Here is a 99,097-nt window from a genome sequence, read left to right as displayed (position 1 = left end):
CAAGTCTGGTTAGCTGCGGGGTCGGACCACCATTCGGTGATCGACTTTTGTTGTCTTGTGCGCCGACTTCCATCTTGCGCTTACCGCCGCTTTCATGCGCGGGGGCGAAGAAATATGATCCCTCATGATGGTTAGCTGTTGAGTTTCTTTCGAGCTCAAGCGCTGAAGTGACCGAGCGCCGCTGCGAGGAAGCGCTCGGCGTTGCCGATGCGGCGCAGGTCGATGGCCCAGCACCAGCCCAGGTAATTGTCCAGATAGCGCGTGGCCACGCCGTTGAAGTGATGGAGCCACCGTTTAAAGCGGCTGTGATAAGCGTTGACGTTTTGAATGTGAATGGCTTCACGTACACGAACGCCCTGGCGCAGGTTGATGCTTTGATGGTCGATGCCTGCCTCGAGCGCGAATTTTTTATAGGCCGCATTGGCGTCGCTCACGAGCAGCACATCGCGCTGCAGTTTTGGCAGCAGGTGGGTGTGCAAGGCGTCGGCTTTGAGGGCGCCGCGCCCGGCAATAAAATCGATGGTGGCGCCGCCCCGGTCGCGCGCCACCACGATATTGACCAGTTGCCTGGATATGCCCCGTTTCGACGCGACGCCGCCGCGCTTGCGAGGCGCTCTGCCCAACGGTGTATTTTCCTGCTGACTTCCCTGCCCGCTTTCCTGATCCTTTTTCGGCCCCTTGTCCTGATCACTTTCCTGCTGATTACTCTGCTGAGTGCTCTGCTGGTTGCTCTGCGGGTTACTCTGCTTCTTACCCTGCCGGTTCCCCTTCTCCGATTCGAGCAAAAACGTCTCGTCGGCCTCGGTGATGCCTTGCAGTGTGGCGGGTCGGTCGAACTTGACCCAGTGCAGGAAGCGGTGGCGCCATCTGAAACTGGTATTGGCGTGTACCTGCACTTTCTCGGCGGCGCTTTTGACGGTGCAGGCCGGGTCGCGCAGGCAATCGCAATACGCGAGCCACTTGCCCTTGAGGCGCAGGCGCGCCAGCGGCGTGCCCGTCAAACCATTGAAGGTTTTTCCACAGGCGCTGCAGCGGTATCGCTGCAGGCCATTGGCGAAGCCGTGGCGGCCGAACTGGCGCGATGCGCAGCGGGGACACGCGCTGCGCGCGCGGGCGATCTGGTCGATCAGCGCGGCGATGCGCTCGCCGTTGACGAGCGCCGACATAAAGCAGCAGACGGCCAGCCTCTGGTGGGTATCAAGAACCTATCCCGGTAGGTCGGAGTCGCTGCTTGCCGGTGCGCCGCTGCGACGCCTGGCAACCGATGGCGGGCCGTCATATATGACTTGCCTCGTCTTCGCATGGCTCGCCATGCGTCATCCTCGCGCCTTGCCCTCGGCTGCCATGCATCGCCTACGCGCACGTCGCAATCCGCTTCCTCCTACCTACCGGGATAGGTTCTAAAGGCGCGCAGCCGGGAGAACAGGCGGGTGAAATTCGGACGGACCTGCTTGCCTTGTGCCATGCTGCTCTCCCATCACCTTGGTGGAGCAGGTTTGACCTCAGCAATTCAAATCGGTTCGGGGTCGCCCCACAGCAAACGGTGAAAGCGCCAAAAATAAGGCCGCTTGTCAGCGCGACTCAGATGACAGATGCATCGAATTTCCAGCCTTGTCATCGGGCACGCCAACGCTGACGGTGGCGGCGACGACGATCGCGCCCCTGCGCTACATTGCCGCGATGCGCTTAGCGCAGCAGTTCGGTCAGCACCCGGCCCTCGGACGCCGCCGGCGGGCGCACCTTGAGCAGGTGCGCCAGGGTGGGCGCCAGGTCGACCACTTCGGCGTACTGGCCGTAGTCGCCCGGCCGGATCCAGCGTTGGCCCATCAGCAGCAGCGGCACATTGGTGTCGTAGGCGTAGGGGGTGCCGTGCGAGGCGCCGGTGCTGCCGCTGCCGAAGAACACATACGGCTTCGTCACCATCATCAGGTCGCCCGACAGCTGGCGGTGCCAGGCGCGCCGCATCAACAGGTCCATGCGGGTGCCGCCGGCGCCGCCGTTCTCGAACTGCGCGCGGGTGTAGACCTGGGCGATGCCGGGCTGCTCGAGCAGGAAGCGCGCCGCCTCGGCTTCGACGGCGGCGCGGGCGATGCCGCGCTGGTCGATCTGCGGGTAATCGAGATACAGGTTCGGCACCGAGGCGATGCGCACCGCCTTCGTCAGGGCGAACCTGGCGCCCAAATGGGCGTTCAGGTCCTCCACCAGCTTTTTCGAGGGGATGCGCATGGCGTCGATGTGGCGCGCCTGCGAAAACTCGGGCGTATTGGTAAAACCATGGTCGGCGGTGAGCACCACCAGAAAATTGTCCTTGCCCAGGCGACCGTCGAGGTAGCTGAAGAAATCGGCCAGCATGCGGTCGAGCCGCTGCAGGTGGTCGTGCGACATCTTGCTCTCGGGGCCGTACTTGTGGTTGACGTAGTCGTGCGCCGACAGGCTCACGCCCAGCAGGTCGGGTACGTCGGCCGGATTGCGGCCCAGGTTTTCGCCGTCGACCGCCGCCTTGGCGAACTCCAGCGTCAGTTCGTCGAGGTAGGGGCTGGTCTTGAGTTTCGCGTAATAGTCGCCGTCGCGGGTGCCGTTCTTGCTGCTCATGGTCAGCGGAAAACGGTTGACCGCCAGTGGGATGGCGTCATCGGGCGCGTCGCCCGCGTAGGCGGCGTCGGCCAGCAGCGGGGTCCAGGCCTTGCCGTAGTAGCGGTCCTGCGGCTTGTCGGCGGCGTAGCGCTGCACCCACGCCGGGTGCGCCGCCATGTAAAAACTGCTGCTGGCGAAATTGCCGCTGCCATCCATGTACATATACGGCGTGCCGGTTTTACCGGCCAGCAGGATGGCGCCGCGGTCCTTGCCCGACACCGTCACCACCTTGGCACGGTTGCCGGTGGCGTAGCGCAGCTGGTCGCCCAGGGTGTCCACCCGCAGGTTCTTCGGCGAGGTGCCATCGCCGGGGCGGGTGCTCTCGCCGATATAGGTGTGGGCGCGGTCTTCGGTGCAGTAGATCGACTGGCCGCTGGCCGGATCGATCCAGTCGTTGCCGATGATGCCGTGCTGGTAGGGGTAGGCGCCCGTCAGCACCGCCGTGTGGCCGATGGCGGTGACGGTGATGCCGTGGGCCTGGTGCGCATTGCTGAACGCGGCGCCGGTCTCGAGCAGGCGCCGAAAGCCGCCCTGGCCGAACTGCTCGCGGTAGCGCTGCAGCTGCTCGTTGGGCAGGCCGTCGACCACCATCACCACGACCAGCTTGGGCCGGGCAGGCGCCGCCACGGCCGGCGGGACGCCCGCCGCCAGCACGGGCGTGAGGACGGCGAAGGACAGCAACAGGGTGACGGCGCGGCGCGGCAGGCGGGCAAAGCGGGGCAAAGAAGTCATCGGGGGCCATGAAAAGTGAACGAAGGGTGCCGCTACCTTAATCGGCGCGCCGCTGCCGGTCAATGCCGGCGTCAGTTCGACGGCTGCGGCTGCGGCAGCGACGCCATCAGGTCGGCAAAGCGCTCGCCCTGGATCATCACATGGTCGCGCGCCAGCCGCGCCGCCAGCTCGCCGTCGCCGCCGACGATGGCCTCGACGAGCACGTCGTGTTCGGCGAACGAGGTGGCCACGCGGTCGCGCACGCGCAACTGCAGGCGGCGGTAAGGGCGCAGGCGGCGCGACAGGGCCAGCGCCTGCTCGATCAGGAACTGGTTGTGGCTGCCGCCGTAGATGGCGTGATGGAACGCTTCGTTCTTGTAATAGTACTCGTCCGGATCGGCGCTCAAGCTGGCCGCCTGGCAATCGCGGTGCACCGCGGCGAGCGCACTGCGCTCGGCCGCGTTCATGCGGCGCGCACCGAGGCGGGCGCACACCGCCTCGAGCTCGGACATCATCTCGAACATCTCGACAAGCTGGCGCGGCCCCAGTTCGGCCACCACGGCGCCGCGGCGCGGACGGATCACCACCAGGCCCATCGAGGCCAGCTGGATCAGGGTTTCACGGATCGGCGTGCGCGAGACGCCATAGCGGGCGGCCAGCTCGGTCTCGTCGAGATGCTGGCCGGGCGCCAGCGTGCCGACGGCGATCAGCTCTTCGATCGACTCGCGTAATTGGGCGGAACGGCTGCTCATGCGGTGGCTCCTGTTTTTGTTGGGAATTGCGCAAATACGCACATGATGCTTGACATTGTATTTTTTAAGTTTAGTCTTGTATACATAAAAAGCCAGGCACAACGATGCCGATGATGACAACCCGTCTTACCGCGTGGTGCACCAGACAACGCTGCGCGGATAACAACATCTTGGAGGATGACAATGACCAATACCGCCCGCCGCACCCTTGTCGGCGCACTCGCCACGAGCCCCTTGTGGATGCACCACGCGTTCGCGCAGACGGCGACGACGCTGAAAATTTCGCACCAGTTCCCCGGCGGCACCGTCGCCGAGGGGGATTTTCGCGACCGCCTGTGCCGCATGTTCGCCGCCGAGGTGGAAAAGCGCAGCAAGGGCGGCCTGAAATTCGAGATCTATCCCGGCTCCTCGCTGATGAAGACGAATGCGCAGTTCTCGGCCATGCGCAAGGGCGCGCTCGACCTGGCGCTGGTGCCGCTGGCCTACGCGGGCGGCGAAGTGCCCGAAGTGAACATCGGCCTGATGCCCGGCCTGGTCACCTCGTACGACCAGGGTTACGGCTGGAAGAACGCCGAAGTGGGCAAGGAACTCAACCGCATCCTGCTGGAAAAGGGCATCGTGCTCATCTCGTGGATCTGGCAGGCCGGCGGGGTCGCCTCGCGCACCAAGGCGATCGTCCACCCGGAAGACGCCAAGGGCATGAAGGTGCGCGGCGGTTCGCGTGAAATGGACCTGATGCTCAAGGCCGCCGGCGCCGCCGTGGTGACGCTGCCGTCGAACGAAATCTACGCCGCCATGCAGACGGGCGCGATGGAAGCGGCGCTCACGTCCTCGACCTCGCTCATTTCCTTCCGCCTCGAGGAGGTGTCGAAGTCGCTCACCACGGGCCGCAATGGCGCCTACTGGTTCATGTTCGAGCCCCTGATGATGTCGAAAGCCGTGTTCGACAAGCTGAGCAAGGAGCAGCAGGCCCTGATCATGACGGTGGGCGCCGAACTGGAAGGCTTTGCCCGCAAGGCGGCCCAGGCCGACGATTCGGCGGTGGCCGCCGTGTATGCCAAGGCCGGCGCCAAGGTGGTCGATTTGAATCCCGACATCGTCAAGAAATGGCAGGCCATCGCGCGCGCCAACGTGTGGAAGGATTACGCCGACAAGAACGCCAATTGCGCCAAGCTGCTGGCGCTGGCCGAGAAGACCCTGTAAAAGGCGCGCCATGAGTCACGGTTTTGATCTCCCGCCGCCCGGCGGCAAGCCTGCGCGTCCGGCGGTGCCCGAGCAGAAGGCGCTGGCCGCTTTTTCGCGCCTGCTCGACGGCTTCAACGCCCTGCTGCTGCGCCTGTCGATGGCGGCGCTGGTGTTTACTGCGCTCATCCTCACCTACTCGGTGGTGGTGCGCTATTTTTTTAAGACCCCCACCGACTGGCAGGATGAAGCGTCGGTGTTCATGCTGGTGGGCGCCACCTTCTTCTGCACCGCTTACGTGCAGTCCTTCCGTGGCCACATCGGCATCGAGGCCCTGTCGTCGCTGTTGCCCGCGCGCGTGAACGCGGTGCGACTGTTCATCGTCGACCTGGTGTCGTGCCTGTTCTGCGCCTTCTTTTCGTGGAAGTCGTGGGCCTTGTGGCATGAAGCGTGGGTCGACGGCATGACCACCTCGTCGACCTTCGCGCCGCCCTTGTGGATCCCCTACGCCATGATGGCCTTCGGCATGAGCGTGCTGACCCTGCAAATCCTGGTGCAGGTACTGACCCACCTGACCAACACCCGCGCACCGGCCCCGGACGCGATGAAGACGCACCCTGAACGGAGCCTGCCATGAGTCCCCTCACCCTGGGCGCCCTGTACGGCGTCGTCACCCTGATCGTCATGTTTTCCGGCATGCCGATCGCCTTCGCGCTGGGCGTGGTGGCCACCGGCTTCATGTATGTGTTCATGCCGGCGTCCTCGCTCGACACCGTCACCCAGAACGTCTACGAAGAGATGGCCTCGATCACCCTGCTGTCGATCCCCCTGTTCATCCTCAAGGGGGCGGCGATCGGCAAGTCACCGGCCGGCAAGGACCTGTACTCGGCCATCCACACCTGGCTGCACAAGGTGCCGGGCGGGCTGGGCATCGCCAATGTGTTCGCCTGCGCGCTGTTCGCCGCCATGGCCGGCTCCTCGCCCGCCACCTGCTCGGCGATCGGCTCGGCCGGCATTCCCGAAATGCGCCGGCGCGGCTATTCGCCCGGCTTTGCCGCCGGCATCATCGCCGCCGGCGGCACGCTGGGCATCCTGCTGCCGCCGTCGATCACCATGATCCTGTACGCGGTGGCGGCCGAACAGTCGCTGGGGCGCCTGTTTTTGGCCGGGATCGGCCCCGGCATGCTGCTCGTGGGCCTGTTCGCCGGCTACGCCGTCTACCGTGCCCGCAAGGAGTACGCGCTGGCCAAGGCCGTCTATGAAGGGGGCGGCGTCAAGTCGGCCTACCTCGAGACCGAGCACTACACGCTGCGTGAAAAAGTCGAAATGCTGCCGCGCGTGCTGCCCTTCGTGATCCTGCTGATCGGCGTGATGGTGGCGCTGTATGGCGGTTACGCGACGCCGTCGGAAACGGCGGGCCTGGGCGCGCTGCTGGCGATGGTATTGATCGCCATCGTCTACCAGGTCTGGCGTCCGCGCGACCTGGCGCCCATCCTGACCTCGACCATCAAGGAGTCGACCATGCTGCTGCTGATCATCGGCATGTCGCTGTTCTACTCCTACGTGATGAGCTACCTGCACATCAGCCAGTCGGCGGCGCAATGGGTCGTCGACATGCACCTGTCGCGCTGGCTGCTGCTGGCGGTGATCCTGCTGATGGTGATCGTGTTCGGCTTTTTCCTGCCACCCGTGTCGATCATCCTGATGACGGCGCCGATCATTCTGCCGCCCCTGAAAGCGGCCGGCTTCGACCTGATCTGGTTTGGCATCGTCATGACGGTGGTGATGGAAATGGGCCTGATCCATCCGCCCGTGGGCCTGAACATCTTCGTCATAAAAAACATCGCGCCCGACATCCCCTTGAAGGATGTGATCTGGGGCGTGATGCCGTTTGTCGGCCTGATGTTCGTCGCCGTGATCCTGTTATGCCTGTTTCCCAGCATCGCCACCAGCCTGCCCAACCTTCTGATGGGGGCCAAATGAAACAGTGGAACACGCTGGCGCAAAATCGCCAGGCCCGCCTGGCGCGCGCCGGCGCCATACTGGCCGGCGCCACAGACGCCAAGGTGGTGCCGGCCGCGCGCCTGGCCGACCTGCTCTACAGCGTGATCGAGTGCGGCGACCGGGTCTGCCTGGAAGGGAACAACCAGAAGCAGGCCGACTTCCTGGCGCGCGCGCTGGCCGCGCTCGACCCGGCGCGCATCAACCACCTGCACATGCTGCAATCGGTGCTGGCCCTGCCCGAGCACCTCGACGTGTTCGAGCGGGGCGTCGCCGACCGCCTCGACTTTTCCTTCTCCGGCCCGCAGGCGGGACGGGTGGCGCGCCTGGTCGCCGCCGGCCAGCTCAATATCGGCGCCATCCACACCTACCTCGAACTGTTTGCCCGCTATTTCATCGACCTGGCGCCGCGCGTGTGCCTGGTGGCGGCCGAAGCGGCCGACCGTCACGGCAACCTGTATACGGGACCGAACACGGAAGACACCCCGGCCATCGTCGAAGCGACCGCCTTCAAGAACGGCATCGTGATCGTCCAGGTCAACCGCATCGTTGACGTGCTGCCGCGCGTCGACATTCCCGGCGACTGGGTCGACTTCGTCGTCGCCTCGCCCGATCCCTACTACATCGAGCCGCTGTTTACCCGCGATCCCGCCCTCATCTCGGAAATCCAGGTGTTGATGGCGATGATGGCGATCAAGGGCATCTACGCCGAATACGGCGTGCAGCGCCTCAATCACGGCATTGGCTTCGACACCGCCGCCATCGAGCTGCTGCTGCCCACTTACGCCGAGTCGCTCGGTCTGAAGGGGCAGATCTGCCGCCACTGGGCCTTGAACCCCCACCCGGCCCTCATTCCCGCCATCGAGGCCGGCTTCATCGACACCGTCCACTCGTTCGGCTCCGAGTTGGGCATGGAAGAATACATCCGCGCCCGCCCCGACGTGTTCGCCGTCGGCCCCGATGGCAGCATGCGCAGCAACCGCGCCCTGTGCCAGGCGGCCGGCCACTACGCCTGCGACATGTTCATCGGTTCGACCCTGCAGATCGACATGCAGGGCAATTCCTCGACCGCCACCGTGGGCCGTATCGCCGGCTTCGGGGGCGCCTCGAACATGGGCGCCGACGCGCGCGGACGCCGTCACGCCAGCCCCGCCTGGCTCAAGGCGGGCGAGCAGGCCCGGCGCGGCAGCGGCCAGATCCCGCGCGGCCAGAAGCTGGTGGTGCAGATCGTCGAAACCTTCCGCGAACACATGCAGCCGGCCTTTGTCGACCGTCTCGACGCGTGGGAACTGGCCGAGCAGGCCGGCTTCGCCATCCCGCCCGTGATGATCTACGGCGACGACGTCACCCACATCCTCACCGAAGAAGGCATCGCCAACCTGCTGCTGTGCCGTGGCGAGGAAGAACGCGAACAGGCCATTCGCGGCGTGGCCGGCTACACCGCCGTCGGCCTGGCGCGCGACAGGCGCATGGTGGAAAACCTGCGCGACCGCGGCATCATCACCCGCCCCGAAGACCTCGGCATCGACAAGCGCGACGCCAGCCGCGACCTGCTGGCGGCCCGTAACATGAAAGACCTGGTGCGCGCGTCGGGCGGCTTGTACGAGCCACCGCGCCGTTTCAGGAACTGGTAAGGTACACACCATGGAAACCCTGCATTACCGTTTTGAGCACGGCCACCGTGCGCTGCCCGCCACCAGCGCCGCCGTGCTGGTCGGCGTGGTCGGCTCCGGCAACCTCGAAGTGCTGGTCGAGGCGGCGCCGCTGGACGGCGCCTGCGCCATCGACATCACCACCGCCGCGGTCGGCTTCGGCGCCACCTGGCAGGCCGTGGTCGACGATTTCCAGCAGCGCTGGTCGCTGGCCGACGCGCGCATCGCCATCAATGACATGGGCGCCACCCCGGCGGTGGTCAGCCTGCGCCTGGACCAGGCGCTGGAAAACCTGCTGGGAGGGGCGCCATGACGGCCGCACTGCACACACACGCCAGCTACCTCGAGGCGAGCGCCCGCCAGCGCATCGAGCGCCTGTTCGACAGCGGCAGCTTTACGGAATTCTTGCCGCCGTCGGCGCGCGTGACCAGCCCCCACCTGGGCCAGCTGGACGCCCCGGTGGCCTTCGACGACGGCGTCGCCGTCGGCCGCGCGCGCCTTAATGGCGCGGCCGTGCTGGTGGCCGCCCAGGAAGGCGGCTTCATGGGCGGTGCCGTCGGTGAAGTCCATGGCGCCAAGCTGGTCGGACTGCTGCGCCGCGCCGTGCGCGAGCAGGCCCCGGCCGTGATATTGCTGCTCGAATCGGGCGGCGTGCGCCTGCACGAAGCCAACGCCGGCCTGATCGCCGTCTCCGAAGTCATGCGCGCCGTGCTCGACGCCCGTCACGCCGGGGTGTTCGTGCTGACCCTGGCGGGCGGCGCCAACGGCGTGTTCGGCGGCATGGGCATCGTCGCCCGCTGCACCAACAGCGTCATCATGTCGGAGGAAGCCAGGCTGGCCATGTCCGGCCCCGAAGTGATCGAAACGGCCGCCGGCGTGGAAGAATTCGACGCCCGCGACCGCGCGCTCGTGTGGCGCACCACCGGCGGCAAGCACCGCTACCTGCTGGGCGATTGCCAGCACCTGGTGGCCGACAGCATCGCCGCCTTCCGCGCCGCCGCCAGCGCCGCCGTCGAGGCGGCAAGCAGCACGGCCAGCGCGCTGACGCTGGCCGGCCTGGAGGCGGAGCAGGCGCTCCTGAGCGCACGCATCGAGCACTTCGGTGGCGCGCGCGACCCCATCGACATCTGGCGCGCGCTGGGCGTGGCGCGCCCGCAAGCACTGCCGCTGATGGAGGCGGACGAATTTGTCGCCGCCGTCGAAGGCGTGCGCCTGGGAGCGCGGCCATGAGCGTCAACACCGCCATCGACTGGCAAAGCGTTGCCAGCGCCCTGTTCCCGGCCGGCCACACGATCGTCGAGCGCGATCATTTCCTCAGCGGCGAAGGCCGGCTGGCAGACGCGCTCACCACGTGCGCCGTGGTCGGCACCACCGGCCACGCGCCGATCGGCGTTGAAATCGCGCTGGCCCAGGCGCGGGCCATCCTGGCGGTGGTGCGCACGCACCCGGGCCGGCCGATCCTGCTGCTGATCGACACGCAAGGCCAGCGCCTGCGCCATCGCGACGAAATGTTGGGCATTAACAGTTACATGGCCCACCTGGGCAAATGCGTGGACCTGGCGCGCCGGCACGGCCATGCCATCGTCGGCCTGGTGTACGACCAGGCGCTGTCGGGCGGTTTTATCACCAGCGGCTTGATGGCGGACGGCTGCTACGCGCTGGCCGGCGCCACCATCCGCGTGATGGGCCTGCCGGCAATGGCACGCATCACCAAGGTACCCGAAGCGCGCCTGGCCGAACTGGCCGTCGACAACCCCGTGTTCGCGCCCGGCCCGGAAAACTATGTGCGCATGGGCGGCCTGCAGCAGATCTGGACGGGCGACCTGGCGCAGCACCTGGTCGACGCGCTGGCCGCGACGCCTGCCGGCGACCTGCGCGCCGTGCTGGGCCAGGCCCGTGGCGGGCGCCTGCTGGCCCAGCGCGTGATCGACGCCATCGTGGCGGGGGACGATGTTCTCGCGCCATGAACTGCTGTATCTGACGGCCGACGGCTGGGCCCGGGCGCTGGCGGCGCCCGGCGCAGACTCCGCGCTGCTCGGACCCTGGCGGGAGAACGACTGGCCGCTGGTGGTGCGCCGGCGCGAGCCGGGCAGCGGCGCCGACACGGTCAGCCTGGGCCTGCCCGCCCCACCGGCCGCGGACGGCGCCAGGCGCCGCTTCGCCTGCACCGTGCCAGTGGCCGCGGTGGCGCGCCGGCAGGCGCCGCTGGCGCTGGCGGCCATCGTCGCCTCGGCGCCGGCGCACTGGCAGGGCGCCCTTGCCGCCGTGCTCGCCGACGGCGGGCACGATGGCGCGCCGCCGTTACAGGTGTTCGGCTCGTGCGCCATGCAGGCACTGACAGGGCAATCGTATGTGGGGCCGGCGTCGGACATTGACCTGCTGCTGGAGCTGACCACGCTGGCCCAGCTCGACGCGGGCCTGGCCCTGATGGGCCGCCACAGCGCCGCCCTGCCCCTCGATGGCGAACTGGTGTTTCCGGCCGGCGATGCCGTCTCGTGGAAAGAGTGGGCGAGCGGCGCCGACCAGCGCGTGCTCGTCAAGTCCGTCGATGCGGTGCGCCTGCTGCCGAAGGCGCAGTTGCGGGCGCGCTTGCAGGCGCCATGACGACGCCGTCGACCTCAATTCGCAAGGCGGCTTCGATGGCGCCAGCCGTGGCCGTCCGCATGGACGGGGAGACGGCGCGGCTGGCGCTCGCCTGCCTGCACGCCGAACTGCTGCTGTACCCGAAGCCGGGGCTGGTCTCGCCCGTCGACAATGGCAGCCACACCGACATGAACGCCGCCACCTTCATGCGCAGCCTGCTCTCCTTGCGTCACTATTTTGCCGCCATCTGCCGCGCCGGCGCGGCCGACGCGCCGTTTGCCGAACTGCGCCAGCTGGGCGTGCTGGCCGAGCGCCGCATGCTGCTCGCCACGGGCGGCATCAACACCCACCGCGGCGCCATCTTTTGCCTGGGCCTGTTGTGCGCCGCCCACGGCCGCCTGCGTGCACAAGGCCAGGCGGTCGATGCCGCCGCCCTGCGCGCGACGCTGCTGCGCTGCTGGGGCGGCGCGCTGGCGGCGCATGCAAGCGTCATCAGTTCAGCGGCCACCACCACCGGCCCCGCCAGCCACGGCGCGCTGGTGGCCCACCGCCACGCCGCCGCCGGCGCCCGCGAGGAAGCGGCGCTGGGCCTGCCGTCGGTGTTCGAGGTGGGCTTGCCCGCCCTGCACGGCGCCCTGCGCGCGGGCCGGCCCATGCAGGCGGCCCGCACCGACGCCCTGTTCGCCCTGATGGCCCACATCAGCGACACCAATGTGCTGTACCGGGGTGGCGCCGGCGGCGCCGCGCTGGTGCGCCGCACGGCGCGCGCCTTCATCGACGCCGGCGGCACCGCGCACCCGGACTGGCTGGCCAGCGCCGTCGCCGCCCATCGCAGTTTTGTGCGCCGGCGCCTCTCGCCCGGCGGCGCGGCCGACCTGCTGGCGGCGACCTGCTTCGTGCACGCCGTGCTGCCATGAGCGCGCGCCTGTTGCTGTTGTGCCCGGGCCAGGGCGGCCAGCACGAAGGCATGAACGACCTGGTGCTGGCCGAGGGCGAAGGCCAGCCTGGCGCCGCCCTGCTGGGCGCGCTCACCGTGCCCGCCGGCAGCCTGTTCGAGAACCGCGTGGCGCAGCCGGCGGTGGTGGCGGCGACGCTGGCGATGTGGCAGTCCTTGCAGCCGCGCCTGGCCCGCCTGCGCCTGGCGCCGGCGCTGGTGGCCGGCTACAGCGTGGGCGAATTGTCGGCCTATGGCGTAGCCGGCGCCTTCGATGGCGCCACCACCGTCGCCCTGGCCGGCGCGCGCGCGGCGCTGATGGACGCCGCCGCCGCGGCCGGCCACGCCCACACGCTGGCCGCGATTGGCGGCCTGGCGCTGGCGCAGGCGGGCGCACTGGCGGCGCGGCACGGCTTTGCGATTGCCATCATCAATGGCCACGACAGCTGCGTGGTCGGTGGCCCGACGGCGCAGCTGGCCGCGCTGGCATCGCAGCTGACGCTGGTGGGCGCTCGCCTGCAGGCGCTGCCGGTGACGGTGGCGGCGCATACGCCGCTGCTGGCAGGCGCCGTGGCGCCGTTCGCCGCGCTGCTGGAACACACCGCGTTCGCCCCCCTTCTTTGCCCCGTGCTGTGCGGCGTCGACGCCGTGCCCGTGTTTGGCGCGCACGAGAAGGCGCGCGCGGTGGACGCGCTGGCGCGCCAGCTGGCCGCCACCATCGACTGGGCCGGCTGCATGGACGCCGCTGCCGAGGCAGGCATGACGATCGCCCTCGAACTCGGTCCCGGCGCGGCACTGTCGCGCATGCTGCAGGCGCGCCATCCCCACATCGCCTGCCGCTCGGTGGCCGAGTTTCGCAGTCTCGACGGCGTCGAAGCGTGGATCGCGCGCCAGACCGGGCGCGCGTGAAGGCCAGCCGGCTTAAAATAGCGACTACCACAAATTAAGGAGACAATCATGCACGGTGTGACTTACTGGATCGCCCAGTTCCTGCTGGCGGCCGCTTCGATGTTCGTCATCCTGGTGGTGCTTGACCTGGCCGGCGGCGCCACCCTGGCAGCGAGCTGGCAGATGTCGGCGGCCTATGCGCTGGCGCTGGGGGCGATTTTTACGGGCATGCGTTATAGCCGCTCGCGGCGCCCCTGAGCGGGTCGGTTCAGCCGCCCGTCACGGGCGGGAAAAATGCCAGTTCGGCGCCCGCTTCGACCACCTGCTCGGGCCCGCACATGGCCTGGTTGTAGGCCGTGCGCAGGGTTTTTTCGGCGCCCAGGGCATCCGCCCAGATGCCGCCCCGGCTGGCCAGGTGGGCGCGGATGGCGCCGACCGTGACGACGCCGTCGGGGATGGTGGCCATTTCGTGGGAGATGTCGAGCGTCTCGCGCACGCTGGCAAAATAACGCAGCTTGATGTTCATGAGGGGCCTAGTGCAGCAGTTCGCTGAAGGGGATGAAGCGGACCAGGTCGCCCGCGGCGATGGTCTGGCCGGGTGGATTGTCGATCAGGCCGTCGGCCCATACCGTCGAGGTGAGCACGCCCGAGCCCTGGTTGGGGAACAAGTCAAGGCCGCCCGCGTCGTTGATGCGCGCGCGCAGAAATTCATTGCGCCTGTCCGCCTTGGGCCAGGCGAAATCGGCGCGCATGGTGAAGGCGCGCGCCGGCGCAGGCGCCGCCTGCCCCTGCAGGCGCAGAATAAACGGGCGCACGAACAGCATGAACGTGATCAGGCTCGAGACGGGGTTGCCGGGCAGGCCGATGAAAAAGGCGCTGTCGCCCTGTTTTTTGTCGCCATGTGCTTTGTCGACTTCGCCGAAGGCCAGCGGTTTGCCGGGCTTGACGGCGATCTGCCACATGGCCAGGCGCCCTTCCGCTTCCACCGCCGGCTTGATGTGGTCTTCCTCGCCCACCGACACGCCGCCCGAGGTGATGATCAGGTCATTGTCGGCGGCCGCCGCGCGCAAGGTGGCGCGGGTGGCGGCCAGGGTGTCGGGCACGATGCCGAAATCGGCAATCTGGCAGCCCAGGTTTTCCAGCAGCGCGCGCAGGGTGAAGCGGTTGGAGTTGTAGATGGCGCCGGGCGCGAGCACCCCGCCCGGCGCTTCGCCCGGCATGGTCAGCTCGTCGCCCGTGAAAAACACCGCCACCCGCAAGGGCCGCAGCACCGGCAGGCTGGCCAGCCCCACCGAGGCGGCCAGCCCCAGCTCCTGGCTGCGCAATCGCGTGCCGGCCGGCAGGATGGTGGCGCCTTCGACGATGTCTTCGCCGGCGCGGCGGATCCATTCGCCTGCCTGCGGCGCGTGGCGCACGGTGACGCTGCCGTCGTCGTGCGCTTCGCACTGCTCCTGCATCACCACCGCGTCGGCGCCGGGCGGAATCATGGCGCCGGTGAAGATGCGCGCGGCGCAGCCCGCTGCCAGCGGCGCGCCCACCTGGCCGGCGGGAATGCGCTGGCTCACCGTCAGGCGCGCGGCGCCACTGGCGCAATCGGCCGCGCGCACGGCGTAGCCGTCCATCTGGGTGTTGTCGGCCGACGGCACGTTGATGGTCGAGGCCTGGTCCGCCGCCAGCACGCGGCCGTTGGCGGCCAGCGTGGCCACGATTTCACTTTGCGTGAGCGGGCGCACGGCGGCCAACAGCAGCGCGAGGGCGTCATGCACGCTGAGCATGGCGGGACGGGGGGCGGGCGTGTTCATGCTAGAGCCCCGTGTGGGCGGCGATGTAGGCCTTCATCTGCGCCACGTCGGTCGTCATCAGGGTGAACTTTTGCGGCAGCGACTCGAGGTCCTCGAAACCGGCCGGACGGGCGGCGTCCTGGCCCAGCGCTTCGAGGATGGTCTCGTTGAATTTCGCCGCCAGCGCCGTCTCCAGCACGATCATCGGCACGCCCGGCTGGGCAAACTTGCGGGCGACGAACACGCCGTCGGCCGTGTGCGGGTCGATGGCGATGTCGTAGTCGTCCTGCACGTCGCGGATGGTGGCGACGCGGTCGGCGTGGGTCGAGCGGCCCGACTGGAAGCCGAATTGGGCGACGCGCGTCCACTCGTCGCCGTCGCTGCCCGGCTTGCCGGACAAATCGAAGCCGCCGGCCGTTTCCACCTGGTGAAACAGCGCGCGCACGCGGGCCGCGTCCTGGCCCACCAGGTCGTAGATGAAGCGCTCGAAGTTGGACGCTTTCGAGATGTCCATCGACGGGCTGCTGGTGTGGTAGGTTTCGCTCGAGCGGCGCACGCGGTACACGCCGGTGCGGAAAAACTCGTCGAGCACGTCGTTTTCGTTGGTGGCGGCGACCAACTTGTCGATCGGCAGGCCCATCATGCGGGCGATGTGGCCGGCGCAGATATTGCCGAAGTTCCCCGACGGGACCGTGAACGACACCTTCTGGCTGTTAGCGGTGGTGGCGGCCAGGTAGCCGCGGAAGTAGTAGACCACCTGCGCGACCACGCGCGCCCAGTTGATCGAGTTGACGGTGCCGATTTTTTGCGTGCGCTTGAACGGCAGGTCGTTCGATACCGCCTTGACCATGTCCTGGCAGTCATCGAACACGCCCTTGATGGCGATATTGTAGATATTCTCGTCCTGCAGGCTGAACATTTGCGCGGTCTGGAAGGCGCTCATTTTCTTGTGCGGCGAAAGCATGAACACGCGGATGCCCTGCTTGCCGCGCATGGCGTATTCGGCGGCGCTGCCGGTGTCGCCCGAGGTGGCGCCAAAAATATTCAGGTGCGCGCCGTCCTTGGCCAGCGCGTGCTCGAACAGGTTGCCCAGCAATTGCATCGCCATGTCCTTGAACGCCAGCGTGGGGCCGTTCGACAGCGCCTGCAGCAGCAGCGACTTGTCGCCGTCCTGCTCGAGCACCCGCACGGGGGTGATCTCGGCGGCGCGCTCGCCGTCGCGCACGTTGCGGTAGACGGCGGCGGTGTAGGTCTTGCTGGTGAGCGCCTTGAGCTCGGCCTTGGGAATGTCGGTGGCGAACTTGCGCAGGATTTCATAGGCCAGGTCGGCGTACGAGAGCGCGCGCCAGGCCGACAGTTCGGCGTCGCTGACCTGCGGGTAGGTCAATGGCAGGTACAGGCCGCCGTCGGGGGCCAGGCCACCGAGCAGGATGGCGGAAAAGTCTTGGGTGTCGGCCTTGGAAGCGGCGCGGGTAGAGACATATTGCATGCTGGTGGAGTCCGTCGTCTGCGAATCGAGCGATTATTATAAGGCGACGGACGTTTTTCCGGCAAAGCGCGGACGGGGGCGGCGCCTGGCCGCCTAGCAGGCGGCGTGATTGACGGTGACGACGTGGATGGCCAGCCCGCCCAGCGAGGTTTCCTTGTACTTGTTGTGCATGTCGGCGCCCGTCTGGCGCATCGTCTCGATGACCGAGTCGAGGCTGACGAAGTGGGTGCCGTCGCCCTTCAGGGCCAGCGAGGCGGCGGTGATGGCCTTGATGGCGCCCATGCCATTGCGCTCGATGCAGGGGATCTGCACCAGCCCGCCGATCGGGTCGCACGTCATGCCCAGGTGGTGCTCGATGCCGATCTCGGCGGCGTTCTCGATCTGCTCGTTGGTGCCGCCCAGCGCCGCCACCAGCCCGGCCGCGGCCATCGCGCAGGCCACCCCGACTTCCCCCTGGCAGCCCACTTCGGCGCCCGAGATCGACGCATTGCGCTTGCACAGCATGCCGATCGCCGCCGAGGTGAGCATGAATTCACGCACGCCCCGCACCGGGTCGCTGGGACGGCAGTCCTCGGCGTAGTAGCGCAGCACGGCCGGAATGATGCCGGCAGCGCCATTGGTGGGCGCCGTGACGACGCGCCCGCCGGCGGCATTCTCCTCGTTGACGGCCATCGCGTACAGGCTGACCTGGTGCACGGCGTCGTGCGGCAGGTCGTTGGCGCGGTTGTCGCCATGCCTGGCGTCTTCCGACTGCTTCCACAGGTTGGCCGCGCGCCGCTTGACGTTGAGGCCACCTGGCAGCTGGCCGCCCGTGACCAGGCCATGGGCGATACAGTCGCGCATCACCTGCCAGATCTTGTCGATGCCGGCGTCGAGCACCGCGTCCGCGTGGCGCACGCGCTCGTTCTCGCGCAGCATCTGCGGGATGCGCTTGCCGCTGGCGCGGCCGTGGGCGAGCAGCTCGTCCATGGTGTCGAAGGGGAATGGCACGCTGCATTGTTCGCCCGCCCCCTGGCGCGCCTGCGCTTCACCGGCGGCGTGAATAAAGCCGCCGCCGACCGAATAGAACACCCGTTCGATGATGCTGCCGTCGACCAGGGTGAGGGTAAAGCGCATGCCGTTGGGATGCTCCGGCAGCGCCGAATCGCGGTGCCAGAGGATGCCCGTGCGGGCGCTGAACGGCACCTGCTTCGTGCCCAGCAGGGCCAGGCGGCCATCGAGTTCGACTTCGGCCAGCAGGTCCTCGACCCGGTCCGGATCGACGTCCTGCGGGGTTTCCCCCATCAGGCCGAGGATCACCGCCTTGTCGGTGGCGTGGCCGATGCCGGTCAGCGCCAGCGAGCCATACAGCGCCACCTCGACGCCGGCGACCCGTTCCAGGTCGCCCGCCTCGAGCAGGAAGCGGCGCGCCGCCACCATCGGCCCCACCGTGTGCGAGCTCGATGGCCCGATGCCGATCTTGAAAAGATCGAATACGCTCATGTCCATTGAAAAGTCTCCCTGATGCTGGTTCTGATGGATGGCCGGGCGGCCCGTTCAGGCGCCCTGGCTGATGTCGATATGCTTCAACATGTCAGCGACCATGGCGGCGGTACCGACCGCCGCCTGCCAGCCCCAGTCGGCGCTGGCGACACTGTCGTCCAGGCTTTGCGGCCAGGTCGCGGCAATCGCCTGGCGGCTGTCGGGGGTGTAGGTGATGGAAAAGCCGGGGCGCTGGCGGACGATCTCCTCGGCCAGTTCGCGCGGATTGAACGACACCCCGGCGACGTTGTAGGACGAGCGCACCTTGACGCTGTCGGCCGGGGCGTCCATCAGTTCGATGGTGGCGCGGATGGCGTCGGGCATGTAGATCATGGGCAGCGTGGTCTCCTCGGACAGGAAACAGTCGTAGGTCTGGTTCTTCAGGGCCGCGTGGAAGATCGCGATGGCGTAATCGGTGGTGCCGCCGCCCGGTGGCGACTTGTAGCTGATGATGCCGGGGTAGCGGATCGAGCGGACGTCGACGCCGTACTTCGTGTAATAGTACTCGCACAGGCGCTCGCCGGCCAGCTTGCTGATGCCGTAGATCGTGGTCGGGTCCATCACCGTGTACTGCGGGGTGGCTTGCGGCGGCGTGTTCGGGCCGAAGGCGGCGATCGACGAGGGCCAGAACACCCGCAGCGGCTTGCCCGCTTCGCCCCGCTCGCGCGCCACTTCCAGAATATTGAGCAGGCCGTCCATGTTCAGCGTCCAGGCTTTCAGGGGCGCCTGTTCGCCGGTGGCCGACAGCAGCGCCGCCAGCTGGTAGACCTGGGTGATGGCTTCGTCGGCGACCAGTTGCGCCAGCGCCGCCTTGTCGAGCACGTCGAGGCGCAGGTAGCGCTCGGCGCCATATACATTGGTGGCGCCGATGTCGGAGGCGATGACGTTCTGGGCGCCGTGCTGGCGCGCCAGCGCGCCAACCAGTTCACTGCCGATTTGGCCATTGGCGCCGATGATGAGAATACGTTGCATGCGTGTTGTACCTGTTTTCTGGAATTATTGGGGTGTCGCTGGCGGCAGGATGCCCAGCTCGCGGCCGGCCTGCTCGAACGCCTGCAGTACCGTGTCGAGTTGCGCGCGGGTGTGCGCCGCCGACAGCTGCACGCGCACGCGCGCCTGGCCCATCGGCACCACCGGGTAGAAAAAGCCCGACAGCAGCACGCCCAGTTCGTACATGCGGGCGGCAAATTTTTGCGCCAGCGGCGCTTCGAACAGCATCACCGGCACCACCGGGTGGATGCCCGGCTTGATGGTGAAGCCCAGCTGCGTGATCTGCTGGCGGAAGTAGGCGGTGTTCTCGTGCAGGCGGTCGCGCAGTTCGGTCGAGGCGCGGATGCGCTTGAGCACCGACAGCGAGGCGCCGGCGATATTTGGCGCCAGCGTGTTGGAGAACAGGTAGGGACGCGACTTCTGGCGCAGCATGTCGATCACTTCCTTGCGCGCGGCGGTAAAGCCGCCCATGGCACCGCCGAGCGCCTTGCCCAGGGTGCCGGTAATGATGTCGATGCGGCCCATCACGTTGTGGTGCTCGTGGGTGCCGCGCCCGGTCTTGCCCATGAAGCCGGAGGCGTGGCATTCGTCGATCATCACCAGCGCGCCGTAGCGGTCGGCCAGGTCGCAGATTTCGTCGAGCCGGGCGATCGTGCCGTCCATCGAAAAGGCGCCGTCGGTGGCGATGACGATGTGGCGCTTGCCGGCCGCGCGCGCGCTTTGCAGCTGCGTTTCGAGGTCGGCCATGTCGTTGTTGGCATAGCGGTAGCGCGCCGCCTTGCACAGGCGGATGCCGTCGATGATCGAGGCGTGGTTGAGGGCGTCCGAGACGATCGCGTCGTTTTCATCGAACAGGGGCTCGAACAGGCCGCCGTTGGCGTCGAACGCGGCAGCGTACAGGATGGTGTCTTCCATGCCGAGGAAGTCGGCGATGGCGCGCTCGAGTTCCTTGTGCACGGTCTGGGTGCCGCAAATGAAGCGCACCGACGACAGGCCGTAGCCGAATTGCTCGGTCGCCTCGATCGACGCTTGCTGGGTCTGCAGGTCGCCGGCCAGGCCAAGATAGTTGTTGGCGCACATATTAATCAGGTGGCGGCCATCCGCGCCCACCACTTCGGCGCCCTGGCGCGAGGCCAGCACCCGTTCCGGCTTGTACAGGCCCTGTTCGCGCAAGGCGTCCAGTCCCGTTTGCAGGCCGCTGAAAAAGCTGTCTTTCGATTGCACGCTCATGCTGATCCCTCGTAGAGTTGGTTGGTGGAGCGGCCGGCTTGACCGGCGCTCGGGGTATGCTGTACCGTCGCGAGTATTGTACGTTTTATGGCAAAGTTCGTTGAATCTGCCGAAATCCGTTATGTCGAACTAAAATTCAATATAATGGATATTACCCAAGCGAGCAGGACTTGGCAAGCATTAGTGCCTTCAGTCACGCTCGCTGGTTTGCTGCTTTGCCCCCACCGAGACCGCCGCCACGATGAATCCCAGCCCTTCCCTGTCCGCCGCGCCCCTTGCCGCCACCAATGCGCCGCCGGAAGTGGGCGCCACCTTGCAGCGCCTGCGCCTGGCGCGCGGGCTGACCCTGGAAGACCTGTCGCGCATAGCCGGGGTGTCAAAGTCGATGTTATCGCAAATCGAGCGTGAGAAAGCCAATCCCACCATCGCCATCACCTGGCGCCTGGCCAATGCGCTGGGGGTGGCGATCGGCGAACTGCTGACGGCGCAAACGCGCGAGGTCGAGCCGATCCGCGTGCTTGACGCCCACGAAACCCCGACCCTGCCGGGCAACCACGCCGGTTACGTGCTGCGCATCCTCGGCCCCATGGACCTGGCCGGCAAGTACGAATGGTATGAACTGACGCTGGCGCCGGGGGGCGAACTGGCCTCGCAGGCGCACGATCCCGGCACCGGCGAACACCTGACGGTGCTGCATGGCGCGGTCGAACTGGAAGTGGGATCGGTCAGAAAAAAAATCAAGAACGGCGCCACCGCCCGCTACCTGGCCGACCAGGACCACGTGATCCGCAACGCCGGCAAGACCGAGGCCAAGGCGCTGCTGGTGGTGGTGCACCGCTAGCAGCCTGTCGGGCTTAGGGAGTCATAGCGAAAAAATAGCTGGGCGAGGACAGATTTTGACGATTTCGCAGTGTCAATAGCGAGCTATTGACCGAGAAAGCGGCGAAATATGGCCCGTCCCAGGTATTTTTGCAGCTGACGATCCTAAGTCCGACAGGCTGCTAGTGCTGCCAGTCAGGCGGCGCCCTGCCCCTTGCGGCCGACGGCGACGCCGATCACCAGCATGGCGCAGCCCACCCCGGCGAAGGCCGGCAGGGGCGTGATGGCGGCGGCGACAAAAAACATCAGGCCGGACGCAATGAGCAGGCGCCCGGCGATGGTGTTACTTTTCTTCCCGATTTTCATGGTGATTTCCCGGTTTTAGCCCATCACAGCGGGATCGGCCAGTCCAGCCCCGATCCCGCCCGCGCTTCTTTACTGCGCCGCCACCTTGGCCGGCACGTCCATGTTCAGGGCGCGCGTCAGAAAGCCCCAGCGGTCGGCCACTTCCTCGATCTGCTTGTCGGTCGGTTTGCCGGCGCCATGACCGGCCTTGGTGTCGATGCGGATGATCACCGGATTGCCCGACGCCTGCGCGGCCTGCGCGGCGGCGGCAAACTTGAAGCTGTGCGCCGGCACCACGCGGTCGTCGTGATCGGCCGTGGTGACCATGGTGGCGGGCAGGCAGGCGCCCGCTTTCAGGTTGTGCAGGGGCGAGTACTTGTAGAGCGCCTTGAACTGTTCGGCGTCATCCGAGGAGCCGTAGTCGCTGACCCAGGCCCAGCCGATGGTAAACTTTTGAAAGCGCAGCATGTCCATCACGCCCACCTGGGGAATCGCCGCGCCGAACAGTTCGGGGCGCTGGGTGATGGCCGCACCCACCAGCAGGCCACCATTGCTGCCGCCGCCGACGGCCAGCTTGGCCGGCGAGGTGACCTTGTTGGCGATCAGCCATTCGGCCGCGCCGATGAAGTCGTCGAACACATTCTGCTTTTGCAGCTTGGTGCCGGCGTCATGCCAGGCTTCGCCGTACTCGCCGCCGCCGCGCAGATTGGCCAGCACGTAGACGCCGCCCATTTCCATCCACGCGATATTGGCCGCCGAGAAGGCGGGCGTGAGCGAAATATTGAAGCCGCCGTAGCCGTACAGGTAGGTGGGATTGCTGCCGTCGCGCTTCAGGCCCTTTTTCGAGACGATGAACATCGGCACCTTGGTGCCGTCGCGGCTGGTGAAGAACTGCTGGCGCGTTTCGTAGGCGGCGGGATCGAAATCTACCTTTGGCTGGCGCAGCACGCTGGACGCGCCCGATGCCAGGTCGAGCCGGTAGATCGTCGCCGGCGTGGTGAAGCCCGTGTAGGAATAGAAGGTCTCCTTGTCGCCTTTCTTGCCGCCGAAGCCGGACACCGAGCCCAGGCCCGGCAGCGCCATTTCGCGCAGCGCCTTGCCGTCGCGGCCGAATACTTTGACCATGCTGTGGGCGTCGGCCAGGTACTGGGCGACGAACTGGCGGTTGAGCATCGACACCGATTGCAGCGTCTGTTCGCTTTCCGGCACCAGGGTTTTCCACTGTTTCTCATGCGGCCGGGCCAGGTCGATGGCGACCAGGCGCTTGCGCGGGGCGCCATTGTCGGTGGTGAAGTAGAACAGCGCGCCATCGTTGTCGACGAAGTGGTAGCCGGCGTCGAAGCGATCGAGCAGCGCCGTCACCGCGCCGGCCGGTTTGTTCAGGTCCTTGATGAAGACGGCGTTGGTGCGCGCGCTGCCGTTCGAGGCGCTGATCAACAGGTAGCGGCCATCGTCGGTGACCTGGGCGCTGAGCAGCCAGGCTTTTTGATCGGGGCGCTGGTAGACCAGGGTGTCGGCAGACTGCGGCGTGCCCACCAGGTGGTAATACACCTTGTGGTTGAAGTTGGCGTCGGCCAGCTTGGTGGCCTCGTTCGGCTCGTCGTAGCGGCTGTAGAAGAAGCCCTTGCCGTCGCGCGTCCAGGCGGTCGAGGAAAACTTGACCCACTTGATGACGTCGCCGTTATCGGCGCCGCTGGCGATGTCGCGCACGCGCCACTCGTTCCAGTCCGAGCCGGAAGCCGAGGTGCCGTAGGCGAGCAGCTTGCCGTCCGGGCTCACGGCGGTGCCCGACAGCGCCACCGTGCCATCGGCGGACAGGGTGTTCGGGTCGAGCAGCACGCGCGGCGTGTCGCTGATCTTGTTCATGGTGTAGAGCACCGACTGGTTCTGCAGGCCGTCGTTGCGGCTGTAGAAGTAGCGGCCGCCTTCCTTGTAGGGCACGCTGTAGCGCTCGTAGTTCCACAGGGCGGTCAGGCGCTGCTTGATGGCCGCGCGCGCGGGAATCTGGCCCAGGTAGGCTTGCGTGACCAGGTTCTGGGCGTCCACCCACTGCTTGGTGTCGGCGCTGTTGGCGTCCTCAAGCCAGCGGTAGGGGTCGGCGACGACGGTGCCATGGTAGGAGTCGGTCTGGTCGACTTTTTTACTGACCGGGTAGGTCAGCGGCGCGAGCGCGCCGGGCGACGGCGGGCAGGTCTGGGCCAGCGCATTGGCGCCGAAGGTCGCCAGCAGGGTCACTGCCAGCGAAGCATGCTTGATATGCATATGAACTCTCGAAGAAGCGTAGACGGAAGGCCCGGTTGTTGAGCCAATCCGATTCTAAACCATCATTCGACCGATAAAAACAATCTTTAACGGCAGAATCGGGCGTCGCGGGCCAGTGGCCGCGCCGGCGGGCGATTATCGGGCCTGGCCGTTCCCCAGCGAGAGCAGGTCGGCACTGTCGCCGGGCCGGTTGGGCGCGGTGGACACGGTGGACACGGTGGACACGGTGGACACGGTGGACGAATGGGACGCATACGGCAGCGCCGAGCGCACCGGCGGCACCCACTGCCGGATCCACTGGACCAGCTGGTCGCCGGGGATGGCGCGGCTCATGAAGTAGCCCTGGCCCTGGTCGCAGCCCAGCGCCGCCAGCAGGCGCCACACGGCTTCGCTCTCGATCCCCTCGGCCACCACCCGCAAGCCCATATTGTGTCCGAGGTCGATGGTCGAGCGGACGATCTTGGTGTCGCCAATGTCGTTTTCCATATTCAGGACAAACGATTTATCGATTTTCAGCTCGTCCACGGGCAAGCGCTTGAGGTAGGCCAGCGACGAATAGCCGGTGCCGAAATCGTCGATCGACAGGTCGACGCCCATCGCGTGCAGGCGTTCGAGGGTCTGCTGGGCGCGCACCGGGTCGTCCATGATGGCGCTCTCGGTGATTTCGAGGCAAAACGATGCCGGCGCCACCTGGTGGCGGCGCAGGATCTCGGCGAACTTGTTGGGCAGGTCCTGGTCGAGCAAGTCGCGCGTGGACAGGTTCACCGACACCTTCAGGTCGATGCCCTGGGCGGCCAGGTCGCGGCACAGGGCGGCCGACTGCTCGAGCACCCAGCGCGTGAGCACGCGGATGAAGCCGGTCTGCTCGGCGAAGGGGATGAATTCATCGGGAAATACATTGCCCCGCTCGGGATGGACCCAGCGCACCAGCGACTCGACGCCCACCACTTCGCCCGTATCGAGCTTCATCTTCGGCTGCACGTGCAGGCGGAATTCATTGTTTTCGATGGCGTTGCGCAGTTCCGTCAGCAGCGACAGGCTGTTGGCACTCGACTTGTCGATCAGGGCGTCGTACACCACGGCGCCGTCGTTTCTCTGCTTGGCCGTGTACATCGCCACTTCGGCCATCGACAGCAGCGACTCGGCGTCGGCGCCGTGCGCGGGGAAGCCGGCAATGCCCAGGCCCGCGCCGATGTCGACGGTCTGGTCTTCCAGCGACAGGGGCTGCTCGAGCGCCTGCAGGATGGCGGCGGCGGTGGCCAGGACGCCATGCAGGTCGACGCCCGGCAGCAGCACGGCGAATTCGTCGCCGCCCAGGCGCGCCACGTGGCCATCGAGATGGGCCCGCACGACCTGCTGCTGCAGCCGTTCGGCCACCTGGCGCAGCAGGGCGTCGCCAAAGGTGTGGCCCATGACGTCGTTGACGTGCTTGAAGCGGTCCAGGTCCATCATCAGCACGTACACCGAGCCGTCGTGCTTGCGCGCCTGGTCCAGCGCTTCTCCCAGCAGCATCACGAACTGGGCCCGGTTGGGCAAATTGGTCAGGGTGTCCCAGTACGCGAGGCGGCCGATTTCCTGCTCGCGCCGGGCGATGGCGTCGCGCATGCTGTCGAAGGCCTTGGCCAGCGCGCCGATTTCGTCGGTGCGGTCCAGGCCCGTCTGGGCGCGGTAGTCGCCCAGTTCAAGGCGGCGGGCGATGCCGGCCAGCTCGCGCAAGGGCTGGGCGATGCGCTTGGCGGTGAACACGCTGGCCACGATCGCGACGATGATGCCGATCACCGTCAGCAGCACCAGGCTGCGTTCGAGGCGGGCATATTCGGCCACCGCGTCCTCGATCGAGCGCGCCAGCAGGACGGAGACGTGCCCCGCGCCGGGCGCGCCGATGTCGACCAGGCGCGCGCTGTAGCGGCTGTCCTTGATGGTGACGTCGAAGGCGGGCGCCAGTGTCGGTCCCAGCTGGCGGGCGATGGCAGCCGTCTCTGGCGCGGGCACGGTCGCTTCGACGGGCAACCAGGCGCCGTCGGCGGCGCGCGCCAGGATCGCCACTTCCAGCGCCGACAGCGCTTTCATGTCGCGCGCGAGCTGGCCATCGATGGCAAAGCCCATCACCACCCAGGCGATGGTGATGGGCGCCTTGACGGGGGTGACGATGATCTGGAACGGGCGCCCGCCCACCACTGCGGTGGCGCTGGCGCCGTCGCCCTGGTCGAGCAGGGACAGCACCAGTTGTTCGAGCGCCGGATCGGTGCCGGCGACGCTGCTGACCTTGATCTTGCGGTTGCCGTCGACCAGCATGGACAGCGAGGCGCGCGCGCGGCGGGCGCTGTTGTCGAGCGCCGAGCGGATGGTTTCCTGGTCGCCGCTGTTGTCGTTGCCGACCGCCTGCACGAAGCCGGTGTCGCGCGCCAGCACCTGGGCGCTGAAGCGGCGCTTCGCGGTGTTCTGCTCGATCAGATTGCGCAGCACTTTTTCGCCGTTGGCCAGTTCGGTGGCGATGGCGTTGCGGCCGTTGTTGTCGATGCCCCGCTGAATGACCACCAGGCCGACCACCTGCAGCACGATGATCAGCACCAGGAACAGCGTGGCGATGCGCCCTTCCAGGCTACGGAAACCCCATCTCGCGCGTGCTTTCATGCTCAGTATCCCGCGCCCTCGCCCTCGGCGACCGCCTTGACGGCCAGCTTGTAGCTGGCGGCGGTGGCCGCTTCGCCCTGCTTGACCGTGACCTGCTGTTCCGCGGCGGCGCCGGCGACCTGGTTGAAGTGCCAGGCGCTCAGCGTGTATTTGCCGGCCGGCAGCTCGATGCGGGCCACGCCGTCGGCGTCCGTGCGGGCGAAAAATGGCGTGTCGACCACCTTGACGTAGGCAATCATGCGGTCGTGAATATTGCAACCCAACACCACCGTGCCGGCCTTGTCGAACACCTGGGTGCTGGCGGCGGCGCCGGAATAGAGCTTCTGGTCGAATTTCTTGGCGGGCGAAAAGGAATAGATGTGGTGGCGGACCTTGTCATTGTTGGGGAAACTGACGGTGGCGCCCGCCTGCACCACGCTCACCAGCGGCAGGAATTTCAGGCCGCGCTGTTCGATGATGGCGCCTTTCGGCGATTTCTGTGCCACCAGGCCGCCTTGCTCGGCATACACCACGGTGTCCGCCAGCGCCTTGCCGGCGCCATCCTGCACCAGCACGGCCAGGCTCGATGCCTGCGCCAGCGTGGCGGTAAAGCAGAGGAAAGCGGCGATGGCGCGACGGTCGAAGGGTTTCATCGTAATCTAAAAGGACAGGTCCGGTATCTCCATGTTACGGCATCGCTGGCGCGAACTATAGCGTCCGGCAGAAATATTCCTGCGGGAATTAATGTTTCACAATAAAAACAACGCCACGGCCCGGGCGGCGTCCGCTCTATTGGGCCAGCGGTCCCCGTTCAAGCTGCCACTGGTGGAACAGGTCGAAGGCGCGGCCGATTTGCGCGGGGCTCAAATGGCGAGCGATGCAGCTCTTGGCGGCGCTGGCGTGCTCGTCGCCGTTGGCTGCGGCCAGCAACATCCACATATACGCCTGCACGCGGTCGGGCGCCGTGCCGCGCCCCTGTTCGAGCATGGTGCCCAGGTTGAACTGGCCCAGCGGGTGGTTGCGCTCGGCCGCCTGGCGGTACCAGCACAGGGCGGCGGCGTCGTCGCGCGCCACGCCGCGCCCTTCCGCGTACAGGGCCCCCAGGTTGTTCTGGGCGTCCGCATTGCCCTGCTGGGCCGCCTGGCGGTACCAGGCGGCGGCGGCGGCTTCATCGACGGCGACGCCGCGGCCGTGCGCATGCATCAGGCCCAGGTGAAACTGGGCCGTCGGCGCACCGTGGGCGGCGGCGCGCGTGAACCAGGACAGGGCCGCCACCTCGTCGCGGGCAACGCCGCAGCCGTCGGCATACATGGTGCCCAGCCGGATCTGGGCGCCAACGTGGGCCTGTTCGCCCGCGCGCCGCAGCCACTCGATGGCGGCGGCGTCGTCCGCGGCGCCGCCATCGGCGCCGTCCGCCGCCCGGCCGCGGCCACTGGCGATCAGCAGGGCAAGTCGGTATTGCGCGCCACTGTCGCCCTGCGCGGCCGCGCGTTGCAGCCAGGCGCGCGCGCGCAGGGGCTCGCTTCGCACGCCATCGCCATCGGCATAGGCGATGCCCAGTTCGCGCTGGGCCGCGGCGACGCCCTGGGCGGCGGCCTGGCGGAACCAGCACAGGGCCTGCGCCTGGCTGGCCGGCACACCCTGGCCATGCTGGTACATCAGGCCCAGGTGCAACTGCGCCTGGGCGTCGCCCAGCACGGCCGCCTTGCGGAACCAGGCCATGGCAAGCGGAAAGTCGACGCACGCGCCCTTGCCCAGCAAATAACATTCGCCGAGCAGGTTCTGGGCACTGGCGACGCCCTGCTCGGCCGCCTTGTAGTACCAGCCCAGCGCGACGGCGTGGTCCTGCTCTACGCCGCGCCCCTTGCGATACAGCTGGCCCAGGTTTTGCTGGGCCGAAGCGTCGCCCTGGGCGGCGGCGCGCCTGAACCAGCGGGCGGCGGCGCACTCGTCGCGCGCCACCCCGCGCCCCTTGTAATACAGGGCGCCCAGGTGATTCTGGGCAAATGCCAGGCCCTGCAGGGCCGCCTGGTGCAGCCAAAAGAATGCCGCGGCGTCGTCGCGATCGACGCTGTCGCCCTTTTTATAGAGCAGGCCCAGGTTGAATTGCGCGTAGGCGTCGCCGGCCTCGGCGGCGCGGCGGAACCACAGGAAGCTCTGGTAGCGATCGCGACTGGCGTTTTGGCGGTACATGGGGATCCTCCGGCGCGGCGCGCCACGATGACGCAAACACTAGCGAAGCATGGGCAAAGCGTCGATCGGGCCAACTCGAGACCGCCCGCCGCGCAGCGAACACGAACGGCGACGGGCGGACAGGACGTCAATATTGACAAAAATATAATTCACAATGCATACGCGGCGTTTGACGACGCACAATCGTGCGCAACGCAAGGGGGGCGATACGCGAAAAAAAACCCGCCGTGGCGGGTCATGCTGCCATGCCGACGGGCGCGCTGGCGCTCAGCGCGCTGGCGCCGGCTTGCGCTCGGCCGCGTACTTGCCCAGGAAGGCGGGCACCTTGGCCGCGGCCAGCTTGTTCACCGACACCAGCAGGGCCGATTCAACGGGACTGACGCCCACCGTGCCGTGCAGGTGGCGGGCGATATGGACGAGCAGTTGGGCGCCCACTTCGGCATCGGCCTCGGCACGGTGGGCGGCACTGCGAAAGACCAGGCCCAGTTGCTGCGACAGGGCGCCCAGCTTGTAGCTGGGCATGCCGGGAAACAGGCGCCGCGACAGTTTCAGCGAGCACACCAGCGCCTGGTGCGCGGGGGCCAGGTCCAGCCGCGCCGCTTCGGCCAGCAGGAATTTTTCATCGAAGCTGGCGTTGTGGGCCGACAAGGTGTCGCCGCCGATGAAGTCAAGCAATTCCGGCATCACCCGCTCGACCCGCGGCGCGCCATCGACCATCGCCTGGCTGATGCCGGTCAGGCTGGTAATAAAGGCGGGAATGCGGGCGCCGCAATTGATGAGCGAGACGTAGCGCTCGGTGATGACGCCATCGACAATGCGCAGCGCCGCCACTTCGGTGATGCGTTCGCCCATCGCCGGCGACAGACCGGTGGTCTCGAAGTCGAGCATGACGATGGGTCGGTCGAACACGCTCACAGGCCTGGTCCCGCGGCCGGGCCGAATTTGCGGGCGGCGTCGATGGCCAGTCCGCTGCCGATACTGCCGAACAGGTCGCCCTCGACCTTGCGCGCGGCCGGCAGCAGCTTGCCGATCCGCTCGCGCAGGGCCAGCACGCCACTCGAGCCGCCCGTGAAAAACACCGTGTCGACCTGGTCCGGCGCCACCTGGGCGTCGGCCAGCATGCGCACGACGGTGGCATCGATGCTGCCCAGCAGGTGGCCGATGGCGGCATTGAAGCCTTCCCGTTCCAGGCGCAGGCTTGCTGGCGGACTGAGCCGTTCGAGCGCCAGCGTCACCGTCGGCGCCGCCGACAGCGCAATCTTGCCCTCTTCCACCTGCATTGCCAGCCAGTGGCCGGCGCGCTCCTCGATCAGCCGCTGCAGCCGCAGCAGCTTGGCCGGCTCGGCGGCGTCGCGCACCACGTCGGCCAGCTGGGTCCAGGTTTTCTTGGTGTAAGCCTGGTTGATCGTGTGCCAGGTGGCCAGATTGAAGTAATAGCTTGACGGGATTTCGCTGTCGTTGCTCATGCGGCTGCCGTAACCGAGCAGCGGCATCACCGAGGCCAGGCTCAGGTACTTGTCGAAATCGGTGCCGCCGATGTGCACGCCGCCGGTGGCGAGGATGTCGTCGCGCCGCTCGACGCGCCCGCTGCGCCCGGGGCCCAGCCGCACCAGCGAAAAGTCCGAGGTGCCCCCGCCGATATCGACGATCAGCACCAGTTCTTCGCCGCCGATGCGCGACTCGTAATCGAAGGCGGCGGCGATCGGCTCGTACTGGAAGGCGACGTCCTTGAAGCCGACCGAGCGGGCGATCTCGGCCAGCGTGTCTTCGGCGAGCTGGTCGGCGGCGGCGCTGTCGTCGATGAAAAACACGGGGCGGCCGAACACGGCCGCATCGAAGCGCTGGCCGGCGGCGCGCTCGCCGCGCCGCTTGACTTCGCCGATGAAGTGCGACAGCAGCATGCGAAACGGCAGGGCGCGCCCGCCCACCTCGGTTTGCCCGTCGATCAGGCTGGTGCCCAGCAGCGATTTGAGCGAGCGCATCAGCCGCCCCTCGTAGCCGGCCAGGTAATCTGCCAGTGCCGCCCGCCCGTACGTGACCGCATCGTCGTCGGCATTGAAAAATACCACCGACGGCAAAGTCGGCTTGCCATCTTCGAGGACGAGCAAGGTCGGGCGGTCGGGCGTGACCAGCCCGACGGTGGAATTGGACGTGCCGAAATCGACGCCGCAAGCGTGGCTCATGGAAGGACTCTTTGCAATCAAGGGGCGAAATTCTACCAGAACATGGCCATGATCAATGGGCTCGCTTGCAGGGAGGCAGGCACGATTGCAACACTTCGCAGAATAATTGCGGCGAGCGCACATTTCCGCATGGAAATATATTGCAACAGAGCAATTTGGCGCGCTACACTCGCCCCATCACTCACGCCCAATCCCGCACGAATGACCAACTCGACACCGCCTGTCAGCACCAGCATCGCCGACATCAAGGCCCTGATTCATCGCGAATCACGCCGCGTCACCTCCTACGATGTCGCCAGCGCCGCCGGCGTGTCGCAATCGGCGGTGTCGCGCTGCTTCAAGCCGGGGGCGAGCGTGTCGAAAGCGACCTACGCCCGCGTGATGCAGGCCGCTGCCGATCTCGACTATACCCCGAACGCCGCCGCCCGCAGCCTCAACACCCGCCGCTCGAACCTGATCGCGCTGGTGGTGTCGAGCCAGGTGTCGCTGCACTACCCTGAACTGCTCGATGAACTGAGCGGCCACTTTGCCCTGCGCGGCATGCGCCTGCTGCTGTTTCCCCTCTCTGGCAAGGACGGCAGCGGCGGCGTCGCCGCCCTGCTGGCCGATCTCTGGCAGCACCAGGTCGACGGCGCGGTGATTGCCGCGCCCCTGGAAGAGCAGGACATCGCCGAGTTCGAGCGGCGCCAGATGCCGGTGGTGCTGTTCAACCGCAGCGTGCGCGACCGCCAGATCAACGCCATCGTCTGCGACCAGGCGGGGGCGGCGCGCATCATGGTGGCCCGGCTGGCCGCCGCCGGCCACCGCAGCTTTGCCATGATCGACGGCCCGGCCGGCTCGAGCGTGGCGCTGGCGCGCCGGCGCGGCGTGACCGAACGACTGGCCGAACTGGGCCTGGCCGCGCCGCTCACCGTCAGCGGCGAACACGATTACGCCAGTGGCGCCCGGGGCCTGCGCGAGATCATCGACCGGCTCGGCGCCGCCCCCGACGCCATCATCTGCAGCAACGACAGCAGCGCCATCGGCTGCCTCGACGCGGCGCGCATCGAGTTCGGCCTCGATGTGCCGGGACGCCTGTCGATCACGGGCTTCGACGGCATCGCCCCGGCCAGCTGGCTGAGCCACCAGCTGACCACGCTGCGCCTGCCCGTGCGGCAAATGGCCCAGGCCACGGCCGACATGCTGGTCGGCCTGATCGCGTCGGGCGCCAGCGGGGTCGAGCGGCGGGTTTTTTCGGCATCGCTGGTCGACGGCGCCACCGCCCGACTGGGGGCGGCAGCGTAGGCCCTGGCAGTCCTCTTACAGTTCGGCCAGCGGCAGCACCGCTGCGCCGCGGTCCGCCTGCAGCGACGCGATGAGCAGCTCGAGATCGCCTTCCAGGCGCATCAGCACGGCCGGGTCGAGTTGCGCAAGTGCGCCCGGCAACACCCCAGCGAACGGCCCCGGCACCGCCGTCAGCACCGCCGCGCCCGCCGCCGTCAGGTGCAGCCCCAGCGCGCGCCGGTCGTCGCGGTCGCGCACGGCGCTGATCAGGGCGCGCTCGAGCAGCACCTTGACCAGGTTGCTGGCCGTGGACTGGTGCACATCCATCGCCCGCCCCAGGTCGGACACGCCGATGCCGGGCCGGCACTGGATCACGCTGAGCGCCCACACCTGGGCACCGCCGATGCCTGCCGCCGTTTCGACCTGGCGGAAGTGCAGCTTGACGGCATTGAAGACGATACGGAACTGGCGCAGCACCCGGCCGGCCTGGTCGGAGCCGGGGTCGAGGCGCAGTGTGGAGAGGTCGGTTGGCATGTGAGAATCATAATGGATTGCGCCGTCCTTGTAAGCACGAGGGCCCAATATTTTCGTCGCGAACAGCATCCAACGGCGCGACGACGGTGTTCCGTATGCCCCCCGCACCATTGGACTATTTTTACCGCAAGCATCGCTGTCCCGGTACAATCTGCCAATACGGATGGGTTAGTGCCTATTCCAGTAGGGGGGAGGAAGCAGATTGCGATGCATGGCGGCCGAGGGCAAGGCGAGAGGATGACGCATGGCGAGCCATGCTAAGACGAGCAACGCCGCCATCGGTCGCCAGGCGCGCAAACAGCGACTCCAACCTACTGGGATAGGCACTTAGTCGCTTTGCGCATGCGCGCCGCACGCGGACACTGCCCGTCCGGCCAATCATTACACTCAAAACTGGGAAATCATGACCATGAATGAATCCGCTGCAAGCATTGGCGACCTGATCATCAATCACCAGGAGCAGATCCTGGCGGCCTGGGTGGGCGATCTGCGCAGCCTGATGGTGCGTAGCAATGCTGCTTCGGAAGATCAGCTCAAGCGCCACTGCAACCAGTTCCTCGCGCTGTTTTCGCAAGCCATCGCCAAGGGCGGCACCGACAATATCGATCACCGCGCCTACGATGAAGTGCGCGGCCTGCTGGCCGAGATTTCGTCGGCGCGCGCCAAGCAGGGTTCGACCCCCAGCGAAACGGCCACCTTCATTTTCTCGCTCAAGCAGCCGCTGTTTAACGTCATGCGCGACGCCATGAGCGAGAACGCCAGCGCGCTCGCCAACGCCCTGTGGACCGTCAGCACCCTGCTCGACAAGCTGGGCCTGTACACCATGGAAGTGTTCCAGAAAAGCCGCGACCAGATCATCGTGCGCCAGCAGCAGGAACTGCTCGAGCTGTCGACCCCGGTCGTCAAGCTGTGGCAGGACATCCTCGCCCTGCCCCTGATCGGCACGCTCGACAGCGCCCGCACCCAGGTGGTGATGGAGTCGCTGCTGCAGAAAATTGTCGAAACGGGCGCCGCCATCGCCATCATCGACATCACCGGCGTGCCCACCGTCGACACCCTGGTGGCCCAGCACCTGATGAAAACCATCGCCGCGGCCCGCCTGATGGGCGCCGACTGCATCATCAGCGGCATCCGCCCGCAAATTGCCCAGACCATCGTCCACCTGGGCGTGAACCTGGAAGACGTCGTCACCAAGGCCACCCTGGCCGACGCCTTCGTCGTCGCCCTCGGCCGCGTGGGCGCATCGATCAAGCGGGCCTGATCATGGAGCGCATTCCCATCCTGCGCATCGGCGACCTGCTGCTCGTGACCATCCAGGTCGACATGCATGACCGCCTGGCCATGACCTTGCAGGACGATCTGACCGAGCGCATCGTCAGCGACGAAGCCAAGGGTGTGCTGATCGATATTTCGGCGCTCGACCTGGTCGACTCCTTCATCGGTCGCATGATCAGCAACACGGCGGCAATGGCGCGCGTGCTGGATGCCCAGACCGTGCTGGTGGGCATGCAGCCGGCCGTGGCCATCACCCTGGTCGAACTGGGCCTGACACTGCCGGGCGTGAAGACGGCGCTCAATGTCGAGCGGGGCATGCTCTTGCTTGGAAAAAATTACCAGCAACCGCAGTTGCGATGAGCGGCAATTCGATGGCCACCACGGTGCGCTTCGCCTCACCCCTGCTCGACCCCGCCGCCGGCGCCGCCAGCCACGCGGTGCTGCCGCTCAATACCGACGAACACGTGGTGGCGCTACGCCGCATGGTGCGCGAGCTGGCGCTGGCGATCAAGCTGAGCCTGGTCGACCAGACCAAGCTCGTCACGGCCGCCAGCGAACTGGCCAGAAATACCATCAAATATGGTGGCGGCGGCGAAACCCACGTGATCGAGCTCGATGATGGCACCCGCCGCGGCGTGCAACTGGTGTTCGCCGACGACGGCCCCGGCATCGCCGACCTGGAGCTGGCGCTCACCGACGGCTACACCACTGGCGGCGGCCTGGGCCTGGGACTGTCCGGCGCGCGCCGGCTGGTCGACCAGTTCGACATCGATACCCGCCCCGGTGAAGGGACCGTGGTGTCGATCGTCAAGTGGAAACGCTGAGCCATTTTTTTCAACAAAAATCTACCAAGAGTTACTATTTAGGATTAAATGTTAAGCAACTCCCTGCGGCCCCACAGCATCGTCGCCATCACCCACGCCAGCGACATCGCGGCGGCGCGCCGGGCTGGCCAGAGCCTGGCCCAGGACCTCGGCTTCGACGAACTGCGCATCGGCCAGCTGGCGCTGCTGATCAGCGAAGCGGCCACCAACATCATCAAGCATGCCGGTGAAGGCCGCATTTACCTGTCGGCCACGCTGGGCAGGCGGCGCGGCATCGACATCGTCGCTGCCGACAGCGGTCCCGGCATCGGCAACATGCTGCAGGCGCTGCGCGACGGCGTCTCCAGCGTCGGCACGGCCGGCACCGGCCTGGGCGCGATGCGCCGGCTGGCCGACGAATTCGACGCCTGGGCGCCGCGCGAGCGGGGCGCCGTGTTCTTCATGCGCCTGTGGGGGCCGACGGTGGCGGCCGATGCGGGCCGCTCGCCTGCGCTGGTGGCGCAGCCGGGCATGTTCTCGTTCGGCGCCCTGAGCTTGCCGATCGCCAGCGAAGACAGCAACGGCGACGCCTGGGCGATCGCCGCCGACCGCGCCGGCGTGGCGCTCATGTCGATCGATGGCCTCGGCCACGGCGACCTGGCCGCAAGTGCCGCGAAGGCCGCGCTCGACTGCATGGCCGAGGGGCCGTATCGCACGCCCGCCGCGCAGATCGAGGCCTGCCACGGTGCCCTTCGCGCCACCCGCGGCGCGGCGCTGGCCAGCGTGCAGATCAGCTATCCGGGCGCCGGCGGGCGCCCGGATGACGGCGCCGGCGCCAGCTTGCGCTTCGCCGGCATCGGCAACATCGCCGCCTGCCTGATGGGCGAAGGCAAGCGCCGCCAGATGGTCTCGCACAACGGCATCGTCGGCCACAATGTGCGCAAGGTGCAGGAGTTCGACCATCCGTGCGAGCCGGGCAGCGTGTTCATCATGCACTCGGACGGCCTGAGCACCCAGTGGGACCTCGACGCCCATCCGGGCCTGGCCGCCTGCCATCCCCTGGTGATCGCCGCCGTGCTGCTGCGCGACTACGCAAGGGCGCGCGACGACGCCAGCGTGATGGTGCTGCGCTACCTGGGCCCGACCTGAATTGGGGCGCCGCTAGATGGAGACCATGCGCCTGCTAAACTTCGGCATTGAAGGTCCGGCCGATGTCGTCACGGTGCGCCAGCGCGCGCGCCAGTTGTCGGCCATGCTCGATTTTTCCGGCCAGGAGCAGGTGCGCATCGCCACCGCGGTGTCGGAACTGGCACGCTGCGTGTGCCGCCGCATGTACGGCGGGCGCGCCCTGTTCGCGCTCGAAGTCGATGGCGCGGTGCGCACGCTGGCGGTGACGATCCGCGACAACGGCGGCGCCGAACGCGGCGCCGGCGGCAGCGCGCGCGCCGGCGGCGCCGATCCGCGCGAGCCGGAGCGCCAACTCGAGCTCGCCATCGTCACCGCGCAGCGCCTGATGGACCGCTGCGCGGTGGAAGTGCAGGCCGACCATGCGCTGACGGTGACGATGGCCAAGCAGCTCGCGCAGCACCAGCAGGTCGACCGGGCCACGCTGGCGTCGCTGGCGGCCCAGTTGGCCCAGGCGCCGGCGGCCGACAGCTTCGTCGAGGCGCAACAGCAGAACCAGGAGCTGGCGGCGACCCTGGCCGAGCTGCGCGAACGCCAGGACGACCTGCTGGCGCTGACGCGCGAACTGGAAGACACCAACCGCGGGGTGGTGGCGCTGTACGCCGAGATCGAGGAAAAAGCGGAAAAGATCCGCAAGGCCGACGAAATGAAGTCGCGCTTCCTGTCCAACACCAGCCACGAACTGCGCACCCCGCTGTCATCGATCCGCGCGCTGACGCAACTGCTGCTCGACCGCATGGACGGCGAACTGTCGGTCGAGCAGGAGCGCCAGATCATGTTCATCGCCAGTGCCGCCAACGACCTGTCGAACCTGGTCAACGACCTGCTCGACCTGGCCAAGATCGAGGCGGGCAAGGTGCGCATCAATGTTGCCCCGATCGACGTGGGCGCGCTGTTCGGCGCCTTGAAGGCGATGCTGCGCCCGCTGGCGCAAAATCCCGCCGTGGCGCTGCATTTCGTCGCACCGCAGCCCAGCGTCGATTTCGATTCGGACGAGCCGAAGGTGGCCCTGATCCTGCGCAATTTCGTCTCCAACGCCCTCAAGTTCACCGAGCGCGGCGCCGTCACGGTGTCGCTCGCGCAAGCCGGTCCCGTTCACCTGCGCTTCGAGGTCGTCGACACTGGCATCGGCATCCGCCCCGACCATCTGCAGCTGATCTTTGAAGAGTTCAGCCAGATCGAGCACCCCCTGCAGCGCGGCGTCAAGGGCACCGGGCTGGGCTTGCCCCTGTGCCGCAAGTTCGCCACCCTGCTGGGCGGCGAGGTGAGCGTCGCCAGCACGCCCGGCGCCGGCTCCACCTTCAGCCTGACCCTGCCCCGCCACCTTACCGAGCAGCCATCCGCATGAACCAGCAGACCCTGATCCTCAACGTCGACGACAACGACGGCGCCCGCTACGTCAAGACCCGCATCCTGGTCAATGCCGGTTTTCAGGTCGAGGAGGCGGCGGGCGGCACCGACGCCCTCGACAAGGTGGCCCGCCTGCTGCCGGCGCTGGTGCTGCTCGACGTCAAACTGCCCGACATCAATGGCATCGAAGTGTGCCGCCGCATCAAGGCCGATGCCGCCACCGCCAATGTGCTGGTGCTGCAAACCTCGGCCGCGCTGACCGGCCGCGACGACAAGATCCGCGGCCTCGAGGGCGGCGCCGACAACTACCTGGCCGCGCCCATCGAAGCGGACGAACTGGTGGCCAACGTGCGCGCTCTGCTGCGCCTGCAGCAGACCCGCTTCGCACTGGCCAACAGCGAGGAACGCTTTCGCCAGCTGGCCGAGAACATCGACGACGTGTTCTGGATGTTCAATCTCGACGACGGCGCCCTGCTCTACGTCAGCGCCGCCTACGCCCGTATCTGGGGGCGCGGCAGCGACGAACTGGCGCGCCGTCCCGACGACTGGATCGCCAGCATTCACCCGCAGGACCGGCCGGCACTGGCGCAGCGCTGGAACGCCCTGCTGGCATTGGCGCCATACGACGAGGAGTACCGCGTGGTGGGCGCCGGCGGCGCCGTGCGCTGGGTGCGCGACCGCGCCTTCCTGGTGCGCGACGCGCGCGATCAGCCGTACCGGATCGCCCGCATCACCAGCGACATCACGGGCCGCAAGGAACTCGAAAGCCGTTTGCGCGCCGCCGACGACAACAAGAACAATTTTCTGGCCACGCTGGCGCACGAACTGCGCAATCCCTTGAGTCCGATCCGCACCGCCGTCGAGCTGCTGGGGCAGCCGGGCGGGCACGACGACCCCGGCCGCGGCGGCGCCGACGTGCACGCCAAGGCGCGCGCGGTCATTTCACGCCAGGTCGACCACCTGACCCACCTGGTCGACGACCTGCTCGACGTCGCCCGCATCTCCGAAGGCAAGCTGACCTTGCGGCTGCAGGAAGTCGAGCTGCAAGGGGTGTTCAAGGCGGCGCTGGAGACGGCCGCGCCGATGGTCGAGGCGCGCCATCACCGGCTCGACGCGGCGCTGCCGCCGGCGCCCCTGTGGGTGTGGGGCGACGCGGTGCGGCTGGCGCAGTCGATCGGCAACCTGCTGCACAACGCGGCCAAATTCACCTCGCCGCACGGCGACATCGCGCTGACGGCCGGCCTGGTCAGCATCGATGGCCGGCCGGCCGTCGCCATCACCGTGCGCGACAACGGCATCGGCATCGCCAGCGCCAACCTGCCGCACATTTTCGACATGTTCACCCAGGGCGCGTTCGCGCCCGACCGCGCCCACGATGGCCTGGGCATCGGCCTGTCGCTGGTGGCCACCCTGGTCAAACTGCATGGCGGCCAGCTCGACGCCGTCAGCGACGGCGTCGGCCATGGCAGCGCATTTACCATCACCCTGCCCCTGATCGACGCGCCCGCCGCCGCCGCGGCGCCGGCCAGCACGGCGGGCGCGCCCGGCGCGCTGCGCATCGTGCTGGTCGACGACAACGTCGACTCGGCCCAGATGATGTGCGACCTGCTCGAGGCGCTGGGCCACCACGCCACCCTGGCCCACGACGGCGCCGGTGCGCTGGCGCTGATCGCCGCCCTGGCGAGCCGGGGAGAGGCCGCGCCCGACGTGATGATCCTCGATATCGGCCTGCCCGACATGGACGGCAGCGAACTGGCGCGCCGCCTGCGCGCGCTGCCGGCGCTGGCCAGCACCCGGCTGGTCGCCCACACCGGCTACGGCGCGCCGCACGACCGCGCCCGGACACTGGCGGCCGGCTTCGATGTGCACCTGGTCAAACCGGCCAGCATCGAACAACTGCAGGCGGCCCTGCGCGGCTAAATTATCAGTAAGCTGGCAAGCCTGGCGGCGGGCTTGCCACCGCTTCGCCATTGGGCTAAGCTCGACGGTACCGATCCGATTTTTCCCAGGGAGCCCAGCATGCGTCGTGTCACCGGTATTGGCGGCATCTTCTTCAAGTCACCCGATCCCCAGCGCCTGACGGCGTGGTACCGCACCCATCTGGGCATGGACATCGCCGCCTGGGGCGGGGTGGCCTTCACCTGGGCCGGCCCGCACAACCCGGGCGGCGTCGGCAGCACCATCTGGAGCGCCATGCCGGACGACGCCGACAGCTTCGCCCCCGGCGCCGCGCCCTTCATGATCAACTACCGGGTCGACGACCTGCACGCCCTGCTGGCGGCCCTGCGCGCCGAAGGCTGCCAGGTGCTCGACAAGGTCGACGATGGCGACTACGGCAAATTTGGCTGGCTGATCGACCCGGATGGCAACAAGGTGGAATTGTGGCAGCCGCCCGCAGGCCAGTAGTCGCCATCGGCGCCACCCTATTTGTTAATATTTTACATTCACCGTGTGACATAAGGTGAATTTCCATCAGCGGCAGGATAGTAATTATCCGAAGGCCGCGGGCAAAGCGCTGCAATCGTTAATTTAATAAAAATTAATTAGAAACAATTGGCCGGTTCCACAGGTCATTCTCATATTATATGCGGGCACGCGCCACGCATCATACATTCAGTCACTATATTATCAAAACCAAGAGTAGTAATGAACGCAGGCGATCGCGTGCTATGATCGCCTCGCTTATATAACGTCGGCCGGATCAAGGAATACGGCTGGCGTTTTAATCGGCCTTGCGCTCTGATGGTCGTATATGAATTCAATCGGCCACGCCCGGGCACCGCTCCACCCGCCCACACCTGAATCGTCCCCATGAAAACTCTTTACTCGCGCGGTCAGAATTATTTACTGTCCGAGTTATATGCTGTCGAGTTTGATCGCTTGATTCCCTTCCTGGAACCGGTATTACTGACGCGCGGTGAAATCTTATATCAGGCCGAAGGAGAAATGGCCTATGCCTATTTCCCCACCACCAGTATTGTTTCAATCGATTCCACCCTGGCCGATGGCAGCACGGTGGAACTGGCCAGTATCGGCAATGAGGGTATCGTCGGACTGGCGATTTTTATGGGCGGCGCCACATCCCCGAACCGGGCGATTGTCAGGGTGACGGGCCGCTGTTACCGGATCGGCGCGTCCCACCTGCTCGACGAGTTTTATCGCAAGGGGCCGCTGCTCAAATTATTCCTGCGCTATGCGCAGTCGATGATGGCGCAACTCGGTCAGCGCGTCGTCTGCAATGGCCACCACTCGGCCGAGCAGCGCCTGTGCACCCTGATTTTACAAATGATGGATCGCACCTATGCGGTCGAGTTTGCAATTACCCACGAAGAACTGGGCCATTTGCTGGGCGTGCGCCGGGAAACCGTCACCGAGGCGGCCAGCCATTTGCAGGAACTGGGCATGATCAAATACCGGCGCGGCCAGCTCGCCGTACTCGACCGGGCCGGCATCCTCCATCGCTGCTGCGAGTGTTACCAGATTATCAGCGACGAAAACGCCCGCCTGCAGCCCAGGCGCCAGGCGCGCGCGACGCTGGCGGCGTCTTCGGTCGCGCTCAGTTATTCGGCGTGAGCAAAGGCACGTAAGAGCGCAAGCACACAGTCGCGCCCGTGTACCCGCGCTATCGTGGCTGCCTGAATTCCCCATTCAATGCAGCCCCACACTGATCGCGAACCCATGAGCCTCCATCCTGCCGCCGCCGCGCCCGCCCGCGACCTGTTCCTGCCAGTCCCCTTTGGCGCCTGCCAGTTACGCAACCGCATCGTCATGGCGCCCCTCACCCGCAGCCGCGCCAGCACCGACGGGGTTCCCGGCCCCTTCGCCGCCGAGTACTACCGGCAGCGGGCGACGGCCGGCCTGATCATCGCGGAAGCGGCGCAAATTTCGCCGCAAGGCAAAGGCTACGCGGGCACGCCCGGCATCTACAACCGCGAGCAGGTGAGCGGCTGGGCCGTGATCAACCAGGCCGTGCACCAGGCGGACGGGCGCATCTTCCTGCAACTGTGGCACGTGGGCCGCATTTCCCATCCTTCGCTGCAGCCAGACGGCGCCCTGCCGGTGGCGCCGTCGGCCATCCGGCCGGCCGGCCAGGCCTACACGGAACACGGCTTCCAGGACTTCGTCACCCCGCGCGCGCTGGCCGAAGCGGACCTGGCCGGCATCGTCGAGCAATACCGGGGCGCGGCGCAACATGCCTTGAGCGCCGGCTTCGATGGCGTCGAGATCCATGCGGCAAACGGCTACCTGATCGACCAGTTCCTGCGCGACAGCACCAACCATCGCAGCGACGGCTACGGCGGCTCGCTGGCCGGGCGCAGCCGCCTGCTGATGGAAGTGACGGCCGCCGTCACCGCCGTCTGGGGCGGCGAGCGGGTGGGCGTGCGCATTTCACCGGTCAGCCCCGCCAACGACATCGCCGACAGCGACCCGCACGCGCTGTTCACTTACGTCGTCGAGCAGCTCAACGCCTTCAAGCTGCTGTACCTGCACGTGATCGAGGGCGCCACGGGCGGGCCCCGCGACATCGACCCGGCCTTCGATTTCCTGCGCCTGCGCCAGCGCTTCAATGGTCTCTACATCGGCAACAACGGCTACGACCTGGCGATGGCGCAGGCGGCCCTCGCCGCCGGCCGGCTCGACCTGGTGGCGTTCGGCCGCCCCTTCATCGCCAATCCCGACCTGGTACGACGCCTGCAGGAAGGCGCCCCGCTGGCCAGCCTGGACGGGGCCAGCCTGTACAGCGGCGGCGCCCACGGCTATACCGATTACCCGCCCCTGGCGGCGCCGCGCACGCCAGCCTGAGCCAGCACTGCCCTACCAGTTGTGAATCACGCTGACGCGAAATGAGCGCGATTCGATCGGGTGGAAATGCACATCGTCGCGCGGCGTGGTTTCGCCGGCCAGTTGCGACGTGTAGTAATAATCGATTGCCGACGTCGTCCGATTGGCCAGGTTGAAGCCTTCGAGTTCGACGCGGGTGCGGGCATTGACCTTGTAGCCGATGCGGCCATTGAGCGTGCTGCTCGAGGCCGAGCGCACGCTGTTGTCCTCGGTCAGCGGGCGCGGGCCGAAATAGCGCAGGCGCAGGGCGCCGGACCACGGTCCCAGCTTGTCGACCGTCAGCGCCAGCTGGCCGACCCCTTCGACGGCGCCTTCGAGGTAGTTGCCCGCCAGCGCAAGCTGGTCGCGCGAGCGCGTATGCGCGTAGGCGGCATCGAGATCGATCGACAGCCATTTGAAGGGCTTGTAGTAGTTCGAGAACTCGATGCCGTAGCGCCGGCTGGGGCGGCCCGCCTCGGTGCTGCCGGCGTCGCCCACGTAGCGCAGTTCGGAGGCGAAATCGAGCCGGTACACGGACAGCGCCGTCTGCATATTCGGCAGCGCCTCGGTGCGCAAGCCCAGTTCGAGTCCCTTCGAGCGCACCAGGCCCGGCACCGGGGCGAGCGCATCGCCCGTCGCCGGATCGACCGTGGTGACGGTGCCGCGCGCGTCGTTGCTGTGGAAGCCGTTGCCCATGTTCAGATACAGTTCGGTCGACTTCCACGGGCCGAAAATCAGGTTGAGCGAAGGATTGGCGATGCCGGCGGTGGCAGTGCCGCTGTTGGCGGCAAGGGTGCTGCCCACGCTAAAGCGGTAGCGATCGGCGCGCACCCCGGCCACCGTGCGAAACATGTCGGTCCAGCGGGTCGCGTTTTCCACATACAGGGCGGCGCTGGACTCGACGATGTGGTCGGCGCGCACGGTCGAGAGCACCTGCTGCGCGCGGGTCGCCTGCAGGGCATTGATGATGTTGTCGTTCTGGGCGACCACGCCAACGGTCCAGTCCGACGTTTGCCACGGCCCCTCGTGCAGGTGCCAGGTATGCGCCGCCGTCAGGCCGCTCGTCACGCGCCGGTCCGGCTGCGCGAACTGGTCTCCATTGACGGGGTCGTTGAGGAAGTAGCTGAAATTGGAGAACAGCGCCAGGCGGTTGCGGATCAGATAGGCGCTCAGCTTCGAGGAGCTGTCGGCGCCCGTCCGCCGCCACGCGCCCGACAGGCTCAGGCGCTCGGCCGCGCCGCCATCGGTGCCGTCGATGCCGTCAAACCGGCCGATGCTGCCATCCTCCACCGCGCGCCGGGGAATCTGGTCGGTGGCGTTCCAGTCGGCCCGGTACGCCATCGCGGTGACGCTCCAGCCATTGTTGGCATAGCCCTCGCTGTAGCGCAGCACGCCGTTACGCTTGCGATAGTTGTCGCCGCGCGTGAACGGGCCGTCGTTGTGCAAACCCTCGATCGCCATCAGCACGCTGCCATCGCCGACATCGGTGGAGGTGACGATGGCGGCGCGCGCGTAGCCGTTCTGGCCCCCGCTGAGCGTCGCCACGTTCGCCGGCAGGCGGTTGACGTAGGTGATCGAGGCGCTGCCGGCCGAGGCGAAGTCGCCCTGGCGCGCCGAATACGGCCCCTTGCCGTAGTCGAGCCGGCCCACCAGTTCGGGGATCAGAAAATTCAGGTCGGTCCAGCCCTGGCCGTGCGCATGGCTGCGCTGGTTGACGGGCATGCCGTCGATGAAGGTGGCCAGATCGGTGCCATGATCGAGGTTGAAGCCGCGCAGATAAAACTGGTTGGCCTTGCCTTCGCCGCTGTGCTGGCTGACCACCAGCCCCGGCGTCGCCTCGAGGATTTCGCCGGGGCGGTAGACGGTGCGCAATTCCAGTTCGCGCCCGCTGACACTGCCCTGGCCGGCCCCGTCAGCGACCCCGAGCCCGCTGGCGCGCGCGCCTTCGACCAGCACGCGCTGGATGACGGGATCGTCGGCGCGCGCCTGGCCGTGGCACAGCATGATCGGAAACAGCAGAAAAAGAATCCTGGGGATCGGTCGAAGCTGGGGCATGGGTTCGGTCGTTGTCATGGATGGGTGGCGCATTGTAGCGTGCCCATGCGCGCGCACGCGCGACGCCTGGCCGCGTCCGTGCACGGCGGTCAGCCGCCCCCGGCGAGCGCGCGAAAGCGGGAATGCGTCATGGCGTAGACCAGGCTGGGCGGCTGACCCGGGGTGTCGTCGAGCCGGCCATCGCGCGCCATGCAGATCTTCTCGAGCACCCGGATCGGGGCGCCGTGCCGGGGCCGCACCAGGCCGCGAGGGTCGCCGCCGCCGTCGCCACGCTGCGCATCGGCCCCGCCGGATTGAACAGATGGGTCGCCGGATCGCTGTGAATGGCAAAAAAGCGCTCGAGGTCGCCAGCGGCGGGCGGCCTCGATATCAGGCGGGCGGTGTGCAGTGCTGCATCCATGCTGGTGTCTTCTTCTTTCAAAGCGCTAGCCGACAGACCACGGCGGCGCACGTGCCCGCCATTTTATTTAGTTGTCAGAAGCACAATAATGTGTGCCAGCACACTGACTTGTCCAGGGTAATGGCGCATGGTGCAGGCTTGCGCATGCCCCGTTCGCTTAACCAAGGACCCGTTTCCATGCTGACCATACTTCATCCCCGTAAAAACCGCCTGCTGGCCGAATGCGACAGCAGCGCCTACCAGCGCCTGTCGGCCCACTTCGAGCTGATCGCGCTCGACCGCGGCGATGTGCTCTACCAGGCCGACGGCAAGATGGCGTCCGTGTACTTCCCCATCACCGCCACCGTCTCGCTCGACTATCTGCTCGAGGACGGCGGCACCTCCGAGATTACCCGCATCGGCAACGAGGGCATGCTGGGGGTGTCGCTATTGATGGGTGGCGGCCGCTCGGCCGGCCGGGCCGTGGTGCAGACGGGCGGCTACGCCTACCGGCTGGCGGCGGCGCGCCTGATGGAGGAGTTCTATCGGGGCGGCCCCTTGCTGCGCCTGCTGTTGCGCTATACCGAGGCGCGCCTGACGCAGATTTCGCAACTGGCCGCCTGCAACAGCCACCACAGCACCAAGCAGCGCCTGTGCCGCTACCTGCTGCAAATGCTGGACCGCTCCTCGTTGAACGAGCTGGCGGCGACGCAGGAGGAAATCGGCGCCATCATCGGCGTGCGCCGCGAGGGCGTCACCGACGCCGCCCGCTGGCTGCAGGAACTGGGCATCATCCGCTGGCGCCGCGGCCACGTGACGGTGCTCAGCCGCGCCGGCCTGGCCGAGCACGTATGCGAATGCTATGACGTGGTGCGCCATGCCACCGCGCGGCTGTTGCCGGACCTGGCCACGGCCACGCCGGGGCTGGGCATCGTCTGGCGCCCCAGCGGCGCCTTACCCCCTTTCCACTTCGCCGAACCGGAGCGCCGCCTGCCCCGTGCCGACGGCGCGGGCGCCGACGGCGACGCGGGTCAGTCGCTGCTGACCTTCGTCTGAGGCGCGCGCCGGACAGCGGCCCGACTGCGCCCTGAAAGCGCGCTAACACACTGATGGCGCGCGCCCGACAGGGCAGGCTCAAGCTCTCTCCACGACACGAAAGAGCGCCATGAAAACCGATATCACACTACAGCAGGACGTGCTGGCCGAACTGGCCTGGGACCCCGCCATCGACGCCACCGCCATCGGCGTGCAAGTCCACGAGGGCATCGTCACCCTCAGCGGCGAGGTGGCCAGCTTCGCCGAAAAATGGGATGCCGAGAACGCCGCCCGCCAGGTCAGCGGCGTGCGCGCGCTCACCGTCGCCCTCGAGGTGCGGCTGGCCGGCTCGAGCCGGCGCGACGATGTCGACATCGCGCGCACCGTCGAAAACACCCTGCTCTGGTCCACCGCCGTGCCTGACCATGCGGTGCAGGTGACGGTGGAAGGCGGTTACGTGACCCTGAGCGGCAAGCTCGCCTGGGCCTACCAGCGCCATGCCGCCGTGCAGGCGGTGCGCTACCTGATGGGGGTGACGGGCGTGAGCGACCAGATCGTGGTCCAGCCGCACGTCAGCGCGCTCGTCGTCCAGGACCAGATCGAAGCCTCGCTCAAGCGCCGCGCGCACCAGGACGCCAGCCGCATCGCCGTCAGCGTGAACGGCGATACCGTGACGCTGACGGGGCTGGTGGCGAACTGGACCGAACACAATCTGGCCTGCCATGCGGCCTGGAGCTCGCCCGGCGTGCACGAGGTCATCGACCACCTGCGCCTGGCCTGAGCACGGCGCCAGGGGGCCAAAGCGCGCAGACACACAGATGTTCTCGCGCCGCCCCGCTACTGTGGGGCATCGACAGCGCCTGCCGCGCACCCGCGCAGCGGCGCTGCCACAGGAGAACGAGCATGCCATCGCGCGCCGCACCCAGCCCAAGCGCCCGCGCCGATGGCTTCCATCCCTTGTTCATCTGCGCCTGGCTGCTGTGCGCGGTCTTCTATTTCTTGCAGTATGCGCTGCGCTCCGCGCCCGGCGTCATGCTGCCCGAATTGCGCAGCGCCTGGGCGCTTGGCGCGCTGGGCTTGAGCTCACTGCTCGGCCTCTACTATTACACCTACGCCGGCTTCTCCATCATCGCCGGCGCGGCGCTCGACCGCTACGGCGCCAGGCTGTCGATCCCCGCTGGCATCGCTTTGCTGGCCATCGGCGCCGCCCTGTTTGGCGTGGGCAGCGTGGGCGCCGCCCAGGCCGGCCGCCTGCTGCAGGGCGCCGGCGCCGCCTTCGCTTTCGTCGGCGCCGTCTACCTGGCCACGCGCGGCTTTCCCGCGCGGCTGCTCGCCACCACCGTCGGCGCCACCCAGATGTTCGGCATGCTGGGCGGCGCCGGTGGCCAGTTCATCGTCTCGCCGCTCATTCATGGCGCCATCAGCTGGCCGCACTTCTGGCTGGCCGCCGGCGCCGTCACCGCCGTGCTGGCCGTGGTCACGCTGCTGGCCACCCCGGCCGAACCGGCGCAGGCAGCGGCCAGCCGCGGCACGCTGGGGCAGATGTTCGCGCCCTACAAGATCGTACTGTCGAATCCACAGTCGTATCTGTGCGGCTTCTGCGCGGGCCTGCTGTTTCTGCCCACCACCATCGGCGACATGATCTGGGGCGTGGCGATGCTGCAGGACGGTTATGGCGCCACCCACGCCGACGCCGTCAACCGCGCCGCCATGGTGCCGCTGGGCTGGGTGGTGGGCGCGCCCCTGCTGGGCTACCTGGCCGATCGCCTGGGGCGCCGCAAGCCGGTGCTCATTGCCAGCGCCGTGGCGATGCTGGCGCTGGCGGCGGCCATCCTGTTCCTGCCGGTCGGGCTCATGCCGGCCTACCTGGGCGGCCTGCTGTTCGGCTTCGCCTCGGGCGCGGCCATGATCCCGTATTCCATCATCAAGGAAGTCAATCCCGACGGCATCAAGGGCAGCGCCACCGGCGCCATGAACTTCCTGGTGTTTTCCCTCAGCGCCGTGGCCGCGCCGGTGGCCGGCTGGGTGCTCGGGCACGACGCCGCCGGCGCCGCCCTCGACCTGCAGGACTTCCGCCACTGGGGCGGGTGGGGCCTGGCCGGCATTGCGCTGGCCATCGTGCTGGCGCTGTTTCTCAAGGAAACCGGGAGCGCTGTGCGCCTCCCTGCTGCCGCCGCCGCCGTCCCCGCCTGATCCTGATTGTTCACCGAAAGCGACCCATGCCCGCCCCATTTCACGACCTCACCGCCCGCCTCGACCCCTTGCGCCACGCCGGCGCCGGCCCGCGCCGCAGCGCGCGGCCCCTGTACGCCAATCTGACGGCGCCGTGCCAGCAAGCCTGTCCGGCCGGCGAAGACATCCAGGCCTGGCTGGCGCTGGCCCGGGCAGGCAAGTTCGAACGGGCCTGGCACAAGCTGGTCGAGGCCAATCCCCTGCCCGGCGTGCACGGGCGGGTCTGTTATCACCCGTGCGAGAGCGCCTGCAACCGGGGCGCGCTTGACAGCGCCGTCAGCATCCACGCCGTCGAGCGCCTGCTGGGCGACATGGCGCTCGAACAGGGCTGGACCATCGCCGTGCCGCCGGCGACGGGCAAGCGGGTGCTGGTGATCGGCGCGGGCCCGGCCGGCCTGTCGGCCGCCTGGCACCTGCGCCGGCGCGGCCACGCCGTCGAGATCCGCGAGGGGTCGGCCGCGGCGGGCGGCATGCTGCACTACGGTATTCCCGCCTACCGCCTGCCGCGCGTCGTCCTCGCGCGCGAAATCGCCCGCATCGTCGCGCTGGGCGTCACCTTGACGCTGGACTGCGCCGTCACCGACGTGGCCGCGGCGCGCCGCGACGGCCAGTTCGACGCCGTCTTCCTCGCCATCGGCGCCCAGCTGGGCAAGCGCATCGAGATCCCCGGCCGCGACGCCGGGCGCATGCTGACGGCGGTAAAACTGCTGCACGCGGCCGCCGACGGCAGCGCCGTCAAGCTGGGCCGGCGCGTCGCCGTGGTGGGCGCCGGTAACACGGCGATGGACGCGGCCCGCACCGCGCGCCGGCTGGGCGCCGAGGAAGCCGTGATCGTCTTCATCAGCGACCGCGCGCACATGGAAGCGCACGCCTTCGAGGCGCAGGAAGCGCAGGACGAAGGGGTGACCATCAAGTGGCTCAGCAGCATCCGCCAGGTCGGGCCGGGCGCACTGCAGCTCGAGTTGATGGCGCTCGACGCCGACGGCACGCCGCAGCCGACGGGCCAGTTCGAAACGCTGGCCGCCGACGCCGTCGTGCTGGCGCTGGGCCAGCAGGCCGACAGCGGCTTTCTGCACGCGCTCGACGGCATCGTCTTCCTGCCCGGTGGCGCGGTGGCGGTCGACGCCACCCTGATGACGGGCGCGCCCGGGGTGTTCGCCGGCGGCGACCTGGTGCCGGGCCAGCACAGTGTGACCAACGCCACCGGCCACGGCCGCCGCGCCGCCGCCCACATCGACGCCTGGCTCGATGGCCGCGCCGTGCTGCCCGAGGTGGACCTCGCGCTCGCCACCTTCGCCATGCTGCACCTGCCGATCTACGCCGATGGCGCGCGCGCGCAGCAGGCCGAACTGGCGCCGGCGGCCCGCGTGGGCGGCTTCGACGAAGTCACCAGCGGGCTCGACGAATCCGCCGCCCGCCGCGAGGCCCAGCGCTGTTTCTCGTGCGGGAACTGCTTCGAATGCGACAACTGCTACGCCGCCTGCCCCGAGCAGGCCATCGTCAAGCGCGGCCCCGGTCTCGGCTACGAGGTGCTGCTGTCGGCCTGTACCGGCTGCGCCGTGTGCGTCGATCAGTGTCCGTGCCACGCGATGCAGATGATCGCCGAAACAGCCGCCACGCAGGTGGCGGCATGAGCGGTCGCATCACCCTCGACGGCAATGGCGCCGTCGCCCACATCGCCTACCGCGTCAACGAAGTGTGCGCGATCTACCCGATCACCCCCTCGTCCACCATGGCCGAACTGGCCGACGAATGGGCGGCGGACGGGCACACCAATATCTGGGGCAACGTCCCCGTGATCCAGGAAATGCAGAGCGAAGGGGGCGCCGCCGGCGCCGTCCATGGCGCCTTGCAGGGCGGCGCCATGACCACCACCTTCACCTCCTCGCAGGGCCTGCTGCTGATGCTGCCGAATATGTTCAAGATCGCCGGCGAACTGAGCTGTACCGTCTTTCACGTCGCCGCCCGCGCCGTCGCCACCCAGGCGCTGTCGATCTTTGGCGACCACACGGATGTGATGGCGGTGCGCGGCAGCGGCTTTGCCATGCTGTCCTCGGCCTCGGTGCAGGAGGCGCATGACAGCGCCCTGATCGCCCAGGCGGCCACCCTGCGCGGCCGCGTGCCATTCCTGCATTTCTTCGACGGCTTTCGCACCTCGCACGAACTCAATACCATCGACCTGGTGGCCGACGAGATCATTCGCGCCATGATCGACGACACCCTGGTGCGCGCCCACCGCGCCCGCGCACTGAGCCCCGAGGCGCCCTTCATCCGCGGCACCGCGCACAATCCCGACACGTTTTTCCAGGCGCGCGAGAGCGTGAACCCGTACTACCAGGCGCTGCCGGCCATCGTGCAGGACGCGATGGACCGCTTCGCCACCCTGACGGGGCGCCAGTACCATTTGTTCGACTACAGCGGCGCGGCCGACGCCACCCGCGTGATCGTGCTGATGGGCTCGGGGGCGGAAACCGCCCGCGCCGTCGCGGCACTACTCAACAGTGCCGGCGAAGCGGTGGGGGTGCTGCAGGTGCGCCTGTTCCGGCCATTTTCGGCGGCCCACCTGGTCGCCGCCCTGCCCGCCTCGTGCACGCGCCTGACGGTGCTCGAGCAGGCCAAGGAGCCGGGCGCGGCGGGCGAGCCGCTCTACCTCGACGTGCTCGCCGCGCTGGCGCAGGCGGTGGCCAACGGCGCACGCACGGCGATGCCGCGCGTGACGGGCGGGCGCTACGGCCTGGGCTCGAAGAACTTCAGTCCCGCCATGGCCAGGGCCGTGTTCGATGAACTCAGGGCGGCGCAGCCGAAGAACAGCTACACCATCGGCATCGACGACGACGTCTCGCACAGCAGCCTGGCGTGGGACCCAACGTTCCACCTCGCCCGCGTGGGCGACCAGGTCGACGCCGTGTTCTACGGCCTGGGCGCGGACGGCACCGTGGGCGCCAACAAGAACAGCGCAAAAATCCTCGGCGAGGACGCCGGCCGCAACGCCCAGGCGTATTTTGTCTACGATTCGCACAAGTCGGGCGCGCGCACGGTCTCGCACCTGCGCTTCGGCGCGGCGCCCATCCACGCGCCCTACCTGGTCGAGCGCGCCGACTTCGTCGCCTGCCACCAGTTTCACTTCCTGCTGCGCCAGGACCTGCTGTCGATCGCCGCCCCCGGCGCCATCTTCCTGCTCAATACCGTCTACGGGCCGCAGGACGTGTGGATGCACTTGCCGCGCCCCGTGCAGCGGCAGATCCTCGACAAGCAATTGCGCCTGCACGTGATCGACGCCTCCAGCGCCGCCCGCGAAGCGGGGCTGGCGGGCCTGACCAACACCATCTTGCAGACCTGCTTTTTTGCCCTGTGCGGTGTGCTGCCGCGCGAACAGGCGATCGAACGCATCAAGGCCTCGATTGCGCACAGCTACGCCAGCAAGGGCACGGCCGTGGTGCAAGCCAATTTCGCCGCCGTCGACGGCGCACTGGCGCGCCTGCACGCGGTGGCGGTGCCGGACGCCGTCAGCGGCGAACTGGCCATGACGGCCGTGGTGCCGGCCAGCGCGCCGCCGTTCGTGCGCAAGTTCATCGCCATCGCCCTCGAAGGCCGCGGCGACCTGCTGCCGGTGAGCGCGATGCCCGTCGACGGCAGCTATCCCAGCGCCACCAGCATGTTCGAAAAGCGCAATATCTCCGACTTCGTGCCCGTCTGGGAGCCGGGCCTGTGCATCCAGTGCGGCCAGTGCAGCGTGGTGTGCCCGCACAGCGTGATCCGCTCGCGCTACTACCACGAGGACCGGCTGGGCGGCGCCCCGCCCGCCTTCAAGTCGGCGCCCGTCAACGCGCGCGGCTTTCCGCACACCCATTTCACCTTGCAGCTGTACGTGGAAGACTGCACCGGCTGCGGCCTGTGCATCGAAGCCTGCCCCGCCGACAGCGTGCTGGTGCCCGACCTGAAGGCGCTCAATCTGCACGAGAAGGCGCCGCTGCTGGCGGCCGAGCGGCTGGCCATCGGTTTTTTCGAGGGCCTGCCCGTGAACGACCGGGCACGGGTCAATTTTGCCAGCATCAGCGGCGTGCAGTTTCTCGAGCCGACCTTCGAATTTTCCGGCGCCTGCGCCGGCTGCGGCGAGACGCCCTACCTCAAGCTGCTGTCGCAATTGTTCGGCGACCGCGCCATGATCGCCAACGCCACCGGCTGCTCGTCGATCTACGGCGGCAATCTGCCCGTCACGCCGTGGTCGAAAAACAGCGAGGGGCGCGGCCCGGCCTGGTCCAATTCCCTGTTCGAGGACAATGCCGAATTCGGCCTGGGCTTTCGCCTGGCCGCCGACCAGCAACTGGCGCTGGCCCGTTCCCTGCTCGCGGCGCTGGCGCCAGCGGTGGGCGCGCCGCTGGCGCAGGCCATCCTGGCGGCCGACCAGACCGAGGAATCGGCCATCCGTGCCCAGCGCGACCGGGTGGCGCAGCTGAAAACGGCGCTCGCCGCCCTCGACCTCGACGCCGCACGCGACCTGCTCTCCGTGGTCGACCACCTGGTGCGGCGCAGTATCTGGCTGGTCGGCGGCGACGGCTGGGCCTATGACATCGACTCCGGTGGACTCGACCACGTGCTCGCCAGCGGGCGCGACGTCAATGTGCTGGTGCTCGACACCGAGGTGTATTCGAACACGGGCGGCCAGGCCTCGAAGGCGACCCCGCTGGGCGCGGTGGCCAAGTTTGCCAGCGCCGGCAAGCGCACGGCGCGCAAGGACCTGGCCCTGCAGATGATGGCGTACGGCAACGTGTACGTGGCGCAGGTGGCGCTGGGCGCCAACGCGCAGCAGACCTTGCAGGCGTTTCGCGAGGCCGAGGCCTATTCCGGCCCGTCGATCATCCTCGCCTACAGCCACTGCATCGCCCACGGCATCGATATGCGCCAGGGCATGCACCAGCAGGACCTGGCCGTCGCCTGCGGCTATTGGCCCCTGCTGCGTTTCAGTCCGCCCATGGGAGCGGCCGGCCGCAATCCCTTCCGCCTCGACTCGCCACGGCCCTCGCTGCCGTTCGCCGCCTATGCCGGCAACGAGCTGCGCTACACCGCGCTGGCGCGGCGCGACCCGGGCGCCGCCGCCACCCTGATGGCGGCCGCCCAGCGCGCCGTGACCGACAAATACCGCCAGTACGAACACCTGGCCAGCGACACCACCGGGCGCCACCGCCCTCAAGGAGCATGACATGAACCTGACGACCCCCTACATGGGCCTGCTATTGCACTCACCGCTGGTGGCCTCGGCCTCGCCGCTGACCTCCGAACTCCCCAAGCTGCTGGCCCTGCAGGACGCCGGCGCCGGCGCGGTGGTGCTGCCCTCGCTGTTCGCCGAGCAGCTCGAAGCGCAGGCGCGCCGCGATGAAGCGTTGAGCGGCGCCGGCGCCCACAACTCGCCCGAGGCGGCCAGCTACCTGCCGGCGCCGGCCCGCCATCAGCTGCAGGCGGTGCAATACATCGACCTGGTGCGCGACGCCAGCCGCCAGCTGGCCATTCCCGTGATCGCCAGCCTGAACGGCGCCAGCGTGGGAAGCTGGGTCAATTACGCGCGCCAGCTCGAGGACGCCGGCGCCGCCGCGCTCGAATTGAACATGTATTTTGTCGCCGCCGACCTGTCGCTGGACGGCCGCGCCGTCGAGCAGCGCTACCTCGACATCGTCGCCGCCGTGCGCCAGCGCGTGCGCATCCCGCTCGCCGTCAAGCTCAGCCCCTACTTCAGCGCGCCGGGCCACTTCGCCATCGAACTGGCCGGCGCCGGCGCCGATGCGCTGGTGCTGTTCAACCGTTTCTACCAGCCCGACATCGACACCGTGCGCCTGAAAATCCGCAAGCAGCTCGAGCTGAGCCACCCGTCCGAGATGCGCCTGCCGCTGTTGTGGATCGCCATCCTGCACGGGCGCATCAACGCCTCGCTGGCCGCCAGCACGGGCGTGCACAGCGCCGACGACGTCGTCCAGTACCTGCTGGCCGGCGCCGATGTCGTCATGACCACCTCGGCCCTGCTCGAACACGGCGTGGGCCACATGCGCACCCTCGTCGATGGCCTCAAGCAGTGGCTGGCGCAGCGCGACATGGACGACCTGACGCGCATGCGCGGGCTGCTCGCCCAGGGCAACTGCGCCCGTCCCGAGGAGTACCAGCGCGCCAATTACATTGACATCCTGCAGGGCTACCAGAGCACGCCCGCCCACAACGGGCAGATGCCGCCCGTGCGTCATATCTGAGGAAAGACCATCCCATGACAGAACTGATCCACCCGCCCGCCTCAGGCCACCAGAGCGGCACTGGCTACCGCAAGCTCATTGCCATGACGGCCGGCATGCCGCCGCTGCGCACGGCGGTGGTCCATCCGGTCGACACGCACGCCCTGACGGCGGCCGTCGACGCGGCGCATCTGGGCCTGATCGTGCCGGTGCTGGTGGGGCCGGCGCACAAGATCCACGCCGCCGCCGATAGCGCCGGCATCGACCTGACCGGCATCGAGGTCGTCAACGTCGAGCACAGCGCGGCCGCTGCCGAGGCGGCGGCGGCAATGGCCGGCGACGGCCAGGTCGAAGCGCTGATGAAGGGCAGCCTGCACACGGACGAATTGATGCACGCGGTGGTGGCGCCGCAGGCGCGCCTGCGCACGGGGCGCCGCATGAGCCACGTGTTCGCCATCGACGCCCCCGCCTATCCGCGCTGGCTGTTCATCACCGACGCCGCCCTGAACATCAGCCCCGACCTGGCGGCCAAGCGCGACATCGTACAAAACGCTGTCGACATGGTGCGCGCGCTGGGCATCGTGCGGCCCCGGGTGGCGCTGCTGTGCGCCGTCGAAACCGTCAATCCCGCCATGCAGTCGACGCTCGACGCGGCGGCCTTGTGCAAGATGGCCGAGCGGGGCCAGATCCGCGGCGCCCTGCTCGACGGCCCGCTGGCCTTCGACAATGCCGTGTCGGCGTCGGCCGCCCTCATCAAGGGCATCATTTCGCCCGTCGCCGGCCACGCCGACATCCTGCTGGTGCCCGACATCGAGGCGGGCAATATGCTCGCCAAGCAGCTCGAATACCTGGGCGGCGCGCAGATGGCCGGCATCGTGCTGGGCGCGCGCGTGCCCATCATCCTCACCAGCCGCGCCGATCCCACGCTGGCGCGACTGGGCTCCTGCGCCATCGCCCTGCTGCTGGCACGCCACCAGCAGGGCTGGCCCAAATAAAGCCCCCCTTCCCTTTCACTAACCCACAAAGAAAGAACAACATCATGAGCAAAATCATCGGTATCGATCTGGGCACCACCAACTCCTGCGTCGCCGTGATGGAAAACGGCCAGCCGAAAGTGATCGACAATGCGGAAGGCACGCGCACCACGCCCTCGATCGTGGCCTACCAGGCGGACGGCGAAATCCTGGTGGGCGCGGCGGCCAAGCGTCAGGCGGTCACCAATCCCAAAAATACCCTGTTCGCCGTCAAGCGCCTGATCGGCCGCAAGTTCGACGAGAAGGAAGTGCAGAAGGACATCGCCCTGATGCCCTTTGCCATCGTCAAGGCCGATAACGGCGACGCCTGGATCAGCGTGCGCGACAAGAAAATGGCGCCACCGCAGATTTCGGCCGAAGTGCTGCGCAAGATGAAAAAAACCGCCGAGGACTACCTGGGCGAAGCGGTGACGGAGGCCGTCATCACCGTGCCGGCCTATTTCAACGACGCCCAGCGACAAGCGACCAAGGACGCCGGTCGCATCGCCGGCCTCGATGTCAAGCGCATCATCAACGAGCCCACCGCCGCGGCGCTCGCCTTCGGCATGGACAAGAACCAGCAGGGCGACCGCAAGATCGCCGTGTATGACCTGGGCGGCGGCACCTTCGACGTTTCCATCATCGAAATCGCCGCGCTCGACGGCGAAAAGCAGTTCGAGGTGCTCTCGACCAACGGCGACACCTTCCTCGGCGGCGAAGACTTCGACCAGCGCATCATCGACTCGATCATCGACGACTTCAAGAAGCAGCACGGGATCGACCTGAAGAAGGACCCGATCGCCCTGCAGCGCATCAAGGCCTCGGCCGAACGGGCGAAAATCGAATTGTCGTCGGCCCAGCAGACCGATATCAACGAGCCCTACATCGCCATGGCGAACGGCGCGCCGGTCCACCTGAGCATGACGATGACGCGCGCCCGCCTCGAAGCGCTGGTGGAAGACCTGATCGAGGCGACCATCGCGCCGTGCCGCACGGCGATCGCCGATGCGGGCGTCAAGGTGGCCGATATCGACGACATCATCCTCGTCGGCGGCATGACGCGCATGCCCAAGGTGCAGCAGAAGGTGCGCGAATTTTTCGGCAAGGAGCCGCGCCGCGACGTCAACCCCGACGAAGCGGTGGCGGTGGGCGCGGCCATCCAGGGCGCCGTGCTGTCGGGCGACCGCAAGGATCTGCTGCTGCTCGACGTCACCCCGCTGTCGCTGGGCATCGAGACCATGGGCGGCGTGATGTCGACCATGATCCCACGGAACACCACCATCCCCACCCGGATCAGCCAGGTGTTTTCCACCGCCGAGGACAATCAGCCGGCGGTGACGATCAAGGTGTTCCAGGGCGAGCGCGAGATCGCCGCCGGCAACAAGGCGCTGGGCGAATTCAATCTCGAGGGGATTCCGCCGTCCGCCCGCGGCACCCCGCAGATCGACGTCAGCTTCGACATCGACGCCAACGGCATCTTGCACGTGGGCGCCAGGGACAAGGCCAGCGGCAAGGAAAACACCATCACCATCAAGGCCAACTCGGGCCTGACGGAACAGGAAATCCGCAATATGGTCGATGACGCCGCCAAGAACGCCCAGGCCGATCATGCGCTGCGCCTGCTGACCGATGCGCGCAACCAGGCCGATGTGGCGATCCACACAGCGAAAAAGGCCATCGCCGCGCAGGGCGCCGGGGCCGACGGCGCCGCCGCGGCCGCGGTCGAAACGTGCATCGCCGCGCTCGACGACGCAATGCGCAACGGCGACAGCGCGCAGATCGCGACCGATATCGCCGCGCTGGCCGCGGCAGTGCTGCCCCTGCAGGCGGCGCCAGCGCAAGAGCCGGCCAAAGCGCCGCCAGGCAGCGACGGCAAGCAGGCGATGGACGCCGAATTTACCGACGTCTGATTGCGCGCTTCACACTGGCGGGCAGCCGCGATGGCTGCCTGCTGTCCCCTTATCGCATACCACCTGGAGTATCTTATGCCACCCTCTTTCTTATGCCGTCCGGCCTCGACGATCCTGGCCTGCCTTGGCGCCGCGCTGGCGCTGGCGCTGGCGCCGGGCGTCGCCCACGCCCAGGCCAGCCGCGCCAGCACCATCGTCACCATGCAATTGCCCTCCTCGGCCACGCCCGTCAAGGGCTGGAGCGTCCAGCGCGGCCTGCTGGGACGCCCCATCTACGATGACGGGGGCGAGCAGATCGGCACGGTGATCGACCTGGTGGTGACGAGCGCCGCCGCGCCCTTCGTGCTGATCATCGGCGTGGGCGGCCACGCTGAAATCGGCGGCCACGCGGTCGCCTTGCCGTTCGCCGCAGTCACCGACCGCAAGGGCCTGCTGCACCTGCCGGGAGCCTCGCAGGCCTCGCTCAAGGCCATGCCGCGCTTTAGCTACGACAGCGCGGTCATCGTGCGTAGTCGATAAGTTCGAACCTCACGCCATCTGCGCCACCCGGCGCCGAAACAGCAGCAAGGAGCCGCCGAACAGCACGGCGGCGATCGCGATCAGCGCCAGCAGGTGGGGCCACACCACCGCCATGCCGGCGCCACGGTAGACAATCGCCTGGGCCAGCGCGACGAAATGGGTGGTGGGCGCCGCCTGCATGATCGTTTGCAGCGCCGCCGGCATGCTCTCGCGCGCCGTCACGCCGCCCGACAGCAATTGCAGGGGCAGCAGGATCAGGATCACCAGCATGCCGAACTGCGGCATGCTGCGCGCCACCGTCGCCATCAGGATGCCCATGGCGGTGGTGGCGCACAGGTGCAGGGTGGCGCCCAGCAGCAGCAAGCAGGCCGAGCCCTGCAAGGGCACCTGCAGGGCGCCGCGGACAATAAAAATCAGCGACAGCGCAGCCGCCGCCAGCACCACCAGCCCCATCGACCAGACCTTGGCCAGGATGATGTCGGCGGGCGTGACGGGCATCACCAGCAGGTGTTCGATGGTGCCGTGCTCGCGCTCGCGGATCAGCGCCGCGCCGGTCAGTATCACCGACAGCATGGTGACGTTGTTGATCACTTCCATCACGCTGCCAAACCAGGACTGCGCCAGCGTGGGATTGAAGCGCGCGCGCGCGACCAGCGTGATCGCCGGCGCCGCCACCACAAGGCCATGCTCGCGCACGCCGAAGTCGGTGATTTCGGCCGCGGCGATCTGGGCAATGTAGCCGCTGCCGCCAAACGCCTGGCTCATGCGGGTGGCGTCGACGTTCAGTTGCAGCGCCGCGCCGCGCCCGGCCAGCAGGTCGCGCTGAAAATTGGCGGGAATGTCGAGCACGAAAGTGTAGTCGCCGCTGTCGAGACCAGCGTCGGCGGCGCCGCCGTCGATCAGCACCGGGGTGGTGAACTGGGGCGGCGCAAACGCGGCGACCAGGCGCGCCGACAGCGGCGACGCATCCATGTCGACGATGGCGATGGCGGCCCGGTGCAGCGTCTCCGGCTGGGCGGTGGCGGCCACGTACACGGATGCGCTGAAGGTATAGACGATCAGCAGCAGCATCATCGGGTCGCGCAACAGGGTCCACAACTCCTTCACCCCCAGCCGGTAGATGTTGTCGAGGCGCGCCGCCCCTGTGCCCGGCATCTTCATCGCTCCTGCTTTCTCAGCAGCGCAATCGCCAGGCCCAGGATCAGCGGCAGCGCCAGCAGCAGCGCCAGGTAGTCGGCGCGCAAGGCCTGCCAGCCCAGCGCCTTGTTGAACACGCCCCGGCTGATGGCCAGCATGTGGGTGGCCGGATAGGCCGTGCCAATCAGCCGCCCCACGCCCTCGAGCGAACTGACCGGATTGATCAGCCCGGCAAACTGGATGGCGGGGATCATGGTGCCGATCAGGGTGAGGAAGATGGCCGAAATCTGGCTGCGGGTGAAGGTCGAGGCCAGCAGGCCGATCCCGGTGGCGCACAGCACGTACAGCAGGGCCGCCACGCTCAGGCTGAGAAAACTGCCCTTCAGGGGCACCCCGAACACCGTCACCGCGAACAGCGTCATCAGCAAATAATTGAGCATCGCCAGCAGCACGTACGGTGCTTGCTTGCCGATCAAGAATTCGCTGCGGGTGACGGGGGTGACGTACAGGTTGAGGATCGAGCCCATTTCCTTCTCGCGCACCACCGACAGCGCCGCCAGCATCGCCGGCAGCATCAGCAGCAACAGCGGTATCACCGCCGGCACCATCGCCGGCAAGCTCTTGACGTCGGGGTTGTAGCGAAAGCGGGTGAGGATGTCGACCGCGCTGCCGGCATGCGCGCCCACGCTGGCGCGCGCATGTTCGGCCAGCCACAGCTGGTGCATCGCCACCAGGTAGCTCTGCGCCGTTTCGCCCCGCTGCGGCATGGCGCCATCAACCCAGGCGCCGACGCTGACGGCTTCGCCGCGGGCGACGCGGCGGCCGAAGCCGGGCGGTATTTCCAGGGCCAGCGCCAGCTCGCCGCTGCGCATGCGCGCGTCGAGCGCGGCGCCGTCGGTCAGCGGCGCCTGCTCGGTAAAATAGCGCGAACCAGCCAGGTTGAGCGCGTAGCTGCGACTGCTGCCACTCTGGTCGCGATCGAGCACGGCAAAATTGAGGTTTTCCACATCCAGGCTGATGCCGTAGCCGATCACCAGCAACAGCAGCAGCGAGCCGCCCAGCGCCAGCGTGGCGCGCACCGGGTCATGGCGCAGTTCGAGCGCTTCGCGCCAGGCATAGCTGAGGGCCCGGTTCAGGCTGAACCAGCGCCGCCGCGGCGCCCCGCTTGCCCCCGCCACCACAGCCGGCGACACCAGCGGCGCCGGCGCCGGCGCTGCCTCGCCACCGGCCTCCACCAGGTAACTGATAAACGCCTGCTCGAGCGTCGCCACGCCGCGCTGGCGCGCCAGTTCGGCGGGCGGGGCCGTCACCAGCACCCGGCCGGCGTGCATCAGCGCGATGCGGTCGCAGCGCGCCGCCTCGTTCATGAAATGGGTGGAGATGAAGATGGTGACGCCGTCGCGCCGCGCCAGCTCGATCATCAGGCGCCAGAAATTGTCGCGCGCGATGGGGTCGACGCCCGATGTGGGTTCGTCGAGTATCAGCAGGCGCGGCTGGTGGACCACGGCCACCGCCAGCGACAGGCGCTGGCGCACGCCCAGCGGCAGCGTCTCGGGCAAGCTATCGAGCACGCCCAGCAGGTCGAAGCGCGTGGCCAGCGCCAGGATGCGCGGATCGATCTGCGCCGGCGGCACCTGGAACAGGCGCGCGTGCAGCACCAGGTTCTGGCGCACCGTCAATTCCTGGTACAGGGAAAACGCCTGCGACATGTAGCCGACCTGGTGCCGCGCCGCCAGGTCGCCCGCGCGCACGGACTGGCCGAACAGCAGCGCCTGGCCGGCGCTGGCCGGCAGCAGGCCCGTGAGCATTTTCATGGTGGTCGATTTGCCGCAGCCGTTCGAGCCGAGAAAGCCGAAAATCTCGCCGCGGCGAATCTGGAAGCTGACCTGGTCGACCGCGCAAAAGTCGCCGAAGCGCTTGCAGAGGCCACGCGCCTCGATGGCCAGGCCTGCGGCGCGGCTGGCCGCGTTTTCCGCCGGCAGGGGCGTGATCTGCACCGGCTGGTGGCCGCGCCGTCGCCCTTCCGGCAACAGCGCGATGAAGGCGTCTTCCAGCGTGGCGCTGGAACTGGCGGCCAGCAGCGCCGCCGGGGTGCCGCGCGCGAGCACGCGGCCGGCGTCGAGCGCGACCAGCAGGTCGAAGCGCTCGGCTTCTTCCATGTAGGCGGTCGCCACCAGCACGCTCATGCCGGGCCGGGCGGCGCGGATTGCTCCAATCAGGTCCCAGAAGCGCGCGCGCGCCAGCGGGTCGACGCCGGTGGTCGGCTCATCGAGGATCAACAGGTCGGGATCGTGGATCAGGGAGCAGCACAGGCCCAGCTTTTGTTTCATGCCGCCGGAAAGCTGGCCGGCGGCGCGCTCGAGGAAGGGCAACAGGCCGGTGCTGCCGGCCAGGCTGTCGATGCGGCGGCGCCGTTCGTGCCGGTCATGGCCGAACAGGCGCGCGAAAAACTGCAGATTTTCTTCCACCGACAGCGTCGGGTACAGGTTCTTGCCCAGGCCCTGCGGCATGTAGGCGATGCGCGCGCAGACGGCGTCGCGGTGCGCCTTGGCGGCCATGTCACCGCCCAGCACCTCCACCGTCCCCGCTTGCACGGCGCGGGCGCCCGCCACCAGCGCCATCAGGCTCGATTTGCCCACGCCATCGGGGCCGATCAGGCCGATCATGGCGCCCGCCGGCAGCGCCAGGTCGACGCCGTCGAGCGCGATCGTCTTGTCGTAATGCAGCGTCACCGCGCGCAGGCGGATCACCGGCGCGGCCGCCTCGTTCACGGCGCCGCCGTCAGGGCCAGCTGGGCCGGCCACGGCTGGGCCGCATCGAGCCGCACCCAGGCCACGCCCGGCAAGCCGGGTTTGACGCGGCCCTGCTGGCGCAGCAGCAGGGCGCGGCCCAGTTGCGCCTTGACGCGAAACATCAGCCGCTGGCGCTCGCTGGCCGTCTCCACCGTCTTGGGGGTAAATTGCGCCGTACTGGCGACAAACGAGATGGTGGCCGGCAGCACCTGCACAGGCGCGCCGTCGAGCACCAGCCGCACCTCGCTGCCGATGGCCAGCTTGCCCACGGCCGCTTCGGGCAGGAAGAAGGTCAGATAGACGTCGCCCAGGTCGACCAGGTTGAGCACCTTGCCGCCCGCGGCCAGCACTTCGCCAGGCTCGGCGACGCGGTACTGCACCCGTCCCGCGGCGGGCGCGCGCAGGGCATTGTCGGTGATGTCGGCGTCGACCCGCGCGGTGGTGGCCAGCGCCGCCACCACCGCCGAACGGGCGCCCACCACCTGCGCGCGCGCCGCGCCGATGGCGGCGGCGGCGGCGTCGACCTGGGCGACGGCGGCCGCCAGCACCGCTTCGGCGCCACCGACACGGGCGCGGTCGAGTTCCTGCACCGAGGCGGCGCCGGCGGCTGCCAGCCGCTCCGAGCGGGCCAGGCGCCGGCGCGCGGCGTCGAGATCGCTCGCGCGCTGGCGCACCACGGCGCTGGCGGCCAGCTGCTCGCTCTGGCGCATCGCCACCTGCGCCTGCAGGGCGCCGACGTTGTCGCTGGCCTGCTGCTGGCGCGCGCGCGCCTCGTCGCGCTGGGCCATCAAGGGTTCGTCGCGCATCGTCGCCAGCAGCTGGCCGGCCTGGACCACATCGCCCTCGCGCACGACGATGGTGTCGACCCGGCCGCCGACGCGGGTGGCGACATCGGTCTCGGTGGCCTCGATGCGGCCGTTACCGCTGACAAAGCCGGGCCCGGGGCCGCTGGGCCGCAGCACATACCAGCTGCCAACGCCGATGGCCAACAAGGCCGCCAGGCTGGCGCCGGCCATCCACTTGGCCCGGGCACCGGCGAGCAATCCAGGCGCTGTCGGCGCCGGCGTTGGCGCCGCGTCCGGCGTCGCCGCGGCGGCGGGCGCGGTGACTGTGTCGGTCACTTCCCGGCGGGAGCGAAATCGATCACCACCCGCGACGGCACCTGGCCGTGTTCGAGCCGGGTAAAGACCTCGTTGATAGCCGATAGCGGTTGCAGTTCGATGTCCGCCTTGACCTTGCCGTCGACGGCGAAGGCCAGCGCCTCGGCCATGTCGCGCCGGCTGCCCACAAACGAGCCGCGGATGGTGATGCAGTTGGCCACCACGTCAAACAAGGGGGTGGGAAATTCACCGGGCGGCAAGCCGACCAGCACGCAGGTGCCCCACTTGCGCGTCATCGCCACGCCCTGGCGGAAGGCGGCCAGCGAAGGCGCCGTGATGAGCACACCGTGGGCGCCGCCGCCGGTGGCCATTTTCACGGCCTCGATGGCGTCGCTGTCGAGCGCATTGATGATCACGGCCGCGCCCAGCAGCTTGGCGTGTGCCAGCTTGCCCTTGTCGATATCGACCGCGCACACCTGCAGGCCCATCGCCTTGGCGTACTGGATGGCCAGGTGGCCCAGGCCGCCGATGCCGGAAATGACGATCCACTCGCCGGGCCGGGCCTGGGTTTCCTTGATGCCCTTGTAGACGGTGATGCCGGCGCAAATGAGCGGCGCCGCTTCGCGCGCGCCCAGGCCGGCCGGGATGTGCGCCACATAATTGGGGTCGGCGACGATGTACTCGGCAAAGCCGCCGTTTTTGGTATAGCCGCCGAACTGCGCCTCGGCGCACACGGGTTCGCGCGCCGACAGGCAGTATTCGCAATGGCCGCAGGCCGAATACAGCCACGGCACGCCGACCCGGTCGCCTTCGCGCACGCTCGTCACGCCGGCGCCCACCGCGGTGACGATGCCGATCCCTTCGTGGCCGGGAATGAAAGGCAAGGCCGGGCGCAGCGGCCAGTCGCCATTGGCCGCGTGCAGGTCCGTATGGCAGACGCCGCAGGCTTCGGTTTTTACCAGGATCTGGCCAGGACCGGCTTGCGGGACGGGTACTTCGCGGATCACCAGCGCTTGACCGAAGGCTTCGACGAGGGCGGCTTGCATTGTTTGTGTCATGACGATCTCCAGGTTGGGTTGGCGGCCTTTTCGGGCTGGCCACGTGCTTGAACACCAATGGTAGCGAGGCAGGTGGCGGCCCTTCAGTGTGTTTGCGCGCATTCGGGCCGGATAAACAATCCGGCAAGAATACAGGCGCCTTAATGATCCGCACATTGCTTCGTTCGAATGCCAGACCGAGGCGAGCAAGGTGCCGCCCATCGATGCGCAAGCCGACGACTGGTTGCTGGAGGCGCGCGCGATGGAAGATTCGTCCACCTTTGTCGATGATCGGGATTACCAGAAAATCGTTCAGCTGACCCGGCAGGCCGCGGAACGACATCACTGGAAAGCCATGCTCAATTTGGCGAGCCTCTACGTGGAAGGCCGCGATCGGCCAAATGGGGACGACGAGGCGATGATGCTCGTATCGGATGCCATGGAACTGGGCGTACCGGCCGCCTACGACAGGATGGGCACCTATTACCTCAACGGCACTGGCGTATTCGGCAATGTCGATCGCGCCTTCGCCTTTTTTCAGAGGGCGGCCGCGATGGGCAACCCCCATGCCATGTCGACAACGCGCGGGCACAGCGCTATGACATGCCTGGTGACGCACTCGACTTCAACCCCGACCGCCGCTTCCCCAACCTCGACGCAGGGCATCACTGTCTGCCGCGCACACGCCTGGCATGCTCCGCAATGCAAAGCGGCGGGGGATCTTAGCGCCCCTTGCCATCGGGCGCCGTGCGCAAAAGCGGGCAAACACACAGAAGCGTGTCGCCGGCCGGGTGCACCATCGGCTCTCTCGCCAGACGGCGAGCGCACGATTCACAAACCACCTCCTGGAGCACCACCATGCACGCACAAACCCTGCCCTTCTATGTATTCGACACCCACACACAAGCCGACACCGCCATCCGCGCACTGGGAAAAGCGGGGCTCGATGTGAAGAAACTGTCGCTGGTCGGCCGCGGCGTCCACAGCGAAGAACTGCCGGTCGGCTTTTATTCGGTCGGCGACAAGATCAAGGCGTGGGGCGGACGGGGCGCTTTCTGGGGCGGCATCTGGGGCCTGTTGCTGGCGCCGGCCGTGTTCATGCTGCCGGGCCTGGGTTTCGTCATGTTCGCCGGTCCCGTGGTGCTGGCCATCGCCAGCGCCATCGAAGGCGCCGCCATCGTCGGCACCGCCTCGGTGCTGGGCGCGGCCCTGAGCAGCCTGGGCATGCCGAAGGACGCCATCATGAAATATGAAACGGCGATCCGCACCGACCAGTTCGTGCTGAGCGTGCACGGCAGCGCCGACGATGCCGCGCTGGCCGCCCAGGTGCTCGATCACCTGAAGGTCGAAGAAGCCCTCTGATCACGGGCCCGGCCCGCCCGCCATTTGACGGCCTCGAACCACAGCAGGCTCGCCAGCAGCGCGGCGGCGCCGCTCGCCGCCAGCGCCACGGAGGGCAAGCGGAAGCTGAAAAAAGTGCGCAGCAGGGGCACCGCCAGCACCAGCGCCAGCAAGACCAGCGCGCCGGCGGCGAAGAACGCGAACAGGCGGTCGGGCACGGCGCCGCCCTGCCAGCTGGGCCGGGAAAACGCGCGGTTGGCGTAGATCAGGCCCAGGTTCGCCAGCACCAGCACGGCGAAGGTGGTGGCGCGGATGGCGTCGTCCGGCGCGCCCTGGGCGCGCGCGAACAGGTTCACCCCCACCAGCGCCAGCAGCAAGCCGGCGCCCTGGGCCAGTCCCCGCAGCAGCACCGGCCAGTCGAACAGGCGCGCCGACGCCGGCCGTGGCGGCGCCCGCATGGCATCGGGCTCGGCCGGCTGCGCTTCAAAAATGAGCGAGCAGGCGGGGTCGATGATCAATTGCAAAAACAACACGTGGGCGGGCAGCAGCAGCATCTGCCAGCCGGCCAGCACGGGAATGAGGGACAGGCCGACGATGGGCACGTGGGCCGCCACCACGAACACGATGGCCTTGCGCAGGTTGGCAAACACCCTTCGCCCGTGGCCGACCGCCGTCACCAGCGAAGTGAAATTGTCATCGAGCAGAATCAGCGCCGCCGCCTCGCGCGCCACGTCGGTGCCGCGCCCGCCCATGGCCACGCCGATATCGGCCGCCTTCAGGGCGGGCGCATCGTTGACGCCGTCGCCCGTCATCGCCACCACCTCGCCGCGCGCCTGGAAGGCCTGCACCAGATGCAGTTTCTGGGCCGGCTGGACGCGGCAGAAAATGTCCGTGTCGGCCAGCCGCAGCGCCAGCCCCGGCCCGTCGAGCGCCGCCAGTTCGGCGCCCGTGAGCGCCCGGCTGGCGGCCAGCCCCGCCTGGCGCGCGATCGACAGCGCCGTGGCCGGGTGATCGCCCGTGATCATGACGACGCGGATGCCGGCCTGCCGACATTGCGCGATCGCCGCAGGAACCTCCTGACGCACCGGGTCTGCCAGTGCGATCAGGCCGAGAAACGTAAAATCGAAGTCGTGCTGCCGGTCCGGCAAGGCGCTGTCGGCGAACACCGCGCTGCCCACGCCCAGTACCCGCAAGCCCTGCGCGGCCATGTGCTCGACCTGGCCGGCGATGCGGGCGGCGCGCGCGGCGTCGAGGTGGCACAGATCGACCACCGCCTCGGGTGCGCCCTTGACGGCAATCATTTTTTCGCGCAAGTCGGGCGCCTGCCAGACGCGCGACATGGCCAGCATCTGCTTCGACAGCGGGTAGTCGCACAGCAGCGTCCAGTCGCCATGCAGGTGTTCCGTGCCCGCCAGCAGGGCGGCGCCGGCGGCGCCGATGGCGCTCTCCATCGGGTCGAACGCGCGCCGGTGGCTGGCCAGCATGGCAAATTCGAGCACGCCGTGCAGCGCCTCCGGCAAGGGGGCGCCGGCGCCGCCGGCAATCTCAACACTGGCCGCCTCGCTCCACAGCGCGCGCACCGCCATGCGGTTGGTGGTGAGGGTGCCCGTCTTGTCGACGCACAGCAAGGTGGTCGCGCCCAGCAGTTCGATGGCGGGAATGCGCCGCGCCAGCACCTGGTCGCGCGATAGCCGCCAGGCGCCCAGGCCCAGGAAAATCGTCAGCACCACCGGCAATTCCTCGGGCAGGACGGCCATCGCGAAGGTCAGGCCCGTCAGCAGGCCGTGCAGCCAGTCGCCGCGCAAGTACCAGTACAGCAGCGCCAGCAGCGACGCCAGCAGCAGCCCGGCCAGCGCCACCCGCAGCACCACGCGGCGGGTTTCCTGCTCGATCGGGGTCGGTCCCGTGTCGATCGCGGCCAGCGAGGCGCCGATGCGGCCCAGTGCGCTGCGGGGGCCGGTGGCGATCACGCGGCCGCGGGCGTTGCCCTGGGTCAGCAAGGTGCCCGCGAACACCTGGCTGCTGGCGAGTTCGACGTCTGCCGCCGCGGCGAACTTCGCCACCGGCACCGACTCGCCCGTCAGCATCGACTCGTCCGTCGTCACATTCGACGATTCGAGCAGCAACAGGTCGGCGGGCACGCGTGTGCCCTCGGCCACGAAGACGATGTCCCCGCACACGAGATCCCTGGCGGCCATCGTGCGCACGGCCCCGCTGCGCACCACCTGCGCACTGGGGCTGGCCATCTCGCGCAGCGAGGCCAGCGCGTTCTGGGTGCGGCGCTGCTGAAAAAAGGTCATGCCCATGACCAGGAAGACAAAACACAGCAGCATCAAGGCTTCGCCGCGGTCGCCCAGCAGCAGGTAGACCAGGCCGCAGGCCACCAGCAGCAGGAACATCGGCTCGCTCACCACCCGCAGCAGCTGGCGCAGGACCGCGTGGCGGGGCGCCTCGTCGAGCGCGTTCGGGCCGTCGCGCAACAGGCGGCGCGCCGCTTCATTGTCGCTCAGGCCGCTGTCGGCCTGCGCCGCGTCAGGCTTGGCGGTCGCAGTTTGTTGATTGTTTGATTGCATGCGCTGTCCTCCTATGCCGGCTGAGCAGATTGCACCTTGCGCGCCGTTTCAGCGCAAGCTGGCGCGCGCGGGCGCCGGCGACCACGGCGCCCGCTCGGTGCTGGCCGAATCGACCACGACGATAAAGCGGCCGGCGCTGACGACGGGCGTGCGCGCGGGGTTCAATACCCACAGTTGCGCACCCTCGCGCAGCGCGGCGTCGTAATCGGCGTCGAGCAAGCCGTTCAGGTCGACGAAGGTGTTAAAACTTGCCGCGATGCGGATGCAGCCCTCGGACCGGGGCGTGCCCAGCAGCGGTTCGGCCAGCACGGGATCGGTGGCGTGCATTTGCAGGCGCAAGGTGCCCATGGCGCCATCGCCCCAGCCGCGCGGCGCCGCCACCCAGCCCAGGTCGTAGACCCGCATGCCCTTGCTGCCGTAGCCGCGAAATCCCAGCTTGTTGCGGGTGCCCTCGGCGCGGTAGTCGGGCTGCGCGGTGCTGTGGTCGAACACCCCGGTGGGCGTAACAAAATGTTCGTAGGTGCCCGGCAGGCCGGTCGAGACGGGCACCGCGCCGACCAGCTGCCAGGCGCCGCCGCTGGCGCCCCACAGCAGCAGGGCCGCCTGCACGTTCGGGCTGCGGTCGACCAGCAGCAGGAACTGGGGCGCCACCATGCTCACCTGGGCACTGGCCAGCGCCGCCTCCAGCGCCTGCGTGTAGCCGGCCAGCGCGGCGGCGGGCACGGCCAGCTGCGGCCGGACTTCGAGGGCGAAGCGGGCGCTGATGGCGTCGACCTCGGCCACCGCGGCAAGGCTGTGCTGCGCCCGCGCGGGCGCGAAGGCGAACAGTGCCAGCAGCAGCGCCGCCTTGAGCATGCGCCAGTTCATGCGATGGCCCGATCCCAGGTGGCCTGCGCATCGTCGGCCGCGTGGTAGCGGCCGCAGCGCGCCTGGCTATTGCAGCTGGCCCGGTACACCAGGGCGCGCTGGGCGGCGGCGACATTGTCTTCGTGCCCCTGCCACAGCGCCAGCGCCGGCTGCTGGAGCGCCCGGCCAAACGAGAACGTCATCGCCCACGGTTGCGTGCCCTGCCCCTGCTGCAGCGCATTGAGCCGCAGCGTCGCCTGCGCCGGCGTCTGGCCGCCGGACAGGAAGGCGATCGCCGCCACCGCCGCCGGCACCGCGCGGCGCATGCTGCGCACCGTCATTTCCGCCACCAGCGCGGGCTCGGCCTGTTCCACGCATGCCAGGCCCGGCAGCACCATGCTGGTTTTCAGGATCAGCCCTTCCAGCAAGACCTCCTGCTCAACGAGCTGCGCGAACACCATGCGCAGCACGCACTCGCTGACGGCGGCCGAGCGCAACAGCGCATGCTCGCCCGCCATCAGGATTTCCGGCTCGACGACGGGCACCAGGCCCGCTTCCTGGCACAGGGCGGCGAAACGCGCCAGCGCGTGCGCATTGGCCATCACGCAGGCATGGCTGGGCAGGTTCTCGTCGACGCGCACCACGGCGCGCCATTTGGCAAAGCGGGCGCCCATCGCGTGGTAGCGCGCCAGGCGCTCGCGCAAGCCGTCGAGCCCCAGCGTGACCTGTTCGCCGCAATCGCCGTGGAAGGGCGCCAGGCCCATGTCGACCTTCACGCCTGGAATCATGCCGGCGTCCGCCACCGCCTGGGCGAAGGGCACGTCGGCCAGCGTATGCTGATTGATTGTTTCATCGTTCAATATTACTGCAGAAATACTCGCGCTCAAGCCCGGCGCCCCGACCATCCAGTCGCGGCAGGCGCGCCGCAGGGGCGCGGTGCCGGCAATGTCGAAGGCGGCGAAGCGCCGGTTGCAGGTGGCGCTGCTTTCATCGATGGCAAGCAGGCCCTTGCCGCGGGCGCTGATGCGCCGGGCAATGCTGATCAGTTCGTTTTCATTCATGCGTGGCAATCGGTTGAGGTCAGTGGGCCGTGCTGGTTGGACCACGGCATGGCGACATCGTGCGGAAAACGCCGGGCGTTTTCCGCAGCCACATCAGGCAATCCGCATGTCGTCCGTCACCGAGCGCACGCCGGGCGTATTCCACGCCGTCTCGCGCGCGATCGAGCGCTCACGCCAGTCCGGCACCACGCCCGACAGGGTGACGTTCGAGCCGCTCACGGCAACGCCGACTCGTTTCGCCTCATCGTGTGCGCGCCGTTTCAGGGCCGCTTCCAGCTCTTCCTTGACCACTGCCACGGTGACGGCCGGGTTGATGGTGATCTGGTTGCTCAGCCCCGTCACGCCGGTCAGGTAGCGCACCGCCGAGGCGGCCGCATTGCGCTGGTATTCCCAGGTCACCGCGCCGGTCAGGGTGACAACGCCCTGCTCGACCAGCGCCTGGATCTGATGCTTCGGTACGAACACCTGCCAGGCCAGCGCATGGTTGACGGCGCTGGCGATGTCGCTGTCGTCGCGGCGGGTGTCGCCGACCAGTTTTACATCGAGCTCGGCCGCCACCGATTGCACGCCCGCCACGCGCTGCGCGGCCCGCTCGGCATCCCATTTTTCGCCAAAGCTGGCGACCCGGCCTTCCAGCGTGATGACGCCACCCTTGGCCTCGACGCCGATCTGGGCGGCGTCCAGCGAAGGCTCCCAATCAAGTTCGGCCAGTACATCGTCGCGCAGTTGGATATCGGTTTTCATGGTGATTCCTTGGTTGGGTTGAGAAATCTCATCATGGCCCCGCCTGCGAAGGGCTTCAGTGTGCTTGCGCGCTTACGCGATCGGCGGCTCCTGCCGGCGGCTCCTGCAGGCGACTCCCAAAGCGGCGAAACACACAGACCGCCCCCCCGCCGCTGGTCGACAGTACGGGCTTGCGCACCGCCAGTCCAGGAGAACCCCAGCACCATGATCGACATTGCGCGCCACCCTCGAGGCCATCTGCGCCATCTGCGCAGCCGCTATCTCGCCAGCTGCGCCCTTGCCATGCTCGCCGTCGGCTGCGCCCCGCTGGTCGCGCCGGCGCGCCCCGCCACGGTGGCGATTCCGGCGCAGTGGAGCGTGCCCGCCGCCAGCGCGCCGGCCACGCCGCTGGCGCGCTGGTGGGGGCGTTTCAACGATCCCCTGCTGGTGACGCTGGTGGACGATGCGCTGGCCCACAACCATAGTATTGAGGGTGCGCGCGCCGCGCTGGCCCAGGCGCGCGCGCTGGCCGACGTCCAGGCGGCCGCCCGCCTGCCCCAGCTGAGCGGCAGCGCGTCGGCGCAGCGGCAGCGGGCCAATGCCAACATGGCCAGCAGCTTCGCCGCCGGTTTCGACGCCAGCTGGGAGCTCGACGTGTTCGGCGGCCAGCGCGCCGCCGTGCGCGCGGCCGACTTCAACGCCGCCGCCAGCGCCGCCAGCCTGGCCGATATCGCCGTGTCGGTGGCGGCCGAAGTGGCGCTCGATTACCTGGACCTGCGCTCGCTGCAACAGCGCCTGCGCATCGCCCGCGCCGCCCTCGACAGCCAGCAAGAAACGCTGCAACTGACGCGCTGGCGCACGCAGGCAGGCTTGAGCAGCGTGCAAGAGGTGGAGCAGGCGCGCAGCGCCGTCGAACAGACGCGGGCCCAGTTGCCCACCCTGGACAGCGCGGTGGCCCAGGCCGCATCGAGCCTGGCGGTGCTGACGGGCCGGGCGCCGGGCGCGCTGCGCGAACAGCTGGCGGCGGCCGGCGCCGCATACGGCGCGATCGACCCGGGCGCCATCGTCGCGCCGGCCGTGCCCGCCATCACCTTGCGCCAGCGCCCCGACGTGAAGGCGGCCGAGGCGCGCGTCGCCGCCGCCGCCGCCCTGCTGACCCAGGCCGACGCCGCCCGCCTGCCCGATTTTTCGCTGGGCGGATCGCTCGGCCTGTCGGCGCTGGGCGTCGCGGCGCAGCCGAACGCGGCCTCGGTGGTGGCCAGCCTGCTGGCGCGGGTGAGCGCGCCGCTGCTCGACGGCGGCGCCGGCCAGGCCCGCGTGCGCGCGCAGCAGGCGGCCCTGGCGCAGGCCGGCGCCAGCTACGCCAGCACCGTGCTGGCCGCCCTCAAGGACGTCGAGGATGGCCTGGTCGCGCTGGCCAATGAAAGCGTGCGGCTGGCCAGCCTGCGCAGCGGCGCCGACGCCGCCGGGCGCGCCGCCGCGCTGGCCGGCCTGCGCTACCGCAGCGGCCTGATCGACTTGCAGGTGGTGCTCGACACCCAGCGCGTGAGCCTGAGCGCGCAGGACGCCGTCGCCATCAGCACCAGTGCCTGGCATGCCGACCATGTGCGCCTCTACAAGGCGCTGGGCGGCGGCTGGCAAGCACCATCCCCATCAGCGCCGCAAGGCACCCCCGGAGAACCGATTCAATGAGCAGCAACGATACTATTTCCACTCCAGTCCCCGCGTCCCCCGCTGCCCCCGGCACCGGTGCCGGCGCCCCCGTCAGCGACGTCGACACCTTGCTCGGCGAATCCGCCCCGCGGCCCTGGTGGCGGCGCTGGACCACCTGGCTGGCCGTGGCCGCCGTGCTGGCCGTACTGGCCGGCGCCTACGCCTGGCAACGGCAGCGCGCCGCCGCCGCCGCCCCCAGCTACACCAGCGTGGCCGCAACGCGGGGCGACCTGACGCTGACCGTGACGGCCAACGGCACAATCCAGCCTACCCGCTCGATCAATATCGGCAGCGAACTGTCCGGCACCGTCCTGAAGGTGAACGTGGACGTCAACGACCTGGTCAAAAAGGGCCAGGTGCTGGTGGTGCTCGACACGGCCAAGCTGCGCGACCAGATCCTGCGCTCGCAGGCGGGGCTGGCGGCGGCGAACGGCAAGCTGGCGCAAACCGGGGCCACCCTGGCCGAGGCACGTTCGGCCCTGGCCCGCTTCGAGGACGTGGCGCGCCTGTCCGGCGGCCAGGTGCCGGCCCGCACCGAACTCGATGGCGCGCGCGCCACGCTGGCCCGCGCCGTCGCCGACCATGCCAGCGCACAAGCCGGGGTGGCCGACGCGCGGGCGGCGCTGTCGACCGACCAGATCAGCCTGTCCAAGGCCTCCATCGTCGCCCCCACCGACGGCGTGGTGCTCACCCGCACGGTCGACCCGGGCAACACGGTGGCCGCCTCGCTGCAGGCGGTCACGCTGCTCACCATCGCCGAGGACATCCGCCGCCTGCGCCTGTGGGTGTATGTCGACGAGGCCGACGTCGGCGCCGTCAAGATGGGCCAGGACGCCACGTTCACGGTGGCGGCCTACCTGGCGCGCAACTACCCGGCGCGCATCACCCGGGTGGGACTGGGCTCGACCATCACCGACAGCGTGGTGACTTATCTCACCTATCTCGACGTCGATAACGCCGACCTGAGCCTGCGTCCCGGCATGACCGCCACCGCCACCATCACCGCCACCCGGCGCCAGGCGGTGCTGCTGGTGCCGAATGCGGCCTTGCGCTTCGCCCCCGCCGCCGCGAGCAGCGCGCCGGCAAAGAAAGGGCTGGCGGCGGGCCTGATCCCCAGCATGCCGGGCAACCGCACGCGCCGCGGCGCCAGCGGCGCCGGCACGGCCAGCGCCCGCCAGGTGTGGGTGCTGGCGGCCGACGGCAGCGGCGCGCCGCGCGCGGTGGCCGTCACGCCCGGCATCAGCGACGGCCACATGACCGAAATCACCGGCGGGGAGCTGGTGGCCGGCATGCGCGTGATCACCGACCAGAAGTCGGGGGCAGCCAAATGAGCGCCGTCCCCCTGATCCAGTTGCGCCAGGTCTGCAAGCGCTACGGCAGCGGCGCCACCGAACTGATGGCCGTCAAGGGCATCGATCTCGACATCGGCGCCGGCGAGTTCGTCGCCATCATGGGCCCCAGCGGCTCGGGCAAGTCGACGGCGATGAACATCCTCGGCTGCCTCGACACCCCCACCAGCGGCGCCTACCTGTTCAAGGGCGTGCACGTCGAACCGCTCTCGCGCGACCAGCGCGCGCGCCTGCGCCGGCGCTATCTTGGCTTTGTGTTCCAGGGTTTTAACCTGCTGGCGCGCACCTCGGCGCAGGAAAACGTCGAGCTGCCGCTGCTGTACCGGGGCGACAGCGTCAGTGCGCGCCGCAGTGCCGCCACGCGCGCGCTGGCGGCGGTGGGACTGGGCGGCTGGGAACACCACACGCCGGCCGAACTGTCCGGCGGCCAGCAGCAGCGCGTGGCCATCGCCCGCGCCATCGTCACCGAACCGGCCGTGCTGCTGGCCGATGAACCGACCGGCAACCTCGACACCCTGCGCAGCCACGAGATCATGGGACTGTTGCTGGGCCTGAACCGCGACCACGGCATCACCGTGCTGATGGTCACCCACGAGCCCGACATGGCGGCGTATGCCCACCGCATGGTGCAGTTCATCGACGGGCGCATCGCCCGCGACGAGGCCAATCCCCATCCGGTGACGGCAGCGCCGGCCGGCGTGGTCGCCGGCGCGGAGGTCTGATGCTGCTCAGTGTAATCATGCTGGCCCTGCGTTCGGTGCGGCGTAACCTGCTGCGCTCGTTCCTGACCATGCTCGGCATCGTCATCGGCGTGAGCGCCGTGATCACCATGGTCACGCTGGGCAATGGCGCCACGCGCGCCATCGAAACCCAGATCACCAGCCTGGGCAGTAACCTGCTGATCATCAATCCGGGCCAGCGCCAGCCCGGCGGCGGCGGTGGCGGCGGCCGCGGCGTGCCCCAGTTCACCGAGGCCGACGGCGAGGCCATCGCCGCCCAGATCGGCGGCGTGGCGGCGGTGGCGCCGCAGGGCCGCGCCAGCGCCACCGTGGTGGCCAACGGGCGCAATTGGGTCAGCACCGTGACCGGCAGCAGCAACGCCTGGTTCGACACGGGCAACTGGAAGCTGGCCAGCGGGCGCAAGTTCGACGACGACGAACTGCGCGCCGGCGCCGCCGTCTGCCTGCTGGGCGAGACGGTGCGGCGCGAACTGTTCGGCGGCGCCGCCGGCGTCACCGGCATGGGCCAGCAGGTGCGCGTGCGCCAGTTCTCGTGCGAAGTGATCGGCATCCTGGCCGCCAAGGGCCAGGGCGGCATGGGCGACCAGGACGACCTGGTGCTGGTGCCCCTGCACACGCTGCAGCGGCGCGTCACGGGCGGCCACAAGGTGGCGATGCTGGCCGTGTCGATGGAAGACGGCAGCGACAGCACGCGCCTGAAGGCCAGTCTGCGCCAGCTGCTGCGCGAACGGCGCAAGCTGGGCGAGGACAGCGGCGCCGGCGCCGACGACAACTTCAATATCTTCGACACCCAGCAGCTGGCCGAAACGCTGTCGAGCACCATGGGCGTGCTGACCGGCCTGCTGGGAGCGGTGGCGGCTGTCAGCCTGCTCGTGGGCGGTATCGGCATCATGAACATCATGCTCGTGAGCGTGACCGAGCGCACCCGCGAAATCGGCTTGCGGCTGGCCGTGGGCGCGCTCGAGAGCGAGGTGCTGCTGCAGTTCCTGATCGAGGCGATGGTGCTGTGCGCGCTGGGCGGCGTGGTCGGGGTGGCGCTGGCCACGGCGGCCTCATTCACGCTGGCGCAGCTGATGGGGGTGCCGTATGCCTTCGACATCGGCATCAACCTGCTCGCGCTGGTGTTCGCGCTGACCATCGGCGTGGTGTTCGGCTACTTTCCCGCGCGCCGCGCCGCGCGGATGGACCCGATCGAGGCGCTGCGCCACGAATAGGGTCCGGCGCGCTTTAGCGCGCCATCAGCAAGGGCAGCGTCGACTCGCGCAGGACGGTCTGGGTGACGCCGCCCAGCACGATTTCGCGGAAGCGGCTGTGGCCGAAGCTGCCCATGACGATCAAGTCGCGCGCGCGCGCCTGCGCCAGCGCCAGCAGGGCCGCGCCGGCATCGTCGACCGCGCCGCCGTCAACGATGTCGAGGGCGATGCCATGGCAGGCCAGGTAAGCGGCCAGGCGGGCATCGATGCTGTCGGCCCCGCCGTCGTATTTCGGCGCATTGAAGGTGACGGCGGCGACCTGGCCGGCGCGCCGCAACAGGGGCAATGCCGCCCGCACCGCGCGGCTCGCCTCGAGGCTGCCGTCCCAGGCGATCAGGGGCCGTTGCGGCAGGCTGCAATCGGCCAGCGCCGGCGGCACCACCAGCACCGGGCAAGGCGCATGGACCAGCAGGGCGCGCACCAGCGCATGGCCGTCGGCCACGAGGGCTGCGGGACTGTGCGACTGGCCCAGCACCAGCAGGTCGCCATAGCGCGCCGCCAGCGGCAGGCCGTGGGCGGCGCCGTCATCGACCAGGACGGTCTGGACCGCGCTCAGCCCCGTCTCCCGCACGCTGCTGGAAAACTCGGCCAGGGCCCGCTCGGCGCCCTCGGTGAGAAAGGAAAAATCCTCGAACACGGTGGGCAGCACGGCGCCGGCGGCGCCACACTGATAGATAAATTCGGTCACGCCCGACAGGGCGATACCGGTCAATTGCGCGCCCTCGGCCAGCGCGATATGGGCCGCCAGGCGATAGCGCAACTGCGCGGACGGCGACTCGCAGGCGTGGACCAGGATGGATTTGTAGGACATGGTGTTCTCGCTAAGGTGAGTGGACGACGGGGAAGGCAGCGGCAAGCGCGCTGCCGTATTAATCAGGAAGGACCAGGCAGGATCATGCCAGCTGCTGCACGCGCGCGTCGAGCACCAGCACTTCACGCACGCCACCGCCCTCGCGCACCAGGAACAGGGCATCAATGCCACGCGCGCAGGCCAGGGCGACGCCGGCGCGCTCGCCGGCCACCAGCAGCGCCGTCGCCCACGCATCGGCCAGCATGCAGGTGGCGGCCAGCACGGTGACGGCGGCCAGCGTGTTCGACAGGGGCTGTTGCAGCGCCGGGGCCATGGTGTGGGAATACCGCTTGCCGTCGATGGTGACGCAGCGCCGGTAGTCGCCCGAGGTGGCAATGGCCATATCGCGCAATTCCATGACGCCGCCCACCTCGCGCACGCCGACGCTGGGCTTTTCCAGCGCCACGGCCCAGGCTTCGCCCTCGGGCTTGGCCCCGCGCGCGCGCATCTCGCCGTCGATGCCGACCAGGTAGTTGGCAATGCCGTGGCCGTCGAGGCAGCGCGCCAGCTGATCGACGCCGTAGCCCTTGGCGATGGCCGACAGGTCGATCGCAATGGGCGCGTGCTTGCGCACGCGCGCGCCGGCGCGGTCGACTTCGAGCCGGGAAAAAGCGGGGCGACAAGCGCCCTCTTTCCCTGCCAGGACCGGCGCACCGGCGCACCGGGGCGCCGGCCCGAAGCCCCAGGCATCGACCAGTTCGCCCACGCCGATATCGAAGGCGCCGTCCGAATCCAGGCCCACCTGCAGTGCCGTTTCGAGCACTTCCGCCAGGTCCGTGGGGATGGCCATCCAGGCCTGTTCGGGCGCCCGGTTCAGGCGGCACAGGTCGGAGTCGCGGTTCCAGGTCGACATGTGCCGGTCGACCCGGTCGACCGCGGCAAACAGGTCTGCGCCGATCAAGGCCAGGTCCGTCCCGGCGGGCCCGTAGAACACCGCCGTGTAACGGCTGCCCATGGTTTCGCCGTTCAGGCTGAAGCGGTGCGGCGCGCCACGTTCAAAAGACGTCTTCACGATAGCGCCCTCCCGTGCGCAGCGTCTGCACGCTCTCGCCGACCGGCGCCAGCACCGCGTCGAGCGCCGAGCGGACGCTGCCCGCCATGGCACTGCTGCCGCAGACGAGCACCTGGCCGCCGTTGCCGATCAATTCGCGCAGCTTGTCGGCGTCGCCCTCGAGCCGGCTCTGCACGTGCACGCCGTTCTCGACCCGGGAAAAGGCCGTCTGCAGCTGCGTGAGGCGGCGGTCGGCCAGGTAGTTCTTCAACTCGGGTTCGTACAAAAAATCCGACTCGGGGTCGCGCCCGCCCCAGTACAGGTACATGGGATGCTTGCCCGTGTTATTGCGAATAAAGCCCGCCAGCGGCCCGATCCCCGTGCCGGCGCCGATCAGGATGACGGGCGCCTTGCCCGACTGGGGCCGAAATTGGGGGTTAGCTTGAATAAACGCGTCGATACACTGGCCCGGCTTTAGTGCGTGCAGGTAGCCTGAACAGAGACCGCCGGGCTGCTTGCGCACGCAGATTTCGACGAAGCCATTGTCGGCGCCGCTGGCCAGCGAATAGAAGCGCGGCATCGGGCTGCCCGGGGCGATCACGCCGAGCAGGTCGCCCGCTTCGAAGCGGGGCAGCCCCGACGGCCGCAACAGGGGCAGCAGGCGCGCCAGCATGCCGGTGGCAGCGGTCGCGCGCCCCGCGCGAAAGCGCAGCACCACGGTGGGCTCGCTCGCTTGCTCGCCGTAGTCGATCCGCTCAGCCAGGCACAGCGCCATGGTGGGCGGATGAACGGGCACATAATCGAGCTTGAGCGATACGCCCAGCAAGCTGCCCACGGTATCGCCCCAGCGGGTGAATTCCTGCGCCGACTGGCGATTGATCATGACGAGCTCGAGCGCACGCTGCCAGCCGCGCGCCTGCATCGCCGCGTCCGCATCCCTGGCGAACTGGCAAAACTGCGGGAACTGGCGGTCGCCAAAACCGAGCACGGCATACTGCAGCTGCGGATTGGCCGGCAGCCGTTCGAGCAGCGCGAGAAAATGGTTGGCCGAGGATGGCGCGTCGCCGTCGCCATAGGTCGCCGTCAGCAGGAACAACTGGCGCGCCGTGCGATAGCGCGCCGACAGCGCGTTCATGGGCGCCGTGTGGACCTGGCGGCCGGCCGCGCGCAAGCCATTGTGGAGGGCCAGGGCGAAGCCCCAGGTGCTGTTGTTTTCGCTGCCGACGAGAATGACCACGTCGGCCGTGGCGGCGGCGCTGTTGTCGACGATGCGCGGCATGGCCTGGCGCCGCTGCCACCACACCAGCACGCCGGTGATGGAAAGCACGGGGGCGCCCAAGGCGCACAGCCCCAATAGCAGGCCGAGCCACCACAATCCCTGGCCCGTGTGCAATTTCACCACCAGCTCGTGCGCCTCGCGCCAGCCGCTGTGGGCCCGGTACGACAGCGCCGCCCCCGTCGACTGGTCAACGTAGGCGTCGCCCTGCACGGTCCTGAGCGTGTACACGGCAGTGGGATCGCCCGGCAGCGGAAACACCAGTTCGCGCAAGTCAGCCAGCCTGGCCGCCTGCAATGCGGCCAATTGCGCCACCGGCGCCGGCGGTCCGCCCGAGGTGCTGGCGGGGAAATCGGGCTCGGCCTGCATGCCGTCGGTAATCACACCGAAGGTCGCCGCCGACATATAGGTGCCCGTCAGCGCCGACAGCAGCAGGCCGGCCAGCACCACCCGGCCCGTTGTGGCGTGCCAGCGCTGGCCGGGGCTGCCGTGCAGGGGCTGCAGCAGCCGGCGCCAGCCGCCGACGCGCTTGATCAGCAGCCACGCTCCCGTCACGCCCAGCACCAGCAGCACCAGTGCGGTCAGGCCCGCCACCGCCCGCCCTGGCGTATCGAGCAGGAGCGAGCGATGCAACTGCCGCACCCAGCGCGAGAACGCCGACGGCAGGTAGGGCGCGAGCGCCTTGCCGGTGGCGGGGTCGACCTGATCGGCGCCGGCCCCGTCGGGCGCGCTGTAATACACGATCAGCGTCCCGGACGGCGTGCGCTGGATCTGCTGCGCCGCCGGATAGGCGCGCAGCACCTGGTCGGCCATGGTGGCGACGCTCACGCCGGCGGGCAGGCTGGTGCCCAGCCGGTCGCGCACCGGGTCGATCGACAGGACCGCCCCCGTCACCCCCATCAGGATGACAAACAGGGCGGCGAACAAGCCGGGCAGAGAATGGAACTGGCGCAACATGCTGGGACCGCTTACATGTCGTAGACAAAGGTTTTGACGACGCCACGCCCGCCCGCGGGCTTGCCGCTGCCCGTTTTGGTCAGCGGTATGCGCAGCTCGGCGGGGCTGTCGCGGCCGTCTTCGTAGGCGCTGTCGATGCGGATCTGGTAGCCGGCGTCGATGAGGGCGTCGGCCAGTTCCACCGTGACCTTGAGCGACTTTCCGCTGCCCACGCTGGCGCCGCTGACGCCGTCGAACTCGCGGGGATTGAGTGCGCTGCCGCGCGCCCAGTCGCTCAGGTGGCGGTAATACTTGACCTTGGTGCCGGCGACCCACAAGGTCTTCTGGTATTTGCCGGCGGCGTCAGTGAGGTAGATCGCCAGGTAGGCACCGTTGCCGCCATAGTTCTGCAAACTGGTGGTGAGCACGACCGGGCGCGCCTGCGCCAGCAGCGGCAGGGCCAGAACGGTGGCGAGGAAGGCATTGCGGACGCGGTGACTCATGGTGTTTCTCCTTTGTGCGCACGGTCTTTGCCGTCGCGGTGGGTGGTGGCCGGCAAGCTCTGGAGATAATCGGAGGCGTCGCCCGCCTCGCCGAAGTCGAAGGCGATGCTGCGGATGCGCAGCGTCGCGGGGGCATAGCGCGCCTTGAATCGATTGCCCTTGCGGTCGACGCCACGCACCTCGTAGCAGCCGTCATCGACCTTGATGCGCTGGACGGTCCAGCCCCGTTGCTCGACCTGCTGCTGCAATACTTCGCGGGGTTTCCATGCTGCGATGGGGTCGTTGCAGTCGGTGTCGGCAAGGGCCGCGCCGGTCGCGCCGCACAAGAGCAGTGCGGCGATGAAGTGGAACTGCGTAGGCATGGCATCCTCCTGCAAGAAACGTAAGAGACGGTCCGGGAGGCAGCGTACGCGGCGTGCGCGAAGGTCCTGGGTCGCTGAAAAGTGCCTCGACTGTAGGGCCCAGGGTGGCAAAAAAACATGAGGTACATCAAGTGCGCGGCCATTACGATCTTTACCGCAGGCACAAGGCGTATTGCGGCGGTGCGAGCCTGTGCTGCTGCGCGGCATGGCATTGCCGGCCGAGCCGGTGATTACGCCAGAAGGCCATTGGAGGCCAATGCGGCGCAGGTACCGGCACTGAGCTGGGCAGCGACGGGAGAATGGTCGCCTTCATAACTTACTCTACCATCTGCTTGAGATTGATAGCGCGCGTGAGCACCTCCATGCATTAGCCGCTCGCCGATACACTCATTGAAGCGGGCCCGCCGAACCAGACATAAATGTTCCAGCCAGCGCTTGCTGCAAGTCTCGGCCAGTACCGCTCTGCCCGGCAGCGCGCGGTGTTTTTCGTTGGACCATGTCAAGCACCAACTGCCCTTTTCCATCTGCCACAGCGGTCAGTATGCGGCAGTCACATTTGCTGTTGTGCAGGCTCTGTAAGCACAATTTCTAGGGCGTGATTTCTTTGCAATTTTTCTATGCGGATAATTTGATTTGAATTACCATCGTGCATCGTGCATCGTGCATCGTGCATCGTGCATCGTGCATCGTGCATCGTTCAACGTGGCTGCGCTGAAAATGCAGAGCGCTTTCAGGCAATCAAGGTAGGAACGCTCACTTGATTTTCTGTACGGCGCCATTGCTGTATCCACAAGCGTATTCGGTCATCGGACCTTGAATAATGTCGGCGCACGCATGGCGGCCCCCCTTGCCCTGCCCGTTGTTCGTCGTATGCAGGGCCGATGGACTGTTTGCGCCCCGGCGCACTGCCGTCTGGACCACCAATTAGTTTTTCTACCAATCAGGAAGAACGATGCCCACAACAACGCTTTCGCATTTCACTACAGGCTTTTCATGCAGTAAGATTTTGCTGTGCGCTGCCATTGCATGGCAGCCCGCCGGCGCCGGGGAAGCACGCGCCGCCGCTGCCAGCGTCCCCGGCGAGATTCCCGTATTTCTGGGTCAGCACATGCTGTACACCCGCAGCTTCGATGGCCTGCAAGAGCGCCAGTTCGACGGCCTGCGCATATGGGGCGCCGCAGGCACCATGTGGTATCAGATCGAGCCACAACGAGGCAGTTTCGACTTCAGCGAGTTCGACGAACAAGTTGCCGGCGCCACCGCGCGAAAGATCGAACTGATGTACACCTTCGGGCAAACGCCCCGCTGGGCATCCGCGCGGCCCGATGAAAAGGGCAATAGCGGCGCGGGGGCAGCGGCCGAGCCGGCCGACATGGCGGACTGGGCAACGTATGTGCGCACGGTGGCGACGCGCTACAAGGGGCGCATTGGCGCCTACGAGGTGATGAACGAGCCGCGCGTGCCCGAAGCGATGAAATCGTGGTCGCCCGGCTTTTTTTCGGGCAGCGTGAGCAAGCTCGCCGAGATGACCCGCATCGTTGCCGAGGAAGTGCACAAAGCCGATCCGGCGGCGAAAATAGTCTGCCCCTCATTTGATGGCTTCGACGGCCTCAAGCGTCTCGACACTTTTCTCGGCACGGGCGCCGGCAAACACTGCGACATCATCGGCTTCCATTACTACCTGCCGCACCACACCATCAAGGAGTTACGCGACATGGTGCAGGAAACCCATCGTATCGCGACGCGCCACGGACTGGGTAAATTGCCAATATGGGACACCGAGACGGGCGTACTGATTGCCGAAGCGGGCTTCAATCTCAAGCCGCAGTATCCCAATGGGGCTTTCAGTAAAATGTTCGACAGTGCCGAGGCGGCGCGCCTGGCCGCCAAAATGCTGGTGGTGTCGCACAATTTGGGTATCGAGCGCACCTACTGGTTCGCGCACGACACATCGTGGATGGGCTCCACGGTGGCTGACAAGCGCCGCAAACTGCTCAACCCCTTCGGCAAGTCGCTGGCGGTGCTGAAGGACTGGCTAAGCGGCCGCTTCCTGCGCAACTGTGCTGGGACTGGTGAGAGCATGTTGTGCGACGTACATGACCAGACCCGCAAGATAGGCGCCGTATACTGGGGGGCGGGAAAGACCCCGGCCGAGTGGACGCGCCTGGGCTATCGAAAAGTCGCCTATCTGAACGGGGAAACGGCGTCCCTGGGCAGTCTGGACGCATCTGCAACGGTGCCGCGAATCGCGGACGACGTCTTGTTTCTGACTGCCCAGCCAGTTGGAAAAATGCCGTAGCGTCGGGTGCCGGCATCCTCGCCGGCACGTCGTCGAGAACTATCTCAGATTGATTCCAGCGTAGCGATCGCCTCCCGCCCCTTATGGATTTTTGAGCGAAGCCGCGACCGCCTCTATCGGATCGGGACGCGCCAACCTCCCCACCGGAGCTTCGATGAACTGGTCAATAAAGGTGGCACGTTCACGTACATAAAAAGGCCGCATATGTTCGGTGTCCATAAAAAGCGGATCGCCATTGGCCGCCACTGTAGGACAAATCGCATCGTGGCAAAGGATCGGCAGCGGATCGACGACCTGCGCGCCAGAACGACGGGCCATTTCCACCAAGCGTGATCGAATCGGCGCATACCCGTCCAAGAATTCCTGGATTGATGCAGTATCCTTGCTATGTTGACGATTCAGGGTAGTCAACCTTGACCCAGTGAGCATGCTTTTGGGAGAAAAGTCCAATCCCTTGGGGGAATTAAGCAAAATGTACACACGCTTGGTTCTGGACAGGGACTCGACCTCCTTCGCCAGTGAAGCCAACGCGGCCTCAACCGCGCCATTTTGCGTGTAGGGAAGCAATTTTTTACCATCGTTGAACACCAGCTCGCGATTCTTATTTGATAAGTAATTGTCCCAATTTCCTCCAATAACGACAACATTGACATCCGGGGAGTGCGCTATTGCGAAGGCTGCCGCAGTGGTGCTTACACAGGTCGGATGCGTGTGCCTTAAGCGATGGACGACGCCGGGAATCGGTGGGCAACCAGGTCCTGTCGCAAATATGATCGACTGGTAAGATTTCGCTCCCGGCGAACTCAACAAGAACTCCAATCGCGGCGCATATTGCTCCACAATCGAGTCACCGATAAAAAGCGTTTGGCTCTTCACGCCAGTGCTCCGCATAAAAAAATTCGCAGTTCCCTTATTTATTTTGGTGAATGAACGAGGCGGATACCCCCAGTCGTACTGGGCCGCCAACAATTGATCAAGGTCGTGGTTAGTAGAGCGTGAAGGGAGGACTCCCCCCATCACAAGCAAACCAAAAATACCCATGAACGCTAAACCGAAGTACAACTTGGCCACAATGCCGAAATCGAACCCGCTTTCCCCATCGTTCGGCTTGCGACCAAACCGAATTTTCTTCTCAAGCAACATATAAGTTGCGTATGCGAGTGCGAAAGCGCCAACGATGAGACAGATTCGTGATTCTTTCGAAAGACTTCCGGAAATTATCTTGCCAAAAGACAGCAATGGCCAGTGCCATAAGTAAGCAGGATAGCTAATAATGCCGATCCATCGCATCAATGGATTGCTTAACAAGAAGCGATTGGCGATTCCCGTAGGGCCAACTGCGATCAGCAGAACCGTTCCGGATACGGGCAACAAAGCCCACCATCCCGGAAACGCCAGCGACTCATCGATTATAGCAAAGCCAGAAAGTATTCCAATCAACCCGAATGCAGAGAGCAGATGAATTGAAGTAGCAGATCTGACTGCGGAACCACCCTGTTGACTGCGCAACGAAGTGTAGGCAAGTACGGAGCCCGCAAGCAGTTCCCATAATCGTGTAAAAGGCATATAAAAAACGAAGTCCGCATGAGAATTTACCAAAAATACATTCAGCGCGAACGACATTACCGCGATGGCAATACAAATGAGTAGCTTGTTCATGCCAGTACGGTGAGCCACCACAAGCAGCAGCGGAAAAAAAATATAAAACTGCTCTTCGACACCCAGCGACCACAGGTGCAATAGCGGTTTTGTATCGGAAGAAGTATCAAAATAGCCAACTTCTAGCCACATCGCAATATTAGAAAAAAAGCCTGCACCCGCCGCGGCATGTTTTCCCAATTGTGCGAATTCATCGGGCGTCAAGACATACCACCCAACCAGACAAGTTACTAGTAGCACTAGCAATAGCGCTGGAAATATCCGTCTCGCACGTCGCGCATAGAATTTCAGAAAGCTGAAAATCCCTTGATCTAACTCTCGGAATATGATGCCGGATATCAAAAATCCGGATATCACGAAAAATATATCGACCCCGACAAATCCACCTGAAAACCACTTGGGAAACGCGTGAAACAATACGACCGACAGGACTGCAATAGCACGCAATCCATCTATATCGGAACGGTACGCGAATTCTTGGTGAGAAACAGCTACTTTGGCCAATTTCTTCTCCACAAAATAATTTAATCAAGGGCCATCAGGAGAAAACGATGGAAAAATTATCTCAATGTAAATTGACTAAATTCTGGACAAGCCCAGCGTGTCGTTATGGGTTGATATCAACACTTGCTCCAGCGCGATCCGGGACCCCGCTCCCTAGAACTAGCACAAAAGAAACAACACGTATCTAGTGCAAGAAATAAATTTCAATTTATTCATCCACCCAACCTTGCGTCAAATATTCCGCCGAATTTTTTTGGGAAATGACCCGTGCAGGAATTCCGCCGAGTGTGCAGTTTCCATCCGGATACGATTTATTGACCACGGCATTCGCTGCAATTGTGGTGTTGTTGCCGATAACGATATCGCCAAACAACTTTGCCCCGGGTCCTATATAGCAGTTGTCTCCGATGGTTGGCACTTTGGAGATTGGTCCGGCTTGGGTGCCAATATTTACACCGACGTGAACGCGACAGTTTTTTCCAATCTTCGCTTTATCGTTAACGATTATGTCGCCACGATGTGGCAAGGCCAACCCTGGGCCAAAAACGTTGATGGGTATAGAATAGCCAATCTTGGTACCTTTCTGCAGCAAGCGCAATCGAAAATAGGCCCGCAAAATTTGGCTTTTACGGCAGTTGGTCAGATATTCAAGGCGCCGCAGTGTTCTCACGTAATCCCAGCGCGCATCAAACAGTCGACGAACCAACGTGTCCTCGATGCCCATCGACTTACAATCGGCCTTTAGGTAGGCCTTATAATCTTGCAGCGATCCAATCATTGGCATTCCCAGATAGTGAAAAAATAAGAAACTGTAATAACTACCATTAAAACCCCTTTATTTTTTGAATCCGATGCAGACTCATTGCAACGGATCCGTACACATCAACGACATCACCTCTGCGCGTCGCAGTCATATGTTCCGGGCCCAAGCTGCAGACAACTTACAGAATAAATACAGCGGCGGGTATATTTGAACCCATAAATTCGTGAGGCTACTGAGACTACTGTGCGCGCCATTCACGCTGAGCGAGGCTGGTCTGCAAATTAACTTCACTTGTTTTTCGCGCGGCGAAAACGGGAAAAAACAATGGTTTGATGTAGAGCGCTCCCGCGCGACTCAAGTGGTTATCGTCGCTGTATAAAATACTGTCACCATCGACGAGCTTGCAACCGGATGGAGAACACAACTTTGAACCAACATCGATGACACTCACATCGCGGCTTTCAGCGAGGCGATCGACAATACTGCGAACGAACAGTTGGCGTTGGTAAAATTGCGCAATTGCAATTCCAGTCGGGCAATTCCGACCAAGATAGGTACACAGGGCGAGCGTGCGAGGCGGATCGATGGGCTGTTCCGGAATGTAGGCAACGATATGCACGCGCTTTCCTTTCAGTAATTCGACGGTGCGCGTGAGCGAACGGTCGAATACCCGCATATTTTCCGGATAGCTGCGCTCGCGGGACTGGTCGTCGTTGATGAACCAGTTAACGCCCTGCGATGCGCCAAACCGTGTGCCTAGCGCAGCGCTGGTCCAGCGCCCAACCAGGATCACGTCGGTAATGGACGGCGTGTCTCTCATTAACTTGATGCTGGCATTAACGAAATCGCCGCACGATCGATCGCCTCGCTTATTGACGTCAACAACACCCGCCAAGGGGTAGCAACCGGAACTCGTCAAGACCATGCCGTGCTTGCCAGCATCGTGTGCTGCGCTGTCGATGCCGGGTATGAGGGCGTCGCCCAGGCTGTCTCCAAACACTGCAAACGTGGTTCTGGCGCTCGATGTGCCGATCGTACAGACGTATCCGCTTGCCACATCGCGCACGGTTCGGTTGTCGCAGCGCCGGCGTTCAGGATTGGTGTCGCTAGCGCCCTTGGCCATGGCCTGGACATTCGCCGCAAAGCGGCCAGGAAAACCATTGGCTGCGTAGGTGGTCAGGCCCGCCAGGACAAAACAGCTCATCGCAAGCAATGCGCCTTTGAAAAGCGACCGGGGCACGGCTGCAAATCTGTTGACCCGGAAAGGGGTCTCGACAAATCGCAGGGACACATAGGCGGCGAGCACTGACAGGCACACAGCAGCCCATTTCTCCTCCGTCGTCAAGTCACGCATGGCGTAGTACTTCATGAAGACAAGGATTGGCCAATGCCAGAGATAGAGCGAGTACGAGATTTTCCCGATCCACACCAGCGGCGCGGCGCCCAACACAGTGCCAACCATGGTCTTGTTTGAGTAACCAATGACGAGTGCCGCGCCGATGCAGGGAAACAAGGCATGAAAGCCCGGAAAGACCGTCGTGCTGTCGAAAGTGAAGGCGGCCCACCCGATCGCTGCGAGTCCGGCTAGTGCCAGACAGGAACGCAGTCGCGCAGTGCTCACTTCCACAAATCCGATCGACAGGGCAACGAAAGAACCGGCGAGGAGTTCCCACACGCGAAACATGGGCAAGTAAAACGCCGCGCTCGGCTTACTGATCGTGTAAAACACACAGGCAGACAGCGATGCGAGGAAAATAGCGCTCATGGCGATTTTCCAGTGCCGCACGCGCGTCAGCAAGACGTGTAGGAGACCTGGAAATACGATGTAGAACTGTTCTTCCACAGAGAGCGACCAGGTATGCAACAAGGGCTTTAATTCCGCCGCCGTGTCAAAGTAGCCGCCTTCCGCCCAAAAAAGAAGGTTGGAGGAAAAGAGCCCACTCGCCACGACGCTACGCGCAAAAGCGCGGAAATCGGGTGGCATCAATAATGCGGCCGCGATGACGGAGCACACCGCGAACATGAGCAAGAGTGCAGGGAAAATCCGCCGTATCCGGCGCTCATAAAAAGCGCTCGTCGAAAACTGTCCCTCAGAAATCTCGCGCGCCAGGATTGACGTGATCAGATAGCCCGATATAACGAAAAAGACATCGACCCCGATGTATCCTCCAGTGACACGTGCGATGCCTGCGTGAAATAAAACCACAGGGATGATGGCAATCGCGCGCAAACCATCAACTTCGGCGCGGTAGCTAAATGCCTGACCAGCAACAGAATTTTCTTTCACCATATATCCTCAATCTCGGCAATCATATATAAGCAGAAACGTTGGGGCAATTCCTGCTCAGCAGGGACTTTATCAAGACAGGCAGCATTAATCCTGAAACAGACAAGATTATAAAATATATGATGAAGTATGCATCTCGCCATGGAATAAATATAAATAACAGCGCTTTGGCGAGCCCAATGAAAATTGTATTCATCAGATAAATTGAAAAAGTGTGATTACCAAAAAATTCCAAAAATCTTGCAAGCCGCCCGCAAACCGCTTGAGCGATGCTCAGCACTGCAGGAATAGACAATGTCCCGATAAACCACTTTGGTAGAATTTCAAAAAATCCATTGTAAAAAATAGCTAATGAAAACAAGAAAAACCAGATGATCGAATAGCGAGGTGCCAGGATCGTCGCACCGATTTTTCCCCAATTCTGCCCCATCAATATGCCAGCCGAAAAGAACGGCAAATATTCAACGAAGCCAGCCATGTTTAACAGGGGAGTCCATCCATACTGATTGAGTATGATCGAAATTCCCAACAAGGCCCAGGGCATTTTTGAAGCATTATATTGAAGTAACCAGGGGAATACCAAAAAGTACATCGCCAGGACTTGTATATACCAAAGAAATACGGATGCTGACATCGCTGGATACAGAACGATGTCGAGAACACCATTCAAAAAATTTTCTGGCGGATGATCAATATGAATGAACCTCATCAAGATAAGTTTCCCCGCAACGATAGCGAGACCAAATATGACGTATGGCACCATCAATGTCCGAATACGGCTTTTAACCAACTCGCTTACTTGACCCCACGAACTCCGGTGCCTCCATGACAGGCCTAACGCCATACCGGATAAACTCATAAAGAGCGGCATATGAAACGAATACAGTGCAGTCTTGAGTAGGGAGTACCATTCCGCTCCGGCCACGGTTCCTCTCGACACAACATGCCCTAATACCACGCAAATAATGGCGAATCCCTTAGCGATATCTAGCGCCACTATACGTCTCATACCATCCTTAATTTCTTCAAAAAATACCAAAACTGTTAAATATTACCGACGCTCAACTAATCTTTGAAAGCCACCGAATGGGCACGCCACCAAACCAATTTTAAAATATATTGCCTCGAGTTTAAAAATCTAGTTGCAGCTGTAAATTTTTAAATTATATTTCAATTGAAAGTATATATTTAAGGTTCAAAAACTAAAGCAACAATTGCGATTCTTTCACTCTTCTGGCGTCACGCCGATCCTGTCTAACGATTGCATCCATTCTTATCAAGCTTGCGAGGAAAATTAAACCCATCAGGCCCGTTCCGCGAAGGAAAGTACTCTCGCCAAGATTGAGAAAAATACACATAAGCAATATCGCCGAATGTAACCGCCCCTCAGGGTGATTCAAAGATAAGACTCGTAATGTATTTTTTAGCGCCACCATGAGCAGGATCGCCATAATACCTAACCCAGTGAATCCAAGATCATTGTAGATGTCGACATATCCATTGTGCGATTGGCCCGGATATAGAACGCCTCCCCCCATCAGCACATAACCAGAAAGACTATTGCGTCCGACCCAGAACGCACCATATCCACCGCCGATCCATGGATTGTGAAACCGCGACTCTGCCAGCACCAGGTCCCAGATGGCCGTCCGCCCGGTAAATGTTTCCGATTTTCCGAGTACGTTAAAAATTTCAGAATACATCTTGGCAGCGGAAGGAAGAAAATTGAGCAGATATGCGAAGAACAGAAGAGCGCTACTTGTTAATAAAATAATGGCCAAGGGAATCCGCCACGAGGCCAGGCGACGAATGCTAGACCGCAGCATGGTGATCTCTGTAAAAGCAACGGCAAAAACAAGGCTTAGCAAACCAGTCGTGCTCTTGGCCATCAGGAGGCCACCGAATACCATGACAAGTAATGTTGCGCGTAACTTTAGCCCCAGCTTTTCGTGGCAGGTGCCATACAGCAGCAGCAGGATTGCAACCGCTGCCATTTGGCCGGCCTCGTTCTTATGATTGGTAATGCCGCGCCACCCGATGTCTGTGAAGGCTCGGCCAGGCGCGATCAGCGTCACCAGAAAGGACAGGCCCAGCAATAACGCCAAGGGCTTTGCCAGCAATTTCGAGAACAGGTCTTTCTGCCAGTCCCTGTTCCATCGGCCGACGCCGACACCACAGACAAGGATCATGATTGCAAGCAAGATGGTACGCTTGGCCGTCACTGCGGGGGCAACCGACCAAAACGTCGATGCGCCCACATAAACCAGCAGCGCGGCGATTGGCCAACTTCCAAAAGAACAACGCTGTTCACGTCCAGCCAACGCAACCATGACCAGGTAGCCGATGGAAAGCGCGGCCATTGCACCCCAGATTAGCTGGCGACCACCACTGCTGGCGTCCGCGCCATCGGCTGCGCCGAAGCCGGCCAGGCCCATGAATACACAAATCTGCAACTGGACGCCCAGAATGGCATTGAGGCGGCGTTGCGCCTGATCGTCCTGCGGGGTGATCAATGTGAGCGCGTTCATAGGGCAGGTTTCTTTGTTACACAGCAGCGCGCTGATGAGCGAATTTTTTGCACATGGCCACACCAGGCAAGCAAGCAAAGCCTGTCCCTGCTTTCCGCGCCCTGCCCCAGCCGTGGGCGGCGGGGCTCAGAGGCCACCGCCGAAAACAACGGTAGCAAGCGGCGTGTGGCCAGCCATCGCCAAGCGCCGGGCAGATTCTGCGCTTGCGCACCGGCAGCAGGAACACGCATGACCGTCACTGGTTTCATTGGGAATGCTTTACACTGACGCCGGCACTGCGGTACTCGAGATACGGTCCAGCGTACAGGCCATACCAAAATCCGGCCGCCATCGCGGCACGGCGCATTCCGAGCAGACTGCGGGCTCTGGATAGGGGCGCCCACAAGAGCGCCTGCACCATCCCTTGCACGAAGATGATGGAATACTTGAACAGTCCACCGAGCACGTTGGCAAGCCGGCGCGAACGGCGGCGGTTAAACGCGTCCACGGAACCAATACGGAAGGTGCGTTTGAGCACCCACCGCACGGTCGTGCGGGAGGGGGGCGTCCATTCCCGAACGCACGCTTCATCGCACCACACCATGCTGTAGCCGCTTCGATGCATGCGCGCGAACAGTTCCGAGTCTTCGCCCCCCGACAAGCCCAGCACCGGGTCGAAGCGGAAGCCGTCCTGCAAGTGGCGCGAGGCCCGCAGTAATGAGTTGGCGGTGCGCATTTCCTTCAGTGGCATGGCCGTCCCCGTTGCAAATCGCTTGCGTTGAAACATCGCGTCGTGCGTCGCCCAGGCCGGTGCACGACTGTCAAATAGCGAGATGACCGGCCCGAATACGACATCGGCATCGTAGCGCGTCGCCGCCGCCAGCAGCGCCGAGAGCCAGTCGGGATCGGGCACCTCGTCGTCGTCGATCATGGCGATCCACGGCGCCGTCACCTTATCGAGTGCCACATTGCGGGTCAGCGAAATGTTTTGCTGGGGCTGCGAGAAATATTCCAGGGGAATGCCGGACTGCGCCGCCCACGCTCGCGTGAGCTCGCGTGCCGATTGTTGGTGGTCGTTGTCAACCACAACGATCCGCACGCTCTCCACGGTGGCAGCGCAGCGCGCAATGCCGTCAAGCGTCTTGCGCAGCAATTCCGGACGCTGGTAGGTACAGACCAGCACATCAATCAGGGCGGTGGGAGTGTCAGTCATGGAGGTATTTACTGAGAAGGTACAGCATCAGAAGTTCAGCGACGATCAGGCCGCTGAGCGACAGGGGCAGAGGCACCCGGTTGAGCGAGACAAAAAACATGGCATAAAACGCGATGCACACGAGCAGGTTGGCGAAAAATACAGTCTTGAAACCCGCAACCCGCGCCAGCAGCAGCGTGGAAATGCCGGAGCGGAACCAGAACACGGCGAAATAGATGCCCCACACGATCACATAATCGATGACACCGGCACTGCGCATCGAGCGCGGCAGCCATTCGGGAAACCAGGTCAACAAGACCCAGCCGGCGGCAGTGATCAGGCCCACGCACAGGGCGCCCAGGCAACTGTGGCGCAACACCGTGCGGCGCAGTTCGCCTGCCCGGCCAGCGCTGGCCATCGCCACCGACAGCGGACGCAGTTGCATCAGCCAGCCCTGAATCAGCAAGCCCACCGGCGCGAACAGCAACCGCGCCGCGCCCATGCTGGCGACCGTGCCCGTATCCTGGGTATGCTCAAGGATGAACCAGAAGCCACTGCTGTAGAGCCAGGTCACCACCACGCCGGGCACCGACCAACGCACCACCTGCCTGACTTCATCCCAGAACTGCGGCGCGAAGGCAGGCAAGGCGGCGTCCGCCACCACCGCGCGCGATGGCGCCCACTGCGGCCGCGAAAAGCGTGTCAGGCAGGCCGGCAACGCAAAGGCGAGCACGGCCACCACAAACGTGAGCGCATGCAGGGCGACCGCCACGCCCGCCAGCGCCATCGCCAGCAGAAAATACAGGGCATCGTATTTGACCAGCATGGGCAGGTCGGCCCGCACCAGGCAGGCATTGCGGGCAATCTCGCGCTGCAGCAGCAGGATGGTGCTGAGGAACACTGCCGTGATCAGCGCGATGGCGGCCCCGTCCAGGCGGGGCGGCTCGGTAAAAAAGTAGGCGATGAACGGCAGGCCGGCCAGCGCCACCAGGCCGGCCAGGCGGTAGGCGGCTTTTTCCGTGCGCGCCACCTCGGCCGCTTGCATGCGCGGCACCAGCACCCCCACCGGCGAGATAAACAGGGCATTTTGCAAACCGGTGAGCAATTGCACCACACTAAGAAACAGGAGAAACGCCACGTAATAGCGGGGTTCGGCAAAGTACAGCAGCGCCAGGCACAGTAGAAAATTGCAGGCGGAAACGAGGCCCTGGCTGGTGACGGAATACGCCACCCGGGGAATGCGCGGCATCTTCATTGCGCGCCTCCGGGCTGCGCGGCCAGCGCTGGCGCGGCGCGCCCCATGACGAACGTGCGGCCGCCAGGACCAAGCGCCGCCAGCAATGCGCGCGCAAACTGGTCCTGCAGGGGAAAGGCCTGCTGCTCGGGACCGAAGCTGGAAATGCGGAACAGCAAGCCGTCGGGGATCGCGCCCATCATGCCGTATTTCAGTTGGGTGAGCTTGCGTTGCAAGCCGGTCGCGTCGACTGTGTCCCCCACCCGGATCCAGTAAGTGAGCGGCTCGTAACGGCGGCCCTGGCGGGCGACCCGGCGCGCCACCGGCACCACGCCGAAACCGGTGTCGAGCAAGCCATCGTGCGCCTTGATGATGTCGAACCCTTGCGCCGGATAGCACACGTCCGGCTTGTGCACGGCCATGGTGTCGTTCTGCTCGGCGCCGTAGGCAATCACCAGCATGACCTGATCGCCGCGCGCGTTGCGGTAGGTGCGCGCCAGTGTTTGCGAATAGAGCTGCCCGAGTTGCCTTTGCTGGCCGGGATCGACCTGCAGCGGCGCGATTGCATCATCGACCTGCCAGCCGTCGAAACTGGCCGGTATAAGGCGCTCGATGTCGACACGCGCAAGTGTATCGGCAAGCCGGCGCGTGGGGGTGGCGACCCAGGCACCGACGGCGCCCGCCGCCATCAGCAGCGCCATGGCAGCGCTCACGCGCAGGCGGCTACTCATGCTGGCCTGCGCCGGCCGGGACGGCGCGCGCACGTTTGCCGCCGGCGTGGAAGGGCAATAGCGCGCCCAGGGCGCCGTCCACGGAGAGAATGAGCAGCAAGGCGCTCACGAACAACACCATGCCGGCGAACTGGTGAATGAAGCCCTGCCCCGCCGCCTCGCCGAGGTAGTACGTCACCAGCACCAGCACGGTGACCCGGATCACGTTGGCGGCGAAGGAAACAGGCACGATCAACAGGGCCAGCACCGTATTGCGCAGCTTGGCCGCATGGCGCACCAGGTTCAGGTACAGCAAGCCCATCGCCTCGAGCGTGAACACGGTCTGCAGGCCCGCACAGGCGTCGGCCACCAGCAACTGGTACTGCCCCGCCTGCAAGATCACGCCCTGGCGTCCGACCGGATAGCCGGCCGCGTACAGCATCTTTTCGGTCACCAGCGACACGGCCAGCTTCATCGGCATGGTCAGCGCGCTCACCACCGCTTCCGGCAGCGGCACCATGAACAGCATGAAGAACAGGGGGAAGCACTGCAGGCGCAGGGCGCGCGGGCCGTGCTTGAGCAGCAGCACCGCCGCCAGCAGCACGGGGACCGAGCCGATTTCAAACAGCAGGATTTGCTGCGAGCGGCCCACCACGTACAGCAGCAGCGCCGGCGCCAGCAGCATCCAGCCGTAGCCGCTGGGGCGGTCGCCACCGCACGCGGCGCGCAGCAGCTGCCACTTGCGCCACATCAGCCACAGCGCCAGGACCAGGATGATCGGGCCGTGCGCCTGCGCCGGCTTGTTCCACACCTCGGTGAGCAGGCGATACAGGGTCGGCACATACAGCGCGGCCAGGCCGCCCCACAGCAGCAGCCATTCCGGCCGCGCCGCGTGGCGCATGCCGGCGCGCACGCCGGCAACGGGCAGCAAGGCGAAACGCATCAGATGTCGACCAGGACCGCGCCAACGACCTCGATACCGGCACGCAGCAGCTGGGCGCGGATCTCGCGGATGTCGGCCTGGCGCGAGACGCTCCTGCTCACTACCAGCAGCACACCGCGGGTCCGGGCGGCGATGGCGTACGCATCGGCGCTGGACGAGAATGCGGGCGCGTCATACAGCACCACGTCGAAATCGCGCGCCAGAGTCTCGTTGAGTTCGCCGAAGCTGGTCCGTGCCAGCAGTTCAAGGGGATTCGGCGGCTGCGGCCCGGCGCCCAGCAGCGACAATTTGTCGAACGGCGCCACCGGCGTGATGCCGTCCTGCGGCGCGCGCCCGGCCAGCGCGTCGGACAGGCCCGTTCCGGCCGGCAGATTGAACAGCCCCTGCTGGCGCGGTGCGCGCATATTCGCATCGACCAGCACGGTGCGCTGGCCCTGTTGCGCAAACACGATGGCGAGATTGGCCGCCAGCGCCGACGCCGCAGCGCTGGCATCGACGGCCACCACGGCCAGCGCCTTGTGCTTGCCGGCAAACCAGCGCACCGTCAACTGGCCGCGCAGGGCGCGCAGCATTTCCGCTTGCGCGCCGAACGGATCGAGCGCGGCCACCAGCGCCGGGTCGAAGCCGGACTGGCTCGCCTGCACATACGGGTAGTCGAACTGGCTGGCCAGGACTTGGGCGACGTCGCCCGCCGACGCCAATCCCAGTTGCTGGGCAGCCTCGCCGAAACGCAGGCCCTGTTCGGACTGCAAAGCCAGCACGCGGTCCGCACCTTCCGGGGTGATTTTGCCCATATCGAGCAACATCCGGCCGATACTGAGATCCTTGGCGGCGCCGTTCGCCTTTGCCGGCTGTGCGGCGGGTGTATCGATCGACATAATTATTTTCTCTCAGGCAGGCTGCGTTGGTCGGCGAAAAATCCGTGCGCCCAGGCGGGCAAGGCCCCGGCGCGCGGGGCGCGGGTGGTGCCACTCGCCCAGCACGGCGATCTGCAAGGCGGCCACGTCCTCGGCGCAGTGGGCACGGCGGTCCATCATCTCCAGCAGCAGGGCAAGGCCCAGGCCGAAGCCGGCGCCGAACACGATCGATATCACAATGTTGAGCAGCAGCTTCGGCGATGAAGGCTTCATCGGCGGCAAGGCCGGGCTCAGGACGGCCACATCGGGCTGGTTGGCGCCGCCTTCGATGCTCGTTTGGGAAAAGCGCGCGATCGCCGCATCGTAGGTGCGCTGGGCGCCGTCGACGTCATGGGCCAGCACTGACATCTCATCGCGTGCCCGGTTCAGTTCCAGGATGCGCGCTTTCTGCGCGGCCAGGGCGGCGCTCAGGTCGGCCTGGCGCTGCCGGGCGATGCGGCTGTTGTTGCCCAGGCTGCCGTACGCGATGCCCACCTGCGCGCCCAGTTCGGCGCGGCGCTTGTCGACCTCGGCCTTGGCAGCCTGGTACTGGGGATGGTTGACGTCCAGCCGCTGTTCAAGTTGTGCCAGGTTCGCTTCTGCCTGGGACAGCGACGCTTTCAGATTCTGCACGAGCGCATTGCTGACCACGTCGGGACTTTCCGTGGCGGCGCCCAGCCTGGTGCTGTGGCGCGACGTGGCGTCGGCCACCTGCGCCTGCACCACCACCAATTGCGAGGACAACTCATTCAGGCGCGCCGATTCGACATCGAGCCGGGTATCGACACTGACCAGGCCTTTTTCCTGCTGATACTTCGACAGGCGCGCCTGCGCCTGCTCGAGCTTGTCGCGCAAATCCTTGATCTGCTCCGTGAAGTAGGCCGATGCCTGCTTGAGTGGTTGCACTTTCAAACGAACCGATGCTTTCTGGTACTCGGCGGCGAAGGCATTAACCACCGTTGCAGCAAATTCGGGATTGGCGCCCGTGAAACTGACGGTGATGACGTTGCTTTCGCGGGCGGGCACGACGGCGAGTTTCTTCAACAACAGCCCCGCCAGCCAGTCGCGGATATCGCCGACGCCCTCGGTCGCCTCGTGAAACTGCGCCCTGGTATCGGCCAGGTCCGCCAGGTGCAGGGTGTCGACCACGGCCAGCGCCACCGCCTTGCTCTGCACGATGTCGGCCTGGGTCGCCAGGAATCCCGTCATCATCGTCGACGGCACCAGCGTGCCTGAGACCGGGTCGGTGGCCTTGAAGTTGACCACCAGGCTGGTCGACGCCTCGTAATTTTTTGGCAGCAACAGGCTGATGGCGACGCTGGCGGCGATGATCACCGCCATTGCCAGCAGGACGGTGTACCGGCGTGCCCGCAGGATGGAAAGAATTTGCTGGAAAGTCATGTTATTCCTTGTAAAACTGATGGCGGAGATTGCGCGCCCGGCGACGGGACTGGCCGACACTGCTGCCCACTGGCTGCCTAAAACAGGCTTTCCTTGATATACACAACGTCGTTGGGCATGAGCAGATCGTCTTGTTTCACAGTCAGTTCCCTGAAGGTGCCGGCGCCGTCGCGGCGCTTGATACGCACCCCGCGCTCGGTACCGCGCACACTGAGTCCGCCACCCGTCGACAGGGCCTGCACCACCGTCATGTTCGGTTCAAGCCGGTACACCCCAGGCCGCTGGACCTCGCCATAGATATAGAACTTCGGGGCGCGCTCGACGTAGACGACATCGCTGCCGCTCAGTTCGGCGTTTTGCGTCAGGTCGGCGCTGCGCATCATCTCGGGGATGTTGATCTGTTGCTTGACTGACTTGCCGTTGCGCGTGCTGACCACCGTGGCGATATCGCCGCCATCGGCATTGATGCCGCCCGCCAATGCCAGCACGTCGAGCAGGGAGCGCCGCCCCTCCATCGGGTAGCGGCCGGGCCGCAGCACATTGCCCAACACGGAAATCTGCTGGCTTTGCATGGTCACGACCAGCACGTTCACCTGCGGCTGCTTGACGTAGCCGCGCGAGGACAGCAGCCTGGCGATCACGCGTTCGGCTGCGGCAGGCTCCATGCCGCCCAGTTCGACGTCGCCCAGCAGCGGGTAATTGATCTTTCCGCTGTCCGCAAGGCGTGTCTCGAGGGTCAGGTCGGGGCTGCCATAGACGGTGATCCGGAGCATGTCGCCGGCGCCCAGTGGCGCCGCGTCCACGCCAGGTGCGGCCAGCATCCCGGCCAGCAGGAGAGAAATAAGGATTTTCATGGGCAACTCTTTAAAAAAATTCAATGTGGACAGACTGGCTTCATCAGCGCAAACCCGATATTCCGCCTTCGATGGCTCCCGCGACTGGCTGCGCCGCGGCCGCAGAGACGGGCTCGCTCCCCTTGGCGTACGTGATGCTTGCCTGCTGGCGCAGGCGGCTTATTTCTTTTTGCGCCAGCTGCACTGCATTGCGCTGACTGAGATACTGTTCTGCCTGCTGCGAGGCTTCCTCACCGACCACGGGTGCATCCTTGACAAACGCCAGCGATACCAGCAGACCGAGCCCGCCGTCACGCATGATGAACAGGGGCCGCCGGCCCAACCGGTCGAGGTTCGACAGCAGTTGCGCCGGTAGTTCGGCACTCGAGCGGTAGGACTGGCTTTCGCCAAATGCAATCTTGCGAGCTCGCAGCAGCGCGGCCAGTTCATCGAGCGTTTGCGCTTGATCGGCCAGCGCCTCAACCTCCTTGTTCAACGCTGCCGTCGGCATCGACAGGTAGCGCAGGCTGTACAGCTTGCGATTTGCAAACACCAAGGGATTATCATTTTTATAAGCATCAATCTCCGACCTGGCTGGCTTGACAGCGCTGCCCACCCGGCCCCGCAAATAAGCCTGCGCCAATATGTGCGCCTTGCTACGCTCGATCGCCATCAATACCACCGGGTCGCGGTCGAGTTTGACTTTTACTGCCTGCGCGGCAAGCAATTCGCGCTCGATCACCTGCTGCAAGGCGCGCTGCTGCATGTGCACCGGCGTGCCTGTCACGGGCACCGCGCGCAGTTCCGCATTGACCTGGTGAATTGTCAGATCGTTGCCGTTAACCGTGGCAAGCGCCTGGCCCACGCTTTTGCTTTCGTCGCCATGACAGCCGATAAAAAATGGCATGCTGGCAAGCACCATTCCATGCCGCATCCATCGTGTACACCATCGGGGATTCATCATTTTTTTATGAAGAAAAGCAAGGACGAAGCGCCTGTTTCGCAGCAGGTTCATTGTCGCAGTCATTAAGGTCAAACCTGAAATTAGTGTATTTAAATATTATTATAGTGTCAACGAGTAAGAACACTTTTATATCGTAATGTGCACAAGCGACATTCTATCTGCCGTCAAAATTGGTAACGCGAGCTTAAACTGGCGCCGTGGCGCGCATATTCACCCAGCCCACTGCTATTTCCCTTGCCTGAGTCGAACACAAGCAATTCGAAGTTCAACCGGGCCAGCGGCACATATTTCACCGAAAGCTGGCTGGTGCGCAAAACATCGCGGTAATCGGGCGCGGTACTGAACTGCACCGACCGGGTAAAGTCGCGACTTTCGCGCCGCAGCGTTCCCTCAACGGTAATTTTGCTGGTGGCATTCCAGCGCGCGCCCAGTTGACTACCCCGATTGGTGGAATAGACGGTCGACAATTCGTCGAAAATCCCCGTTTCACGCCAGGTGGCAACGGTGATCAGGGTGCTGCCAGTGGCCGCAACGGTGAGCGTCATGCGGCCGTTGTAGCCCCGAAAATTACGCTCCGGATAGACCTCGTGGCGACGCTCGACAAGGCTGCCGGCGAACTTGAGATGGCTCTTGCCGCTCACCTGCCAGTCCGATTTGAGTTCGATCTGCTGCTGGCGGTAGTCGTTGGCCAGTCGATCGACGCCCAGCAGTTGATGGGGCAAATGGCCAATGAGCAGGCGCCACTGCACTCCCACACTGTTGCCAGAACGCGTCGTGTAGTCGAGGCCCACTCCCCCCTGGTTCTCGCTACGGTCATATTGCCGCTGAACGGGCAAACTGTAATCGACGGCGTAACGCGTCGCCTCCCCGTGCAGTTGCCAGTCGGGGTGGATGCGCCAGGCGGCGCTCAGGTAGCGGCGAGACATCGTGTTGGTATTGCTGTCGAGCACGTGAAAATCGGTGAACGGGG

Annotated in this window: 83 protein-coding genes (1 of these 83 running past the window's edge); 38 read left to right on the top strand and 45 right to left on the bottom strand. The window is 66.3% G+C overall.

Translation table 11 applies throughout. The annotated features are described in order from the left end of the window. Positions 1-155: 155 nt before the first annotated feature. From ACP7EY_RS06515 to ACP7EY_RS06505, 3 genes are all read right to left on the bottom strand, one after another. On the bottom strand, positions 156-1,166 hold the full coding sequence (locus tag ACP7EY_RS06515; RefSeq protein WP_426191673.1) for an IS1595 family transposase: 1,011 nt from the start codon (positions 1,164-1,166) through the stop codon (positions 156-158). 520 nt (positions 1,167-1,686) lie between these two features. Continuing rightward, on the bottom strand, positions 1,687-3,366 hold the full coding sequence (locus tag ACP7EY_RS06510; protein WP_426191671.1) for an alkaline phosphatase family protein: 1,680 nt from the start codon (positions 3,364-3,366) through the stop codon (positions 1,687-1,689). A 71-nt stretch (positions 3,367-3,437) separates the two neighbouring features. Further along, a complete protein-coding gene (locus ACP7EY_RS06505) occupies positions 3,438-4,097 on the bottom strand; it encodes a GntR family transcriptional regulator (RefSeq protein WP_426191669.1) in 660 nt (219 codons plus the stop codon). Between the two features lie 183 nt (positions 4,098-4,280). Here ACP7EY_RS06505 and dctP point away from each other — a divergent pair, with 183 nt between their 5' ends. Genes dctP through ACP7EY_RS06450 form a run of 11 tightly spaced genes read left to right on the top strand, consistent with a single transcriptional unit; the run spans position 4,281 to position 13,595 of the window. Further along, positions 4,281-5,300, top strand: a complete 1,020-nt coding sequence (gene dctP / locus ACP7EY_RS06500; RefSeq protein ID WP_426191668.1) for a TRAP transporter substrate-binding protein DctP — start codon at positions 4,281-4,283, stop codon at positions 5,298-5,300. Between the two features lie 10 nt (positions 5,301-5,310). Then, on the top strand, positions 5,311-5,916 hold the full coding sequence (locus ACP7EY_RS06495; protein WP_426191666.1) for a TRAP transporter small permease: 606 nt from the start codon (positions 5,311-5,313) through the stop codon (positions 5,914-5,916). Continuing rightward, positions 5,913-7,262, top strand: coding sequence for a TRAP transporter large permease (locus ACP7EY_RS06490; RefSeq protein ID WP_426191664.1), 1,350 nt, complete (start codon positions 5,913-5,915; stop codon positions 7,260-7,262). The genes ACP7EY_RS06495 and ACP7EY_RS06490 overlap by 4 nt, the downstream gene beginning before the upstream one ends. Beyond that, on the top strand, positions 7,259-8,914 hold the full coding sequence (mdcA, locus tag ACP7EY_RS06485) for a malonate decarboxylase subunit alpha (RefSeq protein WP_426191662.1): 1,656 nt from the start codon (positions 7,259-7,261) through the stop codon (positions 8,912-8,914). The genes ACP7EY_RS06490 and mdcA overlap by 4 nt, the downstream gene beginning before the upstream one ends. A gap of 10 nt (positions 8,915-8,924) precedes the next feature. Next, positions 8,925-9,245: a malonate decarboxylase acyl carrier protein gene (gene mdcC, locus ACP7EY_RS06480; RefSeq protein ID WP_426191660.1), complete on the top strand. Its 321-nt coding sequence runs from the start codon at positions 8,925-8,927 to the stop codon at positions 9,243-9,245. After that, on the top strand, positions 9,242-10,162 hold the full coding sequence (locus ACP7EY_RS06475; protein WP_426191659.1) for a biotin-independent malonate decarboxylase subunit beta: 921 nt from the start codon (positions 9,242-9,244) through the stop codon (positions 10,160-10,162). The genes mdcC and ACP7EY_RS06475 overlap by 4 nt, the downstream gene beginning before the upstream one ends. 14 nt (positions 10,163-10,176) lie before the next feature. Then, the gene (locus ACP7EY_RS06470; protein WP_426191683.1) at positions 10,177-10,899 is read left to right on the top strand and encodes a biotin-independent malonate decarboxylase subunit gamma; all 723 of its coding nucleotides are present in this window, start codon (positions 10,177-10,179) and stop codon (positions 10,897-10,899) included. Continuing rightward, positions 10,883-11,536 (top strand): malonate decarboxylase holo-[acyl-carrier-protein] synthase, encoded by a 654-nt coding sequence (mdcG, locus tag ACP7EY_RS06465; RefSeq protein ID WP_426191657.1) that lies wholly within the window; start codon positions 10,883-10,885, stop codon positions 11,534-11,536. Before ACP7EY_RS06470 ends, mdcG begins: the two co-directional genes overlap by 17 nt. A gap of 35 nt (positions 11,537-11,571) precedes the next feature. Next, positions 11,572-12,432 carry a triphosphoribosyl-dephospho-CoA synthase MdcB gene (gene mdcB / locus ACP7EY_RS06460; RefSeq protein WP_426191655.1) on the top strand — a complete coding sequence of 287 codons (861 nt, stop codon included), beginning with the start codon at positions 11,572-11,574 and terminating at the stop codon, positions 12,430-12,432. Next, positions 12,429-13,358 carry an ACP S-malonyltransferase gene (locus tag ACP7EY_RS06455; RefSeq protein WP_426191653.1) on the top strand — a complete coding sequence of 310 codons (930 nt, stop codon included), beginning with the start codon at positions 12,429-12,431 and terminating at the stop codon, positions 13,356-13,358. The genes mdcB and ACP7EY_RS06455 overlap by 4 nt, the downstream gene beginning before the upstream one ends. Positions 13,359-13,406: 48 nt before the next feature. Continuing rightward, positions 13,407-13,595, top strand: a complete 189-nt coding sequence (locus ACP7EY_RS06450) for a hypothetical protein (protein WP_426191651.1) — start codon at positions 13,407-13,409, stop codon at positions 13,593-13,595. 10 nt (positions 13,596-13,605) lie between these two features. Here the strand turns inward: ACP7EY_RS06450 and moaD are convergent, their stop codons facing one another. The 6 genes from moaD to kbl all read right to left on the bottom strand — a co-directional run bounded on the left by moaD (position 13,606) and on the right by kbl (position 20,348). Next, entirely contained in the window at positions 13,606-13,863 is a 258-nt protein-coding gene (gene moaD, locus ACP7EY_RS06445; protein ID WP_426191649.1) for a molybdopterin converting factor subunit 1, read from the bottom strand. A 7-nt stretch (positions 13,864-13,870) separates the two neighbouring features. Beyond that, on the bottom strand, positions 13,871-15,139 hold the full coding sequence (gene glp, locus ACP7EY_RS06440; RefSeq protein WP_426191647.1) for a gephyrin-like molybdotransferase Glp: 1,269 nt from the start codon (positions 15,137-15,139) through the stop codon (positions 13,871-13,873). 1 nt (position 15,140) lies between these two features. Next, positions 15,141-16,607, bottom strand: a complete 1,467-nt coding sequence (gene thrC, locus ACP7EY_RS06435) for a threonine synthase (protein WP_426191645.1) — start codon at positions 16,605-16,607, stop codon at positions 15,141-15,143. A gap of 93 nt (positions 16,608-16,700) precedes the next feature. Next, positions 16,701-18,095: an L-serine ammonia-lyase gene (locus ACP7EY_RS06430; RefSeq protein ID WP_426191643.1), complete on the bottom strand. Its 1,395-nt coding sequence runs from the start codon at positions 18,093-18,095 to the stop codon at positions 16,701-16,703. A 48-nt stretch (positions 18,096-18,143) separates the two neighbouring features. Beyond that, a complete protein-coding gene (locus tag ACP7EY_RS06425; RefSeq protein ID WP_426191641.1) occupies positions 18,144-19,100 on the bottom strand; it encodes an NAD-dependent epimerase/dehydratase family protein in 957 nt (318 codons plus the stop codon). Between the two features lie 24 nt (positions 19,101-19,124). Then, positions 19,125-20,348, bottom strand: a complete 1,224-nt coding sequence (kbl, locus tag ACP7EY_RS06420) for a glycine C-acetyltransferase (protein WP_426191639.1) — start codon at positions 20,346-20,348, stop codon at positions 19,125-19,127. A gap of 241 nt (positions 20,349-20,589) precedes the next feature. Between kbl and ACP7EY_RS06415 the strand changes: the two genes are divergently transcribed. After that, positions 20,590-21,189 carry a helix-turn-helix domain-containing protein gene (locus ACP7EY_RS06415; RefSeq protein ID WP_426191637.1) on the top strand — a complete coding sequence of 200 codons (600 nt, stop codon included), beginning with the start codon at positions 20,590-20,592 and terminating at the stop codon, positions 21,187-21,189. A gap of 173 nt (positions 21,190-21,362) precedes the next feature. On the opposite strand, the gene ACP7EY_RS06410 is transcribed toward ACP7EY_RS06415, so the two are convergent. The 7 genes from ACP7EY_RS06410 to ACP7EY_RS06380 all read right to left on the bottom strand — a co-directional run bounded on the left by ACP7EY_RS06410 (position 21,363) and on the right by ACP7EY_RS06380 (position 30,763). Beyond that, a complete protein-coding gene (locus tag ACP7EY_RS06410; protein WP_426191636.1) occupies positions 21,363-21,533 on the bottom strand; it encodes a hypothetical protein in 171 nt (56 codons plus the stop codon). A 69-nt stretch (positions 21,534-21,602) separates the two neighbouring features. Then, positions 21,603-23,774, bottom strand: a complete 2,172-nt coding sequence (locus ACP7EY_RS06405; protein ID WP_426191634.1) for a prolyl oligopeptidase family serine peptidase — start codon at positions 23,772-23,774, stop codon at positions 21,603-21,605. 135 nt (positions 23,775-23,909) lie between these two features. Further along, complete coding sequence (locus ACP7EY_RS06400) at positions 23,910-26,408, bottom strand: putative bifunctional diguanylate cyclase/phosphodiesterase (protein WP_426191632.1); 2,499 nt, start codon at positions 26,406-26,408, stop codon at positions 23,910-23,912. Positions 26,409-26,410: 2 nt separating this feature from the next. Next, complete coding sequence (locus ACP7EY_RS06395) at positions 26,411-27,040, bottom strand: methylamine utilization protein (RefSeq protein ID WP_426191630.1); 630 nt, start codon at positions 27,038-27,040, stop codon at positions 26,411-26,413. 136 nt (positions 27,041-27,176) lie between these two features. Further along, positions 27,177-28,580: a tetratricopeptide repeat protein gene (locus ACP7EY_RS06390; protein ID WP_426191628.1), complete on the bottom strand. Its 1,404-nt coding sequence runs from the start codon at positions 28,578-28,580 to the stop codon at positions 27,177-27,179. Positions 28,581-28,847: 267 nt separating this feature from the next. After that, positions 28,848-29,489, bottom strand: a complete 642-nt coding sequence (locus ACP7EY_RS06385; protein ID WP_426191626.1) for a 3'-5' exonuclease — start codon at positions 29,487-29,489, stop codon at positions 28,848-28,850. Positions 29,490-29,491: 2 nt separating this feature from the next. Continuing rightward, entirely contained in the window at positions 29,492-30,763 is a 1,272-nt protein-coding gene (locus tag ACP7EY_RS06380; protein WP_426191624.1) for an Hsp70 family protein, read from the bottom strand. A 201-nt stretch (positions 30,764-30,964) separates the two neighbouring features. Between ACP7EY_RS06380 and ACP7EY_RS06375 the strand changes: the two genes are divergently transcribed. After that, positions 30,965-32,047 carry a LacI family DNA-binding transcriptional regulator gene (locus ACP7EY_RS06375; protein WP_426191622.1) on the top strand — a complete coding sequence of 361 codons (1,083 nt, stop codon included), beginning with the start codon at positions 30,965-30,967 and terminating at the stop codon, positions 32,045-32,047. Positions 32,048-32,062: 15 nt separating this feature from the next. On the opposite strand, the gene ACP7EY_RS06370 is transcribed toward ACP7EY_RS06375, so the two are convergent. Further along, a complete protein-coding gene (locus ACP7EY_RS06370) occupies positions 32,063-32,560 on the bottom strand; it encodes a MarR family winged helix-turn-helix transcriptional regulator (protein WP_426191620.1) in 498 nt (165 codons plus the stop codon). A 403-nt stretch (positions 32,561-32,963) separates the two neighbouring features. Here ACP7EY_RS06370 and ACP7EY_RS06365 point away from each other — a divergent pair, with 403 nt between their 5' ends. The 9 genes from ACP7EY_RS06365 (at position 32,964) to ACP7EY_RS06325 (ending at position 41,976) form a co-directional block, all read left to right on the top strand. Then, positions 32,964-33,821, top strand: coding sequence for an STAS domain-containing protein (locus ACP7EY_RS06365; protein ID WP_426191618.1), 858 nt, complete (start codon positions 32,964-32,966; stop codon positions 33,819-33,821). Positions 33,822-33,823: 2 nt separating this feature from the next. Beyond that, positions 33,824-34,195, top strand: a complete 372-nt coding sequence (locus ACP7EY_RS06360; protein ID WP_426191616.1) for an STAS domain-containing protein — start codon at positions 33,824-33,826, stop codon at positions 34,193-34,195. Further along, positions 34,192-34,659, top strand: a complete 468-nt coding sequence (locus tag ACP7EY_RS06355) for an ATP-binding protein (RefSeq protein ID WP_426191614.1) — start codon at positions 34,192-34,194, stop codon at positions 34,657-34,659. The genes ACP7EY_RS06360 and ACP7EY_RS06355 overlap by 4 nt, the downstream gene beginning before the upstream one ends. A gap of 48 nt (positions 34,660-34,707) precedes the next feature. Beyond that, positions 34,708-35,787: an ATP-binding protein gene (locus ACP7EY_RS06350; protein WP_426191612.1), complete on the top strand. Its 1,080-nt coding sequence runs from the start codon at positions 34,708-34,710 to the stop codon at positions 35,785-35,787. Positions 35,788-35,812: 25 nt separating this feature from the next. Next, complete coding sequence (locus ACP7EY_RS06345; protein ID WP_426191610.1) at positions 35,813-37,171, top strand: sensor histidine kinase; 1,359 nt, start codon at positions 35,813-35,815, stop codon at positions 37,169-37,171. Beyond that, on the top strand, positions 37,168-39,093 hold the full coding sequence (locus tag ACP7EY_RS06340; RefSeq protein ID WP_426191608.1) for a response regulator: 1,926 nt from the start codon (positions 37,168-37,170) through the stop codon (positions 39,091-39,093). Before ACP7EY_RS06345 ends, ACP7EY_RS06340 begins: the two co-directional genes overlap by 4 nt. 99 nt (positions 39,094-39,192) lie before the next feature. Further along, on the top strand, positions 39,193-39,579 hold the full coding sequence (locus ACP7EY_RS06335; RefSeq protein ID WP_426191607.1) for a VOC family protein: 387 nt from the start codon (positions 39,193-39,195) through the stop codon (positions 39,577-39,579). A 405-nt stretch (positions 39,580-39,984) separates the two neighbouring features. Then, entirely contained in the window at positions 39,985-40,746 is a 762-nt protein-coding gene (locus tag ACP7EY_RS06330; RefSeq protein WP_426191605.1) for a Crp/Fnr family transcriptional regulator, read from the top strand. 105 nt (positions 40,747-40,851) lie between these two features. Further along, positions 40,852-41,976 (top strand): alkene reductase, encoded by a 1,125-nt coding sequence (locus ACP7EY_RS06325; protein ID WP_426191604.1) that lies wholly within the window; start codon positions 40,852-40,854, stop codon positions 41,974-41,976. A 12-nt stretch (positions 41,977-41,988) separates the two neighbouring features. Here the strand turns inward: ACP7EY_RS06325 and ACP7EY_RS06320 are convergent, their stop codons facing one another. Then, positions 41,989-44,049 (bottom strand): TonB-dependent receptor, encoded by a 2,061-nt coding sequence (locus ACP7EY_RS06320; protein WP_426191602.1) that lies wholly within the window; start codon positions 44,047-44,049, stop codon positions 41,989-41,991. A gap of 577 nt (positions 44,050-44,626) precedes the next feature. Between ACP7EY_RS06320 and ACP7EY_RS06315 the strand changes: the two genes are divergently transcribed. The 9 genes from ACP7EY_RS06315 (at position 44,627) to ACP7EY_RS06275 (ending at position 57,352) form a co-directional block, all read left to right on the top strand. After that, positions 44,627-45,484 carry a Crp/Fnr family transcriptional regulator gene (locus ACP7EY_RS06315; RefSeq protein WP_426191600.1) on the top strand — a complete coding sequence of 286 codons (858 nt, stop codon included), beginning with the start codon at positions 44,627-44,629 and terminating at the stop codon, positions 45,482-45,484. A gap of 109 nt (positions 45,485-45,593) precedes the next feature. After that, positions 45,594-46,244, top strand: a complete 651-nt coding sequence (locus ACP7EY_RS06310; RefSeq protein WP_426191598.1) for a BON domain-containing protein — start codon at positions 45,594-45,596, stop codon at positions 46,242-46,244. Positions 46,245-46,366: 122 nt separating this feature from the next. Next, positions 46,367-47,656, top strand: coding sequence for an MFS transporter (locus tag ACP7EY_RS06305; RefSeq protein ID WP_426191596.1), 1,290 nt, complete (start codon positions 46,367-46,369; stop codon positions 47,654-47,656). Positions 47,657-47,682: 26 nt separating this feature from the next. Beyond that, positions 47,683-49,329: an NAD(P)-binding protein gene (locus ACP7EY_RS06300; protein WP_426191594.1), complete on the top strand. Its 1,647-nt coding sequence runs from the start codon at positions 47,683-47,685 to the stop codon at positions 49,327-49,329. Next, entirely contained in the window at positions 49,326-52,895 is a 3,570-nt protein-coding gene (gene nifJ, locus ACP7EY_RS06295) for a pyruvate:ferredoxin (flavodoxin) oxidoreductase (protein ID WP_426191592.1), read from the top strand. Before ACP7EY_RS06300 ends, nifJ begins: the two co-directional genes overlap by 4 nt. Position 52,896: 1 nt before the next feature. Beyond that, positions 52,897-53,931: a dihydroorotate dehydrogenase-like protein gene (locus tag ACP7EY_RS06290; protein ID WP_426191590.1), complete on the top strand. Its 1,035-nt coding sequence runs from the start codon at positions 52,897-52,899 to the stop codon at positions 53,929-53,931. Between the two features lie 14 nt (positions 53,932-53,945). After that, positions 53,946-54,905: a bifunctional enoyl-CoA hydratase/phosphate acetyltransferase gene (locus tag ACP7EY_RS06285; protein WP_426191588.1), complete on the top strand. Its 960-nt coding sequence runs from the start codon at positions 53,946-53,948 to the stop codon at positions 54,903-54,905. A 44-nt stretch (positions 54,906-54,949) separates the two neighbouring features. Further along, positions 54,950-56,833: a molecular chaperone DnaK gene (dnaK, locus tag ACP7EY_RS06280; protein ID WP_426191586.1), complete on the top strand. Its 1,884-nt coding sequence runs from the start codon at positions 54,950-54,952 to the stop codon at positions 56,831-56,833. Positions 56,834-56,908: 75 nt separating this feature from the next. Continuing rightward, positions 56,909-57,352, top strand: a complete 444-nt coding sequence (locus ACP7EY_RS06275; RefSeq protein ID WP_426191584.1) for a PRC-barrel domain-containing protein — start codon at positions 56,909-56,911, stop codon at positions 57,350-57,352. A 9-nt stretch (positions 57,353-57,361) separates the two neighbouring features. Here the strand turns inward: ACP7EY_RS06275 and ACP7EY_RS06270 are convergent, their stop codons facing one another. The 4 genes from ACP7EY_RS06270 to ACP7EY_RS06255 form a co-directional block, all read right to left on the bottom strand. Then, complete coding sequence (locus ACP7EY_RS06270; RefSeq protein WP_426191582.1) at positions 57,362-58,507, bottom strand: ABC transporter permease; 1,146 nt, start codon at positions 58,505-58,507, stop codon at positions 57,362-57,364. Between the two features lie 2 nt (positions 58,508-58,509). Further along, positions 58,510-61,260, bottom strand: coding sequence for a ribosome-associated ATPase/putative transporter RbbA (gene rbbA, locus ACP7EY_RS06265; protein WP_426191580.1), 2,751 nt, complete (start codon positions 61,258-61,260; stop codon positions 58,510-58,512). Continuing rightward, positions 61,257-62,297 carry an HlyD family secretion protein gene (locus tag ACP7EY_RS06260; RefSeq protein ID WP_426191681.1) on the bottom strand — a complete coding sequence of 347 codons (1,041 nt, stop codon included), beginning with the start codon at positions 62,295-62,297 and terminating at the stop codon, positions 61,257-61,259. Before ACP7EY_RS06260 ends, rbbA begins: the two co-directional genes overlap by 4 nt. A 101-nt stretch (positions 62,298-62,398) precedes the next feature. Continuing rightward, positions 62,399-63,439: a zinc-dependent alcohol dehydrogenase gene (locus tag ACP7EY_RS06255; protein WP_426191578.1), complete on the bottom strand. Its 1,041-nt coding sequence runs from the start codon at positions 63,437-63,439 to the stop codon at positions 62,399-62,401. A gap of 241 nt (positions 63,440-63,680) precedes the next feature. Between ACP7EY_RS06255 and ACP7EY_RS06250 the strand changes: the two genes are divergently transcribed. Both ACP7EY_RS06250 and ACP7EY_RS06245 read left to right on the top strand, forming a co-directional pair. Next, complete coding sequence (locus ACP7EY_RS06250; RefSeq protein ID WP_426191679.1) at positions 63,681-64,370, top strand: hypothetical protein; 690 nt, start codon at positions 63,681-63,683, stop codon at positions 64,368-64,370. Next, the gene (locus tag ACP7EY_RS06245) at positions 64,277-64,780 is read left to right on the top strand and encodes a DUF1269 domain-containing protein (RefSeq protein WP_426191576.1); all 504 of its coding nucleotides are present in this window, start codon (positions 64,277-64,279) and stop codon (positions 64,778-64,780) included. Before ACP7EY_RS06250 ends, ACP7EY_RS06245 begins: the two co-directional genes overlap by 94 nt. Here ACP7EY_RS06245 and ACP7EY_RS06240 read toward each other — a convergent pair. The 4 genes from ACP7EY_RS06240 to ACP7EY_RS06225 form a co-directional block, all read right to left on the bottom strand. Continuing rightward, positions 64,753-67,332: a cation-translocating P-type ATPase gene (locus tag ACP7EY_RS06240; protein WP_426191574.1), complete on the bottom strand. Its 2,580-nt coding sequence runs from the start codon at positions 67,330-67,332 to the stop codon at positions 64,753-64,755. The genes ACP7EY_RS06245 and ACP7EY_RS06240 overlap by 28 nt on opposite strands. A gap of 48 nt (positions 67,333-67,380) precedes the next feature. Then, complete coding sequence (locus ACP7EY_RS06235) at positions 67,381-68,199, bottom strand: L,D-transpeptidase (protein ID WP_426191572.1); 819 nt, start codon at positions 68,197-68,199, stop codon at positions 67,381-67,383. After that, complete coding sequence (locus ACP7EY_RS06230; RefSeq protein WP_426191570.1) at positions 68,196-69,239, bottom strand: class I fructose-bisphosphate aldolase; 1,044 nt, start codon at positions 69,237-69,239, stop codon at positions 68,196-68,198. The genes ACP7EY_RS06235 and ACP7EY_RS06230 overlap by 4 nt, the downstream gene beginning before the upstream one ends. A gap of 93 nt (positions 69,240-69,332) precedes the next feature. Beyond that, positions 69,333-69,983: a BON domain-containing protein gene (locus ACP7EY_RS06225; RefSeq protein ID WP_426191567.1), complete on the bottom strand. Its 651-nt coding sequence runs from the start codon at positions 69,981-69,983 to the stop codon at positions 69,333-69,335. A 204-nt stretch (positions 69,984-70,187) separates the two neighbouring features. Here ACP7EY_RS06225 and ACP7EY_RS06220 point away from each other — a divergent pair, with 204 nt between their 5' ends. Genes ACP7EY_RS06220 through ACP7EY_RS06205 form a run of 4 tightly spaced genes read left to right on the top strand, consistent with a single transcriptional unit; the run spans position 70,188 to position 74,978 of the window. Next, positions 70,188-71,654, top strand: coding sequence for an efflux transporter outer membrane subunit (locus tag ACP7EY_RS06220; protein WP_426191565.1), 1,467 nt, complete (start codon positions 70,188-70,190; stop codon positions 71,652-71,654). Continuing rightward, positions 71,651-73,006 carry an efflux RND transporter periplasmic adaptor subunit gene (locus ACP7EY_RS06215; RefSeq protein ID WP_426191563.1) on the top strand — a complete coding sequence of 452 codons (1,356 nt, stop codon included), beginning with the start codon at positions 71,651-71,653 and terminating at the stop codon, positions 73,004-73,006. Before ACP7EY_RS06220 ends, ACP7EY_RS06215 begins: the two co-directional genes overlap by 4 nt. Then, positions 73,003-73,746 carry an ABC transporter ATP-binding protein gene (locus ACP7EY_RS06210; protein WP_426191561.1) on the top strand — a complete coding sequence of 248 codons (744 nt, stop codon included), beginning with the start codon at positions 73,003-73,005 and terminating at the stop codon, positions 73,744-73,746. The genes ACP7EY_RS06215 and ACP7EY_RS06210 overlap by 4 nt, the downstream gene beginning before the upstream one ends. Beyond that, complete coding sequence (locus ACP7EY_RS06205; RefSeq protein ID WP_426191559.1) at positions 73,746-74,978, top strand: ABC transporter permease; 1,233 nt, start codon at positions 73,746-73,748, stop codon at positions 74,976-74,978. The genes ACP7EY_RS06210 and ACP7EY_RS06205 overlap by 1 nt, the downstream gene beginning before the upstream one ends. 13 nt (positions 74,979-74,991) lie before the next feature. Here the strand turns inward: ACP7EY_RS06205 and ACP7EY_RS06200 are convergent, their stop codons facing one another. The 5 genes from ACP7EY_RS06200 to ACP7EY_RS06180 all read right to left on the bottom strand — a co-directional run bounded on the left by ACP7EY_RS06200 (position 74,992) and on the right by ACP7EY_RS06180 (position 79,935). After that, positions 74,992-75,828 (bottom strand): universal stress protein, encoded by an 837-nt coding sequence (locus tag ACP7EY_RS06200; RefSeq protein WP_426191557.1) that lies wholly within the window; start codon positions 75,826-75,828, stop codon positions 74,992-74,994. Positions 75,829-75,910: 82 nt separating this feature from the next. Continuing rightward, positions 75,911-76,879: an FAD:protein FMN transferase gene (locus ACP7EY_RS06195; protein ID WP_426191555.1), complete on the bottom strand. Its 969-nt coding sequence runs from the start codon at positions 76,877-76,879 to the stop codon at positions 75,911-75,913. Then, on the bottom strand, positions 76,863-79,091 hold the full coding sequence (locus ACP7EY_RS06190; protein WP_426191553.1) for a PepSY domain-containing protein: 2,229 nt from the start codon (positions 79,089-79,091) through the stop codon (positions 76,863-76,865). Before ACP7EY_RS06190 ends, ACP7EY_RS06195 begins: the two co-directional genes overlap by 17 nt. Positions 79,092-79,102: 11 nt before the next feature. After that, positions 79,103-79,573, bottom strand: a complete 471-nt coding sequence (locus ACP7EY_RS06185) for a DUF2271 domain-containing protein (protein WP_426191551.1) — start codon at positions 79,571-79,573, stop codon at positions 79,103-79,105. Next, a complete protein-coding gene (locus tag ACP7EY_RS06180) occupies positions 79,570-79,935 on the bottom strand; it encodes a PepSY domain-containing protein (protein WP_426191549.1) in 366 nt (121 codons plus the stop codon). The genes ACP7EY_RS06185 and ACP7EY_RS06180 overlap by 4 nt, the downstream gene beginning before the upstream one ends. 952 nt (positions 79,936-80,887) lie before the next feature. On the opposite strand from ACP7EY_RS06180, the gene ACP7EY_RS06175 reads away from it, so the two are divergent. Then, entirely contained in the window at positions 80,888-82,234 is a 1,347-nt protein-coding gene (locus ACP7EY_RS06175; protein ID WP_426191547.1) for an endo-1,4-beta-xylanase, read from the top strand. Between the two features lie 81 nt (positions 82,235-82,315). Here the strand turns inward: ACP7EY_RS06175 and ACP7EY_RS06170 are convergent, their stop codons facing one another. The 14 genes from ACP7EY_RS06170 to epsL all read right to left on the bottom strand — a co-directional run. Then, a complete protein-coding gene (locus ACP7EY_RS06170) occupies positions 82,316-84,397 on the bottom strand; it encodes an acyltransferase family protein (RefSeq protein WP_426191545.1) in 2,082 nt (693 codons plus the stop codon). A 208-nt stretch (positions 84,398-84,605) separates the two neighbouring features. Then, positions 84,606-85,175 (bottom strand): serine O-acetyltransferase, encoded by a 570-nt coding sequence (locus tag ACP7EY_RS06165; RefSeq protein ID WP_426191543.1) that lies wholly within the window; start codon positions 85,173-85,175, stop codon positions 84,606-84,608. A 223-nt stretch (positions 85,176-85,398) separates the two neighbouring features. Beyond that, on the bottom strand, positions 85,399-87,450 hold the full coding sequence (locus ACP7EY_RS06160) for an acyltransferase family protein (RefSeq protein ID WP_426191541.1): 2,052 nt from the start codon (positions 87,448-87,450) through the stop codon (positions 85,399-85,401). A 19-nt stretch (positions 87,451-87,469) separates the two neighbouring features. Then, a complete protein-coding gene (locus ACP7EY_RS06155) occupies positions 87,470-88,456 on the bottom strand; it encodes an acyltransferase family protein (protein WP_426191539.1) in 987 nt (328 codons plus the stop codon). A 193-nt stretch (positions 88,457-88,649) separates the two neighbouring features. Further along, complete coding sequence (locus ACP7EY_RS06150) at positions 88,650-89,975, bottom strand: O-antigen ligase family protein (protein WP_426191537.1); 1,326 nt, start codon at positions 89,973-89,975, stop codon at positions 88,650-88,652. Between the two features lie 244 nt (positions 89,976-90,219). Further along, entirely contained in the window at positions 90,220-91,167 is a 948-nt protein-coding gene (locus tag ACP7EY_RS06145; protein ID WP_426191535.1) for a glycosyltransferase family 2 protein, read from the bottom strand. Next, a complete protein-coding gene (locus ACP7EY_RS06140; protein WP_426191533.1) occupies positions 91,160-92,401 on the bottom strand; it encodes a hypothetical protein in 1,242 nt (413 codons plus the stop codon). The genes ACP7EY_RS06145 and ACP7EY_RS06140 overlap by 8 nt, the downstream gene beginning before the upstream one ends. Then, positions 92,398-93,111, bottom strand: coding sequence for an exosortase-associated protein EpsI, B-type (gene epsI, locus ACP7EY_RS06135; protein ID WP_426191531.1), 714 nt, complete (start codon positions 93,109-93,111; stop codon positions 92,398-92,400). The genes ACP7EY_RS06140 and epsI overlap by 4 nt, the downstream gene beginning before the upstream one ends. After that, positions 93,104-94,033: an exosortase B gene (xrtB, locus tag ACP7EY_RS06130; RefSeq protein WP_426191529.1), complete on the bottom strand. Its 930-nt coding sequence runs from the start codon at positions 94,031-94,033 to the stop codon at positions 93,104-93,106. Before xrtB ends, epsI begins: the two co-directional genes overlap by 8 nt. Further along, the gene (locus tag ACP7EY_RS06125) at positions 94,033-94,911 is read right to left on the bottom strand and encodes a polysaccharide biosynthesis tyrosine autokinase (protein ID WP_426191527.1); all 879 of its coding nucleotides are present in this window, start codon (positions 94,909-94,911) and stop codon (positions 94,033-94,035) included. The genes xrtB and ACP7EY_RS06125 overlap by 1 nt, the downstream gene beginning before the upstream one ends. Before the next feature lie 12 nt (positions 94,912-94,923). Continuing rightward, positions 94,924-96,330 (bottom strand): chain length determinant protein EpsF, encoded by a 1,407-nt coding sequence (gene epsF, locus ACP7EY_RS06120; protein ID WP_426191525.1) that lies wholly within the window; start codon positions 96,328-96,330, stop codon positions 94,924-94,926. Between the two features lie 77 nt (positions 96,331-96,407). Next, on the bottom strand, positions 96,408-97,184 hold the full coding sequence (epsE, locus tag ACP7EY_RS06115; RefSeq protein WP_426191523.1) for a polysaccharide export protein EpsE: 777 nt from the start codon (positions 97,182-97,184) through the stop codon (positions 96,408-96,410). Positions 97,185-97,227: 43 nt separating this feature from the next. Continuing rightward, complete coding sequence (locus ACP7EY_RS06110; RefSeq protein ID WP_426191521.1) at positions 97,228-98,178, bottom strand: EpsD family peptidyl-prolyl cis-trans isomerase; 951 nt, start codon at positions 98,176-98,178, stop codon at positions 97,228-97,230. 113 nt (positions 98,179-98,291) lie between these two features. Further along, positions 98,292-99,097: the 3' portion of an XrtB/PEP-CTERM-associated polysaccharide biosynthesis outer membrane protein EpsL gene (gene epsL, locus ACP7EY_RS06105; RefSeq protein ID WP_426191519.1), read on the bottom strand. Its footprint extends 508 nt past the window's final position; only the last 806 of its 1,314 coding nucleotides appear in the window; its start codon lies beyond the right edge, outside the window — the gene reads right to left on this strand; the stop codon is at positions 98,292-98,294.

Origin of the sequence: Massilia sp. DWR3-1-1 (assembly GCF_049898325.1) — a bacterium.
GTDB lineage: Bacteria > Pseudomonadota > Gammaproteobacteria > Burkholderiales > Burkholderiaceae_D > JAFCUW01.
This window is presented reverse-complemented; position numbering and strand designations above follow the sequence as displayed.

Coding starts and splice junctions, on each gene's coding strand:
- xrtB (WP_426191529.1), bottom strand. CDS start 94,033: ATGCGTTTCGCCTTGCTGCCCGTTGCCGGCGTGCGCGCCGGCATGCGC.
- ACP7EY_RS06145 (WP_426191535.1), bottom strand. CDS start 91,167: ATGACTGACACTCCCACCGCCCTGATTGATGTGCTGGTCTGTACCTAC.
- moaD (WP_426191649.1), bottom strand. CDS start 13,863: ATGAACATCAAGCTGCGTTATTTTGCCAGCGTGCGCGAGACGCTCGAC.
- dnaK (WP_426191586.1), top strand. CDS start 54,950: ATGAGCAAAATCATCGGTATCGATCTGGGCACCACCAACTCCTGCGTC.
- ACP7EY_RS06360 (WP_426191616.1), top strand. CDS start 33,824: ATGGAGCGCATTCCCATCCTGCGCATCGGCGACCTGCTGCTCGTGACC.
- ACP7EY_RS06415 (WP_426191637.1), top strand. CDS start 20,590: ATGAATCCCAGCCCTTCCCTGTCCGCCGCGCCCCTTGCCGCCACCAAT.
- ACP7EY_RS06455 (WP_426191653.1), top strand. CDS start 12,429: ATGAGCGCGCGCCTGTTGCTGTTGTGCCCGGGCCAGGGCGGCCAGCAC.
- ACP7EY_RS06315 (WP_426191600.1), top strand. CDS start 44,627: ATGCTGACCATACTTCATCCCCGTAAAAACCGCCTGCTGGCCGAATGC.
- ACP7EY_RS06325 (WP_426191604.1), top strand. CDS start 40,852: ATGAGCCTCCATCCTGCCGCCGCCGCGCCCGCCCGCGACCTGTTCCTG.
- ACP7EY_RS06220 (WP_426191565.1), top strand. CDS start 70,188: ATGATCGACATTGCGCGCCACCCTCGAGGCCATCTGCGCCATCTGCGC.
- ACP7EY_RS06180 (WP_426191549.1), bottom strand. CDS start 79,935: ATGCCTACGCAGTTCCACTTCATCGCCGCACTGCTCTTGTGCGGCGCG.
- glp (WP_426191647.1), bottom strand. CDS start 15,139: ATGAACACGCCCGCCCCCCGTCCCGCCATGCTCAGCGTGCATGACGCC.
- epsI (WP_426191531.1), bottom strand. CDS start 93,111: ATGAGTAGCCGCCTGCGCGTGAGCGCTGCCATGGCGCTGCTGATGGCG.
- thrC (WP_426191645.1), bottom strand. CDS start 16,607: ATGCAATATGTCTCTACCCGCGCCGCTTCCAAGGCCGACACCCAAGAC.
- ACP7EY_RS06345 (WP_426191610.1), top strand. CDS start 35,813: ATGCGCCTGCTAAACTTCGGCATTGAAGGTCCGGCCGATGTCGTCACG.
- ACP7EY_RS06495 (WP_426191666.1), top strand. CDS start 5,311: ATGAGTCACGGTTTTGATCTCCCGCCGCCCGGCGGCAAGCCTGCGCGT.
- ACP7EY_RS06190 (WP_426191553.1), bottom strand. CDS start 79,091: ATGTTGCGCCAGTTCCATTCTCTGCCCGGCTTGTTCGCCGCCCTGTTT.
- ACP7EY_RS06175 (WP_426191547.1), top strand. CDS start 80,888: ATGCCCACAACAACGCTTTCGCATTTCACTACAGGCTTTTCATGCAGT.
- epsE (WP_426191523.1), bottom strand. CDS start 97,184: ATGAAAATCCTTATTTCTCTCCTGCTGGCCGGGATGCTGGCCGCACCT.
- ACP7EY_RS06355 (WP_426191614.1), top strand. CDS start 34,192: ATGAGCGGCAATTCGATGGCCACCACGGTGCGCTTCGCCTCACCCCTG.
- ACP7EY_RS06205 (WP_426191559.1), top strand. CDS start 73,746: ATGCTGCTCAGTGTAATCATGCTGGCCCTGCGTTCGGTGCGGCGTAAC.
- ACP7EY_RS06225 (WP_426191567.1), bottom strand. CDS start 69,983: ATGAAAACCGATATCCAACTGCGCGACGATGTACTGGCCGAACTTGAT.
- ACP7EY_RS06340 (WP_426191608.1), top strand. CDS start 37,168: ATGAACCAGCAGACCCTGATCCTCAACGTCGACGACAACGACGGCGCC.
- dctP (WP_426191668.1), top strand. CDS start 4,281: ATGACCAATACCGCCCGCCGCACCCTTGTCGGCGCACTCGCCACGAGC.
- ACP7EY_RS06110 (WP_426191521.1), bottom strand. CDS start 98,178: ATGAACCTGCTGCGAAACAGGCGCTTCGTCCTTGCTTTTCTTCATAAA.
- ACP7EY_RS06370 (WP_426191620.1), bottom strand. CDS start 32,560: ATGCCAACCGACCTCTCCACACTGCGCCTCGACCCCGGCTCCGACCAG.
- ACP7EY_RS06240 (WP_426191574.1), bottom strand. CDS start 67,332: ATGCAATCAAACAATCAACAAACTGCGACCGCCAAGCCTGACGCGGCG.
- ACP7EY_RS06235 (WP_426191572.1), bottom strand. CDS start 68,199: ATGAACTGGCGCATGCTCAAGGCGGCGCTGCTGCTGGCACTGTTCGCC.
- ACP7EY_RS06430 (WP_426191643.1), bottom strand. CDS start 18,095: ATGGACATGAGCGTATTCGATCTTTTCAAGATCGGCATCGGGCCATCG.
- ACP7EY_RS06155 (WP_426191539.1), bottom strand. CDS start 88,456: ATGAGACGTATAGTGGCGCTAGATATCGCTAAGGGATTCGCCATTATT.
- ACP7EY_RS06270 (WP_426191582.1), bottom strand. CDS start 58,507: ATGCCGGGCACAGGGGCGGCGCGCCTCGACAACATCTACCGGCTGGGG.
- ACP7EY_RS06400 (WP_426191632.1), bottom strand. CDS start 26,408: ATGAAAGCACGCGCGAGATGGGGTTTCCGTAGCCTGGAAGGGCGCATC.
- ACP7EY_RS06160 (WP_426191541.1), bottom strand. CDS start 87,450: ATGGTGAAAGAAAATTCTGTTGCTGGTCAGGCATTTAGCTACCGCGCC.
- ACP7EY_RS06380 (WP_426191624.1), bottom strand. CDS start 30,763: ATGAGCCACGCTTGCGGCGTCGATTTCGGCACGTCCAATTCCACCGTC.
- ACP7EY_RS06200 (WP_426191557.1), bottom strand. CDS start 75,828: ATGTCCTACAAATCCATCCTGGTCCACGCCTGCGAGTCGCCGTCCGCG.
- nifJ (WP_426191592.1), top strand. CDS start 49,326: ATGAGCGGTCGCATCACCCTCGACGGCAATGGCGCCGTCGCCCACATC.
- mdcG (WP_426191657.1), top strand. CDS start 10,883: ATGTTCTCGCGCCATGAACTGCTGTATCTGACGGCCGACGGCTGGGCC.
- ACP7EY_RS06375 (WP_426191622.1), top strand. CDS start 30,965: ATGACCAACTCGACACCGCCTGTCAGCACCAGCATCGCCGACATCAAG.
- ACP7EY_RS06405 (WP_426191634.1), bottom strand. CDS start 23,774: ATGCATATCAAGCATGCTTCGCTGGCAGTGACCCTGCTGGCGACCTTC.
- ACP7EY_RS06515 (WP_426191673.1), bottom strand. CDS start 1,166: ATGTCGGCGCTCGTCAACGGCGAGCGCATCGCCGCGCTGATCGACCAG.
- ACP7EY_RS06320 (WP_426191602.1), bottom strand. CDS start 44,049: ATGCCCCAGCTTCGACCGATCCCCAGGATTCTTTTTCTGCTGTTTCCG.
- ACP7EY_RS06140 (WP_426191533.1), bottom strand. CDS start 92,401: ATGAAGATGCCGCGCATTCCCCGGGTGGCGTATTCCGTCACCAGCCAG.
- ACP7EY_RS06310 (WP_426191598.1), top strand. CDS start 45,594: ATGAAAACCGATATCACACTACAGCAGGACGTGCTGGCCGAACTGGCC.
- mdcA (WP_426191662.1), top strand. CDS start 7,259: ATGAAACAGTGGAACACGCTGGCGCAAAATCGCCAGGCCCGCCTGGCG.
- ACP7EY_RS06330 (WP_426191605.1), top strand. CDS start 39,985: ATGAAAACTCTTTACTCGCGCGGTCAGAATTATTTACTGTCCGAGTTA.
- ACP7EY_RS06255 (WP_426191578.1), bottom strand. CDS start 63,439: ATGACACAAACAATGCAAGCCGCCCTCGTCGAAGCCTTCGGTCAAGCG.
- ACP7EY_RS06450 (WP_426191651.1), top strand. CDS start 13,407: ATGCACGGTGTGACTTACTGGATCGCCCAGTTCCTGCTGGCGGCCGCT.
- ACP7EY_RS06215 (WP_426191563.1), top strand. CDS start 71,651: ATGAGCAGCAACGATACTATTTCCACTCCAGTCCCCGCGTCCCCCGCT.
- ACP7EY_RS06490 (WP_426191664.1), top strand. CDS start 5,913: ATGAGTCCCCTCACCCTGGGCGCCCTGTACGGCGTCGTCACCCTGATC.
- ACP7EY_RS06125 (WP_426191527.1), bottom strand. CDS start 94,911: ATGTCGATCGATACACCCGCCGCACAGCCGGCAAAGGCGAACGGCGCC.
- ACP7EY_RS06350 (WP_426191612.1), top strand. CDS start 34,708: ATGTTAAGCAACTCCCTGCGGCCCCACAGCATCGTCGCCATCACCCAC.
- ACP7EY_RS06390 (WP_426191628.1), bottom strand. CDS start 28,580: ATGTACCGCCAAAACGCCAGTCGCGATCGCTACCAGAGCTTCCTGTGG.
- ACP7EY_RS06395 (WP_426191630.1), bottom strand. CDS start 27,040: ATGAAACCCTTCGACCGTCGCGCCATCGCCGCTTTCCTCTGCTTTACC.
- ACP7EY_RS06475 (WP_426191659.1), top strand. CDS start 9,242: ATGACGGCCGCACTGCACACACACGCCAGCTACCTCGAGGCGAGCGCC.
- ACP7EY_RS06230 (WP_426191570.1), bottom strand. CDS start 69,239: ATGAATGAAAACGAACTGATCAGCATTGCCCGGCGCATCAGCGCCCGC.
- mdcB (WP_426191655.1), top strand. CDS start 11,572: ATGGCGCCAGCCGTGGCCGTCCGCATGGACGGGGAGACGGCGCGGCTG.
- ACP7EY_RS06285 (WP_426191588.1), top strand. CDS start 53,946: ATGACAGAACTGATCCACCCGCCCGCCTCAGGCCACCAGAGCGGCACT.
- mdcC (WP_426191660.1), top strand. CDS start 8,925: ATGGAAACCCTGCATTACCGTTTTGAGCACGGCCACCGTGCGCTGCCC.
- ACP7EY_RS06260 (WP_426191681.1), bottom strand. CDS start 62,297: ATGGCCGGCGCCAGCCTGGCGGCCTTGTTGGCCATCGGCGTTGGCAGC.
- ACP7EY_RS06300 (WP_426191594.1), top strand. CDS start 47,683: ATGCCCGCCCCATTTCACGACCTCACCGCCCGCCTCGACCCCTTGCGC.
- ACP7EY_RS06245 (WP_426191576.1), top strand. CDS start 64,277: ATGCACGCACAAACCCTGCCCTTCTATGTATTCGACACCCACACACAA.
- ACP7EY_RS06305 (WP_426191596.1), top strand. CDS start 46,367: ATGCCATCGCGCGCCGCACCCAGCCCAAGCGCCCGCGCCGATGGCTTC.
- ACP7EY_RS06365 (WP_426191618.1), top strand. CDS start 32,964: ATGACCATGAATGAATCCGCTGCAAGCATTGGCGACCTGATCATCAAT.
- epsF (WP_426191525.1), bottom strand. CDS start 96,330: ATGACTTTCCAGCAAATTCTTTCCATCCTGCGGGCACGCCGGTACACC.
- ACP7EY_RS06210 (WP_426191561.1), top strand. CDS start 73,003: ATGAGCGCCGTCCCCCTGATCCAGTTGCGCCAGGTCTGCAAGCGCTAC.
- ACP7EY_RS06410 (WP_426191636.1), bottom strand. CDS start 21,533: ATGAAAATCGGGAAGAAAAGTAACACCATCGCCGGGCGCCTGCTCATT.
- ACP7EY_RS06165 (WP_426191543.1), bottom strand. CDS start 85,175: ATGATTGGATCGCTGCAAGATTATAAGGCCTACCTAAAGGCCGATTGT.
- ACP7EY_RS06185 (WP_426191551.1), bottom strand. CDS start 79,573: ATGAGTCACCGCGTCCGCAATGCCTTCCTCGCCACCGTTCTGGCCCTG.
- ACP7EY_RS06425 (WP_426191641.1), bottom strand. CDS start 19,100: ATGCAACGTATTCTCATCATCGGCGCCAATGGCCAAATCGGCAGTGAA.
- ACP7EY_RS06150 (WP_426191537.1), bottom strand. CDS start 89,975: ATGAACGCGCTCACATTGATCACCCCGCAGGACGATCAGGCGCAACGC.
- ACP7EY_RS06275 (WP_426191584.1), top strand. CDS start 56,909: ATGCCACCCTCTTTCTTATGCCGTCCGGCCTCGACGATCCTGGCCTGC.
- ACP7EY_RS06290 (WP_426191590.1), top strand. CDS start 52,897: ATGAACCTGACGACCCCCTACATGGGCCTGCTATTGCACTCACCGCTG.
- ACP7EY_RS06250 (WP_426191679.1), top strand. CDS start 63,681: ATGGAAGATTCGTCCACCTTTGTCGATGATCGGGATTACCAGAAAATC.
- kbl (WP_426191639.1), bottom strand. CDS start 20,348: ATGAGCGTGCAATCGAAAGACAGCTTTTTCAGCGGCCTGCAAACGGGA.
- ACP7EY_RS06505 (WP_426191669.1), bottom strand. CDS start 4,097: ATGAGCAGCCGTTCCGCCCAATTACGCGAGTCGATCGAAGAGCTGATC.
- ACP7EY_RS06335 (WP_426191607.1), top strand. CDS start 39,193: ATGCGTCGTGTCACCGGTATTGGCGGCATCTTCTTCAAGTCACCCGAT.
- ACP7EY_RS06510 (WP_426191671.1), bottom strand. CDS start 3,366: ATGACTTCTTTGCCCCGCTTTGCCCGCCTGCCGCGCCGCGCCGTCACC.